This window comes from Cupriavidus necator (genome assembly GCF_013141915.1).
Lineage (GTDB): Bacteria > Pseudomonadota > Gammaproteobacteria > Burkholderiales > Burkholderiaceae > Cupriavidus > Cupriavidus necator_B.
In genome coordinates, this window is sequence record NZ_SROX01000014.1 from 56,131 (window position 1) to 169,422 (window position 113,292).

Below are 113,292 nucleotides of genomic sequence, written 5' to 3' on the forward strand. Positions count from 1 at the left end.
CGGCGCCGACACCGACGGCGACAAACCCCATCGGCCCCATCAGGCCTCGCCCTCGCCGCTGGCGTTGATCGACGCGATACCCCAGCGCTTCAGCGCGTCTTCATCGGTCACGCGCGCATCGACCCAGCGCGCGCCCTCCGGCGTTTCTTCCTTCTTCCAGAACGGCGCTTCGGACTTGAGGTAGTCCATGATGAATTCGCAAGCCGCGAACGCATTGCCGCGATGCTTCGATGCGACCGCGACCAGCACGATCTGGTCCAGCGGCAGCAGCGGGCCGACGCGATGGATGACGGTAACGCCCAGCAGTTCCCAGCGCGCGCACGCCGCCGCTTCGATCTGCGCCAGCGCCTTCTCGGTCATGCCCGGGTAGTGTTCCAGCTCCATCGCGCTGACGGCGCTGCCCTCGCTGACATCGCGCACAGTGCCGATAAAGCTGGCCACCGCGCCGACCTGCGGATTGCCGGCGCGCAGCGCCGCGACCTCAGCGCCCAGGTCGAAATCCTCGCGCTGTACCCTGACGCTCATCTCAGCCTCCGGTAACGGGCGGGAAGAAGGCCACCTCGCAGCCATCGGCGATCGCCGTATCGGGGCGCGCCACCGCGTGGTCGACGGCCATGCGCAGCGCGCGGCCTTCGGCCAGGGTCTCGGCCCACGCGCCGCCGCGCTGGCGCAGCCACTGGCGCAGCTCGCCTACGGTGCGCACCTCGGCCGGCACCTCGGCACGCTCCTCGGCCACGCCGAGCTGTTCGCGCACGCTGGCGAAGAATCGTAGTTCGATGGTCATGACGCTGCCTCTGTCCTTGCTGGTGATGCGGGCCGCCTAGGCAAGCAGGCCGTCAAACGGGATGAATTGCACGATGTCGCCGCGCGCGATGGCCTGGTTGGGCGGGTTGTCGATCAGCCCGTCTCCCCATACCGTGGAAGTCAGCACGCCGGAGCTCTGGTTGGGGAACAGGTCCAGGCCGCCTTCACCGTTGATGCGCGCGCGCAGGAACTCATTGCGGCGGTCGCCCTTGTTCAGCGCGAAATCGGCGCGCAGCGGCAGGCGACGCGGCGCCACGTCGGCCACGCCTTGCAGGCGCAGGATGAACGGGCGCACGAACAGCAGGAAGGTGACGAAGCTGGACACCGGGTTGCCCGGCAGGCCCAGGAAAAACGCCGGCGCACTGCCATTGCCAACCTGCCCGAACGCCAGCGGCTTGCCCGGCTTGATCGCGATCTGCCACATGTCGAGGCGACCCTCGGCTTCGACGGCGGGCTTGATATGGTCTTCCTCGCCGACCGACACGCCACCCGAGGTAATGATCAGGTCATGGCCCTGCGCCGCGCGGCGCAACGTGTCGCGCGTGGCGGCGAGCGTGTCCGGCACGATGCCGAAGTCGGTGACCTCGCAGCCCAGGTTTTCCAGCAGGCCGCGCAGCGTGAAGCGGTTGGAGTTGTAGATGGCGCCCGGCTTCAGCGGCTCGCCCGGCATCGCCAGTTCGTCGCCGGTGAAAAACACCGCGACGCGCACGCGGCGCACCACGTCCAGCTTCGCCTGGCCCACCGAGGCGGCCAGGCCCAGCGCCTGCGGCGTCAGCCGCGTGCCAGCCGGCAGGATCACGCTGCCGGCCTCGATATCCTCGCCGGCGCGCCGCACCCATTCGCCGGAATGCGGCGCGTGGTTGACGATCACGTCTTCGCCGTCGGCCGTGCATTGCTCCTGCATCACCACGGCGTCGGCCCCTGGCGGGATCAGGCCGCCGGTGAAGATGCGCGCGGCGGTGCCGGGTTCCAGCGCCGTGCCGACATGGCCGGCGGGAATCCGTTGCGATACGCGCAGGCGCGTGCCCGCCGCCGGCACATCGGCGGCGCGCAGGGCGTAGCCGTCCATCGAGGTATTGTCGGCTGGCGGCACGCGCAGCGTGCTCGCCACCGGCGCGGCCAGCACGCGGCCATTGGCTGCAAGCGTGTCGATGGACTCGGCCTGCGCCAGCGGACGGGCGGCGCCAAGCAGCGCGTCGAGCGCCTGGGCCATGGTCAGCATCGGGGGGCGGGAAGGTGCTGCGGCTTGGGTCATGGTGCGATGTGGGAAAGAGTTGGCCCACGAAAAACTGCCCGCGCATTGCCCGCACCCGCTGTGTGGGCTGGCAATCCGGGGGCCGAAGCTCGGGCCCGCAGCCTGATTGTAGCGAGTTGGCCCGGACCCGGCACGCGGCGGCGCCGCGCAGCCACGTCCGCGCCCCTCGCGCACTCACAGGCCGGTGTGGCGGGCGATATAGGCCTTCACTTGTGCGGCGTCGGCCGGCATCACCTCGAAGCGCTGCGGCAGGCTCTCGATGCCCTCGAACTTCGCCGGACGCTCCGGCTCATGGCCGAGCGCTTCGCGGATGGTGTCGGCAAACTTGGCCGGCAGCGCGGTTTCCAGCACCACCATCGGCACCCCGGCGCTGAGATGCTCGCGCGCCACCTTGACGCCGTCGGCGGTGTGGGTATCGATGGTGACGCCATAGCGCGACGACAGGTCGCGGATGGTCGCCAGCCGGTCCTCGTGCGTGCTGCGTCCCGAGACGAAGCCGAACGCGCGGATGCGGTCGAATTCCGGCGTGCCCGCCAGGTCGAAACCGCCCCGCTCTTCCACGTCGCGGAATAGCGCGGCCAGCTTGCCGGCGTCCTGGCCCAGCAGGTCAAACACGAAGCGCTCGAAGTTCGACGCCTTGGAGATGTCCATGCTCGGGCTGGAGGTGTGGTAGGTCTCGGCCGACTTGCGCACGCGGTAAGCGCCGGTGCGGAAGAACTCGTCGAGCACGTCGTTCTCGTTGGTCGCGACCACCAGCTTGTCGATCGGCAAGCCCATCATGCGCGCGATATGGCCGGCGCAGACATTGCCGAAATTGCCCGACGGCACGCAGAACGAGACCTTCTGGCCCGGGCCGTCGGTGGCCAGCAGCCAGCCCTTGAAGTAGTACACCACCTGGGCCACCACGCGCGCCCAGTTGATCGAGTTGACCGTGCCGATCTTCTGGCGCGCCTTGAATGCGTGGTCGTTCGAGACCGCCTTGACGATGTCCTGCGCGTCATCGAACACACCGTCGATGGCGATGTTGAAGATGTTCGGATCCTGCAGGCTGAACATCTGCGCGGTCTGGAACGCGCTCATCTTGCGATGCGGGCTCAGCATGAACACGCGGATGCCGCGCTTGCCGCGCATCGCATATTCGGCGGCGCTGCCGGTGTCGCCGGAGGTGGCACCCAGGATGTTCAGCTCCTGCCCGGCACGCGCCAGCGCGTACTCGAACAGGTTGCCGAGCAGCTGCATCGCCATGTCCTTGAACGCTAGCGTCGGGCCGTTGGACAAGCCCAGCAACTGCAGCTTCGTGCCGCCCTCTTCGCCCAGCGTGCGCAGCGGCGTGATGTCGGCGGTGTTGTCGCCGGCGCGCGCGTTGCAATACACCTCTGGCGTATAGGTCTTGCGCGTCAGCGCGCGCAGGTCCTCGGCCGGGATGTCGTCGCAGAACTTGCTCAGGATCTCGTAGGCCAGGTCGGCATACGACAGCTTGCGCCACGCTTCAAGTTCGTCGGCGCTGACCTGCGGATACTGCGCGGGCAGGTACAGGCCACCGTCCGGCGCGAGGCCGCCCAGCAGGATCTCGGAAAACGATTGCGGCATTTCATGGCCGCGGGTCGACTGGTATTTCATGGGAATCGTCAGGTCCGGCGCTTAGTTCAGTTCTTCCATGCGCAGGCGCGTCACGGCGGACAGCACGGTGGGCAGCGCCTCGATCTTGCCGATGGCCGCGTTGACGTGTTTTTCGCGCGTGATGTGCGTCAGGATGATGATGTCGGTCTGCGGCTCGCCTTCGCGCGATTCCTTCTGCAGCATGGCGTCGATCGAGATGCCGCCCTCGGCGAGGATGCGCGTGATCTCGGCCAGCACGCCGGTCTCGTCGGCCACGCGCATGCGCAGGTAGTACGAGCTGTTGATCTCTTCGATCGGCAGCACCGGCACGCTCGACAGCTCGTCCGGCTGGAACGCGAGATGCGGCACGCGGTGCTCGGGGTCGGCCGTGTGCAGGCGGGTCACGTCGACCAGGTCGGCGATCACCGCCGAGGCGGTCGGCTCGGCGCCGGCGCCCTTGCCGTAGTAGAGCGTGGCGCCGACGGCATCGCCCTGCACCAGCACCGCGTTCATGGCGCCTTCCACATTGGCGATCAGGCGCGTGGCCGGCACCAGCGTCGGATGCACGCGCAGCTCGACGCCGTCGTCGCGGCGGCGGGTGATGCCCAGCAGCTTGATGCGGTAGCCCAGCTCTTCGGCATACTTGATGTCGGTGGCCGACAGCCTGGTGATGCCTTCGACGTGGGCCTTGTCGAACTGCACCGGCATGCCGAACGCGATCGCGCTCATCAGCGTGACCTTGTGTGCGGCATCGACGCCCTCGATGTCGAAGGTCGGGTCGGCCTCGGCGTAGCCCAGCTGCTGCGCTTCCTTCAGGACCGCGTCGAAATCCAGGCCCTTGTCGCGCATCTCGGACAGGATGAAGTTGGTGGTGCCGTTGATGATGCCGGCGATCCACTGGATGCGGTTGGCGGTCAGGCCTTCGCGCAGCGCCTTGATGATGGGGATGCCACCGGCCACCGCGGCTTCGAAGGCCACGATCACACCCTTGTTGCGCGCGGCTTCGAAGATCTCGTTGCCATGCACGGCCAGCAGCGCCTTGTTGGCGGTGACCACGTGCTTGCCGTTCTCAATCGCCTTGAGCACCAGCTCGCGCGCGATGCCGTAGCCGCCGATCAGCTCGATGACGATATCGATATCCGGGCGCGTCACCACCTGGTTGGCGTCGCTGACGATTTCCACTTCCCCGTTGGTCAGTTCGCGCGCGCGTTCGGTGTTGAGATCGGCCACCACGGCAATCTCGATGCCGCGGCCGGCGCGGCGACGAATTTCTTCCTGGTTGCGCTTGAGCACGTTGAACGTGCCGCTACCGACGGTACCGATGCCGAGCAGGCCAACTTTGATGGGGTTCATGGACAATCTTCTGAGTTGCTAAGGATGGGTTGCGGCGCGGCCGGCGAAATCAGGCCGCTGCCTTGCCGTGGCGTTTTCGGTACGCCTCGAGGAAGCGCGCGATGCGGCCGATGGCCTCGCGCAGGTCTTCTTCATGCGGCAGGAACACGATGCGGAAATGGTCGGGCTTGGCCCAGTTGAAGCCGGAGCCCTGCACCAGCAGTACCTTGGACTCCTGCAGCAGTTCATAGATGAACTCCTGGTCGTCCTGCACCGGGTACATCGACAGGTCCAGCTTGGGGAACAGGTATAGCGCCGCCTTGGGCTTGACGCAGGTGACGCCCGGAATCGCGGTGATCAGCTCGTAGGCCAGGTCGCGCTGGCGGCGCAGGCGCCCGCCTTCGGCGACCAGGTCATTGATGCTCTGGTAGCCGCCCAGCGCAGTCTGGATCGCCCACTGGCCCGGCACGTTGGCGCACAGGCGCATCGACGAGAGCATGTTCAGGCCTTCGATGTAGTCGATGGCGGGACGCTTGTCGCCCGACACCACCATCCAGCCGGCGCGGTAGCCGCACGAGCGGTAGTTCTTCGACAGGCCGTTGAAGGTCACGGTCAGCACGTCGGTCGACAGCGAGGCGATCGAGGTGTGGGTATTGCCGTCGTACAGGACCTTGTCGTAGATCTCGTCGGCGAAGATGATCAGGCCGTGCTCGCGCGCGATCGCGACGATCTCCAGCAGCAGTTCATCCGAGTACAGTGCCCCGGTGGGGTTGTTCGGATTGATGATGACGATGGCCTTGGTATGCGGCGTGATGCGCGCGCGGATATCGGCCGGATCGGGCATCCAGTCGTTGGACTCGTCGCAGATATAGTGCACCGGCGTGCCGCCCGACAGGCTCACCGCGGCGGTCCACAGCGGGTAGTCCGGCGCCGGCACCAGCACTTCGTCGCCGGTATTGAGCAGCGCATTGACGGCCATCACGATCAGTTCGGAGGCACCGTTGCCCACATAGATATCGTCCAGGCCGACGCCTTCGATATTTTTTTGCTGGGTATAGTGCATGATCGCCTTGCGTGCGGCGAAAATGCCTTTGGAATCAGAATAACCTGCCGAATTCGGCAGGTTTCGCATCATGTCCTGCTGAATCTCTTCCGGCGCGTCAAAACCGAATACGGCCAGGTTGCCGATATTCAGCTTGATGATCTTGTGCCCTTCTTCCTCCATCTGCTTGGCCTTTTCCAGCACCGGACCGCGGATGTCGTAGCAAACGTTATTGAGTTTGTTGGATTTCTGGATGGGTTTCACGGCGATGTCGGGCAAGCGTGGCGTGCCGCGTCGGCGGCACCGGACTGGGAATCGGAGCGAATCTGAAAGAATGCGGAGGCGCCGTCCGCTGCGATGCAACGCAAACGTGGCAGACAGGGAGGCAAAAGCTATAATTTATCGGATTATGACAGACTTCGGCAGGGATTCTTGCATTGCAGCGTGCGCTATCCGCGCGCACCGCAGCCGCCTGCTCGCTGTCGCCAGTCCGCTGTTGCCCGTCCATTGCGCCGCCCGGCCCGCCTGCCCTCCGCCCCGCGGACCGGCCCGCCAGCCCGCGGCGGCCACCGCCGAGACCCCCAAGTGAAACTCCACGCCGACCAGCCCCAGTCGCTCAATACCGTCACCGCCTACGGGCCTGGGTATATCGAAATCAACCTTGTCCGCCATACCAACTCGGTCCTGGTCATGCCCGAGGGCGAAGTCCGCCCCTGGCCGGTCAACCGCTTCGAAGACCTGGAGGCCGCGCATTTCGAGCAACTGGCCGAATTGGGGCCCGAAGTGGTGCTGCTTGGCACCGGCGCGCGGCTGCGCTTTCCGCACCCGCGCCTGACCGCATCGCTGGCGCGCCGCCATGTCGGCGTCGACGCCATGGATATGCAGGCGGCGTGCCGCACCTACAACATCCTGATGGCCGAGGGCCGCAAGGTGGCGGCGGTGCTGCTGCTCGAGCCCGCGGCCGCCTGAAGCGCCTCCCGGAAAAGTTGAGCGGGCGCCACGCTTGAAGTCCGCGCGAGGCGCCCCAATCTGCTCGCGCTGAGGCGGCAGCCCCTCTCCCGATTCCAACGATCTCACCGATCCCTGCCCCTCCCCCAAGGAGCCACAAGCATGACCGTCAGTCTCAACAAGGCCATCCCCGACTTCAGCGCGCCGATGACCGGCGATGCCACCTTCCGCCTGGCCGACTACCGCGGCAAGACGGTGGTGCTGTACTTCTACCCGAAGGACAACACGCCGGGCTGCACCACGGAGGCAATGAACTTCCGCGACCAGTATGAGGATTTCGAGAAGGCCGGCGTGCAGGTGTTCGGCATCTCGCGCGACAGCTTGCGCTCGCACGAAAACTTCAAGGCCAAGCTCGAACTGCCCTTCGAACTGATCTCCGATGCCGACGAAAATGTGTGCACATTGTTCGACGTCATCAAGATGAAAAAACTGTATGGCAAGGAGCACCGCGGCATCGAGCGCAGCACCTTTGTCATCGACGGCAAGGGCATCCTGCGACACGAGCTGCGCGGCATCAAGGTGCCCAGCCACGTCGACGAAGTGCTGGAGATCGTGCGCGGCATCTGAAGCATCGCCGGCCGGCGTTGCCCGTAACGGATCCGATCCGGACGCGCCGTGGCAAAGGTTGGGAAACCCAATTGCCAAACCCAAAGCCTTCAGATACATTGGCCCGTAATGAGTTCAGATTCCGGATGCCACGCTGTTTCGACTCCCCGGCCCAGGCGCTACGTGCCACAGGCCGGTAGCGGACCTGCCGTGTCGGCAGTCCGCCAAAGAGCCGCCAACCCTGTTCCGCAGGCATGGCGGCTTTTTTGTTTGCAGCCGCGTCTGCTCTCATGCCTGTCCGCGTCGGGTGTCTCGCGCATGCATGCCCCGGCCATGCTCCGCCACGCCGTATCGCACGCGTCGGTTACCGCCGATGACGCGCAGCGCCGCGGACCGGACAGCCCCGCCCCCTTCTTGTCCCCCTGAAAGGAAAGCCAAGCATGCCGCTGCCTACCATGCCCGCCAAGCCTGCCCAATTGCTGGACCCGAGCGAGTTTGCTCCGGTTTCCGCGGTGCCTAAGGCCAAAGCCGCCACACAGGGCAAGAAACCTGTGCCGGCGCTAGAGCGCGTGGCATTGCTGGAAACCGGCGATACGCAGGCCCCTGAAGTCGAGGCCCGCGCCGCCGGCGGTACCCGCGCCCGCAGCACCGAGACGCCGGCGGTATCGACGCCGGCCGTCACCGCCGCACCGGTCAGCCTGGTCAAGCCGTCGACCGGCCCCACGCGCCGCGCGCGCAAGGCCGAAGGCCCGAGCAAGCTGTTCGTGCTCGACACCAACGTGTTGATGCACGACCCGGCCTCGCTGTTCCGCTTCGAAGAGCACGACATCTATCTGCCGATGATGACGCTCGAAGAACTGGACAACCACAAGAAGGGCATGAGCGAAGTTGCGCGCAACGCGCGCATGGTCAGCCGCACGCTCGATTCACTGGTGGGTGGCACCGACGGCGTGCTCGACGAAGGCCTGCCGCTGGCCAGGCTGGGCAACCGCGATGCACAGGGCAAGCTCTTTTTCCAGACCCGCCTGAACGACATCAAGCTGCCTGAAGGGCTGCCCCAGGGCAAGGCCGATAACCAGATCCTGGGCGTGGTCAGCGCGCTGCAGCAGCAGTATCCGGAGCGCCAGGTCGTGCTGGTGTCGAAAGACATCAACATGCGCATCAAGGCGCGCGCGCTGGGCCTGCCGGCCGAAGACTATTTCAACGACCAGGTCCTCGAAGACAAGGACCTGCTCTACGCGGGCGTGATGCAGCTGCCCGGCGACTTCTGGGCCAAGCATGGCAAGGGGGTCGAAAGCTGGCAGGATCCCAAGTCCGGCGCCATGTTCTACCGCCTTACCGGCCCGCTGGTGCCGTCGTTCCTGGTCAACCAGTTCGTCTACCTCGAGCCGGTGGACGGCAGCCTGCCGCTCTATGCGCAGGTCAAGGAGATCAACGGCAAGACCGCGCTGCTGCAGACGCTGAAGGACTACACGCACCACAAGAACAATGTGTGGAGCGTGACCGCGCGCAACCGCGAGCAGAACTTCGCGCTGAACCTGCTGATGAATCCGGACATCGACTTCGTCACGCTGCTGGGCCAGGCCGGTACCGGCAAGACGCTGCTGGCGCTGGCGGCAGGCCTCGAGCAGGTGCTGGACCAGAAGCTCTACAACGAGATCATCGTCACCCGCGCCACCGTGCCGGTGGGCGAGGACATCGGCTTCCTGCCCGGCACCGAGGAAGAGAAGATGCAGCCGTGGATGGGCGCCTTCGACGACAACCTCGAGGTGCTGCAGAAGAGCGATGACAGTGCCGGCGACTGGGGCCGCGCCGCGACGCAGGAGCTGATCCGCTCGCGCATCAAGGTCAAGAGCATGAACTTCATGCGCGGCCGCACCTTCGTCAACAAGTTTGTCATCATCGACGAGGCGCAGAACCTGACGCCAAAGCAGATGAAGACGCTGGTGACGCGCGCGGGTCCGGGCACCAAGATCATCTGCCTGGGCAATATCGCGCAGATCGACACGCCCTACCTGACCGAGGGCTCATCGGGCCTGACCTACGTGGTCGACCGCTTCAAGGGCTGGAGCCACAGCGGCCATATCACGCTGGCGCGGGGCGAGCGCTCGCGCCTGGCCGACCACGCCGGCGACGTGCTCTGACGCGGGCAGCGGCCCGGCGCCCTGCTACGTGGGGTGCCCGGGCCCTCTGCCGTGATCGGCAAGCGCAATGCGGCTATGATGTCCGCAGCTCCGCTTGTTGTCTCGCATCCCACTGGAGGCGTCGATGAACCCACAGCATCTCCGCCTGGCCGCGCTGATCGGCGCCGCCATGTTCCTGGCCAGCCCGCTCCAGGCGCGCGCCGCGGCTGACGACCTGGTGATCCGCACCATGGGCCCGGTCAGCTATGTCTGCGGCGGTGTCGCCGAAGACGAGCGCGAGGCGCTGGCCGCGCGCGAGAAGGATTTCAATATCGGCATCGTGTTCACGCAGGGCGTCGCGGGCGAGTTCCTGTCCGACGTTGCGGTCAAGCTGGTGCGCGACGAGCAGGAGGTCGCCAGCTTCCGCGCCGCCGGCCCCCGCTGCCTGATACGTGCGCCCGAAGGCAGCTACAATATCGAGGCCAGTTACAAGGGCCAGCCCAAGTCGATCAAGGTCAGCACCGGTACGCGCAACGCCCAGCTACGCTGGTAGCAGCAAGGTTTCGGTGCGCCGGCAGGCCCGCGACCGGAATCCAGGGATGCCATTGCGCCGTACCAGCAGCTCTTCCACTCCTCCCGCAGCGCCCGTGCCGCTTGCCCGCGCCGGCCTGCCGCTGCTGTGCGCCGCCGCCCTGTTGCTGGCGGCGTGCGCCAGCGCCCCGCCGTCTCGCCATGGCGGCCCGCCGCGTCCGCCCGGCAAGCCCATGGTCGATCCCAGCGCCGGGCTCGAGGAAATCTCGATCCAGGCGATGTCGCTGGTCGGCACGCCATACCGCTACGGCGGCAATACGCCGGATGCCGGCTTCGACTGCAGCGGGCTGGTGCGCTATGTGGTATCCCGTGCCGCCAACGTGAACCTGCCGCGCACCACCGAAGCCATGGGAACCCGCGGCACCACGCTCGACCGCAGCGAAGTCGCTTCGGGCGACCTGGTGTTCTTCAATACCACCGGACGCGCCAATTCCCACGTCGGCATCTACGTCGGCCAGAACCGCTTTGTCCATGCGCCATCATCCGGCGGCACCGTGCGGCTTGAGGACATGGGCAAGCCCTACTGGGCCTCGCGCTACAACGGCGCACGGCGCGTGGTTGCCGGCGCGGTCAACCTGCCGGCGACGCCAATCCCCGCTCAGGCCCCGGCCCCGCTGCCCGACGACGACGATCCCATCGCCGCCTTCGTCAACCGCTGAACGCGCGGCAACCGGGCAAACAAAAAGCCAGGCATCTGCCTGGCTTTTCGCACGAGCGGCCGATCCCGCGTTACAGGATATGGCGCCCGATCCACCATGCGATCGCCGCCATGAACGCCGAGGCCGGAATCGTCAGCACCCAGGCCCAGACGATATTGCCCGCCACGCCCCAGCGCACCGCCGACATCTTCTGCGCCGAGCCCACGCCGACGATGGCGCCGGTGATGGTGTGCGTGGTCGAGACCGGCACGCCCAGCGCCGAGGCAAAGAACAGCGTCATGGCGCCGCCGGTCTCGGCACAGAAGCCGCCGACCGGCTTGAGCTTGGTGATCTTCTGGCCCATGGTGCGCACGATGCGCCAGCCGCCGAACAGCGTGCCCATGCCGATGGCGACGTAGCAGCTGACGATGACCCACGTCGGCGGCTGGCCGCCGGCGACCACATGGCCGCTCGCGATCAGCAGCATCCAGATGATGCCGATGGTCTTCTGCGCGTCATTGCCGCCATGGCCCAGGCTGTACATCGAGGCCGAGACCAGCTGCAGGCGGCGGAACCAGCGGTCCACGCGCGACGGCGGCGTGCGGAAGAAAGTCCAGCCCACGATCACCATCATCAGCGAGCCGAGGATGAATCCGAGCAGTGGCGAGATCAGGATGAAGGCAACGGTCTTCAGCAAGCCGCTGCCCACCAGCGCTCCGGTGCCGGCCTTGGCCACCGCCGCGCCCACCAGCCCGCCGATCAGCGCGTGCGACGAGGATGACGGAATGCCGTAGTACCACGTGATGACGTTCCAGGCGATTGCCCCGACCAGCGCGCCGAAGATGACGTAGTGGTCGACGATATTGACGTCGATGGTGCCCGTCCCCACCGTCGCCGCCACCTTCAGGTGGAAGACAAAGATTGCGACGACGTTGCACATTGCCGCCATCGCCACCGCATGGTGGGGCTTGAGCACGCCCGTGGACACCACCGTGGCGATCGAGTTGGCCGCGTCGTGGAAGCCGTTCATGAAGTCGAACAGCAGTGCCAGCGCCACCAGCAAGGCGATCACCCACAGGCTCATTTGTATGGTCTGCATGCCGATAGCCGCCTCAGGCGTTTTCCAGGACGATGCCTTCGATGATGTTGGCGACGTCCTCGCACTTGTCGGTGATCGTCTCGAGCTGCTCGTAGATCGCCTTCAGCTTGATCAGGCGCTTGACGTCGGTCTCGTCGCGGAACAGCTTGGACATCGCCGAGCGCATCACGCGGTCGGCCTCGGATTCCAGCTGGTCGATCTGCTGCGCGGTCTTCAGGATGGTGCTGGCATTGCCCATGTCCTCGAGCAGGCCCACCGCGATCTTGACCTGGTCGCAGCACTGCACGCAGATCGCGGCCAGGCGCAGCGCCTCGTCGGTCAGGTTGGTCACGTCATAGAGCGAGATGGTCTCGGCCACGTCTTCCATCAGGTCCAGGATGTCGTCCATGGTCGTGATGAGCTTGTGGATTTCGTCACGGTCCAGCGGCGTGATGAAAGTCTTGTGCAGCAGGTCGATGGTGTCGTGCGTGATGCGGTCGGCCTTCTTTTCGGTGGCCTGGACGCGGCGGGCATGCGCCTCGGCGTTGGGCAGGTCGTTGACCAGCGCCTGCAGTTCATGGGCGGCGGTCACCGCGCAGTCGGCATGCTGGTTGAAATATTCGAAGAACTTGCCCTCGGTGGGCATGAATCGGCCGAACATGGAATGTTCCTTGTGGCAGCGTGCTGGCGCTGCGGATGGTGTTGCGGGATTAAGCGGACGCGTTGCATGACCGCCGCGGGCAGCGGCTGTCATCAAAGCGAAATATTTTACAGGGTTAGCGGGACATTGCCCGCGAATTTGGCGCAAACGAGACGGGAGGCACCGAGGATGGCCGCCCCGCTTGACTTCGTCAGGTGTCGTTGTCGAAGAAAGCCGGGCCGCCGCTGAAGTTGTCGAACTTCGTGAACTGGCCGAGGAAGGTCAGGCGCACCGTGCCGATCGGGCCGTTACGCTGCTTGCCTATGATGATTTCGGCGGTGCCCTTGTCCTGCGAGTCGGCGTTATAGACTTCGTCGCGGTAGATGAACAGGATCACGTCGGCATCCTGTTCAATAGCGCCGGATTCGCGCAGGTCGGACATCACCGGGCGCTTGTTGGGACGCTGCTCCAGGCTTCGGTTCAGCTGCGACAGCGCGATCACCGGGCAATTCAGCTCCTTCGCCAGGCCCTTCAGGGAACGGGAAATTTCTGAAATTTCCGTGGCGCGGTTCTCGCCGCCACCCGAACCCGACATCAGCTGCAGGTAGTCGATGATGATCAGGCCCAGCTGCCCGCACTGGCGTGCCAGGCGGCGCGAGCGGGCGCGCAGTTCCATCGGGTTCAGCGCCGGGGTTTCGTCGATAAACAGCTGGGTGTCGTTCATGCGCTGGATCGCATGCGTCAGCCGCGGCCAGTCTTCGTCGAGCAAGCGCCCGGTCCGCAGCCGGTGCTGGTCGAGGCGGCCGACCGAGCCCAGCATACGCATGGCCAGCTGCGTGCCCGCCATTTCCATCGAGAACACGGCGACCGGCAAGCCCTGCTCCACCGCCACGTGCTCGCCGATATTCAGCGAGAACGCCGTCTTGCCCATCGACGGGCGGCCGGCGACGATGACCAGGTCGCCCGGCTGCATGCCGCTGGTCATCTTGTCCAGGTCGATGAAGCCGGTCGGCACGCCGGTGACATCGGTGGTCGAATCGCGGTGATACAGCTCGTCGATGCGCTCCACCACCTGGGTCAGCAGCGGCTGGATTTCCTGGAAGCCCTTCTGCCCGCGGGAGCCCTCTTCGGCGATCGCAAAGACCTTGGACTCGGCCTCGTCGAGCAACTCGCGCACTTCGCGGCCCTTGGGCGCGAACGCGGCCGAAGCGATATCGTCGGCCACCGTTACCAGCTTGCGCAGCACCGAGCGCTCGCGCACGATTTCCGCGTAGCGGCGAATATTGGCCGCGCTGGGGGTGTTCTGCGCCAGCGAATTCAGGTACGCCAGCCCGCCCACCTCTTCGGCCTTGCCGGCCACTTGCAGCATCTCGTAGACCGTGATCACGTCGGCCGGCTTGGTGGCCGAGATCAACCGGGCGATGCTCTGGAAGATCATCCGGTGGTCGAAACGGTAGAAATCCGCCTCGGAAAGAAAGTCCGCGATGCGGTCCCAGGCGGCGTTGTCCAGCAGCAGGCCACCGAGCACCGATTGCTCGGCTTCGATGGAGTGCGGCGGGACCTTGAGGTTATCGAGTTGGGGGTCGGCGACGGGCGCGTTCATGGGGAGGGATTATAACGGCGGGCGGACACACTTCGACGTACATTTGGCAACTGCGCCGTCAAAGGCAGGCGGGCAACAAAAAAAAGGCAGGAGCCGGGGCTCCTGCCTTCTTTGCCATGCTTGCGGGCTTTGGCCGGCGCGATGCGCTGGCCGAGGCGGCGCGTCCTTAGACGCTCTCGCCCACCACCGACACGGTCACGTCGACCACGACGTCCGTGTGCAGCGCAACGCTGACCGGGTGGTCGCCGACCATCTTCAGCGGACCGTTCGGCATGCGAACCTGGGCCTTTTCCAGCTTGTAGCCTTGGCCAGCCAGCGCTTCAGCGATGTCGGCGTTGGTCACCGAACCGAACAGGCGGCCGTCGACACCCGACTTCTGCGAGATCTGGACGGTCAGGCCGTTCAGCTTCTCGCCTTCGGCTTGCGCGGCGGCCAGCTTCTCGGCAGCGGCCTTTTCCAGCTCGGCGCGCTTGACTTCGAATTCGGCGATCGCGGATTGCGTGGCGCGGCGGGCCTTCTTGCCCGGGATCAGGAAATTACGGGCGTAACCGTCCTTCACCTTGACGATGTCACCCAGGTTGCCCAGGTTGACGACTTTTTCCAGCAGAATGATTTGCATCGTGTTCTCTCCTTGACGGACCTAGGGCCTGATCAGTTCTTGTGCAGGTCGGTGTACGGCATCAGCGCGAGGAAACGCGCGCGCTTGATGGCCGTATCCAGCTGACGCTGATAGTGGGCCTTGGTACCGGTCAGGCGGGCCGGCGTGATCTTGCCGTTGTCGCCGATGAAGTCCTTCAGGGTGTCCAGATCCTTGTAGTCGATCTGTTCCACGCCAGCCACGGTGAAGCGGCAGAAGCGCTTGCGCTTGAACAGCGGATTCTGTTGCTGGAAGCGCTTCTTGTTCTTGTTGTCACGTTTGACGAATGCCATGATTCAATCCTTTTCGAATGCTTTACATCCAGTGATGTGAAAGACGAGAGCCTTGCTGTTGCGGTGCTTGCGGGTCAGGAATCCTTCGCAGTCGAGCAGCGTGCCGAGCGGCAGCCGCTCCAGACGCTGGCCAACCTGGCCGATTCCCATCGCAGCGATTGCAAACTCGACCTGCCGTGGCGTCTGCGCCTCGAGGGCCTCGCCGCTGTACTGCAGGATGCAGTTGACGACGGGGACCCCGGCCGGGGTATAGCGCAGGGCATCGCGTTCCGCCAGGGTGGCGGCAAGCCGAAGCTGGTTCAACGCGGGGCCTCTTGCTGGTTGCAATCCTTGCTGTTTCCCGTGCCCCGGCCGACGCTGTCAGCCACGGCGCGCACCGCAGTCCGCACTCAGGCGGCCTGGCCTTCGGTGGTCGTTTGCGCGGCCTTGCGGGCTTCTTCGCGCTGCACTTCCTTCATCATCGGCGAAGGTGCGGTCTCGGCCTTCTTGGTCTGCACGATCAGGTGGCGCAGGACGGCGTCGTTGAACTTGAACGCGTGTTCCAGTTCAGCCAGCGTTTCCTTGCCGCATTCGATGTTGAGGCAAACGTAGTGAGCCTTGGCCAGCTTCTGGATCATGTAAGCCATCTGGCGACGGCCCCAGTCTTCCACGCGGTGAACGTTGCCGTTCTGCGAGGTCACGAGCTGCTTGTAGCGCTCGATCATGGCCGGCACTTGTTCGCTCTGGTCCGGGTGGACGATGAAGACGATTTCGTAATGACGCATTGACGCTCCTTTTGGGATTAGCCACCCGGGCGTCACGAGTCCGGTGTGGCAAGGTTGAATAGCCTTAAATTATAGCCCGCAGCACGGCAACAACGCAAGCCACTGATTACACGGGCAAATCAGGCACTGGCGAACACCGCCTGCAGCCTCGCCGGATCGCGCGCCAATCCCGCATCTGTCGCCAGGGCCAGCGCCAGCAACACGCGCGCCTTATAGGGGTTGAGGTCCGCGGCCGACACGAACACCCCGTCGGCAGGACTCGGTTGCGGCGGGATCGCCACATGGCCCGCACCGGTACGCGAGCTGCGCACCACCGCCATCCCGGCCGCGGCGGCGTCGGCGAGCGCCGCTGCCAGCATCTCATGGACCGAGCCATTGCCGGCCGCGGCCACCACCAGACCGGCGACGCCAGCCTGCGCCAGCGCATCCACCACCACCCGACCAGGCTGGGCATAGCTCGCCACGATCTCCACCACCGGCCAGGCCGCCGGCATCGGCCCGATGATCGACGCCGCCCGCGGTGACCGGACCAAGCGCACATACTCGTCCTGGACGAAACCCAGCGGCCCGCACGGCGAAACAAAGGCATCGACCGCCGACGTATGCGCCTTGGCCACGTCGCGCGCCGCGTGGATCTGCTGGTTCAGCACCACCAGCACACCCTTGCCGCGCGCATCCGGATGGCCGGCGACGCGCACCGCATCCAGCAGGTTCAGCGGCCCGTCCGCCGACAGCGACGTCGACGGACGCATCGCCGCGGTCAGCACCACCGGCACCGGACATGATTGCGTCAGGTGCAGCGCCATCGCGGTTTCTTCCAGGGTGTCGGTGCCGTGCGTGATCACGATCCCGGCAACGTCAGGCTGCGCCGACCAGTGCCGCACCCGCGCCGCCAGTGTTTGCCAGAGCGCGAAGGTCATGTCCTTGCTGTCGACCTGCGCCACCTGCTCGGCCTCGATGCGGGCCACCGACTGCAAGGGCGGCACCGCGGCCAGCAAGGAGGCCACCGGCACGGTCGCCGCCTGGTAGCGAGCGCTGCTGGCGGCGCTGCCGGCCGCGCCGGCGATGGTGCCGCCAGTGGCCAATACGACGATGCGGGGCAATTGGGTCATGGGAGCGCGCAAGGAATCGTTGTGGGAAGGCAACCGCGATTGTAGCGGGCGCACGCACCTTGCCGCTGCCGGGACCAGGCGCATTGCGGACGTCCATGCGACACGCCTCAAAATTCTGCTTGCGCTCACGCCGATACTGTATAAAATCACAGCATACTGTTTAAACATACAGTGCCCGGCCCGCCGGACGCAGGATAACGGACCACAGTCCCCCGTCATCCAGCCCAGGGGCCCTGCACGGAACGGCGATCCCATGGCGACCCTGACACCCCGGCAGCAGCAGATTTTCGATCTGATCCGCAACACGATCCGCCGCACCGGCTTTCCGCCCACCCGCGCCGAGATCGCAGCGGAATTCGGTTTTTCCTCGCCCAATGCCGCGGAAGAACATCTGCGCGCACTGGCGCGCAAAGGCGTAATCGAATTGACGCCAGGCGCGTCGCGCGGCATCCGACTGAAGGTGGCGCGCAGCGATTCGGAACTGCCGGACCAGTTCTCGTTGCCGATGGCAGGCGTCATGCAGCTGACACTGCCGCTGGTGGGGCGCGTGGCGGCCGGCAGCCCCATCCTGGCCGCCGAGCATATCGACCGCCAGTACCAGGTCGATGCCTCGGTCTTCGATGAGCGCCCGGATTATTTGCTGCGCGTGCGCGGGCTGAGCATGCGCGACGCCGGCATCCTCGATGGCGACCTGCTCGCGGTGCGCCGCGCCAGCGAAGCCGCCAACGGCAAGATCGTGGTGGCGCGGCTCGGCGACGATGTCACCGTCAAGCGCCTGCAGCGGCGCGGTGGCCATATCGAACTGATTGCCGAGAACCCGGACTTCACCAACATCATCGTCGAGCCTGGTGAAGAATTCTCGCTGGAAGGCATCGCCGTCGGGCTGATCCGCTCTTCCGGCTTCTAGCCGGGCACCAACGCAGGCCCCTCGCCTGCGCGGGCCCACCCGCTTCCATTGCTTTGCAGACGCCGCCCGGCTTGCCGGGTGTTGACCCCGCTTTGCCTAAAAAGAGGTGCCACCATGCCGCAAATCCACCACGTCGCCGCCCGCCGTCCGGTCAAGCCCGTGCCGTTTCGCCAGAGCAAGGGCGTTCGCGTCTATCAGGGTACCCAGCGCCGTACCATGGTCGGCAGCATGGCCGCAATCTGCCGCATGCTGGAACTCGAGACCACCGAAAAGCTGGCCGCCTGATCTTCGCCGACGCGTTCCGCGCGGCCAGGACTTTGCTCGCGCTCAGCTACGCGCGCACGCCTTCGCTTCGGCTTCCAGTTCCACCGGCGTCAGTTGGGGAAACCAGGTATCGGTCTTGCGCAATTCCAACGCGGTGCCGTCGGCCTGCGCGGTCAGTGAGATCAGGTAGGCGTATCGATATTCACCGTTTGCCACGGTTTGGCCGATGCGGATTTCGGTTTGATGTTTCGCTGGCAACTGGACCAGCGTCGCGTCATCGCCGAGATTGTTGCGCAGGCATTTCGCGACATCGGCCATCTTGGCCGGCGTGAACAGGCGCATCGGTGGCCGTGCACGGACGTCTTTCTCAGAAGTACCCGTGGCACACCCTGCTACCAGGGTTGCCATCGCTACGCCGATCAGTGCCGCTCGAACAGACATACCATCCCCGGGGAATGCAAAACGGCGCCCTTGGGAGGCGCCGTTTTGACAAATGCTTGGGGTGGCTGATGGGACTCGAACCCACGACGACAGGAATCACAATCCTGGACTCTACCAACTGAGCTACAGCCACCGTAGAGGTCATCAGCGAAGCGCTGATCGACGAAAAACAAGATTATACAAACAGATTTTCGAGATGGCTAGTATCCCGCACAAAAAATTTTGCGGGACAGGGTCAGGATCGCGAGGGGCTCCATTTGGCCTCGAGCAGCACCGCCTGCTTGATGGCTGCGATGGTTTCTGCTTCGGTATCGAACTGCCCCAGCAACCGGCGTGACTTGCCATTCAGCACGGCTTCCTGCAGCGACTTGCCTGCGGCAGCGGAAGTACCGGGGTGCCAGCAGTAGCGCGCCGTCCATTTGCCATCCTGGAGCTGCTCGGCCACCCAGATCACCCTGAAGTCTTCATAGACGACGCCGAACGGCGCTTCGTTTTCCACGTTGTCTTTGTCCATGCTGCCTCCCCGCCGGCACAGTCCGCATGCCGCGTCCGATCTCCCCTGGGGAACGTGCCGGCCATCGTATCACGGGGCTCGCACTACTCCCGGAAACGCCCGTCAGCCAACCAATATGCTGAACACAGCCCCTACCTCGGCAGGGTTCATGCGGCACGTGCCCGAAGCGATACTCGAGTCCGAGGGACATTGACCCCCCTCGACCTTCCCGTCAGGCGGTCCGCCCCATTGGCCGCCTGCCTCTTTTTCCCTTCCCTTGGCTAGTCGATGCCTCCATGGCGCGCCATGCCTGCGATGGAACCTCCCACCCGCGAGCGAGACCAACCGACGTGATCGAACACGGGGAACAGGCCATGCAGAACAAGTGTAGATGGAGGACGAGGATACTTGCCGTGATGGCACTGGCGGGCTGGCTCGGCGGATGCGCGGCAGGCGGCGCCGACGGCAGGGAATCGAGCATCACGACATATGGCACACTGGACGTGGGCATCAGCCATACGCGATAACGGCTACGATGCGGAGTCAGCGAAATCCATTCTGCGTGACCGTTGGAACGCTTGCGCGGCAAGTTGGTCGAACCCGATCGTCCCGGTGGTGCCGGCCGAGCGCGCAAAAAAAGAGTCCGCAGCGCGGACTCTTAACTTTAGCGATCTCAAATGCCCTGAAGGCCGTTGCACTCTAACTGCCACGCGGGGAATGCACCATTCGGGTAAACGAAGAGCGCCATGCGGCGGACATCAAATCGCCGACGCGCCGACGAAAAAAAAGCCCGCCGGAGCGGGCTAATAATCAGTTGAAGAAAGCCCTGTATTCGAGGGCAGGCACAGTGTAAGAAAGTGCCCTGCCTCAGCGAATTAGGGGAATCCCTTTCCGGGCGCCGCTTTCCGGGCGATCCGGCATCTCATGTGCGGCGCGCGGAGCCCGCGCGCCGCCATGCATATTTTCACGATTCGAAGTTAGAGCGCAGCCTCGGCACGCGGCCGTGCGCGCTTACGCGGCCAGCGGCTCTTCTGCGTGCGGACGCAAATGCGTGCGCGCCTCGTCGAACAGCGCATCCACCTCGGCACGCGTGCGCGCCGCATGCATGCGCTTTGCATCGGACAGCACGCGGCGCCAGCCGCGTCCGCCGGCGATGCCACGATGCAGGCCTAGCATGTGCCGTGTCACGGCCCCCATATATCCGCCCTGTTCAACAAAGTCGCCGACATAACGCTGCATCGCCAGTTCGACATCGAGCCGCGATGGCACCGGCGCCCCGGTATCACCATAGAAGCGCGCGTCCATTCCGGCCAGGACGTACGGCTGGTGATACGCTTCGCGTCCGATCATGACACCGTCGACATGCTCCAGGTGGGCGACGATTTCATCATGGCTGACGATGCCGCCGTTGATCAGGATCTCAAGCTCCGGAAACTCGCGCTTTAGCTGGTACGCCACCTCATAGCGCAACGGCGGAATCTCGCGGTTTTCCTTCGGGCTCAGGCCCTTCAGGATCGCATTGCGCGCGTGGACGATAAACGTGCCGCAACCCGCCTGCGCCACCTTGCCGACAAAGTCGCGAACGAAATCGTAGTGCTCGATCTTGTCGATGCCGATCCGATGCTTCACGGTCACCGGGATCTCCACCGCATCGCGCATCGCCTTCACGCAGTCCGCCACCAATTGCGGCTCGGCCATCAGGCAGGCACCGAAGGCGCCGCGCTGCACACGCTCGGACGGGCAGCCACAATTCAGGTTGATCTCGGCATAGCCCCACTGCTGGCCCAGTTTCGCCGCCATGGCGAGATCGGCCGGCTCGCTGCCGCCCAGCTGCAGCGCGACCGGATGCTCGGCTACATCGAAGTCGAGGTGGCGCGGCACGTCGCCATGCAGCAGCGCGCCGGTGGTCACCATTTCGGTATACAGCCAGGTGTGGCGGCTGAGCTGGCGATGGAACATGCGGCAATGACGGTCGGTCCAGTCCATCATCGGCGCAACCGAAATGCGGCGGGGATTTACGTTCATGGAAATACAGCGTTTGGAGGCGGTCCGGGCGCGGCGGCACCGCAGGATCCCGGGACGCAGCGCCGCGACATATGCACGCCACGGCACCCGGCGGCTGGGGCGGCCACGCGTACAGCGAGTGGCCGGCCCGCGCGAAGACGTGAGTATAGGCTACCGCGCCAAGGTCTGCTGCGCCCCGCTGCGTGCCGCTCAGCGCGGCGCGGTGCGCTCGATCCAGGTGGCGAACGTGGCCAGGAACTTGCCAAGGAAGCCCTTGGTTGACTCGTTGGCAATGCCGCCCTGCTCGTCAAACAGCTTGTCGACGCCGCTGATATAGGCCTCGGGCTGCTGCAGGATGGGGATATTCAGGAATACCAGCGACTGGCGCAGGTGATGGTTGGCACCGAAGCCGCCGACGGCGCCTGGCGATGCGCTGACGATGGCGCCGGGCTTGCCGTCCCAAACGCTACTGCCATACGGACGCGAGCCCACGTCGATGGCGTTCTTTAGCGGCGCCGGCACCGAGCGGTTGTATTCCGGGGTCACGAACAGCACCGCGTCGGCGCGGCGGATACGGTCGCGGAACGCAGTCCAGGCCTGGGTCGGCTTGTCGTCGAGGTCCTGGTTGTACAGCTCCAGGTTGCCGATCTCGACGATTTCCAGCTTGAGCTGCGCTGGCGCCAGTGCGATCAGCGCCTTGGCCAGCTTGCGGTTGTATGACTCCTTGCGCAGGCTTCCCACCAATACAACGACATCACGAGGATCACTCATTACGGCTCCTTTGACGGTGTGGACGGAATGGCACAGGCGGCGCCCGCGCACGGCAGTGCCGTGCCGCAGGCGCCGGACCCTGCCGTCACTCTACCCGAGTCGGCCCCGAAGTGTCCTGCGCAGCGATGTCAGTCATGCTTGCCCAGTGCCGCCAGAGGATGCGTCGCGGGCCGCCACGGGCTTTCGAAGAACGACAGCGTCTTCGCGCGGCTGACTTCGTCGAGCCGTGCGTACTGCCAGCGCGGCTTGTGGTCCTTGTCGACCGCCAGCGCGCGGATGCCTTCGACGCCGTCGCCCTTGCGGAACACGTAGTACATCATGTCCAGTTCCATGCGCAGTTCGTCTTCCAGCGACATGCTGCGCGCGCGGCGGATCTGCTCCAGCGTCACGCACAGCATCAGCGGCGAGCGGCTGCGCAGCATGGCGGCGGTCTGCGCGGCCCAGTCGCCGGGTGCATCGCTGACGGCGGCAAGGATATCCAGCGCAGTGTTGCCGGCGAACAGCTGGTCGATCGGTTGCGCCAGCCCGGCCAGCGTGCTTTGCGCGGGCACGCACGCCTCGCGGTGCGCGGCGCTGAAGGTTTCGATATGCGCCAGCACGGCATCGCCGCTGGCAAACTGCTGCGCGCGCAGGGAATCGACCAGTTCCGCAAGGCGGTTGCCGGGCAGGTAAGCATCGGCCAGGCCGGCGTACAAGGCGTCGGCGGCATGGATCACGGTGCCGGTCAGGCCCAGGTATTCGCCGATGCGTCCGGGTGTGCGCGCCAGGAACCAGCCGCCGCCCACATCCGGAAACAGTCCGATATTGGTTTCGGGCATGGCCATCTTGGTGCGATCGGTGACCAGCCGCAGGCGTGCGCCCTGCGAGATGCCCATGCCGCCCCCCATCACCACGCCGTCCATCAGGGCGATATAAGGCTTGGCGTAGCGGTGGATCAGGAAATTGAGCGCGTATTCCTCGACGAAGAACTGGTCGAGCAGCGGATCGCCCGCATGCGCCGCCTGGTGGAAATAGCGGATATCGCCGCCGGCGCAGAACGCCTTGCCGCCCGCACCCGCCACCACCACGGCTGCCACTTCAGGGGCTGCGGCCCAGTCCTGCAGCGCCTGCGTGATGGCGCGGATCATGTCGAGCGACAGGGCGTTGAGCGCCTGCGGGCGGTTCAGCGTCAGGTACCCGATGCCGCCGCGGACCTCGGTCGTGACGAATTCAGTCATGTCGTACTCCTCCAATGCAACTGGCAATTTTACGCCAGTCACCCTGGCCAGCGCACGCTCATGGGCAGCGTGCGGCGCATGCGGACACGCATGCGCCGTGCCCGTTCAGGCCAGCCGGAACGTCGCCACCAGCGAAGTGAGGCGCTGCGCCTGGTCTTCCAGCGATGCCGCAGCGGCCGCGGCCTGCTCTACCAGCGCGGCATTCTGCTGCGTCATGCTGTCCATCTGCGACACGGCCACGTTGACCTGATCGATGCCGTTGGACTGCTCGTCCGACGCCGCGCTGATATCGCCGATGAGGGCGCTGACACGCTGCACCGCATCGACGATGTCCTGCATCGCGCGTCCCGCATCATCGACCAGCCCAGAGCCTTCCCGCACATTGGCCACCGAGGCGCCGATCAGCGTGCGGATTTCCTTAGAGGCGCTGGCGCAGCGCTGCGCAAGGTCGCGCACGTCGCCCGCCACCACGGCAAAGCCGCGGCCATGCTCGCCGGCACGCGCCGCTTCCACCGCCGCGTTCAACGCCAGGATGTTGGTCTGGAACGCGATCTTCTCGATCACGTCGATGATGTCGACGATCTTGCCCGAGCTGGCGTCGATCGACTGCATGGTATTGACCACGCGCAGCACGGCATCGCTGCCGCGCCCGGCCAGGGTTGCGGCATCCGTGGCAAGCGCGCGGGCCTCGCGGGCGCTGTCGGCATTCTGGCGCACGGTGCTGGTCAGTTCCTCCATGCTCGAGGCGGTCTCCTCCAGCGAGGCCGCCTGCTGTTCGGTGCGCTGCGACAGATCGGCATTGCCGCTGGCAATCTGCTTGCTGGCCGCGGCGATCGAGTCAGCGCCGCCGCGCACGTCGCCCACCATGGCCACCAGGCTGGCCTGCATCCGGCCCAGCATGCCGAGCATGCGCGCGGTCTCGCTGCGCGCCGCTTCGTCGGCCATCGCTTCGCCGCCGGACGCGGCAACGCTCAGGTCACCGCCGGCAATTTTTTCGAAGCGCGCAATCGCCGTGTCCAGCGGCTGCACGATCGAACGGCGCAGGCGCCACGCCACCACCGTGCTGAACGCCAGTCCCACCGCCAGCACGCACCCGGACAGCGTGAACAAGTTGCGGTAGCGCTGCTGCGACGCCTCGTAGACCTGCCTGGCGCTGGCCACTTGCAGCTTGTTCAGTTCAGTGTTGACGGCAGTAAAGGCGATGTCGAGCTGCGGGATGGTTTCGAGCACGGCCTTCATCACGCCATCGCGATCGCCGGCATGGAGCGCTGCGATCATCGGCGCCACGCCCTGCTTGAACAACGCATCGCGCTTGGCGGTGACGTCTTCGACCACCCTGGCTTCATCCGCCGAACGCGGCAGCGCGAGATAGGCCTTCCAGGCCTTCTCCGATTCGCCCGCAAAGCCTTCCGCGGTCGCCGCGCGCGCCTTGGCGTCGGCCGGATCGGCGGCAAAGGTGGCCTGGTCCAGCAGCACACGCACCAGCAACTGGTTCGAACGCGCCTCGGCAAGGTTGACCGCAGCCGACAGCTGCTGCTCATAAATCTGGTGTGTTGCCTCGTTGCTGCGCGACATGCCAAGCCAGCCCACGGCACCGACAATCAGCAACAACAAATTAGTAACGATAGTGAGAAACCACAATCGGGCGCCGATAGTCGTGTTCTTGAACATGGATGAGGCTCCGGGAAAACTAAGGAAACTGGAATGAAGGCGGCGCGCCGCGCCGCTGCCCTGTCCAACTACGGCGCGCGCGCCGCATCCTTTACCCGTATGGATCGCCTTCACACGCGTGACAGAATTGCGTGGCAGTACATCATCGCCATCAAGTGATGGATACGGCGCGCGTTGCGCATGCCCCGCCGTTTGGAGGAAGCCCTCGTGGCAATTTCGCGGCGAACGGGCACACTGGCGGGATGAACACCGCCTCGCTGGATCCCGGACTCGTGCTGCTGGCCTTTGCGCCGGTCTTCGTGCTGACCATCGGTGCCGAAGCGTGGTACTGGGCGCGCCGCGACCCTGCCGTGTACAGCCTGCGCGACACCCTCTCCAACGCCGTGCTGGCGCTGATGCACCAGGCCTCCGATGCGTTCTTTCTCTGGCTAATGGTCCGCACCGTCTATACGTGGTGCTACCAGCACGGCCTGCAGGCCATGCCGCAGACGCTGTGGTCGTTCGCACTGCTGCTGTTGCTGCAGGACTTCCTCTACTACTGGTTCCATCGCGCCAGCCATCGCGTGCGCTGGCTGTGGGCCTCGCACGTGACGCATCATTCGTCAGAGGGCATGAATTTCTCGACCGCATTCCGGCAGAGCCTGACGTACCCGCTGTCGGGCATGTGGCTGTTCTGGATTCCGCTGGCGTATATCGGCTTCACGCCAGACTGGGTGATCCTTGCCGTGGGCCTGAACCTGGCATTCCAGTTCTTTGTCCATACGCGGCTCGGGCAGCGCTGGCCGCTGGTCGAGCGGCTGCTGAACACGCCTTCGGTCCATCGCGTCCACCACGCGAAGAACCCGCAGTACATCGACCGCAACTATGCCGGCGTCCTGACCATCTGGGATCGCCTGTTCGGCACCTTCGTCCCGGAGCGCGAGGCACCGGTGTACGGCATTACGCGCCAGGTGCGCAGCCATGACCCGCTGACGCTGACCTTCCACGAATGGCGCGACATGTTCGCCGACGCCTGGCGCGACCGCGAGCTGCGCTATCTGTGGAAGCCGCCGGGATGGCGCAGCCCGCGTGCCGCCATGCCGGCGACGCTGCCGGACACGCAATAAAAAACCGCGCCTGGCAGGCGCGGTTTTTTGCGATCAGCGTCAGCGCTCAGGCGCTTATGCGCCTTCGCGGGAAGCACGCTTGCGCTCGTGCTCCTTCAGGTGGCGCTTGCGCAGCCGGATGCTCTTCGGCGTCAGCTCGACCAGCTCGTCGTCGGCGATGAATTCCACCGCATATTCCAGCGACATCTGGATCGGCGGCACCAGGCGCACGGCTTCGTCGGTACCCGAGGCGCGCACGTTGGTCAGCTGCTTGCCCTTGATCGGGTTGACCACCAGGTCGTTGTCGCGGCTGTGGATGCCGATGATCATGCCTTCATACAGCGCATCGCCCGGCTTGACGAACATGCGGCCGCGGTCCTGCAGCTTCCACAGCGCGTAGGCCACGGCATCGCCGTCGTCCTGCGAGATCAGCACGCCGTTGTGGCGCTCGCCCAGGCCGCCTTCGCGCACCGGAGCGTAGTCGTCGAAGATATGGCTGATCAGGCCGGTGCCGCGCGTCAGCGTCAGGAACTCGCCCTGGAAGCCGATCAGGCCGCGGGCCGGGATGCGGTATTCCAGGCGCGTGCGGCCCTTGCCGTCCGACGCCATGTCGAGCAGTTCGCCCTTGCGGCGGCCCAGCTCTTCCATCACGCCGCCCTGGTGGCTGTCTTCGACATCCACGGTCAGCAGTTCATACGGCTCACACTTGACGCCGTCGATTTCCTTGAACACCACGCGCGGACGCGACACCGCCAGCTCGTAACCTTCGCGGCGCATGTTTTCCAGCAGGATGGTCAGGTGCAGTTCGCCGCGGCCCGACACTTCGAAGATGGTGTCGTCGCCGGTATCGGCCACGCGCAGCGCCACGTTGGACTTCAGTTCGCGGTCCAGGCGCTCGCGCAGCTGGCGGCTGGTGACGAACTTGCCTTCACGGCCCGCCAGCGGCGAGGTGTTGACGCAGAAGTTCATGGTGAGCGTCGGCTCGTCCACCTTCAGCATCGGCAGCGCGTCCTGGGCTTCCGGCGCGCACACGGTGCAGCCGATGCCAAGCTCTTCGATGCCGTTGATCAGCACGATGTCGCCGGCTTCGGCTTCCTGCACGATTTCGCGCTCCAGGCCCTGGAACTTCAGCACCTGGTTGATGCGGCCCTTGATCGGGTTGCCTTCCGGGCCGAACTTGACCACCACGTCCTGCAGCGGCCGGGCGCGGCCACGCGAGATGCGGCCCACGCCGATCTTGCCGACGTAGCTGGAGTAGTCCAGCGAGATGATCTGCAGCTGCAGCGGGCCGTCGCGGTCGTCGTCACGCACCGGCACCTTGTCCAGCACGGTCTCGAACAGCGGCTTCATGTCGCCGTCGCGCACGTCTTCGGTCAGGCCGGCAAAGCCGTTCAGGCCCGAGGCGTAGATCACCGGGAAGTCCAGCTGCTCGTCAGTGGCGCCCAGCTTGTCGAACAGGTCGAAGGTCTGGTTGATGACCCAGTCCGGACGCGCGCCCGGACGGTCGATCTTGTTGACCACCACGATCGGCTTCAGGCCCAGCGCCAGCGCCTTGCGCGTGACGAAGCGGGTCTGCGGCATCGGGCCCTCGACGGCGTCGACCAGCAGCAGCACGCCGTCGACCATCGATAGCACACGCTCTACTTCACCGCCGAAGTCGGCGTGGCCCGGGGTGTCGACGATGTTGATGTGGGTGCCGTTGTACTCGACAGCACAGTTCTTCGCGAGAATCGTGATCCCGCGTTCCTTTTCCAGGTCGTTCGAGTCCATCACCCGTTCGGCGACTTGCTGGTTGTCGCGGAAGGTGCCTGCCTGGCGCAGGAGCTGGTCGACCAGGGTGGTCTTGCCATGATCGACGTGGGCGATGATGGCGATATTTCGGATGGCGCGGGTCATTGCTGCGTCTCGCTTTGGAGAATCTGAGGTAACCCGACATTCTATCATGTTGCGGCGCAAGACGCGTTGACGGAAACTGCCCATGACATAGGGAAAATAATTGCGCAATTCGCAATAACGAATTTCCGTTCTTGCTTATCGTTAAACGTGAACATATATTTGCCTCAGCAAAGATTGCAAAGGCAAAGATGTCACAGCTTCCCGCTTCTGACTTGGCCGCCACCCCGGCCGTGTCGTTCGAACCCTCCCAATACCAGATGTGCGACAGCGTCGGCTACCTGATGCAGCGCGCCAAGAACATGCTGGCGCACGGGGTCGAACAGGAGGTCAGCGCCCTGGACATCACCCAGGCCCAGGCCAGCTGCCTGATGATGCTGGCCACCGGCCGGGCCTCGACCGTCACCGATCTCGGTCGCGAACTCAACACCGACATGGGCTCCGTCACGCGCTTGCTCAGCCGCATGGAAAAGCGCGGCCTGATCGAGCGCCGGCGCCGCGACGCCGACCGCCGCGTGGTTGACCTGTCGGTGACGCCACAAGGCCAGGAGCTGGTGCAACGGCTGCCCGCCATCTTCTGCAAGGTCCTCGCGCACCACTTTCGCGGTTTCTCGGAAGACGAAATCCAGCTGCTGCGCAGCATGTTGCGGCGGGTCATCGACAACAACAGCGGGTAGCGGGCCGCGCGCCGGCTTTTCGGCACGCCAGAGGGTCCGGCCGGCGCGGCCAGGACACTGTAATAGCCCGTAGAAACCGTATGGCTCCGGCCCCCGGAGCAACACCATGAAACAAGCTCTCACTTTCCGATCTTTCCAGCCTGCCCGCCCACGCGGGCTGGCGCGCCGTGCCGGCACGCTGGCGCTCACCACCATGGCCGCCGCGGTGCTGGCCGGCTGCGCAGCGCTTGGCAATTCGCACAGCACCCAGACCGTGGCCGACCCGGCCGCGATGGCCACCTCGCAAACCCTGCCTGGCGAACACGGCCAGTGGCCGTCGCAGGACTGGGTTGCCCAATTCCAGGACCCGCAACTGAGCGCGCTGGTCGATGAGGCGGTCAAGGACAGCCCGAACCTGCAAGCGGCATTTGCCCGCGTTGAGGCCTCGCGCGCCATGGCCGAAGCCACCCGCAGCGCGCTCTATCCGCACCTGGAGTTCGAAGGCAGCCTGCTGCGCCAGCGCTTCTCCAACAACGACCTGTTCGAAGGCACGCCGCTGGCGGGCTCATGGCAGAACCAGTCGCGCCTGCAGGTGGGCCTGTCCTATGACTTCGACTTCTGGGGCAAGAACCGCGATGCGCTCGAGGCCGCGCTGTCCGACGACCGCGCCGCCGAAGCCGAAAGCCAGGCCGCGCGCCTGATCCTGGCAACGTCGATCTCGCGCAACTACGCCCGCCTTGCCGCGCTGTACGCCCAGCGCGACGTGGCCGAGCGCGCCATCGCCCAGCGCCGCGACCTGACCGAGCTGTCGCGCCAGCGCCTGGCAGCCGGCCTTGATACGCAGGTGGAAACCACGCAGGCGCGCGGTACCGTGGCCGCATCGCAGACCGACCTGCAGCGTGTCGAGGAAGAAATCGCGCTGGCCCGCAACCAGCTGGCGGCGCTGCTGGGCAAGGGCCCGGACCGCGGCCTGCAGATCCAGCGCCCGGTGCTGCTGGCGCAGGCCACGCCGACGCTGCCGGACAACCTGACCATCGGCCTGCTGGGCCGCCGGCCTGACCTGGTGGCGGCGCGCTGGCGCGTGGAAGCGGCGTCGAAGGACATCAACGTGGCGAAGAAGGAATTCCTGCCCGACGTCAGCCTGACCGCGTTCGCGGGCCTGGCGGCGCTGGATCCGTCCAAGCTGCTGATGGGCCTCAGCCGCACCTTCGGCATCGGCCCCACCATCCGTTTGCCGATTTTTGAAGGCGGCAAGCTGCGCGCCAACCTGAAGGGCAAGTACGCCGGCTACGACATCGCCGTGGCCAACTACAACCAGGCGCTGGTCGATGCGCTGCGCGAGACCGCCGACACCATGACCAGCATCCGCAGCGTCGACAAGCAGATCCAGACCCAGCGCGAAGCGCTGGACCTGGCCGAACACGCCTACGCCCTGGCCACCATGCGCTACAAGGCCGGCCTGGGCACGCAACTGACGGTGCTCAACGCGGAAAGCAACGTGCTGCAGCAGCGCCGCCTGGCGACCGACCTGCAGGCGCGTCGGCTGGACCTGCAGATGGGCCTGATGAAGGCGCTCGGCGGCGGCTACCAGGAGCCCGCCGAAGGCCACGAGAGCGCAGCCCACGGCCAGGCGCAGCAAGCGGACAACACCCAGGCGGGCGCGCGCGGCTGATCCGCGCACCCAGTGATCGCAGACAAGATTTTTCAGAAGACATCATGAGCAACAACCAGCAAGCGGCCGGCACCAATACCCCCCAGCAAGCTCCGGCAACCCACAGCAACGGCAACGGCAAGCGCAAGCGCATGCTGCTGTCGCTGACCGCCGCGATCGTCGTCGCCGGCATCGGCTACGGCGTGTACTGGGGCCTGTATGCCCGCCATTTCGAAAGCACCGACGATGCCTATGTCGCCGGCAACGTGGTCCAGGTCACGCCGCTGGTGGGCGGCACGGTGGTGTCGATTGCCGCCGACGACACGCAACTGGTCACCGCCGGCCAGCCGCTGATCCAGCTCGACCGCGCCGATACCCAGGTGGCGCTGGAACAAGCCGAGGCCCAGCTGGCGCAGGCCGTGCGCGAAGTGCGCACGCTGTACGTCAACAACGGCTCGCTGGCCGCCAACGTGGCGCTGCGCGAGGCCGACGTGGCCAAGGCCCGCGACGACCTGCGCCGGCGCCAGGCCATCGCCGGCTCGGGGGCGGTGTCGAACGAAGAGATCTCGCACGCGCAAGCCGCGCTCAAGGGCGCCGAGTCGGCGCTGCTGGCCGCGCGCGAGCAACTGGCGTCGAACAAGGTGCTGACCGACCAGACCACGGTCGAGAAGCACCCCAACGTGCAGCGCGCTGCCGCCAATCTGCGCTCGGCCTACCTGTCGTTCGCGCGCTCGGCCCTGCCCGCGCCGGTGACCGGCTACGTGGCCAAGCGCTCGGTGCAGGTCGGCCAGCGCGTGGCCGCTGGCGCGCCGCTGATGGCGGTGGTGCCGCTGGACCAGGTCTGGGTCGACGCCAACTTCAAGGAAGTGCAGATCACGCATATGCGCATCGGCCAGCCCGTGACGCTGGAAGCCGACGTGTATGGCTCCAAGGTCGAATACCACGGCAAGGTCGCCGGCTTCTCGGCCGGCACCGGCTCGGCGTTCTCGCTGCTGCCGGCGCAGAACGCCACCGGCAACTGGATCAAGGTGGTGCAGCGCCTGCCGGTGCGGATCGCGCTGGACGCGCAGCAGCTCAAGGACCACCCGCTGCGCGTTGGCCTGTCGATGACAGTCAAGGTCGACGTGCGCCGCGAGGAAGGCGCCGCCATGGCCGCCGCCGCGCCGGCCAAGCCCATGCAGACCGATGTCTATGAAAAGGTGGCCCAGGATGCCGACCAGCTGATCGCGCGCATCATCGCCGCCAACAACGGCGGCCGCGGCAACGGCCTGTCCTCGGCCAGCGCCGCCAACGCCAAGCCGGCCAATACCTGATCATGGCAACCTCCCCCTCCGCCGCACCGGCCGCACCCGGCGCGCAGCCGGGCGCCAGCCCGGCGCCGGCGCGTGCCATGCCACAGCAGCCGCAGCCGCTGACCGGCGGCAAGCTGGTGCTCGGCACCATCGCGCTGTCGCTGGCCACGTTCATGAACGTGCTGGATTCGTCGATCGCCAACGTGTCGATCCCGGCCATTTCCGGCGACCTCGGCGTGGCGCCCAACCAGGGCACCTGGGTCATCACCTCGTTCGCGGTGGCCAATGCGATCTCGGTTCCGCTGACGGGCTGGCTGACCACGCGCTTCGGCGCGGTGCGGCTGTTCATCACCTCGATCCTGCTGTTTGTGCTGGCGTCGTGGCTGTGCGGCGTCGCGCCCAACCTGGAAACGCTGCTGGCCGCGCGCGTGCTGCAAGGCGCCGTGGCCGGGCCGATGATCCCGCTGTCGCAGTCGCTGCTGCTGTCGAGCTATCCGCCGCAGAAAAGCACCATGGCGCTGGCGCTGTGGGGCATGACCACGCTGGTGGCGCCGATCATGGGCCCGCTGCTGGGCGGCTGGATCTCGGACAACATGACGTGGCCGTGGATCTTCTACATCAACGTGCCGGTGGGCATTCTCACCGCCTACGCCACCTGGGCCATCTACAAGGACCGTGAAACCCCCACCAAGATCCTGCCGATCGATCGCATTGGCCTGGCCCTGCTGGTGATCTGGGTCGGTTCGATGCAGCTGATGCTCGACAAGGGCAAGGAGCTGGACTGGTTCCACTCGACCGAGATCGTAGTGCTGACGCTGGTGGCGATCGTCGGTTTCCTGTTCTTCCTGGCCTGGGAAACCTATGAGAAGCATCCAATTGTCGACATCAGCCTGTTCAAGGGCCGCAACTTCAGCTCGGGCGTGGTGGCGATCTCGGTCGCGTACGGGCTGTTCTTCGGCAACCTGGTGATCCTGCCGCTGTGGCTGCAGACCATCGTCGGCTATACCGCGACCGACGCGGGCATCGTGATGGCGCCGGTCGGGATCTTTGCGATCCTGCTGTCGCCGGTGATCGGGCGCAACCTGCCGAAGATGGATGCGCGCTGGGTGGCCACCGCGGCCTTCATCACCTTTGGCATCGTCAGCCTGATGCGCGCGGGCTTCACCACGCAGGTCGATACCTGGACCCTGATGGTGCCCACGCTGATCCAGGGCGCGGCCATGGCGATGTTCTTCATCCCGCTGACGTCGATCATCCTCTCGGGCCAGCCGCCGGAGAGAATCCCCGCCGCCTCGGGCCTGTCTAACTTCGTGCGGATCACCTTCGGCGGCATCGGCGCGTCGATCTCGACCACGATCTGGGAGAACCGCTCGGCCCTGCACCACGCGCAACTGGTGGAACAGGTCAACCCGTACAACCCGGTGTACCACGACCAGCTCAACCACCTGATGCAGATGGGCATGAGCCAGGCCCAGGCGGTCGGGGTGATCGAGCGCAACATCACGCAGCAGGCCGCCATGCTCGGCGCCAACGACATCTTCTGGATCTCGGGCATGCTGTTCTTCGTGCTGATCGGCTTTGTCTGGCTGACGCGGCCGGCCAGGGGCGGTGGCGGATCGGCGGATGCGATGGCGGCGCACTGAGGCGTACGCCTGCCGACGGACAAGGGGACGCTCGCGAGCGTCCCTTTTTTTGTCTTGTCGCCGGGCCTCTTGTATTCCGGCCCCGGCCGTCCTATGATTTCCGAACCGCTTTACGGAACCATGGTTCCGCAAAACGGAACCATGAAAAATCAGAGAGACGGAGAGACGGTGTGAGCATTCTCGAAGGCGTGGAAAGCGTGCTGGCCATGTTCGAACAGGGCCGGCACGAGGTCACGTTCAACGACGTTATTGACGAACTCGGCCTGGCCAAGAGCTCGGCTTCGCGGCTGCTGGCGCAGATGGTGCGCTACCGGCTGCTGGAGCTGCAGCCCTCGACGCGGCGCTACCGCCCCGGGACGCTGCTGATCCGCGCCGCCCAGGCGGCGACACAGGCGCACCCGTTCGACGAGCAATGCCGGGCCATCCTGGCGTCGCTGTCGGACTCCACCGGTTTCACCGCCTACCTGTCGATGCTCGACGGCACCGACACCGTGGTCCTGCAGCGCCTGAACGGCAGCAACCCGGTGCAAGTGCTGTCGCCGCCAGGCGCAAGGCGGCCGGCGTTCACCACCGCGATGGGCCGCGTGCTGCTCTCGCGCCTGCCGGAAACCGATTTCAGCGCACGCTATGGCACCTCCGGGGCGCGCAAATTGCCTGAGGCGCCGGCTGGCTGCCCCGCTACCGTGGCCGAACTGGCCGAGCGCGTGGCAAGCGCCCGCCGCGAGCGCAGCGCGATCGCCGTAAATGAAGGCATGCCGGGCATCGGCGCGGTGGCCACCACGCTGGCCGATCCGCTGTCGGGCGATGTGCGCGGCCTGTGCCTGTCGTTCACCGCGATGCAGGTCAGCCAGGCCCAGGCCCGCGCGCTGCGCGAAACGCTGGTGCAGGCGGTGGCGCCGGTCGGGCAGCGCATCGGCGATCCGCTCTGGCTCCAACCCGGCGACAGCGCCGGCCACCAGCCCATCCGCAGCTAAAGCCCATGGAACTCCTGTTACTCAGCAACTCCTCCAGCGACGCGGGCTACCTCGTCCATGCCCGCGACGCGATCCGCGAACTGGCCGGCGGGCGCCGCCGTGCCTGCTTCCTGCCGTTCGCCGGCGTCACGCGCGACTGGGATACCTATGAAGCGCTGGTGCGCGACGCACTGGCCCCCGCCGGCATCGAGGTGTACTCGCCGCACCGGCTGTCCGCGGCCGACTGCGTGCGGGCGGTCGAAGCCGCCGAACTGATCGTCATCGGTGGCGGCAACACCTTCCGCCTGCTGCAATGCCTGCGCGAGCGCCGCCTGCTGCCCGTGATTGCGCGCCAGGTGACTGCGGGCGCCGCGCGCTATCTCGGCTGGAGCGCCGGCACCAACGTGGCCTGCCCGACCATCCGCACCACCAACGACATGCCGGTCGCCGACCCCGGCGGCCTCGACGCGCTCGGCTTGGTGCCCTTCCAGATCAATCCGCACTACTTCAACCTGGTGGTGCCGGGCTTCCGCGGCGAAACGCGTGACCAGCGGCTGGCCGAGTTCACGGTGCTTCAGCCGCAGATGCCGGTCCTTGGCTTGCCCGAGGGCAATTGGGTGCGCGTCTGCGGCGATCGCATGGAGATGGCCGGCGGGCATGCCGCACGCTGGTTCCTCGGCCCGGAGATCGTCGACATATCCGCCGGCGCATTGTCCGTGCCGGCGCGCAGCGCTGCCATCTGACCCATTGCCTTACAGCAAAGCAAGCAAGGAACCCCAGCAAGATGTCCATCAAGCAGGTAATTGAATCGATCGAGCTGCTGTCCGCGGCCAATGTCGACGGCGACGCCGTTGCCACCGTGCTGCGCGCGCGCGGCATCCGCGACGTTACGGTGACGCGCGTGGAAGAGAACGGCCTCTACACCGACTTCCTCGCCTGCACCCTGCCCGGCCGCAACCCCGAATTGCCCGCGCTGGGCGTGGTCGGCCGCCTCGGTGGCGTGGGCGCGCGCCCGGCCGTGACCGGGCTGGTCTCCGATGCCGACGGCGCCATCGTCGCGGTCGCCACGGCGCTGAAGCTGGCCGACATGGCCGCCGGCGGCGACGTGCTCGCCGGCCCCGTCCGCATCCATACGCATATCTGCCCGCACGCCGCCACGCGGCCGCACCAGCCGGTGCCGATGATGAAGTCGCCGTTCGCCATGCGCACGATGATGTCGCACGAGGTTCATCCGGAAATGGCGGCGATCCTGTCGGTCGACACCACGCGCGGCAACCGCTTCGTCAACCGGCGCGGCGTCGCGCTGACGCCGGTGGCCAGGCAAGGCTGGCTGCTGCGGCTGCCCGAACGCATGCTGGACCTGATCGGCTGGGTCAGTGGCGAGCTGCCGGTGGTGCTGCCGCTGACCACGCAGGACATCACGCCCTACGAGAACGGCCTGTGGCACGTCAATTCGATCATGCAGCCGGCCATTGTCACTGATGCACCGGTGGTCGGCGTGGCGCTGACCGCGCAGACCACGGTGCCCGGCTGCGCGACCGGCGTAACCAACGCAAACGACCTGGACGTGGCGACGCGCTTCTGCATCGAGACCGCAAAACTGTTCGGCCAGGGCCAGTGCCCTTTCTACGACGTTGACGAGTGGGCCGAACTGCAGCGTCGCTACGGCTCGCTGGCGCACTTGCAAACCGTCGGGGTGACGGCATGACCGCCGCGGCCGGGCGCTTGCCGCGCGTGGCCTTCGTCACCATCGGCCAGGCGCCGCGAACCGACGTGGTGCCGCAGATGCTGGCTGACCTGGGCCTGCCAGTGACGGTGGAAGAATACGGCATCCTCGACGACCTCGACGACGACCAGATCGCCGCACTCGCCCCGGCCAGCGGCGAATACCGCTTTGCCAGCCGCCTGCGCGATGGCTCGCAGGCAGTCATGGGCAAGCCCGTGGCCGAGGCCATGCTCGCGCGGCTGATGGCGTCGCTGGACGATGGCCGCTTCGACGTGCTGGTGCCGCTATGCACCGGCACCGCGCTGCCGCCGATGCGCACGCTGGTGATCGAGCCGCAACAGGTGGTGGATCATTTGACTGTCGCGCTCGCCCAGGGATGCACGCGGCTCGGCATCGTGCTGCCCCTCGAAGGCCAGGTCGGCAATTTCCACCTGATCGAACCCGTGTCGTGCGAAATGCGTGTCACGCATGCGTCGCCTTATACCGACGCCGCGGACGCCACGAACAGCGCCGACACCGGCACCGGCCGCTTCGCGCAAGCCGGCGAGGCGCTGCGCGGCTGCGACCTCGTAGTGATGCACTGCATGGGCTATACCGAGGCCATGCGGGCGGAAGTCGCGCGCCATGCCCGCGCGCCGGTGCTGCTCTCCAACCGGATGGTGGCCACGCTATTGGGCCAGGTATTGGCAGGCCGCAACGAATCCGGCCTCTGATGTTTTTCTTGCGGGTAAGGGCAAGCCCGCTGACAGATTGCCCGTGACACTGCTGGAGTGGAAGTAACGATGGAAAAGGTGGCGAAGTGGAAGGGGCCGCTGCTGCGCGGCATGGTTTGCATGAGCCTGGGCGCGATACCCGCCACGGGCGCGCATGCGCAGGAGTGGAAGCCGTCGAAGCCGGTGCGGCTGCTGGTCGGCTTTGCGCCCGGCGGCTCGGCCGACCTGCTCGCACGGCTGGTGCAAGGTCCTTTGTCGGAAAGCCTGGGCGTGCCGGTGGTGGTCGAAAACGTGCCCGGCGCGGGCGGCAATATTGCCGCCGACAAGCTGGCCAAGGCGCCGGCCGATGGCTACACCATCGGCATGGGTGCGGCCGGTGCGATGGCGGTGACGCACGTGCTCAACCCGAAGGGCACGCCGTACAAGGCGGATGACTTCACGCCGATCGCCATGCTCGCGACGCAGCCCAACGTGGTGATCATCAACCCGGCACTGCCGGTCAAGTCGATGGCCGATTTCACCGCATACGTGAAAAAAACGCCTCAGGTCACCTATGGCACCGCCGGTGTCGGCACCTCCAACCACCTGATCGCCGAGACCATGCTGCATCGCCTCGGCGTCGACATGGTCCACGCGCCTTACAAGGGCGCCACGCCGGTGATCACCGACCTGATGGGTGGCCACATCGCCATGACCGTCGACAACATCACCACGGCGGCACAGCTGGCCAAGTCCGGCAAGGTCCGCGCCATCGCCGTCACCGGCAGCAAGCGCTCGCCGTTGTTGCCCGACGTGCCGACGCTGGCCGAGAGCGGCCTGAAGGATTTCAATATGCCAACCTGGCAAGGCATATTCGGCCCGAAGGACCTGCCCAAGCCGATCGTGGCGCGCTACAACCAGGCCCTGGTGAAGGCGCTGGCCAATCCGGAAGTGAAGAAGAAGATGGCGGAGTTCGGCTCCGAACCGGTCGGCGACACGCCGGAGCATTTCGCCGGGTTCCTGGGGCAGGACCGCAAGATGTGGGCCGAAGTGATCAAGACCGCGAAAATCACGCTCGACTGATCCGCTCCCGGCGCGGAGCGGCGCTTACAGCCTGACCAGCCGCTCCGGCCGCAATGCCCCCTCGCGCATGCGCGCCACGCCGAGCAGGCGCGCCGGCTCGCCGGCATAGACGCGCACCAGCACGCCTTCGGCGATATCGATGCCATCGGGCAAATCCCGGCGCGCAATGCGCTGTCCCTGCAGGAAGCGCGCAGCGGCAGCCTGATCCAGGGTCACGGGCGGGCTCTTCTGCAGCAAGGCGTCGACCGGGGCCAGCATCCCGGGCCGTGCGGCATCGTCCTGCTGCTCGATCTGCTCGAGCGTGACCGCACCGTCCAGGGTCAGGTCACCCACGGCAATGCGGCGCAGCCCGCTCAGGTGGGCGCCGCAGCCCAGCGCTTCGCCGATGTCCTCGGCCAGCGTGCGGATATAGGTGCCTTTGCTGCATGTCACGCGCATGGTGAACGACGGCGCCGCCGGCAAGACGCAGTCCAGCAGCGCGATTGCGTGGATGGTGACACGGCGCGCCGCGCGCTCGACGGTCTGGCCGGCACGCGCGTACTCGTACAGCGGACGGCCGTCCTTCTTCAGTGCCGAATGCATCGGCGGCACCTGCTCGATCTCGCCGAGAAAGCTCGCGAGCACCCGTTCCACCGCGGCGCGGTCGCAGGTCACATCGCGCACGTCGAGCAGTTCGCCTTCGGCGTCGCCGGTGCTGGAACGCGCGCCCAGCCGCACCACGGCGTCATAGGTCTTGTCCGCTTCGAGCAGGTCCTGCGAGAACTTGGTGGCTTCGCCGAAACACAGCGGCAGCAGCCCGGTGGCCAGCGGATCGAGCGTGCCGGTATGGCCGGCCTTGGCCGCGCGCAACAGGCGCTTGGCGCGCACCAGTGCGTCGTTGGACGACAGCCCCAATGGCTTGTCGAGCAGCAGCACACCATGGACCTCGCGACGCGGCAGGCGCGGCGGACGGTTGGCGTTGGAATCGGTCATCGGGAAAAAGCGGGAGGCGGCGATGCGGCACGCGCGGCGACCGCGCCGGGAAGGCCCATGCCGGCCGGCATGGGCACCGGCATCAGTCTTCGTCTTTGGAACGCGTGGCGTTCGCTTCGTTGATCAGCCGCGACATCTCGATCGCGTGTTCGACCGAAGTGTCATGATGGAAATGCAGCGTCGGCACCGTATGGATGTGCAGGCGCTTGAACAGCAGCGAGTGCAGGTAGCCGGCCTTTTCGTTCAGGATAGCTTCGGCCGCGGCCGCTTCGGCGCCGAGCACGGTGAAGTACACCTTGGCGTGCGCGTAGTCGGGCGTCAGCGTGACCGACTGCAGCGTGACCAGGCCGAGGCGCGGGTCGCGCAGTTCGCGCTGGATCATCTCGGCCAGGTCCTTCTGGATCTGGTCGGAGATGCGGAGGTTGCGGGAGGAGATATTGCCTTTCTTGGCCATTCAATACAGTCTGGTCGAGATGACAACGGCAGGCCGAAGCCTGCCGTTGCTTGCGACGCCTTACAGCGTACGCGCCACCTCTGTGATTTCGTACACCTCGAGCTGGTCGCCTTCCTGAACATCGTTGAAGTTCTTGATCGACAGACCGCACTCGAAGCCTTGCTTCACTTCCTTGACATCGTCCTTGAAGCGCTTGAGCGAATCGAGCTCGCCGTCGTGGATGACCACGTTGTTGCGCAGCACGCGCACCAGCGAATTGCGCTTGACCATGCCGTCGGTGACCATACAGCCGGCCACCGCACCGATCTTCGGCACGCGGAACACCTGGCGCACCTCGACCGTGCCGATGGTGGTTTCGCGCTTTTCCGGCGCCAGCATGCCCGACATCGCCGACTTGATCTCGTCTACCGCATCGTAAATGATGTTGTAGTAGCGGATATCGATGCCGTTGTGCTCGGCCAGCTTGCGCGCACCCGCATCGGCACGCACGTTGAAGCCGATGATGACCGCCTTCGAGGCCGTCGCCAGGTTGACGTCGGACTCGGAGATGCCGCCCACGCCGCCATGCACGATCTGCACGCGCACTTCGGCGGTCGACAGCTTCTGCAGCGACTGCACCAGCGCTTCCTGCGAACCCTGCACGTCGGCCTTGACGATCAGCGGCAGCGTCTGCACTTCGCCTTCGGCCATCTGCTCGAGCATGTTCTCGAGCTTGGCGGCCTGTTGCTTGGCCAGCTTCACGTCGCGGAACTTGCCCTGGCGGAACAGCGCGATTTCACGGGCCTTGCGCTCGTCCGGCAGCACCAGCACTTCTTCACCGGCGGCAGGCACTTCCGACAGGCCCTGGATTTCGACCGGGATCGACGGGCCGGCTTCCTTGGTCGCCTTGCCGTTCTCGTCCAGCATGGCACGCACGCGGCCGTAGGCGCTGCCAGCGAGGACCACATCGCCACGCTTGAGCGTGCCGCTGCTGACCAGGATGGTAGCGATCGGGCCCTTGCCCTTGTCGAGCTGGGCTTCCACCACCAGGCCCTTGGCCGGGGCATCCACCGGTGCGGTCAGCTCCAGCACTTCGGCCTGCAGGAGCACCTGCTCGAGCAGGTCTTCCACACCGGTACCCATCTTGGCCGACACCGGCACGAACGGCGAATCGCCGCCGTATTCTTCCGGCACCACCTGCTCGGCCACCAGTTCCTGCTTGACGCGGTCCGGGTTGGCATCGGGCTTGTCGATCTTGTTGATCGCCACCACGATCGGCACGCCGGCAGCCTTGGCATGCGCAATCGCTTCCTTGGTCTGCGGCATCACGCCATCGTCGGCCGCGACCACCAGGATCACGATGTCGGTAGCCTTGGCGCCGCGAGCACGCATGGCCGTGAAGGCCTCGTGACCCGGGGTGTCCAGGAAGGTGATCACGCCGCGGTCGGTTTCCACATGGTAGGCCCCGATATGCTGGGTAATGCCGCCGGCTTCGCCCGCGGCCACCTTGGTGCGGCGGATGTAGTCCAGCAGCGAGGTCTTGCCGTGGTCGACGTGACCCATTACGGTCACCACCGGCGGACGCGGCAGCAGTTCGGCGTCTTCGTGCTCTTCACCGTCCACCACCAGCAGCGCTTCCGGATCGTCCAGCTTGGCGGCATACGCCTTGTGGCCCATTTCTTCCACCACGATCATGGCGGTTTCCTGGTCCAGCACCTGGTTGATCGTCACCATCTGGCCGAGCTTCATCATTTGCTTGATGACCTCGGAAGCCTTCACCGCCATCTTGTGCGCCAGGTCGGCCACCGAGATGGTTTCCGGCACGTGCACTTCACGCACCACCGGTTCGGTCGGCGCCTGGAAGTTGCTGCGGCCGTCGTCGTGCTGCTGCTGACGGCCGCCACGGCCGCGCGGGCCACCGCGCCAGCCGCCCACGCCGCCCGACGAATCGCCGCGCGTCTTCAGGCCGCTGCCCTTCTTGCGGCTGCCTTCGTCCTGCCAACCGGCCTTGACCACCTTGCCCTTCTTGTCGGCAGTGGTGGTGACGGCGGTGGTGGTGGTCACCGGCTTCTTCTCGCCCGGCTTGGCTTCGGTGCCGGGCGGCTTGACCGGCTTGTGCAGCGTGCCGGTCTGCTCGGCCTTCTTTTCCTCGGCCTTGCGCTCGGACGGCGCCTTCAGCACGCGTGCCGGCGCATTCAGCATCTGCTGGATCGCGCGGGCCTCGGCTTCGGCCGCCTCGCGGCGCTTGCGCGCGGCGATTTCCTGTTCGGCGCGGGCCTTGTCGGCGGCAGCCTTGGCCTCGTCGGCGGCCTTCTGCGCCTCGGCACGCTCGGCGGCGACGCGGGCCTTCTCGTCCTCGGCCTTCTTGCGCGAGGAGTCCTCGTTAGCTTCGGTCACGGCGCGCGATGCGGCAGCTTCTTCCTCGGCCTTGCGGGCGGCGAGTTCGGCCTGGCGGCGCTGTTCGGCCTCGAGCGCTTCCTGGCGGGCGCGGCGCTCGGCTTCCTCGCGTTCGGCGGCCTCGCGGGCGGCCTTGGCTTCGGCTTCCTGGCGCGCCAGCTGTTCGGCCTGGCGGCGCTCGTCCTCTTCGCGGCGCGCCTCCTCGGCGGAGTCGACGACGTGAGCTTGCGCCTCGGCACCATCGGCCTGCAGATCCGGCGCAGCATCGTCGCGCTTGATCAGCACGCGCTTCTTGCGCACTTCCACCTGGACCGTGCGGGTCTTGCCGGTGCCATCCGACTGGCGGATCTCGGAGGTTTCGCGCTTGGTCAGTGTGATCTTCTTGCGGGAGCTGTCGTCGGACTGGCCGTGCGAACGCTTCAGATAGTCCAGCAGCCTGGTCTTATCCGATTCCGTGATGATGTCTTCTGGCGTCGCTTTGCCCACCCCAGCCGCCTGCAATTGTTCCAGCAGGGCAGCTGCGCTGCGACTCAGTTCTGCGGCCAGTTGGGCAACTGTTGTGCTTGCCATTCAAACCCTTTCAATGCTTGGTTTCTACGTCGGGACAAATTGTTGCGGAAAGCGCGCCCGGGCTGGTGTTGGCCGGCCCGGCCGTGTCCCTCAGTTGAACCAATGTTCCCGTGCTTTCATGATCAGCGACTTGGCTTCTTCCTCGCTGACACCGGTCATCTCGACCAGCTCGTCCACGGCCAGTTCGGCCAGGTCGTCACGCGTATGGATATCGCCTTCGGCCAGCTTGCCGATCAATTCCGGGTTGAGGCCGTCGAGCGAGCGCAGGTCCTGCGACACCTCTTCCACCTTTTCTTCCCGGGCCAGTTCCATCGTCAGGAGCGCATCACGCGCGCGATTGCGCAGCTCGTTGACGGTGTCTTCGTCAAAGGCCTCGATCTCCATCATTTCACTGATGGGGACATAAGCCACTTCTTCCAGCGTGGAGAAGCCTTCCTCGATCAGGATGTCGGCAACTTCCTCGTCCACGTCCAGCTTGGACATGAACAGCTTGCGCACGACATCGCTCTCTTCGGCCTGCTTCTGCGCCGACTCTTCCTGCGTCATGATGTTGATCTGCCAGCCGGTCAGCTCGGACGCCAGGCGCACGTTCTGACCACTGCGGCCGATGGAGACGGCGAGGTTTTCCTCGTCGACCACCACGTCCATGCTGTGCTTCTCTTCATCCACCACGATCGACTGCACTTGCGCCGGCGCCAACGCGCCGATCACAAATTGCGCCGGGTCTTCCGACCACAGCACGATATCCACCGCCTCGCCGCCGATCTCGTTGCGCACCGCGGTGACGCGCGTGCCACGCACGCCCACGCAGGTGCCGATCGGGTCGATGCGCTTGTCATGCGCCACCACCGCGATCTTGGCGCGGACGCCCGGGTCGCGGGCAGCCGCCTTGATCTCCAGCAGGCCTTGTTCCATTTCAGGCACTTCGTTCTCGAAGAGCTTGATCAGGAAATCCGGCGCGGTGCGCGACAACTCGATCTGCGGGCCGCGCGCGGCGCGGTCCACATTCAGGATATACGCGCGCACGCGGTCGCCGGTGCGCAGGTTTTCCTTGGGGATGATCTGGTCGCGCGCCAGCAGCGCTTCGACGCGGCCGGACTCGACGATCAGGCCCTTCTTGTCGGCGCGCTTGACCGTGCCGGTCATGATCTTTTCGCCGCGATCGAGGTAGTCGTTCAGGATCTGCTCGCGCTCGGCGTCGCGGATGCGCTGCAGGATCACCTGCTTGGCGGCCTGCGCGCCGATGCGGCCGAACTCGACCGACTCGATCTGCTGCTCGATATAGTCGCCCAGCTCGATGCTGGGGTTTTCCTCGCGGGCCTCGAACAGCAGGATCTGCTTGTCCGGCTCCTGCAGGCCAAGTTCGTCGGGAACGACCAGCCAGCGACGGAAGGTTTCATGCTCGCCCGATTCGCGATCGATCGCGACACGGATATCCACGTCTTCCTCGAAACGCTTCTTGGTGGCCGAGGCGAGCGCCGCCTCCAGGGCACCGAATACCACATCCTTGTCGACGTTCTTCTCACGCGCAAGCGCATCGACGAGCAACAGAACTTCGCGGCTCATTGCTTGTTCCCTTTTCTTTGATTTCCTTTGAAGTCGAATACCGGCACCAGGCGTGCCTTGTCGACATCGGATACGGCAAATTCCAGCAGCGCCGGGCCATCTTTGCCCTCGAACTCCAGGCCGATCTTCTCCTCGCCCGCGGCGCCAGTGGGCTCGCGCAGGATGCCTGTGAAGTTCTTCTGTCCGTTGACGGGCAGGCGCAGCGTCACGCGCGCCTCCGCGCCGGCAAAGCGGATGAAGTCGGCCAGCTTTTTCAGCGGCCGGTCCAGTCCGGGCGACGAGACCTCGAGGCGTTCATAGTCGACGTTCTCGACCGTAAACGCGTGGGTGAGCTGGCGGCTCACCTTTTCGCAATCCTCGATGGCAATGCCGGTTTCAGGCTGATCGATATAGACACGCAGCAATCCGGCCGGGGCACGCTCGAGCTCGACCAGCTCATATCCCATGCCGCCAAGGGTGGTTTCGATCAAATCTGCCAGATGCACTGTTATCCCGAGTAATGGCCATCAACACCGTGGCAGGCAAACCCGCCGGTGCCGTCCGGGACGACCCTGTTGCAGCGCTGCCTGTCCGCCACCCCGTTCCGCCCCAGCGGAAGCACCGAAATCGGGCGAACCAAAAAAAAATGGGCGCAATGCCCATCATTCGCCCACCCTCGGACAAGGATGGCTTTTTGAATAGACTTGAATTATACGCGGATTATGTCGAAAAGGCAAAAGCAAGACATTACCACGGACTGAACGCGGCGGCAGCGGGCGTTGTGCCCGCGTGCGCCGCCAGCAGCGCTTACCGGTTGCCGCCGCGGTTGCCCCCGCGATTGCCGCCGCCACCGCCTCGCGGCGAGCGGTTGCCGCCTGCTTTTGCCGCCTTCGGCATCACGTTGCCATTGGCCTCGCCACCGCCGCGGCGGGCCTTGCCCTGCCCTTGGCCGGCCTGGCCCCTCGCGCCACCCATGCCACCCATGCCACCCATGCCGCCCATGCCGCCCATGCCCGTACCGCCGCCACGCCCCTGACGTGCGCCGGTGCCGCGCCCGCCGCCCAGGTTGGCGGCATGCGAGGTCAGCAGCGTCGGCCCATGGCTGATATAGCCCATCGACGTCTTCATCGGATCCGGCTGGCTGCTGCGGCCGCCGCCGCCGCGGGTACCGCCCTGGTCGACGCGCGGCAGGCCGTCCATGCCCGTGGGCATCGGCATGCCGGCGATCGCCGCCTCGGTGCGCTGCTTGCGCCCGCCCACCTTGGTGGCGCCCTTGGGCGCCTGCTCGCCCTTGCTGGGCACCTTCAGGCCGACGCTGGTCATCAGCGCCTTGACATCATTCGGCTCCACTTCCTGCCAGCGGCCGCGCTTCAGACCCCGCGGCAGCAGGAACTGGCCGTAGCGGGTGCGAATCAAGCGCGACACGGTCAGTCCGACCGCCTCGAACATGCGCCGCACCTCCCGGTTGCGCCCTTCGGTCAGGGCCACGTGGTACCAATGATTGGCGCCTTCGCCGCCACCGTCGGCAATACGCAGGAAGTTGGCCTCGCCGTCATCCAGCTTGATGCCGTGTAGCAGGCGCTGGCGGTCGGCTTCGGCCAACTCACCCAGCGTGCGCACCGCGTATTCGCGCTCGACGCCGTAGCGGGGATGCATGAACCGATTGGCAATGTCGCCCGAGGTGGTGAAAATCAGCAAGCCTTCGGTGTTGAAGTCCAGGCGACCCACCGCGACCCACTTGCCGGTCTTGATTCGCGGCAGGTTGTCGAACACGGTCGGACGGCCTTCCGGATCGGACTGGCTGACGATTTCACCGGAGGGCTTGTGATACAGCAGCACGCGCGGCGGCTTGGTTGACACCTTGCGGTGGATCAGCTTGCCGTTCACGCGGACCTGGTCGGCCGGCAGAATGCGCTGGCCGATATGAGCCGGCAGCCCATTGACCGAGACGCGGCCCTGCAGGATCAGCTCTTCCATCTCGCGGCGCGAACCGAGGCCGCCCTCGGCCAGCACCTTGTGCAACTTGGGCGCATCGTCATCGGCGGACAACTCGCGCACAGGCTTGGCCTTGGTGCGCGGGATGACCGTGTCTTCACTGTCGTATTGCTCGGAGATGACGAAGCGGAACAGGTCTTCGCTGCCTGCCGCGGTCTTGTCGGCGCCGGCCGGGCCCTTGCGGGGTGCCTGTGGCTTGCCGCCATCCTTGCGCCGGCCCTGCTGGCGCGCGCCGGCGCCCTGGGCGTCGCCGGAAGTCGCCGGCTTGCCGCTGCGCGGCCCCGGCTTGCGCTTGCGGCCAGGCTGCTCGGGCTTGTCGGCGCCTTCGGCCCGGGCCGCGCGGTCGATCTTGTCTGCCTTGCTGCCGCCCTGGCTGACCTGCCCGCCTTCGCCCTGGCCCGGCTTGCGCTTGCCGCGGCCACGCTGGCCGCCGCGTCCGGCGCCCGCGCCCTGGGGTGCACCCGGCTCGCCGGCATCGCCCTGGCCGCCTGCGCCGACGCCTTCGGCGCCCTCGGCACGGTCCTGGTTCGCCTGACGGCGCGAGGCCACCAGGTTCCTCAGACCGCGGCGCAGCCCCTTGCGGCGGGGCGCGGCGTCACTGCCCGATCCGGGTTCTGCGGCGCCGGTGTCGGCGGATGCGCCCGCATGGCGGGCGTCTTGGTCAACGGAATCAGACAAGATATTCACTATCGGATGTTGCATGTTGTTCAGTTCGGCACGCGCTCGTCGTGCTCGCTCGGGTGCGGCGGGGTGCCGTCATGTGACGGTTGGTCCCGCGCCCCGTCCGGAGGGGGTGCAGCCGGTTCGGTGGCATCGCCCGAACCCGTCTCGGCAGCCGCCGGCGGCAGCGGCTGCGCATCAAAGCCATTGGCGCTGTCTGCGAGCGCGGCGACTTCGCCTTCCCGCCCGGATGCCGCCTCGCCCGTTGCCGATGTATCAGCCGGGGAACCCGGCTCGGCAAAGGCTTCCTCGTCGGCGCTGGCCGGCTTGTGCGCCGCCAGGTCTTCGAAATTGATCGCCTGTTGCTCCAGCAAGGCGGCCTGCGCCTGCGCCTGGGCGTCTTCCAGCGGAGGCAGCTCGTCGAGCGTGCGCAGCCCGAGGTCGTCCAGGAACGCCTTGGTGGTGGCATACAGCGCCGGGCGGCCCGGCACGTCGCGGTGGCCAATCACCTCGATCCAGCTGCGGTCCTCGAGCTTCTTGATCACTTCCGTACTGACGGTCACGCCGCGGATTTCCTCGATATCGCCGCGAGTCACCGGCTGCCGGTAGGCAATGATTGCCAGGGTCTCCATCACGGCGCGCGAGTATTTTGGCGGCTTTTCCGGATTCAGGCGGTCGAGGTATTCCCGCATTTCGGGCCGGCTCTGGAACCGCCAGCCGCTGGCCAGCGCCACCAGTTCCACGCCGCGCGGGCGCCAGTCCTGGCGCAGTTCGTCCAGCAGTACGCGGATGGTGTCTGCGCCGACGTCATCGTCGAACAGGCGGCGCAGATCGTTGACGCGCAACGGTTCCTGCGCGCAGATCAGCGCCGTCTCGAGGACGATCTTCGCCTCTTGGGTATTCATGTTGATGGTGTGCAGCCTGTCTTTGCACCTGCTCCCGGACGGATCCGGGGCACCGGAGATTTTGGATACAGCGGTGCCAAAGCCACCGCCATCTCATTGCGCAGCGAGCCGGATACCTGCTGTACCCAAGCCGTGCACTTCCCTTTCTTTGCATCGAGTTGCCGGGTCGTTCCGGCAGGAGATCGTCCGCATGCCGTCATGGACCGGCCAGCGAACCTCTTGCGTCGCTCGTCCGCATCCAGCCGGACATCGCGGTCGGCGAACTGAACGCCTCGGACGCAAGAAAATACGGGTATCGGGAGCAAGGCCGGCATCTACCACGCCGCAGTGCCAACCGGACTTTTGAACCAGATCTTTTGAACCGGATGGACCGCGGGGACTGGCGACCATCGAAAGCCTTCCGCTTTCCGCGTCCCGAGCACGCCTTCGGGTATGAAGGCCGCCAGGCGCTGCTCGCCGCTGCTTACCGCAGCCTGTCTGACTCCGCGCGATACCGCAATGTAGGCGATTGTATGGCATTCCCGCCTCCGCCTGCAACCATCATCCTGTTTGCGCGCGGCGCCAACGCCGCACGATGGACCGCGTGGCGTCAAAACACCAGGCAAAAGCCCTGTTCCGCCAGCGAATGTGGCAGCAGCACCGCTCGCGCAATGCCCAGACCACCGAACGCCATCACGGCAAGGCCCGCGCCCAGGCGCACGCCCGGGCGCCTGGACCACAGTCTGAGATAGCCCGACAGCCCGGACAGCACCAGCAGGTTCGGCAACGTGCCAAGGCCGAATACGCCCATGACCAACGCGCCGGAGCCGGCATTGCCCGCCAGCAGCGCCAGCGTCAGCGCGCCGTAAACCATGCCGCACGGCACCAGCCCCCATGCCAGGCCCACGCCATAACGCCGCGCCAGCCCGCTGCGCGCCCGCACGAAGGCCGGCATCGCGCCGCCAAGGCCACCGAGCCGGCCGGCCACGGCAGCGCCGGTGTGCGCCGCCAGCCGTTCGAGCCAGTTCACGGTAAAGGTGCTGCCACGCAGCAGGCGCCAGCCGGACCACAGCAGCATCAGGCTGCCAGCACCAAAGAGCCAGCGCTGCAAGGGCAGATAGTCCTGCTTCCAGGCGGTGGCGCCGGCGGCACCGAGCGCGGCGCCAAGCAGCATATAGGTCGAAATCCTGCCCAAGTGCATCACCAATAACTCGCCAAGCCAGGCAGTCCGGTTGCGTACCAGGCTGACCGGGGCCGCCGTGCCGCGCCGCTGCTCCACGGCCAGCGCCACGCCGCCGCACATGGCGGCGCAGTGCACCCCGCCTAACAGCGCAAGCAGAAAAACGCTGATCAATACTCCGAATGTCAATTCTGTCTCCCTGCCGGATCACATCGCACGTAAAATGCCCATATCGTGCCCCGCTGCCATTTCTTGCAGGTTTCCAATTGCTCACCTCCATCCCCATTACCGAGATGTCGCCCCGCTGCTCCACCTGTGCAATGGGACAGCTGTGCCTTCCGGTTGGCATGTCGCAGCAAGACCTCGTCAAGATCGACACGCTGGTGCAGGAACGCATCCGCGTGCACAAGGGGGAAACCCTCTACCGCATGGGCGATCCGCTCACTGCGGTCTATGCCATCCGCTTCGGTACGCTGAAGACGCATGTCACCACTGAAGACGGACGTTCGCAGATTACCGGGTTTCACCTGCCCGGCGAAATCGTCGGCCTCGACGGCCTGGGCGAGATGCAGCATGCGTCCGATGCGACCGCGCTGGAAGATACCGAGGTATGCGTGGTGCGCATGAACGATCTGCAGTCGCTGTCGGCCGACTTGCCTTCGCTGCAGCAGCAGTTCCTGCGCTTGATGGGCAAGGAAATCACGCACGACCAGTTGATGCTGGTCACGCTCGGCTCCATGCGCGCCGAGGAACGCCTGGCCGCCTTCCTGATCAATCTGTCGGAGCGCCTGTCGGCGCGTGGTTATTCGGCCTCCGAGTTCGTGATGCGCATGAGCCGCGAAGAGATCGGCAGCTACCTCGGGCTGAAGCTCGAGACCGTCAGCCGGCTGTTCTCGCGTTTTGCCGAGGCCGGGCTAATCCAGATCCGCCAGCGACATGTCAAGCTGGTGGACATGGACGGCATCAAGCAACTCTACAGCCGCAGTTGCTAAAGCATCGCGGCGTTGCCGCGCCGGCCTGCGGCGCCGGCAACGCGGTGGTCCCTGTTCTATTGCCTTCCTATTCCAGCTCGTCGGTATCGGCGAGCCGCGTCGGCATGGTGTATAGCGTCAGCCCGCTGGACAAGGCGCAGAACACCCACGCCAGCAGGAAGCCAACGGTATAGACCGACTCGCGCGACGATTCGATCGGATGGCCGAAGAATTTCAGGTCACCCGGATCGACGACGGAAAAAACCGTTGCCGTCGCCAGGCCGGCCATCAGAAAGCCTGGCCACAACACCCACATCAGCCAGCGCAACCTCATGGCTGCCTCGCTGCCGCAGGCCTGGGCGGCACAGCTTCGCCTTTCTCCACCACCAGGCCATGCCGCGTCGCGCCCTGCACCGGCATGTCGGGGTGCGCCGACGCCAGCCAGATCGTCACGCCGCACGCCACCATGGCTGCCAGCGGACCACTCATCAGCAGCCACGGCCACGGTTCCTTCCACCACGGATTGCCTTGCCGAGTCATCTTGCCCCCTTCATCTTGGCGACTACGTCCGAGTCCCCAGCTTCACAAATCGCGCGGCACGATAAAACTGGTGGATTGCCGGATTTCGGCATGCCCCTCCTCCGTGCCTGCGCTCGTTACTGTTACGTTAATCTTGTGCGTGCCCTGTGTGGCGGCCTCGATCGGTACGCGGACGCGGATCGGCAGCAACCGGTTGGACGTCGGCGCCAGCGATTCGGCCTGCTTGTCGTATTCGACCGTCAGGCCCTTCAGTTCATCGCTGTCGGCGCGCACGCGGATCTGCATCGGCGCTTCCGTGGTGTTGATCAGCTGAAGCCGATAGACGTTCTCGATCCAGCGCCCGTCCACCTCCCGCCCCAGCGCGCCGCGGTCGCGGATGATGTCGACCTTCAGCGGCGTGCGCAGCATGATTGAGGCCATGAAGCCCGCCAGTAGCGCCACCCAGACCACCGAGTAGATGACCACGCGCGGACGCAGCAGGCGCTTGCGCGATGCCGCCGCGGAAAGAGCCTTGCGCATCGCGTTTTCCGAGGTGTACCGGATCAGCCCCCGCGGGTAGTCCATCTTGTCCATGACCTGGTTGCAGGCGTCGATGCAGGCGCCGCAGCCAATGCATTCGTACTGCAGGCCATCGCGGATGTCGATGCCGGTTGGACACACCTGCACGCAGATGCTGCAGTTGACACAATCGCCCAGCCCGGCCTGGCGATGGTCGGTCTTGCGCGAGCGGCTGCCGCGCGGCTCGCCACGGCCAACGTCGTAGGTGACGACGTAGGTGTCGCGATCCACCATCACGCTCTGGAAACGCGCGTAAGGACACATGTACTTGCACACCTGCTCGCGCATGAAGCCCGCGTTGCCCCACGTGGCAAACGCATAGAACAGCATCCAGAACGCTTGCCAGGGCCCCAGCGACAGTGCCAGCACCTCGCCGCCCAGTTCGCGGATCGGCGCGAAGTAGCCGATGAATGTGAAGCCGGTCCAGAGTGCAATCAGCACCCACAGGAAATGCTTGGTGGCCTTGATGCGGACTTTGCGCAGGCTCCAAGGATCGCCATCGAGACGGATGCGGGCAATGCGGTCGCCTTCGACCCGCCGCTCGATCCACATGAAGATCTCGGTATAGACCGTTTGCGGGCAGGCGTAGCCGCAGAACAGCCGCCCCGCGATCGCCGTGAACAGGAACAGCGCCAATGCGGAGATGACCAGCAGCACGGCCAGGTAGATCACGTCCTGCGGCCACAGCACCAGCCCGAAGATATAGAACTTGCGCTCGCCAAGGTCAAACAGCACGGCCTGGCGTCCATTCCATTGGAGCCAGGGCGTGCCGTAGTAGATAAGCTGGGTCAGGATCACCAGCCACACTCGCCAGCTGGAGAACGCGCCCGTCACCGAGCGCGGATAAATCTTGCGGCGGACCTCGTAAAGGGTTTCGTCCGAGGTCTCGCCCGGCGCAGCGGCCGACCGCTGCAGGTCGGCCGCCCGGGCCACTTCTTCGGTGCCGGGGGCGTTCATGGGCAGCTTCTCCCGCGGGCCAACAGCGCCCGCTCAGATGAGTCGTCGATCATTGCGCGGCTCCGGCTCCGGCTCCGGTATTGGACAATCCCCACACATAGGCCGTCAGCATGCGGATGCGTTCAGGCGTCAGGATTTCCTCGTGTGCCGGCATATGGTTGTTGTGGCCCTTCAGGATGGCTTCGACGATGCTGGCCTCCGAGCTGCCATAGAGCCAGACATTGTCCGACAGGTTCGGCGCACCGAGGGCCTGGTTGCCCTTGCCGCCAGAGCCATGGCAGGCCACGCAGGTGGTCTTGAACGTCCCTTCGCCACGCGACGCGCGGATCGGATCCGACGACAGCCCCGACAGCGAACGCACATACTGCGCCACATCGCCCGCCTGCTTGGCATCGATGGATGCGCCGAACGGCGGCATCACGCCGTTGCGGCCCTTGGTGATGGTCTGGCGGATGGTGTCCGGCTCGCCGCCGTACAACCAGTCGCCATCGGTCAGGTTGGGGAAACCCCGGCTGCCACGCGCGTCCGAGCCATGGCACTGCGCGCAGTAGTTCAGGAACAGGCGCTGGCCGATCTCGCGCGCCTGCGGGTCCGCCGCCACTTGCTTGACGTCCATCTTCAGGTACTTGGCGTAGATCTCGTTCTGCATCCGCTCCTGCGCCGCGCGGTGCGCGGCCAACTCGCCCTGCGTGGAGAACTTCAGCACGCCGGCGTACGAACCCAGGCCCGGATACAGCACGAGATAGGCCAGGCCGAAGATGCAGGCCAGCAGGAACATCCACATCCACCAGCGCGGCAGCGGGTTGTTCAGCTCGCGCAGGTCGCCGTCCCATACATGGCCGGTATCCTCGGTGCCACCGGCGGTCTTGGTGATCTTGCGTTGCGAAAACAGCAGCCATACGCACCAGACGATGCCGATGAGCGCAATGGCGGCAATGTAGTAACTCCAGAATTCGGAAATGAAATCGCTCATGGCTAGGGGTTCCGGCTCGATGTTGTCGTAGTTTCGTCAGGCAGCGCGAACGGCAGCAAGGCCGATTCGCGGTTGGCGGCCTGGCGGCCGGCGGACCAGGCCCACCAGCAGATGCCGAGAAAGACAACCATGGACACGACAGTCGCAATGGCGGTGATCATGGCCATGGCTTACTCCTTCGGTGCCGCGGCGACGGCATCGACGCGGACGTTGCGGCGGTTGGTCCCGAGGCCTTGCAGGTAGGCAACCAGCGCGTCCTCTTCGGTCTTGCCTTTCAGTTCTTCCGGGGCCTTCGCAATCTCGGCGTCGGTGTACGGCACGCCCAGCCTGACCAGCGCACGCATGCGCGCCTGGATATCAGTGGTGGGCAGCTCGGCCTTTTCCAGCCACGGGTACGATGGCATCACGGATTCCGGCACCACGTCGCGCGGATTGCGCAGGTGGATGCGTTGCCAGTCGTCGGAGTAGCGTCCGCCCACGCGCGCCAGATCGGGGCCGGTGCGCTTGGAGCCCCACAGGAACGGATGGTCGTAGACCGACTCGCCAGCGGTGGAGTAATGGCCGTAGCGTTCGGTCTCGGCCTGCAGCGTACGCACCTGCTGCGAGTGGCAGCCGACGCAGCCTTCGCGGATATAGATATCGCGCCCCATCAGCCGCAGCGGCGAATACGGCGTGATGCCCGGGTCCGGCTCGGTGGTGGAGTGCTGGAAGAACAGCGGCACGATCTGGACCAGACCTGCGATGCTGACCACGAGGATCGTGCAGATGATCAGCCAGCCGATGTTCTTCTCCAGCGTTTCGTGGGAAAAGAAGCGTTGTTTGTCGGACATCTTTCTATCCTGGATTGATCAGTGGGCAGAGGCGGCGATGCTGGCCGGAATCGGCGCATCCACGGCGGTCTTGCCGACAATGGTCTTGGCGATGTTGTAGGCCATCAGCAGCATGCCGGAGAGGAAACACATGCCACCCAGCAGGCGAATCAGATAGAACGGATACTTGGCCTTGACCGCTTCGACGAAGGCGTAGGTCAGCGTGCCATCAGGCTGCGTCGCGCGCCACATCAGGCCCTCCATGACCCCGGCAATCCACATCGAGGCGATATACAGCACCACGCCGATGGTGGCGATCCAGAAATGCCACTCGATCAGGCGCACGCTGTACATCTGCTTTTCCCCGAACAGCCGCGGGATCAGGTAGTACAGCGAACCGATGGAAATCATGGCGACCCAGCCCAGCGCGCCGGAGTGCACGTGGCCGATGGTCCAGTCCGTGTAGTGCGACAGCGCGTTGACGGTCTTGATCGACATCATCGAGCCTTCGAACGTGGACATGCCGTAGAACGACAGCGCCACCACCAGGAACTTCAGGATCGGGTCGGTGCGCAGCTTGTGCCAGGCGCCCGACAGCGTCATGATGCCGTTGATCATGCCGCCCCACGAAGGCGCCAGCAGGATCAGCGAGAACACCATGCCAAGCGACTGCGCCCAGTCCGGCAGCGCGGTGTATTGCAGGTGGTGCGGACCGGCCCACATGTAGGTGAAGTTCAGCGCCCAGAAGTGGACGATGGACAGGCGGTAGGAAAAGATCGGGCGCTCGGCCTGCTTGGGAATGAAGTAATACATCATCCCCAGGAAGCTGGTGGTCAGGAAGAAGCCGACGGCGTTATGGCCATACCACCACTGGATCATCGCGTCCTGCACGCCGGCATAGGCCGAGTAGGACTTCCACATCGACACCGGCATCTCGATGTTGTTGACGATGTGCAGCAGCGCGATGGTCAGGATGTAGGCGCCGAAGAACCAGTTGGCGACGTAGATATGCCGGGTCTTGCGCTTGACGATGGTGCCGAAGAATACGATCGCGTAGGCCACCCACACCGCGGTGATCAGCAGGTCGATGGGCCACTCGAGTTCGGCGTATTCCTTGGAGCTGGTGATGCCCAGCGGCAGCGTGATGGCGGCCGCGACGATGACCAGTTGCCAGCCCCAGAACGTGAACGCCGCGAGCGGGCCGCAGAACAGGCGGGCCTGGCAGGTGCGCTGGACCACGTAGTAAGACGTCGCAAACAGCGCGCTGCCGCCGAAGGCGAAGATTACCGCATTGGTATGTAATGGCCGCAAGCGGCCGAACGACAGCCAGGGAGTATTGAAATTGAGTTCGGGCCAGATCAGCTGTGCTGCCAGCAGCACGCCGACGGCCATGCCGACGATCCCCCAGACTACCGTCATGACAGCGAACTGTCTTACGACGCCGTAATTGAAGGTGTCGACGCGTGAAGACGCGGCAGTGACATCCATTCAGACCCCCAAAGCTTAGAGAAAATAAAAATCCTACTGACAGTGTGACTTTAGAAAAACCATGCCAAAGGTGCGTTGATCTTTATCAAGCCGCTCCGGGACCGTCTTGAACCTGCGTGCGCGGCTCTGGTCCGAGGCACGCGCTGCAGGCTCACGGCCTGTCGTTGTCCAGCAGGATCGATTCGGCGGGCCGCTCCAAGTCGTCGTACTGCCCGGCATGAAGCGCCCACCACAGCGCACCTGCGATGACCACCACGAGCACCAGGCTCAGCGGCACCAGCAGGTAAAGCGTTTCCATCGTCAGGCTCCGTGTTGCCGCGGCTTGCCGGCGCGCAGCAGGCGCCAGGCATTGGCGACCACCAGCAGCGATGACAACGACATGCCGATGCCGGCCATCCACGCTGTGACCAGTCCTGTCGCCGCCAGCGGAATGGCAACCACGTTGTAAAAGAAGGCCCAGCCCAGGTTCTGGCGCACCACCCGGCGCGTCTGGCGTGACACCGCCAGGGCGGTGGCAATCTCCGCCACGCCGCCGTGCGTCAGCACCGCGTCCGCGCCGGCCTGGGCCAGCGGCGCACCGCTGCCAATGGCAATCGACACCTGCGCCTGCGCCAGCACCGGGGCGTCGTTGATGCCGTCGCCGACGGCCAGCACCACCGCCCCGCCCTGCTGCAGCCGCGCCACGTAATCGCGCTTGCCTTCCGGCGTAACCTCGCCCGCCACGCGCTCGATGCCAAACTGCTCCGCCCACCAGTGCACCGCCGCGGGGTTGTCGCCCGATACCAGATGGCACCGCACCCCCAGATCGCGCAGGCGCGCCAGCAGCGCCGGGGTTTCCTGGCGCTGGACGTCGGCAAGGACAAAGCGTGCCAGCGGTCCGGTCTGGGCGCCTAGCCAAACCACCGTGGCGCCGGGGTGCATCGAGCTTCCCGGATCGGCCGGCGCGCCTAGGCCATGGCCCCTCAGAGCCCCCACGAAATCGGCTCGGCCAAGACGCAGCCGGCGCCCCGCCACCACCGCCTCCAGGCCTTGACCGGGAACATTGCGCATGTCGCTGACCTGCAGCGGCGGGCCGGCGTGATCCGGCGCCGCCGCCGTCAGCGCGCGCGCGATCGGGTGCTCGCCGCCACGTTCCATGGCCGCGGCCAGGGCGAGGCATCGGCCGGAATCGACTTCTCCCAGCGGCTCGACCCCCGCCACGGCAAAGCGTCCTTCCGTCAGCGTGCCGGTCTTGTCGAGCACCACGTCGGTGACACGGGCCAGCGTTTCGAGCGCGTGGCCGCGCGCCAGCAGCACGCCACGCCGCGACAGCGCCGCGCCGGCCGCGGCCAATGCCGCAGGTGTGGCCAGCGACAACGCGCACGGGCAACTGACCACCAGCACCGCGATCGTTACCAGCAAGGCCCGGGACGGATCGATCCAGAGGCCCCAGACCATGCCGGTCAGTGCCGCCAGCGCCAGCAGCGTCGCCACGAACCAGCCCGCCACGCGGTCGGCCAGCGTCGCCAGGCGCGGTTTCTCCGCCAGCGCGCGGTCCAGCACCGCGACGATCTCGGCCAGGCGGGTGCCGGCGCCGACGCGGGTCACGCGCAGCTCCAGCGGGCTGGCCGTATTGAAGCTGCCCGCCAGCACAGTCTCGCCAGCGCTGCGGCGCACCGGGCGGCTTTCGCCGGTCAGCATGGACTCGTCGAGTTCACTGGCGCCCGAAGTCACCGCGCCGTCCGCCGGGACGATCTCGCCCGCCTTGACACGGATAAGGTCGCCCGCGCGCAGGCGCGCGACCGGGATACGTTCGCCCGCCGCGCCGGCTCCGGACAGCCGCTCGCACGTAGCGGGCAACTGGCGCGCCAGCATTTCGGCACCGCTGCGCGAGGCCTGACGCACGCGTAGCTCCAGGTAGCGGGCCAGCAGCAGGAACGCGACGAACATCGTCACCGAATCGAAGTAGACCTCGCCCACGCCGCGTACCGTGGCCAGCGCGCTGGCCGCAAAACCGGCGGCAACGCCGATCGCCACCGGCACGTCCATGCCCATATGGCGCTGGCGCAGGCTGCGCCAGGCACCGGCGAAGATCGGCGAGGCGGCGTAGCAGACCACCGGCAGCGTCAGCGCGAAGCTGGCCCAGCGCATCAGCTGGAGCTGGCCGGGATCGATGGTGGCCTCGTGGGTGTAGATCGGCCATGCGTACATCATGACCTGCATCATGCCGAGCATGGCCACCGCCATGCGCATCAGCAGACCGCGGCGCGCGCGGCGGTCTTGCTGGTCGGTGCGTGAGACTTCGAAGGGCCAGGCCATGTAGCCGATGCCGGCCAGCGCGGCCAGCAGCCCCGACACCGTCTGGGCGCCGTCGCGCCAGCGCACCACCACCCGCCGCGTGGCGACGTTGGCCATTGCCGACTCCACCCCCGGCTGGCGGCAGAGCTGCTGCTCGATCAGCCAGGCGCAGGCGGCACAGCGGATGTTCTCGGGTGCGAGCGTGATCTCGGCGCGGCCGCCGTCGAGCGGGCGAACAAATTGCGCGCGCAGTTCCGGGGTATCGTAGGCGGCCCAGATCGGTTCAGCTTCACGCCGGGATTCCTCGTCGATGGGTCGGGCGAAACGGGCCTCATCGCCGTACAAGTGGGCAAAGCCAGCGGCATGTAAGGTCTGCGCCAGGGCCTGGCAGCCGCCGCAGCAGAATACGCGGCGGCCGCCGTCCAGGTCCGCGGCCAGCGGCTCGGTATCGGTCACCGGCAAGCCGCAATGAAAGCAGGCCAGCGGTGCGCGGGCGGCGTGTGCGGCCGCGTCGGCGCCATCGCGCCCTGCGGGCGGCTGGAATGGCGCCAGCAAGCTGGCGGAAGGACTGGAGGCTGGGGGCGGCGACATGGGTACCTTTTTCTACCCGGTCGAGGATATAGGCCCGCCCCCGATTTCCGCTTGATATAGATCAAGGCGGCCCGGCTATTGTCGGCCGGGCCTGAAACGGCGCTCAGGTAAGCGACGTATCCATGGTGCGGCGCTCGGATTCCAGGTATTCGCGCGACTGCATCTCGATGATGCGGGACACGGTGCGATGGAATTCGTTGGCCATCTGGCCTTCAGTGTAAAGTTCGTCGGCCGGCACTTCCGCCGACATCAGCAGCTTGACCTTGTGGTCATAGAAGACGTCGATCAGCCAGGTGAAGCGGCGTGCCTCGGACGACATGCGCGGCGTCATGCGCGGCACGTCGGACAGGATCACCGTATGGAATTGCGAGGCCAGTTCCAGGTAGTCGTTCTGCGAGCGCGGGCCGCCGCACAGCGTGGCAAAGTCGAACCACACCACCCCGTTGGCCTTGCGCAGCGAGCGCAGTTCGCGGTGCTCGATATGCAGCAGCGGGGACTCATCGGCGACGCCGGCAATCGAGGTGAAGGCGTCGCGCAGCGCCGAGTTGGCCTTGGCGTCCAGCGGCGTGTGGTAGGCCTGCACCTGCTCCAGCGCGCGCTTGCGGTAGTCGATGCCGGCATCGACATTGAGCACCTCCAGCTTCTGTTGCAGCAACGCGATGGCGGGCAGTACGCGGTCGCGGTGCAGGCCGTCCGGATACAGCAGGTCCGGGCGGTAGTTGGAGGTCATCACGAACTGCACGCCGTTGTCGAACAACTGCTGCAGCAGGCGATGCAGGATCATCGCGTCGGCGACATCGCTGACATGGAATTCATCGAAGCAGATCAGGCGGAAGCGGCGCGCGATGCGCCTGGCCAGTTCGTCCAGCGGATCGGGACGGCCGCGCAGCTCTTCCAGCTGGCGATGCACCTCGCGCATGAATTCATGGAAATGCAGCCGCGTCTTGCGCACCACCGGCACGCAGGTATAGAAGCTGTCCATCAGGAACGACTTGCCGCGCCCCACCCCGCCCCACATGTAGACGCCCTGCGGCACGTCGGGCCGCACCAGCAGCTTCTTCAGCGCGTTGTTGCGGCGGCCCTTGTAGGCGACCCATTCGTCGTAGCACTGCTGCAGCCGGGCCACGGCGCGCAGCTGGGCCTCGTCGGACTGGTAGCCGCGCTCCTTCAGTTCCTTCTCGTAGTACTCGGTGACGTTCATGCTCGGGGCTCACGCGGCATGGGCCGCAAGTGAAAACGGCGCGCCGCAGTGCGGCGCGCCGGTACTCAGGCAACGAAAGACACGCGCCTTACATGTTGAGTTGACGCTTGTCGACGGCCAGCGCGGCTTCGCGCATGACTTCCGACATCGACGGGTGCGGATGGCAGACGCGGCCGATATCTTCGCTGGCGGCCTTGAACTCCATCGCCACCACGGCTTCGGCGATCAGGTCCGAAGCGTTGGCGGCAACGATGTGCACGCCCAGGATCTCGTCGGTCTTGGCGTCGGCCAGCATCTTGACGAAGCCGTCGGCATGGCCCATGCCCAGCGCACGGCCGTTGGCCATGAACGGGAACTGGCCGGCCTTGTACTCGCGGCCTTCGGCCTTGAGCTGGGCTTCGGATTTGCCTACCCACGCGATTTCCGGGAAGGTGTAGATCACCCACGGAATGCAGTTGTAGTCGATATGCGGCTTCTGGCCGGCGATGCGCTCAGCCACGGCCACGCCTTCGTCCTCGGCCTTGTGTGCCAGCATCGGACCGCGCACCACGTCGCCGATGGCCCACAGGCCCGGCACCTTGGTGGCGCAATGGTCGTCCACCTCGATGAAGCCGCGCTGGTCGGCGGCCAGGCCGACTGCGTCCAGGCCCAGGTTGTCGGTATTCGGCACGCGGCCGACCGAAACGATCAGGCGGTCGACTTCCAGCGTCTGCGCCTTGCCATCCTTGTCGGTGTACTTGACGGTCACGCCGTTCTTGGCGGTGGTCACTTCGTCCACCTTCACGCCGAGGCTGAACTTCAGGCCCTGCTTGGTCAGCTGCTTCTGCGCTTCCTTGGCCACGCCTTCGTCGCAGGCGCCCAGGAACGCCGGCAGCGCTTCCAGCACGGTCACGTCGGCACCCAGACGGCGCCACACCGAGCCCAGCTCGAGGCCGATCACGCCAGCGCCGATCACGCCCAGCTTCTTCGGTACCGTGGGGAACTTGAGCGCGCCTTCGTTATCGCTGATCAGGTCGTTGTCGACCTTGATGCCGGGCAGGTGGCGAGCCTTCGAACCGGTGGCGATGATGACCTGCTTGGCGGTCACCACTTCACCGGCGATCTCGACCTGGAAGCCTTCGGCGGTCTTGCCGACGAACTTGCCGTAGCCCTTGAGCAGCGTCACCTTGTTCTTGCGGAACAGGAACTCGATGCCCTTGGTCATCTTGCCGACGATATCGTCCTTGCGCTTGAGCATCTTGGCCACGTCGACCTTGACGTCGCCCACGGTGATGCCGTGGTCGCCCAGGTGGTGCTGGACGTTCTCGAATTCTTCCGAGGAAGCCAGCAGCGCCTTGGACGGGATGCAGCCCACGTTCAGGCAGGTGCCGCCCAGGCGGGCTTCGCCCTTGGGATCGTCATACGCATTGCCTTCGCAGCAGGCCACGTTCAGGCCCAGCTGGCCGGCACGGATCGCGGCGATATAGCCGCCGGGGCCGGCGCCGATCACCAGCACGTCGAATTGTTTGCTCATGGGAATTCCTTGTTGGGCGCCGGCGGCAGCTCGTGCCGGCGCGCCGTGATCACGGGGAGTGCGCTCCCCGCGCACAGCAGCGCGTGCGCGGGGGGACCGCTTATTACAGGTCCAGCAGCAGGCGCGCCGGATCTTCCAGGGCGTCCTTCATCGCGACCAGGCCCAGCACGGCTTCGCGGCCGTCGATGATGCGGTGGTCGTAGGACATCGCCAGGTAATTCATCGGGCGGATCACGATCTGGCCGTCTTCCACCACCGGGCGGTCCTTGGTAGCGTGCACGCCCAGGATGGCCGATTGCGGCGGGTTGATGATCGGCGTCGACAGCATCGAGCCGAACACGCCGCCGTTGGAGATCGAGAACGTACCGCCGGTCAGTTCTTCCAGCGACAGCTTGCCGTCACGGGCCTTGACGCCGAACTCGGCAATCTTCTTCTCGATGTCGGCCAGGCTCATCTGGTCGGCGTTGCGCAGGATCGGCACCACCAGGCCGCGCGGCGAACCCACCGCGATGCCGATGTCGAAGTAGCCGTGGTAGACGATGTCGTTGCCGTCGATCGAGGCGTTGATCAGCGGGAACTTCTTCAGCGCGTGCACCGCGGCCTTGACGAAGAACGACATGAAGCCCAGCTTCACGCCGTGTTCCTTCTCGAAGCGGTCCTTGTACTTGTTGCGCAGGTCCATCACCGGCTTCATATTGACTTCATTGAAGGTAGTGAGGATGGCGTTGGTCGATTGCGATTGCAGCAGGCGCTCGGCGATACGGGCACGCAGGCGGCTCATCGGCACGCGCTCTTCCGGACGATCGCCCAGGGCGGCGAAATCGACCGGGGCCGAAACCTGCTGCAGCGCGGGCTTGGCTGCCGGGGCCGCAGCCTTGGCGGCGGGAGCCGGCGCGGCGGCTGCACCCAGCACGTCGCCCTTGGTGATGCGGCCGTCCTTGCCGGTGCCGGCAACCTGGCCAGCCGACAGGCCGGCTTCGGCCATCAGCTTGGCAGCCGACGGCATCGCCACGGCGCCGTTGGCAGCCGGAGCGGCAGCAGCGGCCGGGGCCGGCGCGGCGGCAGCGGGAGCCGGGGCAGCGGCGGCCGGGGCGGCGGCGCCAGCGGTGGCTTCGGTGTCGATCTTGGCGATGATTTCATCGGCCACGACGGTGTCGCCGTCGTTCTTGACGATCTGCGACAGCACACCAGCCGACGGCGCCGGCACTTCCAGCACGACCTTGTCGGTTTCGATTTCGATCAGGATCTCGTCCTGGGCAACGGCTTCGCCCGGTTTCTTTTTCCAGTTGAGCATGGTCGCTTCGGCGACCGATTCGGAGAGTTGCGGAACCTTGACGTCAACGATAGCCATGGTGGTGAATTCCTCGTGTTATGCGTGTTGTCTTTGATGCTGGCGATGCCACGGCGCTCGCCTGCGCGCGCCGCCGTGGCTGCCGACTGATTACTTGGTCAGAACAAAGCCCTTGAGCTTGGCGAAGGCCGCGTCCAGCAGCGCCTTCTGTTGCTCGTTGTGCTTTGCGTAGTAGCCCACCGCCGGCGAAGCCGAAGCGGGACGACCGGCATAACCGAGCTTCTGTCCATCCGTCATGTTTTCCATGATGTAGTGCTGCACGAAGAACCAGGCGCCCTGGTTCTGCGGCTCGTCCTGGCACCACAGGATTTCGTTGGCGTTCGGGTACTTCTTCAGTTCCGCAGCCAGCGCCTTGTGCGGGAACGGGTACAGCTGTTCCAGGCGGATGATGGCGGTGTCGTTGGCCTCGCGTTCCTTGCGCGTGTTGACCAGGTCGTAGTAGACCTTGCCCGAGCACATGATGACGCGCTTGACCTTGCTGGCGTTGAGTTCTTCGTGGTCGGGGATGACCGTCTCGAAGTGCCCCTTGGCCAGGTCCGACAGCGGCGACACGGCATCCTTGTTACGCAGCAGCGACTTCGGCGTCATGATCACCAGCGGCTTGCGGAACAGGCGGATCATCTGGCGGCGCAGCAGGTGGAAGATCTGGGCCGGCGTGGTCGGCTGGCAGACCTGCATGTTGTGATCCGCGCAGAGTTGCAGGAAGCGCTCGATACGGGCCGAGCTGTGCTCCGGGCCCTGGCCTTCGTAGCCGTGCGGCAGCATCAGGGTCAGGCCCGAGGCACGGCCCCACTTCACTTCACCCGACGAGATGAACTGGTCGATCACCACCTGGGCGCCGTTGACGAAGTCGCCGAACTGGGCTTCCCAGATCACCAGCGCGTTCGGTTCGGCGGCCGAGTAGCCGTATTCGAAGCCGAGCACGGCCTCTTCGGACAGCACCGAGTCGATCACCGTGAACGGTGCCTGGTTTTCCGACACGTTCTGCAGCGGCACGTAGCTGCCGGCATCCCAGCGCTCGCGTGCCTGGTCATGCAGCACGGCGTGGCGGTGGGTGAAGGTGCCACGGCCGGCGTCCTGGCCGGTGATGCGCACCGGATAGCCCGACGACACCAGCGAGGCGAAGGCCAGGTGCTCACCCATGCCCCAGTCCAGCGGCTGGTCGCCACGGCCCATGTTGGCGCGGTCCTTGATGACCTTCTCCACCAGCGGGTGCAGCTTGAGCGTCTCGGGCGTGGTGGTGATGCGTTCAGCCAGGCGCTTGAGCTCGGTCACCGGCACGGCGGTGTCGGCGGCGTCGGTCCACTTGCGGTTCAGGAACGGCATCCAGTCCACGGCGAACTTGTTCTTGAAGTTCGACAGCACCGGGTCGGCGGTGTGCTTGCCGGCGTCCATCGCGGCGCGGTATTCCTTGACTTTCTCGTCGCCGAATTCGGGCGGGACCAGCTTCTGCGCGGCCAGCTTGTCGGCGTACAGCTTGCGCGTGCCGGGGTGCTGGGCGATCTTCTTGTACATCAGCGGCTGCGTGACCGCCGGGGTGTCCTGCTCGTTGTGGCCCAGCTTGCGGAAGCAGATGATGTCGACCACGACATCCTTCTTGAACTCCATGCGGAAGTCCACCGCCAGCTGCATGGCGTACACCACGGCTTCGGGATCGTCGCCGTTCACGTGCAGCACCGGGGCCTCGATCATCTTGACCACGTCCGTGCAGTACAGCGTCGAACGGGCGTCGCGCGGGTCCGAGGTGGTGAAGCCGATCTGGTTGTTGATGACGATGTGCATCGAGCCGCCCGTGCCGTAGCCGCGGGTCTGCGCGAGGTTCAGCGTCTCCATCACCACGCCCTGGCCGGCAAAGGCGGCGTCGCCGTGCACCTGCACCGGCAGCACTTCCTTGTGGCCGACTTCGCCGCGGCGTTCCTGGCGGGCCTTGGCCGAGCCTTCCACCACCGGGTTGACGATTTCCAGGTGCGACGGGTTGAACGCCAGCGACAGGTGGACCGGGCCGCCTTCGGTCGAGACATCGCTCGAGAAGCCCTTGTGGTACTTGACGTCACCGGCCGGCAGGTCGTCGACGTGCTTGCCTTCGAATTCGGCGAACAGGTCGGCGGGCATCTTGCCCAGCGTGTTGACCAGCACGTTCAGGCGGCCGCGGTGGGCCATGCCGATCACGATTTCCTGCACGCCCTTGCTGCCGGCGTGCTGGATCAGTTCATCCATGGCGGCGATGAAGCTCTCGCCGCCTTCCAGCGAGAAGCGCTTCTGGCCGACATACTTGGTATGCAGGAAGCGCTCCAGGCCTTCCGCCGCGGTCAGGCGGTCAAGGATGTGCTTCTTCTTTTCCAGCGTGAACACCGGCTTGGAACGCGTGGTTTCCAGGCGCTCCTGCCACCAGCGCTTCTGCGCCTGGTCGCTCACGTACATGAATTCGAAGCCGATGGTGCCGCAATAGGTTTCGCGCAGGTTGTTGAGCAGCTCGCGCAGGCTCATCGACTCCTTGCCGAAATAGGTATTGCTGGCGTTGAAGACGATATCGAGATCGGCTTCGGAAAAACCGTAGAAGGCCGGGTCCAGATCCGGCAGGGGCGGACGCTCCTGGCGCTTGAGCGGGTCCAGGTCAGCCCAGTGCGAACCGATGTTGCGGTAGGCGGCGATCAGCTGGGTGGCAGCGACGCGCTTGCGGCCCATGTCGGAATCGGCCGAGGCAACGATGGTACGGATGGGGCCTTGCTTGGCGCGCTCGGCGAACGAGGCAACGATGGGAGCGTGGGGGATATCCCGGCCGTTCGAGCCGTCGACGGCGGGAACGTTCTGCATGGCGTCGAAGTACGCACGCCAATTATCGGGAACCGAGGCGGGGTTCTGGAGGTAGGCTTCGTACAGTTCTTCGACATAGGGGGCGTTACCGCCGAAGAGGTACGAATTGCTCTGATACTGCTGCATCATGGGACGCTCACTTTTCTCCGGGTCTGCCGGAGTTCAGCGGGTTATTCAACCTTCCGCGACACGGCTTGACCGGTTAGCGGATCGCAAACAACTCTTGGGAGCCCAACGAAGGCACCTACGCAAACGGCACCGCCAGGGTGCCGCGTGTGATGGCCGCCTCACAAGGCCCGAAAGGGCAAGTTGTGCGGGGAAGGACCTTAAGTCTTCACGGCGGTAAGGATAGCACGGATTGCCTTGGATCAATGTGGACTTTTCGGAATGCGAAACACATCGAATCGACAATTCGATCGGCATTCAGCGAATTCGCAACATTCGCACAACAATCTCGATCAGGGTGCAATCTGGTCGACGGCGTCGGTGATCAGCCCGTCCAGGCCCCAGGCCAGCAACTGCGCTGCCCGCGCCGGGTCGTTGACGGTGTAGGCCAGCACGCGCAAGCCGGCCGCATGCGCAGCGGCGATGACGCTGGCATCGAGTTCGCGATGGTTTGCATCCAGCGCGACGCAGCCCAGTTGGCGCAGCCGTTCCAGCCAGTTCGCAGGCAGCTTGTCGAGCAGCAGCGCGCGCGGCAGATCGGGCGCGACGCGCGCCGCGGCGGCGAGCGCTTCCTCTGAAAACGACGACAGCAGCGGCGGCACCTCGGCGCCGGCCCACAACGACTGCGCATCGATGGCCACTGCGGCCCCGGTGCGCGCCTCCGTACCGGGCACGGGCTTGATCTCGATATTGACCAGGAAGCCGTTAGCCCGGGTGTAGCGCGCGATCGCCGCCAGCGTCGGCACGGGCTCGCCAGCAAAGGCCGGGCCGCACCAGCTGCCGGCATCGAGCAGCGCCAGTTCGCCCAGCGTCAGTGCATCCACCCTGCCCTGGCCGCTGGTGGTGCGGTCCAGCGTGGCGTCGTGCATCAGCACCGGCTTGCCGTCGGCCGACAGCTTCACATCGAACTCGAACATGCGGTAGCCAAAGCCGGCGCCGTGGCGGAACGCGGCCAGTGTGTTCTCCGGCGCCAGCTTGCCGGCGCCGCGGTGCGCGATGTGGCTGGGATAGCGCCACGCGCTTTCGGTTGCGGTGGTCATGTCAGGCCTCGATGCGCTTGCCGGTATCCGGCGCGAAGAAATGCAGGTGCTCGGCCGACGAGGTCACCGGCAGGCGGTCGCCGGCGTGCACGCGCGCATGGCTGTCCAGCCGCACCACCACGGCCTGTCCGCCGAGCGAACCGTAGGCGAAGGAGTCCGCGCCCAGTGCCTCGACCACGCGCACATCGACTTCGGCGATCGCCTCATGCGCGGCGCACGGCTCGATATGTTCCGGCCGCAGCCCCAGCAGCGCCTGTTCCGGCAGGTGCAGCCCCATCGGCAGGTGCCCCAGGGTAGCGTTGGCGGCTTCGCCTTCCTTCGCCACCACGCGCATCTGCGCGCCGCTGTCGCCGCCGGCGTTGCGCGCCACCGGGATCAGGTTCATCGGCGGCGAGCCGATAAAGCCCGCCACAAAGGTGCTGGCCGGCCGCGCGTAAACTTCCAGCGGCGTACCGATCTGCTCCACCCGCCCGGCATTGAGCACCATCATGCGGTCAGCCAGCGTCATCGCCTCGACCTGGTCGTGGGTCACGTACAGGCTGGTGGTGCCCAGGCGCCGGTGCAGCTCCTTCAGTTCCAGCCGCATCTGCACGCGCAGCTTGGCGTCGAGGTTGGACAGCGGCTCGTCGAACAGGAATACCGCCGGCTCGCGCACGATGGCGCGCCCCATGGCCACGCGCTGGCGCTGCCCGCCCGAGAGCTGGCGCGGCTTGCGGTCAAGCAGCGGCGCCAGCTCAAGGATGCCGGCGGCGTGGTTCACGCGCTGTGCGATCTCGGCCTTGGCCATGCCGCGGATTTTCAGGCCGTAGGCCATGTTGTCGTACACGCTCATGTGCGGGTAGAGCGCGTAGTTCTGGAACACCATGGCGATGTCGCGCTCGGCCGGCTCCAGCTGGTTGACCACCTTGTCGCCGATATGGATCTCGCCGCCGGTGATGGTTTCCAGCCCCGCGACCATGCGCAGCAGCGTGGACTTGCCGCAGCCCGAGGGCCCGACGATGACGATGAACTCGCCGTCGGCGATCTCCATGTCGATGCCATGCACGACCTGGGTGCCGCCGGCGTAGGTTTTCTGAACGTTGCGTAGTGACAGTTTTGCCATTGCTTTTGTCCCGCGCGCGCGCGTGGCGCGCCACGCCTTATTTTTCCGTTTCGACCAGGCCCTTGACGAACCACTTCTGCATCAGCACCACCACCACCGCGGGCGGGATCATCGCCAGCATCACCGTGGCCATCACCAGGTTCCAGTCGGTGGCGGCATCGCCCGAGCGCGAGATCATTTGCGTGACCCCCACCACCACCGGCGTCATCGACTTCTGCGTGGTGATCAGCAATGGCCACAGGTACTGGTTCCAACCGTAGATGAACTGGATCACGAACAGTGCCGCGATGCTGGTGCGCGACAGCGGCAGCACCACGTCCCAGAAGAAGCGCAGCGGCCCGGCGCCGTCGATGCGCGCGGCTTCGGCCAGCTCGTCGGGAATCGTCAGGAAGAACTGGCGGAACAGGAAGGTGGCGGTGGCCGACGCGATGATGGGGATGGTCAGGCCGAAATAGCTGTCCAGCAGGCCCAGGTCCGACACCACCTTGTAGGTGGGCAGGATCCGCACCTCTACCGGCAGCATCAGCGTGATGAAGATCAGCCAGAAGAAGGTCTTGCGCAGCGGAAACTTGAAATAGACGATGGCAAAGGCCGAGATGATCGAGATCGCGATCTTGCCCAGCGCAATGCCGAGCGCCATGATCAGGCTGTTCTTCATCATGGTCGACACCGGCGACGCGGCCTCGCCCACGCCCTGGAACAGCACCGTGCGATAGTTCTCGATCAGGTGGCTGCCGGGGATCAGCGTCATCGGCGCATCGAGCACCTCTTCGGCGGTCAGCGTCGACGCGACAAAGGTCAGGTACACCGGGAACACCACGATCACGATGCCCAGGATCAGCACCGCGTGGCTCAGGAAATCCAGAAAGGGACGACGTTCTACCATGGTTGCCTCTGTCAGTACTGGACCTTGCGTTCCACATAACGGAACTGCACCACGGTCAGCGCGATCACAATCACCATCAGCACCACCGACTGCGCGGCCGAGCCGCCGATGTCCATGCCGCGGAAGCCGTCATGGAAGACCTTGTAGACCAGCGTGTTGGTCGAATTGAAGGGCCCGCCGTGCGTGACCGCGTCGATGATGGCAAAGGTGTCGAAGAACGCGTAGACCACGTTGATCACCATCAGGAAGAAAGTGGTCGGCGACAGCAGCGGGAACACGATTGACCAGAAGCGGCGCCACGGCCCCGCGCCATCGATGGCAGCGGCCTCGATCAGCGAGCGCGGGATGCTCTGCAGCCCGGCCAGGAAAAACAGGAAGTTGTAGCTGATCTGCTTCCAGGCCGCGGCCAGCACCACCAGCAGCAGGGCCTGGTTGCCGTTGAGCAGGAAATTCCATTCGACGCCAAGCTTGCGCAGCGCAAACGACACCACGCCCAGGGTCGGGTTGAACATGAACATCCACAGCACGCCCGCCACCGCCGGCGCCACCGCATACGGCCAGATCAGCAGGGTCTTGTAGCCGACAGCGCCGCGGATGATGCGGTCGGCAAAATACGCCAGCAGCAGCGCGGTGCTCAGGCCCACCACCGTCACGCCCACGGCGAAGATCGCGGTAGTCTGGAACGACTCGACATAAAGCGGGTCGCTCCACAGCATGCGGAAGTTGTCCAGGCCAACGAAGTCCAGGTTGATGCCGAAGGCATCCTGCTGCAGCATCGACTGGTACAGCGCCTGCCCGGCGGGCAGGAAGAAGAAGATCAGCGTGATCGCGATCTGCGGCAGCACCAGCAGATACGGCAGCCACGGCGAACGGAAAACGACGCGTTTTTCCATGAACGGATTCCGGCGGATGCCGCGGATGGCGGCATCGGACTAGCTACGAAGTGGCGGGCGGCGCCGGTCGGCACCGGCCACAAAGCAAGCGGGCGGGGGTTTCGCCGCCGCCCGCTGGTCACGTCAGCCTGCTGGCAAGGCCTGGCGCCTTACTCGCGCGCAGTCTTCTGGAAGCGCTCCAGCAGGTCGTTGCCGCGGGCCACGGCCGAGTCCAGCGCGGCCTTGGGTTCCTTCTTGCCGGCCCAGACGGCTTCCAGTTCCTCGTCCACCACGGTGCGGATCTGCACCATGTTGCCCAGGCGCACGCCGCGCGACTTGTCGGTGGTCTTGACCACCATCTGCTGCACCGAGACGTCGGCGCCGGGGTTCTTGTCGTAGTAGCCCGACTTCTTCGTCATCTCGTAGGCGGCCATGGTCACCGGCAGGTAGCCGGTGGCCTGGTGCCAGTCGGACTGGATTTCTGGCCGCGACAGGAAATTGAAGAACTTGGCCACGCCCTTGTACTCGTCAGGCTTCTTGCCGCCCATCACCCACAGCGACGCGCCGCCAATGATGGTGTTCTGCGGGGCGCCCTGCACCTCGGGGTAGTACGGCAGCTGCGCCACCGCGAACGCAAACTTGGCGTTCTTGCGGATATTGGCCAGCGACGCCGACGAGCCGGTGAACATGGCGCACTCGCCGTTATAGAACTTGGCTTGCGATTCAGCCTTGCGCCCGCCATAGCTGAAGTAGCCCTTCTTCACCATGTCCTGCAGGTTGGTGATGTGCTTGACGTGCAGCGGGCTGTTGAAGACCAGGCGCGTGTCCGTGCCGCCGAAGCCGTTGTTCTTGGTGGCGAACAGCGTGTTGTGCCAGGCCGAGAAGCTTTCCAGGTGGACCCACCCCTGCCAGTCGGTGGTATAGGCGCAGTTGGTGCCCGAGGCCTTGAGCTTGGCCGAGTACTGCATCACCTCGGGCCAGGTCTTGGGCGGCTTTTCCGGATCCAGGCCCGCCTTCTTGAAGGCGTCCTTGTTGTAGTAGAACACCGTGGTCGAGCTGTTGAACGGGAACGACAGCATCTCGCCCTTGGACGAGGTGTAGTAGCCGGCCACCGCAGGGATATAGGCCTTCTGGTCGAACTTTTCGCCGGCGTCCTTCATCACCGTCGACACCGGCTTGATCGCGCCCTTGGCGCTCATCATGGTGGCGGTGCCGACCTCGAACACCTGCAGGATCGCCGGCGCGCCGCCGGCGCGGAAGGCGGCGATGCCCGCCGCCATGGTCTCGTCGTAATTGCCCTTGTTGACCGGCACTACCTTGTATTCGGACTGGCTGGCGTTGAACTTGTTGGCGATCTCGTTCACCTTGTCGTTCAGCGCGCCCTGCATGGCGTGCCACCACTGGATCTCAACGGCGGCATGCGCGCTGCCGGCCCCGGTCAGGGCGGCCAGCACGGCGATTTTGAGCACGGTACGGGATAAGGACATCTGTGGCTCTCCTTGGTCTGTCTATAGCAGTCAGTTGAAAATCCGACAGCATGTGATTCTTTTATGACAGCGGCATGTTACGCCTGTCGCACCTGCGCTAGCAAATCAGCAGATTTACCAGTATGGGCAGGTCCGGTCTTTTTGCAGTGCAATAAACGAATTTGCGCGCAGATCCACGGTTACAATGGCCCGCCATGCAATCCCTGAACAAGCTCTCTAATACGGCGCTGCGCGGCGTGCGCGGCGTGCTCACCGACATCGACGGCACCCTGACCACCGACGGGCGGCTGCCGGCCTCGACCTACCTGGCGCTCGACGGCCTGCGCCGGGCTGGCCTGCATGTGATTCCGGTCACCGGGCGCTGCATTGCCTGGGCCGAGATCCTGACGCGCCTGTGGCCGGTCGATGCCATCATCGGCGAAAACGGTGCGTTCTACTCGCACCTGCACCACGGCCGGCTCCAGACCCGTTTCCTTGACGATGCCGCAACGCGCGCGCGCAACCTGGAGCGCATCCACGCACTGGGCCAGCGCATCGTACGCGAGGTGCCCGGCTGCGCGCTGGCGTCCGACCAGGCCTGGCATGCCGCCGACCTGGCCATCGACCATGCCGAAGACGTCGCCCCGCTGCCCGAAGATGCGGTGGCGCGTATCGCGGCCCTGATGCGCGAGGCCGGCATGACTGCCACCGTCAGCTCGATCCACGTCAACGGCTGGTTCGGCCGGCACGACAAGCTGTCGATGAGCAAGCTGTGCGTGGCCGAACTGCTGGGCGAGGACCTGGATGCGCGGCGCGACCAATGGCTGTTTATCGGGGACTCGGCCAACGATGCCTCGATGTTTGCGCATTTCCCGCTGTCGGTGGGCGTGGCCAATGTGCGCGATATCCTGCCGCAGTTGCCGGTGCCGCCCGCCTACATCACCACGGCCGCCGGCGGCGAAGGCTTTGCCGAAATGGCGCAGCGGCTGGTCGAGGCACGCGGCTGAATCCGCATCGCAAAAGAAAAACCGGCCGGGGATGTCCCGGCCGGTTTTTCTTTGCCTTGCGCACCCTGCCCCTGTGGCAGCTCAGTCGAAGCCCAACTCCTGCAGCTTGCGCGTGATGGTATTGCGCCCGATCCCGAGCCGGGTCGCGGCTTCGACGCGGCGGCCGCGCGTGACGCCCAGCGCGGCTTCCAGCACCGCCTTTTCAAACCGGCGCGTCAGCAGGTCCATCACTTCGGGCTGGCCGGATTCAAGCATGGCGCGCGCCTCGCTGGCGAGCAGGCTTTCCCATCCGGCAGACATCTGGGCCGGCACCGGCGCCACCGATGTGGCCGGAGCGGCCCGGACCACCGTGGCCGTGTCTGCCTCGGCCACCGGCACCGCAAACCCGCCATAGTCGGCCAGATCCTGGGTGCCTTCATACTCGGGCGCGCGCAGATCCGGCGCGCGCTCCGGCCGCGGTGGGTTGACTGGCGCGCTGGTGCCGGCTTCCAGCATCTCGCGCGGCAGGTCCTTGACCTCGATGGTCTGCGCCGGCGCCATCACGGTCAGCCAGTTGCACAGGTTTTCCAGCTGGCGCACGTTGCCCGGGAACGGCAGCGTGCTGACATAGGCCAGCGCCTCGTCCGACATGCGCTTGGGCTCGACGCCGAGTTCCTTGGCACTCTTCTGCAGGAAATGGCGCGCCAGCAGCGTGATGTCCTCCGGCCGCTCGCGCAGCGGCGGCAGCCGCAGCCGGATCACGTTCAGGCGGTGGAACAAGTCCTCGCGGAACAGCCCTTCCTTGACGCGCAGTTCCAGGTTCTGGTGCGTGGCGGCGATCACGCGCACATTGGCGCGCAACGGGTTGTGGCCACCGACGCGATAGAAGTTGCCGTCGGACAGCACGCGCAGCAGCCGCGTCTGCAGGTCGAACGGCATGTCGCCGATTTCGTCGAGAAACAGCGTGCCGCCCTCGGCCTGCTCGAAGCGCCCGCGCCGCATGGTCTGCGCGCCGGTAAAGGCGCCGCGCTCATGGCCGAACAGTTCGGACTCCAGCAGGTCCTTGGGAATCGCCGCAGTGTTGAGTGCGATAAACGGGCCGTTGGCGCGCGGGCTGTGCTTGTGCAGTGCGCGCGCGACCAGTTCCTTGCCGGTACCGGATTCGCCAGTGATCATCACCGTCACGTTGGATTGCGACAGCCGGCCAATGGCGCGGAACACGTCCTGCATCGCCGGCGCCTGGCCGAGAATCTCGGGCGCGTCGACCAGGCGGTCGTCCATTTCTTCCTCGCGCAGGCTTTCTTCCAGCGCGCGCCGGATCAGCTCGACCGCCTTGTCGACATCGAACGGCTTGGCCAGGTATTCGAAGGCGCCGCCCTGGAATGCCGCTACCGCGCTGTCCAGGTCGGAATACGCCGTCATCACGATGACCGGCAACCCCGGGTGCCGGGTCTTGATGGCCTGCAGCAGGTCCAGGCCGGAACCGCCGGGCATGCGGATATCCGATATCAGCACCTGCGGCTGGTCATCTTCCAGCGCGGCCAGGGCGTCCCGCACATTGGTGAAGCTGCGCGACAGCAGGCTCTCGCGGGCCAGGGCCTTTTCCAGGACCCAGCGGATTGATTGATCGTCGTCGACTATCCAGATCGGCTTCATGTGCGTCGCTTGTCTGCTCGGTGTCAGTGGGTCTTCCGCATGCCCTGGCCACGTCGGTGCACGCGCTTGCGGACGCCGGCAAAGGCTAGTGCAGCGGCAGCAGGATACGGAAGTCGGTACAGCCCGGCCTGCTCTCGCATTCGATCAAGCCCTCGTGCTGCTGCACGAAGGTTTGCGCGAGTGTGAGACCCAGTCCGCTGCCGCCATCCCTGCCCGATACCAGCGGATAGAAGATGCGTTCGCGGATGTCCTCGGGAATCCCCGGGCCGTTGTCGATCACATGCAAGTCCAATGCCAGCTTGAACAAGCGCTTCGCAATGGTGACCTGCCGTGCGATGCGCGTGCGCAGCACGATCTGCGCATCGCCGCGCGCGATGCGGTCGGCAAGCGCGTGCGCGGCGTTGTGGACGATGTTGAGCACGGCCTGGATCAGCTGCTCCTTGTCGCCCTGCAGTTCGGGCAGGCTGGCGTCGTAGTCGCGCACGATCTCCAGCCCGTTGGGAAACTCGGCCAGCACCACTGAACGCACGCGCTCGAGCACCTCGTGGATATTCAGGCTCGACACGATATGCGGATGCCGGTGCGGCTCGAGCAGCCGGTCCACCAGCGTCTGCAGCCGGTCCGATTCCTTGATGATGACTTGCGTGTATTCGCGCAGCGAGCGCTCGGGCAGCTCGAACTCCAGCAACTGCGCCGCCCCGCGGATGCCGCCCAGCGGATTCTTGATCTCGTGAGCCAGGTTGCGGATCAGCTCCTTGTTGGCCGAGGTCAGGTCCAGGATGCGTTCTTCGCGGTCGCTGCGCACCTTCTGTTCGTTGGGCAGGATCTCGACCATCACGGTGTCGCTGACGGCCTCGAGCGCGGCGATTACCACGTGCACATGGATAGGATCCTGCAGCGGCGGATGCAAAATCAGGTCCTGCCGGCGCACATCGAACTGCCGCGAGACCACCGTATCGAGCATGTTGTGCAGCTCATCGGATTTGCCGAACAGGTCGGGCAGCGTCAGCTCGACCATGCCCTTGCGCGACACGCCGAAAGTCGCCTCGGCGGCCGGATTGGCGTAGACCACGCGCAACCCCGGCTGGCGCACCAGCAGCACCGGGTTGGCGACCACGTCCAGGCCGGCATGGAACGCCGTGGCGCCGAGGCTCAGCACGCGCGCGCCCGGCTCGGGCAGTGCCGGTTCCGCGGGCGGCTCGATCCGCGCGCCCTCGGCACTGCCGGCCTTGCGTGACACTCCGCGAATCAGGCGACGCATAAGACTAGTCCTTCAGGTTGCCCAGCTCGCGCCGCAACGACGCCGCGTTGGCTTCGCTGCGGGCAATGTCGTCGCGCAGCGCCGCGGTGCGGTCGAGGTATTTCTGGTAGTTGCGCTCGTTGCCCTGGCGCTCCGGTTGGCCGTTGTTGTATTCAGCGCGCAGCCCCTGCAGCTTGGCCTCCTCGGCCTGCAGTTCCTGCGCCAGCACGGTGCGGCGCTCGCTGTCGCGGCTTCTCTGGGTGGCGCTGTCCACGCGCGGGAAACTGGTGCTGCCGGTGGTGGCAGCGCTGCTGCCGGCACTCCTGGCCGGTGCGGCAATGCGCCCGCCCGGCACCGTCACCACCTCGGGCAGGTTCAGCTTCTTGCAGCCCTTGCCGCCGTTGCCGTTGCGATACTCCGGCACGCCATTGGGCCCGGTGCAGACATAGACATCCGATGACTGCGCCAGGGACGGCCCGGCCCACGCGCCCAGCGTCAGCGCCGCGGCGCTCACCAGAACGGGGAATCGGTGTCGGCTTTGGTGCACGGAACGTGGCATGGCTTGGGTCCGGCGAGCCGTGCGGGAAGAGGCATCCATGGGCGGGGCGTCAGGTCAGAACAGGGTGGAATCGAGACACGATCGGATTCCCCATTCTAGCGAGCAAAGCAAAAAGGGACAGCCGAAGCCGCCCCCTTGTGGTGCAATTGTTGCCCGGTCACAACCTGCGTCATGGCCGGGCACGGGCCGCTTACAGCGAGTAGTACATCTCGAACTCGACCGGGTGCGTGGTCATGCGGAAACGCGTGACTTCTTCCATCTTCAGTTCGATGTAGGCATCGATCATCGAATTGGAGAACACGCCGCCACGGGTCAGGAACTCGCGGTCGTTGTCCAGATACTCGAGCGCCTGGTCCAGGCTCGAGCACACGGTCGGGATCTTGGCATCCTCTTCCGGCGGCAGGTCGTACAGGTTCTTGTCGGCGGCTTCGCCCGGGTGGATCTTGTTCATCACGCCATCCAGGCCGGCCATCAGCAGCGCCGAGAAGCCCAGGTACGGGTTCATCAGCGGATCCGGGAAGCGGGTCTCGATGCGGCGGCCCTTCGGGTTGGCCACATACGGGATACGGATCGAAGCCGAACGGTTGCGGGCCGAGTAAGCCAGCTTGACCGGAGCCTCGAAGCCCGGCACCAGGCGCTTGTACGAGTTCGTGCCCGGGTTGGTGATGGCGTTCAGCGCGCGGGCGTGCTTGATGATGCCGCCGATGTAGTACAGCGCGAATTCCGACAGGCCAGCGTAGCCGTTGCCAGCGAACAGGTTCTGGCCGTCCTTCCAGACCGACTGGTGCACGTGCATGCCCGAGCCGTTGTCGCCGACGATAGGCTTCGGCATGAAGGTGGCGGTCTTGCCGTAGGTGTGGGCCACGTTCTGGATCACGTACTTCTGCAGCTGGGTCCAGTCGGCGCGCTGCACCAGCGTGCTGAAGCGGGTGCCGATTTCGTTCTGGCCCTGGCCCGCCACTTCGTGGTGGTGGACTTCGACCGGAATGCCCAGCGATTCAAGGATCAGGCACATTTCCGAACGCATGTCCTGGAAGGTGTCGATCGGGGCGACCGGGAAGTAGCCGCCCTTCTTGCCCGGACGGTGGCCGCTGTTGCCGTGCTCGAATTCCTTGGCCGACGACCACGGGGCTTCTTCGGAATGGATCTTGACGAAGCAGCCTTGCATGTCGACGTTCCAGGTCACGCCGTCGAAGATGAAGAACTCGGGTTCCGGACCGAAGAAGGCGGTGTCGCCCAGGCCGGTGCTCTTCAGGTAGGCTTCGGCGCGCTTGGCGATGGAACGCGGATCGCGGTCATAGCCCTTGCCGTCCGACGGCTCGATCACGTCGCACGACAGCACCAGCGTCGGCTCTTCGTAGAACGGGTCGATGTGAGCCGTGTTCGAATCCGGCATCAGCAGCATGTCGGAAGCTTCGATACCCTTCCAGCCGGCGATCGACGAGCCGTCGAAAGCGTGGCCGCTCTCGAACTTGTCTTCATCGAAGTGCGACACGGGCACGGACACGTGTTGCTCCTTGCCTTTGGTATCGGTGAAGCGGAAATCGACGAACTTGACGTCGTTTTCCTTCACCAGCTTCATCACGTCTGCAACGCTGTGGGCCATGCCAATCTCCTGGGTATTCGGCAAATGTCTGTGAAAGCCAATTCTCGGGACTGTCGCCAGCGGCGCCGCTGCATGTTGCCGCGCCTGTCTGGCCTCGCCGCGAAAGGACGTCGGATGTTAGCAGAAAGCATGCCAACTGAACGCCCCACCACGACGCGGGCCCGAAAATTGTGCAACGTCGGCGAATCGCGCACCGTCCTGGTCGGCAGTAAAATCGCCTGACAGATTGCGGGCCGGATATGTGGCGCTCCCGCGACACGCCCCACTCGGGTAGCTTGCCTCAGGAAACACCATCATGGTGCAAACATCAAGTCAACGCACCGCATCAGTGCATTCGCACCAAAATCGGTCGTTATTCGCCCCTGGCGGCGCTCGCCGGGCGCTCCCGGCCTGCGCATCCACCGCCCCGCAACCGCGGCGCTATAGAATAACGGGTTGCGGCCCCCGTGCCACGAATTCCACCCATTCAATTTGTCACGCCGATGACCACCCGAGACGATCTCCTCCAGGCCGCCCGCCTGCGCCAGGAACAAAACCAGTTGCCGTATTTCGGCGCGCTGTCGCCGCAGGAAGCCTATGCCCTGCTGCAGAACGACCCTTCCGCCGTGCTGGTGGACGTGCGCACGCAGGCCGAACTGGACTGGGTTGGCGGCGTCGACGTGCCCGACGCGCAGTTCGCCCATGTCGAATGGATGTCCTATCCAGGCGGCGCGCAGAACGCGCGCTTTATCGAAGAGTTGCGGGCGCGCGTGCCGTCCGACGTGCCGGTGCTGTTCCTGTGCCGCAGCGCGGCGCGCTCCAAGCACGCGGCACGGGTGGCCACCGAAGCCGGCTACCACTTTGCCATGGACGTGCTCGAAGGCTTTGAAGGCAACCGCGACGATCACCACCATCGCAAGACTGTCGAGGGCTGGTGCGTGCGCGGCCTGCCGTGGCATGGCGCCTGATTGCGCACGGTCCTGAACGCAAAGGGGCGGCCAAGGCTGCCCCTTCTCTTTTGGCCTGCCGGAACGCCTAAGCCGCCTGGCGCGGCGGCTGCTCCACGGTCTCGAACCCCATCGCCTGCACCCCTTCGAGCAGCATCGCATAAGCGGGCGCCAGCAGCTCGGCCGGGCCTTTGACGCCCAGGTCGATATGGCGGCGCGCGAAGCGGTCGCCGCGCTGCACGTCGCCGACCGACGGCAGGCTGAATACGCGGATGCCCGGATGCGCCGCCTCGACCTTCTCCATCAGCGGGGTCAGCGTCGACTCGGGCGCCTCGAACACGTAGAAGGCCCGCTCCTGTTGCTGCACCTGGTGGAACAGGTGCGCATAGTCGTGGTCGAGCACCCACTCCATCATCGGCCACGCCATCACCGGGAAGCCCGGCATGAAATGATGGTGGCGGACCGAGAAACCGGGGATGCGGTTGTAGCTGTTCGGGATGATGCGCGCGCCCGCCGGGAATTCGCCCATCTTGAAGCGGTGCTGGTTCTCCGGCAGGGTCAGGTCACCCTTGACCGGGTCGCCGCCGGCGGTCTCGGCGATGCGCAGCGCGATCAGTTCGCGCGCCTCTGGGTGCAGCACCAGCGGCACGCCCAGCGCCGCGGCCGCGCACTGGCGCGTGTGGTCATCCGGCGTCGCGCCGATGCCGCCGGTGCAGAACACTACGTCAGGGCCGGCCAGCGTGCGCCGCAGCGTGGCGGTGATACGCGCGCGGTCATCGCCGACGTACTCGGCCCAGTCCAGCGCCAGGCCGCGCGCGCCCAGCAGTTCGATGGTGCGGCGCAGGTGCTTGTCTTCGCGCCGCCCGGACAGAATCTCGTCGCCAATGACGATCAGGCCGAAACCCATGGTGCCCTCGCTTCAGGAATTTTCGATGCGGCGCACGTCGTGCGGCGCCAGGTCGATGACGTCGCCGCCCGACGACGGAGCGGCCGGCGGCTGGGCCGGCACGGCGGCGCGTTCGGCCCGCAGCTGCGCCAGCGCGCGCAGGCAGAAATGGCCGAACCACAGCGCCGAGAAAATAAAGATCAGCACATACAGCCACAGCGTGCCAGCCAGCACGAACGGAAACAGGAAGATCACCGCCGCCGACGACACCCACAGCAGCGTCGGCGCCGAGCCCAGCAGCCCCACGGCCACGCCGATCACCAGCAGCGGCGTGCGGTGGCGCCGCACCAGGGTCTTGCGCTCTTCGGCGCTGGCGTGGTCGGCAAGCGCGTCATAGGTCATCACGCGGTAGGTCAGCCAGCCCCACAGCACCGGCGGAATCAGCGCAAAGAACGGCGGAATCAGCCACAGCGGCAGCGTCACCAGCACCAGCGCCAGGAACACCACGGTGCTGCCGAGCGAATGGAACACACTGCCCAGCACGCTGCCACCATGGGCCTTGGCCAGGTCCGGATAGCTGCGCTCCAGGTGGCGCACCACCGCCGGCACCGAGAACACGCCGATAAACATCAGCATCGAGGCAATCACCAGCGGAATTGCCAGCGCCGCCACGAACAGCGGCGCCACGATGGTACGCATCGATTGCAGCCCGAACCAGTCGAGCGCGCTGTAGATCCAGCTGGTCAGGATCGAGGTTTCCAGGAAGCCGCGGGTGGCGCCCATGATGGGATCCCAGCCCCACCAGAGCAGCCCGCCCCACAGCAGCGTGGCCAGGACGAAAGGCAGCACGGTCAGCATCAGCATGCGGGGATGCAGCTGGCTGACCAGCGCGCGGCCAAACGAGCGGAAGATATCGTTCATGCAGTCGAAGGGCAAAACAGGAAAGTCGCGGGGAGCCGGCGATGCCAGCGAGGTCACCGGCCGGCGGCAACCCGGAACACTAGCATACGCCACCCGCCAGCGCGGCGCGCCTGCGTCCGCCGGCGATGGAGGAAGGCCTCGGATTTCCGCTCAGCGCAGCCGCAGCAGCCGCTTGATGCCGTACCACTGCTGGGCCAGGAACCCCGTGCCGTAGTCTTGGCCCTTGCCCGCCGGCGGCGGCAGCTGGTCGCGAATGCCGGTCGGGTGGTAGGTCTCGCTGAAGACCGCGGTGCCGAACAGCATGTCCCACCAGGGGAAGATCACGCCGTAGTTGCAGCCGCCCAACTTTGCCGGCGCGCCCTCGGCTTCATGGCCGATACCCACCGCGTGGTGGGTGCGGTGGAAGCGCGGCGAGATCAGCAGCCGTTCGCCGATGGCGCCGAAGTGCAGCCGCAGGTTGGCATGCTGCAAGCTCTGCAGCAGCTGCGACAGCGCCACCAGCAGCACATACTGCGACGGCTCCACGCCCACGCCCAGCGCCACCAGCGCAAACACCAGGTCGCGCAGCATGTCGTCGAGCAGGTGGTTGCGGTTGTCGCTCCACAGCGTCATCTGGCGCTGGCTGTGGTGCACCGCATGCAGGTGCCACCACCAGCGGAACGAGTGCGACAGCCGGTGGTACCAGTAGTCGAGCAGGTCGAACAGCAGCAGATAGACAAAGAAGCTGACCAGCGGCACCGAGGTCACGCCCGGCCACCAGTCTTCCACGTTGACGCGATGCCAGCCCATCAGCCGAAGGCGCCCTTCCAGGGCGTCGGTCAGCGGTTCCAGCAGGAAGAACATCGCCAGGCGGAACAGCCCGAGGCGGTGGATCACCGTGTAGAGGATATCGGTACGGACAGCGGCCCGGTCGGCGACGGCTTCGACCGGGCGCCACTTCTCCAGCGGTCCCAGGATCAGTGCCATCACGGCGATCTGCACCAGTCCCACCAGCAGCCATTCGGTGCCGGTGAAGGCTTCCTCGGCATAGCGACCAAAGCCCAGGTCATAGACCACCGGCAGCACCATGTCCTGGAACAGCGTGCCTTCGATCTGCCCGATCCAGGCGCTCAGCGTCTCCCACATCAGCGTCCGCCCTCCTGTGGTCCGGTGGGCCGCGCGATCCAGTCGCGGTAGGCCGGGTGCTCGCGCAGCGTCGCAAAGCAGAAGCCCTTGCGCTCCAGGCCCGCGAGCAGCGGTTCGAGCACCGCCGGCGCCCACGGATCCTGGCGCGACCAGATGCCGAGGTGCGCCATGGCAATGTCGCCATCGCGCAGGCTGGCGAGCGCGCGTTGCAGCAGCACGGCATTGGGATAGCGCTCCGAAGACAGCTCATCGCCCAGGAAGCCTGCCGGCGCCCAGCCGACATGCCGGAAGCCGCACTGCTCGGCCCATTGCAGCGTCTGCGGCGCGGTGCGCCCGCCCGGGGCGCGCCACAGCGGCATCATGTCGGCACCGGTTAGGCCGCGCAAGGCCTCGGCGCTGCGCCGCAATTCCTTGCAGAAGCCGGCCTGGTCCATGGCCACGTCCCGGCCCGCCTGCGCGCCGAACTGCGGCCGCATGGTGACCTGCCCGGCGCGCACGCTGCGCAGGTAGACATGATCGAAGGTATGGGTGCCGAAGACGTGGCCGTCGGCCACCAGCGACTTCCAGTACGGGGCCCACGACGGGTCGAGCGAACTGTCTTTCCGCACCGTCGGCTCGTTGGCCAGGAAGAAGGTGGCGCGGATCTGGTGGCGTCGCAGGGTATCGGCGATCAGCTGTGCCTGGCTCATGCTGCCGGTGTCGAAGGTCAGGTAAAGCGTGCCGGCCTGGCATGCCTTGGCGCCCGGCCTGGCGGCGTCGGCTGCCTGCGGCGCACCCGGCACGATGCAGGCAAGCGCCAGCACGGCCAGCCAGCGGCCCAGCCGTACGTGCCGCGATGCCTTGATCTGGTCCATGGTCCCTGGCCCTGCCTGACTTCCGTTTTAGTACAGCGGTGCGCGCGTGCGGAAATAGATGCCATGCGGCGAGCGCCCGACCCGCACGGTCTTGACCAGCTTGCGGCTGGCCACATCGACCAGCCCGACCGAACGCGCCCAGCGGAAGGTAACCCACAGGGTCTTGCCGTCGGCAGTCAGTTCCATGTCATCCGGGCCCGGCGGCAAACCGGTGATGTCGCCGACCTTGCTCAGCGTCTGCTGGTCGATGATGCTGATGCTGCCGGTGACGCGGTTGCTGAGGAACAGGTGGCGCCGGTCGCCGACGGCGCGGAAGTTATGCGCGCCCTTGCCGGTCTGGATCTGCTTGACCACGGTGCGGGTGCGCCAGTCGATCACGGCCACGTAGTCGGCGCCGGTCATGCCGACCAGCAGGTATTTCTGGTCCGGCGTGACCCAGATCCCTGCCGGCGCCGAGCCGGTTTCCATGCGCCACATCACGTTCTGCGTGACCAGGTCGATGGCAGCAACTTCGTTGGAGTCCTGCAGCGTGACAAAGGCAATGCGGCTGTCGGCGGTAAATGCAATATGGCTGGGTGTCTTGGCCAGCGCAAACTGCTTGGCCAGCTTCAGGGCCTTGCCGTCCCAGCGGTACAGGTCGACGCGGTCGAGCCGGTTGCCGGTTGCGACAAACCACTTCTGGTCCGGCGAGAAGCCGATTTGATAAGGGTCGTCGACATTGGGCACGCGCTGCTGGACCTTGCCGGTAACCGGATCCAGGAACACGAGGTCGTTGCCGACCGCATTGGCAACGATCAGCGCTTTGTCGTCCGGCGTGGCGATCAGGTGGTGGGGCTCCTTGCCGATCGGGAAGGTTTCCAGCACCTTCTGCGTGTCCTTGTCGATCAGCGTGACGGTGGCATCACCCGAATTGAGGATCACCACCACTTCCGCCCAAGCCGGGGCCGCCATCAGGCCCAGCGCAAGCGCGCCCACCGTGATCCCACCAGCCACCAACCGCCGCAATGCGAACATAAGACCCGCTACAAGAAGAACTGAATCGGCGATTCTAACGTTTTGGCGGTGGATTCCGCTGACGTCTCCGCTGACGGCGGACAAGAATTTAGCAGATCGTTGCGCCGGTACGACCATTGCGCAACCATTTGCTGCCGTAGCCGCGCGCGAACCTTAGCGCTGCATCGATTCCCACACCTTTTGCAGCCGCTTGACCGACATCGGCACCGGCGTGCGCAGCTCCTGCGCGAACAAGGCGATGCGCAGTTCTTCCAGCATCCAGCGGAATTCCTCCAGCCGCGCGTCCTCGCCACCGCGGCCCTGGGTGCGCAGCTGCTTTTCGGCACGCTGCCACTGCTGGACCAGCGGCGCCATCTCCTGCAGGCGCTGGGTATCGCGGGCCGGATCGCCCTTGAGCTTGTCCACGCGCATGGCGATGCCCTTCAGGTAGCGCGGGAAATGGACCAGCTGCGTGTATGGGGTTTCATCGACAAAGCGCTTGCCCATCAGCCGGCCGAGCTGGGCCTCCATGTCGGCATGGGCCGCGGCGAAAGGCTTGGCCTGCAACAGCTTGCGCGGCAGTCCGGCGTATTCGGCAAGGATGGCGCCAGCCAGCCGGGCAATTTCCTGCGCCAGCAGCGATAGCCGGGTGCGCCCTTCGTCCTTGCGGGCATTGAACTCGGCCTCGTTGCGCGGCAGCGGCGCCTGCATGCAGGCGCGCTCCAGCGCCAGCATCACGATCTGCTCGCGCAGCATCTCCTGCGTGCCCAGCGTCATGTACTGCATCGCCATCTGCTGCAGCCCCGGGATGTTTTTCTCGAGGAACTTGACCTGCTCGCGCAATTGCAGCGCGAACAGCCGGCGCAGCCCCAGGTGGTGGATGCGGGCGGCCTCCTGCGGGTCGTCGAAGACCTCCACGTCGCAATGCGTGCCGCGGTCGACCAGCGCCGGATAGCCAAACAGGGTCTGGCTGCCCTTGCGGATCTCGAGCAGCTCGGGCAGTTCGCCAAAGCTCCAGGCGGTCAGGCCCTCGTACTTGCCGGGCTCGGCCGCGGCCAGCGCCGGCGCCCGTTCCGGGGCCTGGGTTGCAGCCTGTGCCGCGGCTTGTGCGGCCACCCGCTGGAACGACTGCTGCGCCTGGCCGCCCAGCTCGGCGCGCAGCTGGGCCAGGTTGCGGCCCATGTCGAGCTGGCGCCCGTGCTCGTCAATCACCTTGAAGTTCATGGCGTGGTGCGCGGGCAGCGTTTCCAGCTTGAAGTCCGCCCGCCTGACCATGGTGCCGGTCTGCTCGCGGATATCGGCGATCAGCACGTCCAGCAGCTCGCCTTCGCCAAACGGCTGGCGCGCGACAAAGCCCGCGGCATACTCGGGCAGCGGCACGCAGTGGCGGCGCAGCTTCTGCGGCAACGACTTGAGCAGCAGGTGCACCTTTTCCTTGATCATGCCGGGCACCAGCCAGTCCGCGCGCTCCGGGCGCACCTGGTTGAGCGCGTACAGCGGCACGGTCAGGGTCACGCCGTCGCGATGGCTGCCGGGTTCGAAGTGGTAGCTCAACCCCATGTCCACGCCGGCCACGGTCATGGTCTTCGGGAACAGGTCGGTGGTGATGCCCGCCGCCTCATGCCGCATCAGTTCGTCGCGGTTCAGGTACAGCAGCTTGCGGTCCTGCGCGCTCTCGGCCTGGTACCACTGCTCGAACGTGGTCTGCTGGCAGACGTCGGCCGGAATCGCGCGGTCGTAAAACGCGTAGATCAGCTCATCGTCGACCAGCACATCCTGGCGCCGCGACTTGTGCTCGAGGTTCTCGATCTCGCGCACAAGTCGCTGGTTGTGCGCGTAGAACGGCAGCCGCGTATCGAACTCGCCCTCGACCAGCGCGCGGCGGATAAACAGCTCGCGCGCCTCGCGCGGGTTCATCGGGCCGTAGTGCACGCGGCGGTGCTGGTAGACCACCAGCCCGTACAGCGTGGCACGTTCCAGCGCCAGCACCTGCCCCGCCTTCTTTTCCCAGTGCGGATCGCTCCAGCTGACCTTGAGCAGGTGTCGGCCCACCTGCTCCAGCCATTCAGGCTCGATGCGCGCCAGCGTGCGCGCGAACAGCCGGCTGGTCTCGACCAGCTCGGCCGCGACGATCCAGCGCCCAACCTTGCGCGCGATCAGCGAGCCCGGCCAAAGATGAAACTTGATGCCGCGCGCACCGAGGTATTCGCGGCCCTTGCCGTCGCCGTCCTCGATGCGGCAGCCGACGTTGCCAAGCAAGCCGGTCAGCAGCGCCTTGTGCACCTGCTCGTAAGTCGGTTCACTGTCGTTCAGTCGCCAGCCCTGTTCGGTCACCGTGGTCAGCAGCTGGGAATGCACGTCGCGCCACTCGCGCAGCCGCAGGTGCGACAGGAAGTGCGCACGGCACTGGTCCTGCAGCTGGCGGTTGGACTTCTTGTGCGCGACCGCGTCCTCGAACCACTTCCACAGCCTGACCCAGCCCAGGAACTCGGACTTCTCGTCCATGAACTTGCGATGGGCCTGGTCGGCGGCTTCCTGCGCCTCCTGCGGGCGGTCGCGCGGGTCCTGCACCGACAGCGCGCTGGCGATGATCAGCACCTCGCGCAGGCACTGGTGCTCGCGCGCGGCCAAGATCATGCGCGCCACGCGTGGATCGAGCGGCAGCTTGGCCAGCTGGCGGCCAGTGGCGGTCAGCTGGTTGGCGTCATCGACGGCGCCGAGCTCCTGCAGCAGCTGATAGCCGTCGGCCACGGCGCGGCCCAGCGGCGGCTCGATGAACGGGAACGCCTCGATATCGGTCAGCCGCAGCGCCTTCATGCGCAGGATCACCGCGGCCAGCGACGAGCGCAGGATCTCGGGGTCGGTAAAGCGCGGCCGCCCGGTGAAATCGGACTCCTCGTACAGCCGGATGCACACCCCGTTGGCCACCCGGCCGCAGCGGCCGGCGCGCTGGTTGGCGGCGGCCTGCGAGATCGCCTCGACCTGCAGCTGCTCGACCTTGTTGCGGTACGAGTAGCGCTTGACACGCGCCAGCCCGGTATCGACCACGTAGCGGATGCCCGGCACGGTCAGCGAGGTTTCGGCGACGTTGGTCGCCAGCACGATGCGGCGCGCGTTCGACGGCTTGAACACCCGCTCTTGCTCCTGCACCGACAACCGCGCGAACAGCGGCAGGATCTCGGTATGCGGCGGGTGGTGCTTGCGCAGCGCCTCGGCGGCCTCGCGGATCTCGCGCTCGCCGGGTAAAAAGACCAGCACATCGCCCGGGCCGACGCGGCACAGCTCGTCGACCGCCTCGACAATGCCGTCGTACAGGTCGCGCTCGCGTGCCTGCGGGCTGCGCGGCGCGCCCGCAGGCACGTCCTCGGTGATCGGACGGTAACGCACTTCCACCGGGTACAAGCGGCCGCTGACCTCGATCACCGGCGCTGGCTTGTCGCCCGAGGCGAAATGCCGGGCAAAGCGCTGCGCATCGATGGTGGCCGAGGTGATGATCACCTTCAGGTCCGGCCGCTTCGGCAGGATCTGGCGCAGGTAGCCGATCAGGAAGTCGATGTTCAGGCTGCGTTCGTGCGCCTCATCGATGATCAGCGTGTCGTAGGCGCGCAGCAGCGGGTCGTTCTGGGTTTCGGCAAGCAGGATGCCGTCGGTCATCAGCTTGACCGACGCCCCCGACGACATGGTGTCGTTGAAGCGCACCTGGTAGCCGACGTGCTCGCCCAGCGGCGTGCCGAGTTCCTGCGCGATGCGCTTGGCGGTCGAGGTGGCGGCGATGCGGCGCGGCTGGGTGTGGCCGATCAGCCCCCCGCTCATTTGACCCGGACCGCGGCCGGGGCCGCGCCCGATCGACAGGCAGATCTTGGGCAGCTGCGTGGTCTTGCCCGAACCGGTCTCGCCGGAAACAATCACCACCTGGTTGGCCAGGAGCGCCGCGGCAATCTCGTCGCGGCGAGCCGATACCGGCAGGGCCTCGGGGAAGGTGATCGGCGGCAGCGGGTTGACCGGACGCGGCGGTCGCGCGCCGGGCGGCCGCGCACCGCCAGGCCGGGCGGGGCCGGCCTGCTGCCGGGCCGGTCCGGAGACCGGGCGGGATTGGACGGGGGCAGCGGGCTGACCGGCACCGGCGCGCTGGCGCGGCGCAACCGGTGGTTTGGGCTTGACGGGGCGTTGTTCTGACATTGGCCGGGATTATAATCCGCGGGATGAACGCCAGAACCGACGCGCCGCAGACGGCGCCTGCCTCCCCGTCCGCATCCGCGGCCGCCGCCGCACCGGCGCAGGCCGAACCGCCCGCCGCGGCCGAACTCCCCGCCCCCGCCCCGACCTCCCCCGTGCCGGTCACGGCCGATCCGGACCGCAGCGGCCCCGACCACCAGCAATTCGTCGACTGGCTGCGCATGGTGGCGCCGTATATCCATGCCTTCCGCGGCAAGACCTTCGTGATCGCCTTCGCGGGCGAGCTGGTCAAGTCGGGCGTGCTGAATGCGCTGGTCAACGACGTCGCGCTGCTGCACGCGATGGGCATGCAGATCGTGCTGGTGCACGGCTCGCGTCCGCAGGTGGAAGAGCAGCTGGCGCTGCGCCATGTCGAGTCGCAGTTTGTCGACGGCGTGCGCGTGACCGACAACGCCGCGCTCGAATGCGCCAAGGAAGCCGCCGGCGAGCTGCGCCTGGACATCGAGGCCGCGTTCAGCCAGGGCCTGCCCAACACGCCGATGGCCGGCGCCCAGCTGTCGGTGATCTCCGGCAACTTCGTCACCGCGCGCCCGGTCGGCATCGTCAACGGCACCGACTACCAGCACACCGGGCTGGTGCGCAAGATCGACGCCGAATCTGTGCGCATGTCGCTGTCGCACGGCAAGGTGGTGCTGCTGTCGCCGCTGGGCTTCTCGCCCACCGGCCAGGCCTTCAACCTGTCGATGGAAGACGTGGCCAGCGCCACCGCCACCGCGCTCAAGGCCGACAAGCTGATCTTCATTACCGAGGTGCCGGGCGTGCCCGACCCGGTCGGCAAGATGATGCAGGAAATGTCGCTGCGCACCGCGGTGGAGCGACTGCAGAACAACCACCTGCCGCCGGACGTGGCCAACTACCTGCAGCACCTGGTCAAGGCGCTCAAGGGCGGCGTGCCGCGTGCACACCTGATTCCCTACTCGCTCGACGGCGCGGTGCTGCTGGAACTGTTCCTGCACGACGGCGTCGGCACCATGCTTTCCGACACCGACCTGGAAAGCCTGCGCGAGGCCACGCTGGACGACGTCGGCGGCATCGTGCAACTGATCGCGCCGCTGGAGCAGGACGGCACGCTGGTGCCGCGCGGACGCCACCTGATCGAGCGCGATATCGCCAATTTCTCCGTGATCGAGCACGACGGCGTGCTGTTCGGCTGCGCCGCGCTGTACGACTACCCGCGCGAGAACATGGGCGAGATGGCCTGCCTGACGGTATCGCAGGAAGCCCAGGGCACCGGCGACGGCGAGCGCCTGCTCAAGCGCATCGAGCGCCGCGCCCGCGCGCTGGGCCTGGAGCGCCTGTTCGTGCTGACGACCCGCACCGAGCACTGGTTCCTCAAGCGCGGTTTCGTCCACGCCACCGTCGACGACCTGCCCGAGGACAAGCGCAAGCTCTACAACTGGCAGCGCAAGTCGATGGTGCTGATGAAAAAACTGTGAAGCCGTAGGGGCAATCGCCGCTGTGCCGCGGCCGGCCGCCCCGCTTGGCTACAATAGCGCCAGCGCCGAAGCTCTCACGAACATTCCAAGGAGTCCCCATGGCCCGCACGGTCCATTGCATCAAGCTGAACAAGGAAGCCGAAGGCCTCGACTTCCCGCCGCTGCCCGGCGAACTGGGCAAGAAGATCTGGCAGAACGTGTCGAAGGAAGCCTGGGCCGGCTGGCTCAAGCACCAGACCATGCTGATCAACGAGAACCGCCTGAACATGGCCGATGCGCGCGCGCGCCAGTACCTGCTCAAGCAGACCGAGAAGTACTTCTTCGGCGAAGGTGCCGACCAGGCCCAGGGCTACGTGCCGCCGCAGGCCTGATCCGGACCGGCCAGCAAACAAAATGGGGTGCCTGAGGCACCCCATTTTGTTTGGCAGCGGGCGTCGGCTCAGTAGTCCGTGCGCTGCACGCCGTCGCCGGTGCCGAGCAGCAGCACGTCGGCGCCGCGCAGCGCGAACAGCCCCACCGTGACCACCCCGGGCACCTGGTTGACCGTCTGCTCGAGGCCGCGCGGATCGTCGATCTTCAGCCCGGCCACGTCGAGGATCACATTGCCGTTATCGGTCTTGTAGATGCCGCCTTCCTTGGTCATGCGCAGGCGCGGCTGGCCGCCAAGGGCCTGCAGCTTGCGCGCCACCGCGGCACGTGCCATCGGCACCACCTCGACCGGCAGCGGGAAGGTGCCCATGGTCTGCACCAGCTTGCTGCCGTCGGCGATGCAGACGAAGCGCTTGGCCACCGAGGCGACGATCTTCTCGCGCGTCAGCGCCCCGCCGCCGCCCTTGATCATGGCGCCGCTGGCATCGATCTCGTCGGCGCCGTCGACATAGACCGGGATCTCGTCGACCTCGTTCAGGTCCAGCACCTTGAAGCCGTGCTGCTGCAGGCGCCGCGTGGATGCCTCGGAGCTCGACACCGCACCCCCGAAGCGCTCCTTGAACGCCGCCACGGCGTCGATGAAGAGATTGGCGGTCGAGCCGGTGCCCACGCCGAGCACGGCACCTTCGGGCACTTCCTGCTTCACGTAGTCGGCGGCGGCTTGCGCGACCAGCGCCTTGAGTTCATCCTGAGTCATGACAACAGCCAGATTGCGTTAGGGGAAACGCGTAGTGTAGCGGATTGCGGCGGCAGGTCACGCCGGCGACGGCCGCGACGGTACAATGGGCCAGACCGGGTGCCGTGCGCTCCCCCTGAAGCCGGCAATCGATTTTTGCAGACGCTCAAGCAGACGACCTAGCGACCATGAACCAGCTCGAACAACTCAGGCAGTTCACCACGGTGGTGGCCGATACCGGCGACTTCCAGCTGATGAAGCAGTACACGCCGCAGGACGCGACCACCAACCCGTCGCTGATCCTGAAGGCGGTGCAGAAACCCGAATACCGCCACTTGCTGGAACGCGCGGTGCAGGACCACCACGGCAACGGCGGCGTCGACGCGGTGATGGACGAAGTGCTGATCGCCTTTGGCCTCGAGATCCTGGCGATCGTGCCGGGCCGCGTGTCGACCGAGGTCGACGCGCGCCTGTCGTTCGACACCACCGCCACCGTCAACAAGGCACGCCACCTGATCCAGCTGTACGAGCAGCGCGGCATCGCGCGCGAGCGCGTGCTGATCAAGATCGCCTCCACCTGGGAGGGCATCCGCGCCGCCGAGATCCTGCAGCGCGACGGCATCCGCTGCAACATGACGCTGCTGTTCTCGCTGGTGCAGGCAGTGGCCTGCGCCGAAGCCGGCGCCCAGCTGATCTCGCCGTTCGTCGGCCGCATCTTCGACTGGTACAAGAAACAGGCGGGCGAGCAATGGGACGCGGCCGCCAACGGCGGCGACAACGACCCCGGCGTGCGCTCGGTGCGCCAGATCTACGACTACTACAAGAAGTTCGGCTATCCCACCGAGGTGATGGGCGCCAGCTTCCGCAGCACCGCGCAGATCCTGTCGCTGGCTGGATGCGACCTGCTGACCATCAGCCCGGAACTGCTCGAACAGCTGGCCGGCGCCCAGGGCCCGGCGGTGCACAAGCTGTCGGTGGACCAGGCCCAGGCCGCCAATATCGCCCGCGTCACCGCGGACGAGCCGTCGTTCCGCTGGCAGTTGAACGAAGACGCGATGGCGACGGAAAAGCTGGCCGAAGGCATCCGCCTGTTTGCCGCGGATGCAGTCAAGCTGGAAAAGCTGATCGCCGAAATTGCGCAATAAGCGCGGCACGCGCCGGCGCCGCGACGCCGGCCCCGCGCTTCAGCCGGCCTCTGGCGCCGGCTGCGGCCATAACCGCGGCAGGCAGGCGCCCGCCGCGGCCGACAGCACGATATCCGCGGTCTGGTCGAGCGCCGACGGCTGCGGATTGACCACGATCACCGGCGCGCCATGCTCGCGCGCCACGCCAGGCAGCCCCGCCGCCGGGTACACCAGCCCCGAGGTCCCCACCACCAGGCACAGGTCGCAGGTCTGCGCCGCATGCTCGGCGCGGTAGCGCGCCACCCGCGGCAGGTCTTCGCCGAACCACACCACGCCCGGCCGCATCAGCGCGCCGCACACGTTGCAGCGCGGCGGCATGCCGGGCAGCGCGGTCGCCTCGCTGCAGCGGCCGCATCCGTCCAGCCACTTGTTGGCGAACAGGTTGCCGTGCAGTTCGATCACGCCGGCGCTGCCGGCGCGCTGGTGCAGGCCATCAACGTTCTGCGTCACCAGCGTGATGGGTTTCTGCGCGGCCAGCGCCACCAGCGCATGGTGCGCCGGGTTCGGCTTCACCGCCGCAACCAGCTCGCGCCGGTGCAGGTACCACTGCCACACCAGCGCGGGCTGGCGGCGATAGGCCACCTCGCTGGCCAGCTCTTCCGGATCAAACTGTTCCCACAGCCCGGTCATGGCGTCGCGGAAGGTCGGCACACCGGATTCGGCGGAAATACCGGCCCCGGTCAGCACGAAGATGTTGCTGGCGCCGTCGATCAGCCGACGCGCTTCCTCTAGCCCCGGGAGTACCGGCAGAAGGGAATCGTCGGCCATGGTCTCAGCGCGGCAGGCGCCGCTGGCGCACGGCCTCGTACAGGCACACGCCGCTGGCCACGGACACGTTCAGGCTTTCCACGCCGCCGGCCATCGGGATGCCGACCAGTTCGTCGCAGGTTTCGCGCGTGAGGCGGCGCATGCCCTCGCCTTCGGCACCCATCACGATCGCGGTCGGGCCCTTGAAATCGATGTCGTATAGCGACTTCTCGGTGCCGTCAGCGGTGCCGATCACCCAGATGCCACGCTCCTGCAGTTCGCGCAGCGTGCGGGCCAGGTTGGTCACGGTGATGTACGGCACGGTTTCGGCCGCGCCGCTGGCGACCTTGGCCACGGTGGCGTTCAGGCCGACGCTGCGGTCCTTGGGCGCAATCACCGCATGCGCGCCGGCACCGTCGGCCACCCGCAGGCACGCGCCCAGGTTGTGGGGATCGGTAACGCCATCCAGCACCAGCAGCAGCGGCGTGCCTTCGATGCCATCGAGCAATTCATCCAGGTTCAGCGCCAGGGCCACGTCTTCGGCACGCGCCACCACGCCCTGGTGGCGGTCGGTACCAGCCATGCCGCGCAGGCGCTCGGCGTCGACCGGATGCAGGCGCACGCCCAGGCTTTCGGCCAGGCGCACGAAGTCCTGCATGCGCCGGTCGCGGCGGGCGGATTCAATGTAGATGTCGGACACGCCCTTGGGATCTTGCCGCAGGCGCGCGGTCACGGCGTGAAAGCCGATCAGGAGTTTTTGTTTAGCCATGGGCGCGATTGTACCCGCCCGGCCACCGTCCCCGCGCACGCGGGGACGGCGATCCGACGGCAATCGGCTAGCGCTTGTGCGGTGTGCGCTTGGCGGCGGTCTTGCCCGCCGGCTTGGCCGGGCGCGCCTTGGAGGCCGGCTTGCGCGGCTTTTCCAGGTGCGCGGGCTTGGGCTTGGCCGCGCGCTTGCCCGGCTTGCCGCCGGTCTTCACATGCGGCTTGAGCGGCGTGATTACCGCCTCGAACACCGGTTGCTCTTCGATCACGCGGTCGAGCGTCTCGTCGAACGATTCTTCCGGCTTGGACGAGCCCCCCAGCAGCGCCGCCAGCTGGCGGCCCTTCTTGCGCGCCGGCACCGCATGGGCGGCAGGCACGCGCGGCTGGGCCTCGGTCCCTGTCGGACGCCCGCGCAGCGTTTTGGCCGAGGGTTCCTGCACCAGGCGGAAGTCGATCTTGCGCGCGTCGAGGTCGACGCGAGACACCTGCACGCGCACGCGGTCGGTGAGCCGGTAGCGGATGCCGGTGCGCTCGCCGCGCAGTTCGTTGCGGGCCTCGTCGTACTGGAAGTAGTCGCTGCCCAGCTCGGTCACGTGGACCAGGCCCTCGACGTAGAGCTCATCGAGCTGCACGAAGATGCCGAACGAGGTCACGGCGCTGACGGTGCCGGCATAGTCGCTGCCCAGCTTGTCGCGCATGAAGTAGCACTTGAGCCAGGCTTCGACATCGCGCGAGGCCTCGTCGGCACGGCGCTCGTTGGCCGAACAGTGCAGGCCCAGCTCGTCCCAGATGGCCTCGTTGCGCCGGGCGCGCGCGGCGGTCAGTTCCGCCTTCTGCTCGGCGTCCTTGGCCTGCAGACGGCGCGCCTTCGGCGAGATCGCCGTGTTCAGCTCGGTGCCATGGGCGAAGGCCGGCTGGTATTTGGTGTGCGCCAGCACTGCCTTGATCGCGCGGTGCACCAGCAGGTCGGGGTAGCGGCGGATCGGGCTGGTGAAGTGCGCGTAGGCCTCGTACGCCAGGCCGAAATGGCCGATATTGTCCGGGCTGTACACCGCCTGCTGCATCGAGCGCAGCAGCATGGTCTGCAGCATCGGCGCGTCGGGGCGGGACTTGATCTTGTCCATGACCTCAGCGTAGTCCGACGCCTGCGGCTTGTCGCCGCCGCCGAGCGACAGGCCGGCGGTGCGCAGGAACTCGCGCAGGTTCTTCAGCTTTTCCTCGCTCGGGCCCGCGTGGATGCGGTACAGCGCCGGGTGCTTGAAGCGTTCGAGGAAATCGGCCGCGCACACGTTGGCGGTCAGCATGCATTCCTCGATCAGCCGGTGCGCGTCGTTGCGCGTGCGCGGCAGGATCTGCTCGATCTTGCCCTGCGCATTGCAGACGATATAGGTCTCGGTGGTGTCGAAGTCGATCGCGCCGCGCGCGCGCCGCGCCTTCAGCAGGACCTGGAACAGCTCATACAGGTTCTGCAGGTGCGGCACCAGCTCGCTGCGCTTGTGGGCCTCGGGGCCCTTGGTGTTGGACAGTACCGACCAGACCTCGTTGTAGGTCAGCCGCGCGGTCGAGTGCATCACCGCGGGGTAGAACTGGTAGCCCTTGAGCTCGCCCTTGGCGGTGATCACGGCATCGCACACCATGCACAGCCGGTCGACGTGCGGGTTGAGCGAGCACAGGCCGTTGGACAGCTTTTCCGGCAGCATCGGGATCACGCGCCGCGGGAAATAGACCGAGGTGGCGCGGTCCAGCGCATCGCCGTCGAGCGGCGTGCCCGGACGCACGTAGTGCGACACGTCGGCGATCGCCACGATCAGGCGCCAGCCCTTGGCCCGGCCGATCTTGACCGGCTCGCAATAGACCGCGTCGTCGAAATCGCGCGCGTCTTCGCCGTCGATGGTGACCAGCGGGATGTCGCGCAGGTCGATGCGGTGGTCCAGGTCGGCCTGGCGCACCTCGTCGGGCAGTTCGGAGGCTTCCTGGGCAGCGGCCGGCGAGAACGCATGCGGCACGCCGTACTTGCGCACCGCGATCTCGATCTCCATGCCGGGATCGTCGATGTCGCCGAGCACCTCCACCACGCGGCCCACCGGCTGCACATAGCGGTCGGGGAATTCGGTCAGCTCGACGCTGACCACCTGCCCCACTCGTGCCTTGCCCTGCGCCTTGGGCGGGATCAGGATGTCCTGGCTGATGCGCTTGTCTTCCGGCGCCACCACCAGCACGCCGCCTTCGCTGAGCAAGCGGCCGATGACAAAGCGGTTGGCGCGCTCGATGATCTCGACGATCTGCCCTTCGGGGCGTCCACGGCGGTCGTAGCCCACCACGCGCACCTGCGCGCGGTCGTTGTGCATGGCCTTCTGCAGCTCGCGCTCGGGCAGGAAGATGTCGTCCTCGCCGTCGTCGCGGATCAGGAAGCCGAAGCCGTCGCGGTGGCCCTGCACCCGGCCGGTGACAAAGTTGGGCTGGTGCGCCAGTTCATAGCGGCCCTTGCGGTTCAGCTCGATCTGGCCGTCGCGCTCCATGGCTGCCAGGCGCTTCTGGAAGCCGTCATGCTCCTTGCGCGTGACGGCCAGGGCCTTGGCGATATCGCCTGCCGACTGGGGAGATTCCGACGTTCTCAGCACGCCCAGGATTTCTTCCCGGCTGGGGATCGGATAGTTGTTCTGATTCAATTTTTTCTGGAAACTAATTGACAAAATTCTCGCACTCTCTATAATGAGCGCTTCGGTTGTTTCGACACCTGCCCAGGTGGCGGAATTGGTAGACGCACTAGGTTCAGGTCCTAGCGGTGGCAACACTGTGGAGGTTCGAGTCCTCTCCTGGGCACCAGATCACCGGAAAACCCGCAGCGCTTTCGAGCCTTGCGGGTTTTTTGTTTTTGACGCCAGTTTTGCGCATCAGATCCGGCAACTTGCACTCCTTGCTTGGCGGCACAGCCGCGATGTCATACCTGCGAGCGTACGGGTTTTTTCCCGTCCGTGAAACCGCGCACCGTACCCCGCGCGGCAGCCGAACCACAACGGTACGGCAATGTCGAGGAGTGTAACAGCTTCAGTGGCGATTCCGGCATTCAGTCGACCCGCACGGACCATTTCGCCGCACGCGCCACGGCTCCGCTTATTTCCCTCCCTAGCCGTTCCATCCTAATGCCTTGACGGCGGCGCCGATATGTAACTATCATGGTTTCACATTGCACCCGACACCATGAGCACAAGCAGCCGGTTTGCCGTCGCCGTCCATATCCTCACCCTGCTGGCCAGTTCCGACGAACCAGTGCCGTCATCGCTGATTGCGGGCAGCGTCGGCACCAACCCGGCGCTGATCCGGCGCCTGGTCGGCCTGCTGGCTGAAGCCGGCCTGGTAACCACCACCATGGGCAGCACTGGCGGCGCTACGCTGGCACGCGCGGCGGCGTCGATCACGCTGCTGGAGGTGTTCCGCGTGGTGGAGACCACCGCGCTGATCACGCTGCACCAGAGCGCGCCCAATCCAGCCTGCGCGGTCGGTCGCGAGATCACGGGGGCGCTGCGCAAGGTCGCCGACCACGCTCAGGCGGCCATGGACGATGCCCTCGCCGGCATCACCATCGCCAGCATGCTTGCCGATGTCGAGCGCAGCGGCCAGCGCCGCAAGCGCTGATTTTTTTTGCCCCGATGTGTAACTACATCGGTTTCATATTCAACTGAACGACACAAGGAGTGACCATGAAGATCGCCATCATCGGTGCCACCGGCCGCGTTGGCACCCGCCTGACCGACGAAGCCCTGCGCCGCGGCCATCAGGTAACGGCCATTGCGCGCCAGACCAGCGGACTACCCGCGCGTGCCGGCGTGACAACCAGGGATGTGGATGCGACCGACAGCGCAGCGCTGGCCGCCGCCCTCGCCGGCCATGAGGTTGTCATCAGCAGCGCCCGCTTTGCGCAGCTGGACGCGCAACAGGTGACCTCGGCGGTGCGCCAGGCCGGCGTGCCGCGCTTGCTGGTGGTGGGCGGTGCGGGGAGCCTCTACGTCGCGCCGGGCGTACAGCTCGTCGACACCCCGAACTTTCCCGACGCCTACAAGGCCGAGGCACTGGCCGGCCGGGACTTCCTGAACGCGCTGCGTGGCGAGCAGCAGATCGACTGGACCTTCCTGTCGCCGTCCGCGCTGTTCGAGCCGGGCGAGCGGACCGGCACATTCCGCATCGGCGGGGACAACCTGCTGAGCGACGCGGCAGGCAAGAGCTGGATCTCGATGGAAGACTACGCCATCGCGATGCTCGACGAGATTGAAGCGCCGGCGCATTCGCGCCAGCGCTTCACGGTCGGCTACTGAGCCGCAGCGTGGCAGCCGGCGGCGGCGCTCAGTCGCGCCCGCCGTCGTCCAGCAGGCTGGCGCGCTTGCCGCGCTTGAGCCACGCCGCGAGGTTGTGCGGGCGGAGAGTGTCGTACTCTTCGAACGGCTGGTGGATCCACGGGTTCGATTCCAGGAAGGTCACGTGGTAGTCCGGTTCCACCTTGGAGCACGCCTTGTACCACAGCACCGCCGAGCGCACCTCGGTCACCGCCGGGTAGCGCTCCTTGAGGTGGCGGCCCACGCGCTCCAGCGTGATGCCCGAGTCGACCAGGTCGTCAACCAGCAGGATCTTGCCGCTCAGCTCGCCGCGGGTCATGGTGATGTACTGCGCGATGTCGAGATCGCCCTGCTGCGTGCCGGCGGCCTCGCGGTAGCTGCTGGTGGCCAGGATCGCCAGCGGCACGTCGAAGATGCGCGACATCTGGTCGCCCACGCGCAGCCCGCCGCGTGCGAGGCACAGGATCTTGTCGAACTTCCAGCCCGACTCATGCACGTTCAGCGACAGGCGTGCGATCAGGCGATGGTAGTCGTCCCAGGAGACCCACAGGTTCTCGTCGTCGTTGGTAGGCAGGTTCATCGTTCTACTCTTTGTATCTTCGGGTCGGTTGACCGATATGGCTCGGCCCGCTTGCGCGGGCCGATTTTTTTCTGGCGGGCCGCTGCGCTCGTGGCGCGGCGGCTTGCAGCCGTACGGCTGGCGGGTCAGGCCGTGTACGGGTGGCGCAGCAGGATGGTCTCGTCGCGGTCCGGGCCGGTCGAGATCATGTCGATCGGGATGCCGACCACTTCTTCCACGCGCTTCAGGTAGACGCGGGCCTGCTCGGGCAGCGCGTCCCAGGCCTTGACGCCGAAGGTAGACTCGTTCCAGCCGGGGAATTCTTCGTAGACCGGTACGCAACGCGCCACGGCGTCAGAGCCACGCGGCAGGATGTCGACGGTCTTGCCGTCGAGTTCGTAGCCCACGCACAGCTTGATGGTTTCCAGGCCATCGAGCACGTCCAGCTTGGTCATGCACAGGCCGGAGACGCCGTTGATCTGCACCGAGCGCTTGAGCGCGGCGGCATCGAGCCAGCCGGTGCGGCGCGGACGGCCCGTGACCGAGCCAAATTCCTTGCCGACGTTGGCCAGGCGCACGCCGACCGGGTCCTGGCGCGAGGAGTTGTCGTTATCGTACAGCTCGCTCGGGAACGGGCCCGCGCCCACGCGGGTGCAATAGGCCTTGGTGATGCCGAGGATATAGTTCAGGCGGCCCGGGCCCACGCCCGCGCCGGCTGCGGCCGCACCGGCCACGCAGTTGCTCGAGGTGACGAACGGATAGGTGCCGTGGTCGACGTCGAGCAGCGTGCCCTGCGCGCCTTCGAACATCAGGTTGCCGCCGGCGGCGTTGACCGCGTAGAGCTCGGCCGAGACGTCGGCGACCATCGGCGCCAGGCGCGGCGCGTAGGCCAGCGCTTCATCCAGGGTCTGCTGGAAATCCACGGCTTCGGCGCCCAGGTACTGGGTCAGCATGAAGTTGTGGAAGTCCAGGTTTTCGCGCAGGCGTTCGGCGAACTGCTGCGGATCGAACAGGTCCTGCACGCGCAACGCGCGGCGCGCGACCTTGTCTTCATAGGCCGGGCCGATGCCGCGGCCGGTGGTGCCGATCTTGGCGGCGCCACGGCGGGCTTCGCGCGCCTTGTCGATGGCAACGTGGTACGGCAGGATCAGCGTGGCCGCCTCGGAAATGCGCAGGCGGCTCTGCACCTGCAGGCCGGCGCCTTCGAGTTCTTCGATTTCACGGAACAAAGCTTCGGGCGACAGCACCACACCGTTGCCGATGTAGCAGACCGTGCCGTCACGCATGATCCCGGACGGGATCAGCCTGAGGATAGTCTTCTTGCCGCCGATGATCAGCGTGTGGCCAGCGTTGTGGCCACCCTGGAACCGCACCACGCCCTTTGCCTGGTCGGTAAGCCAATCGACGATTTTTCCTTTGCCTTCGTCACCCCACTGGGTGCCGATCACGACGACATTGCGTCCCTGGCCTACTGCGGATGCGGACATATTGCTTTGGTCAATAGGTTAAAAACGTATTCTACTCTTGTTGCCGGGCGATTCCGGCTTTTTGGGCCGGCGCGGCGTCGATGCGTCAGCGCGGCACCACGGCCCAGCCGTTGTCCTGGCGCACCAGTTGACGGTCGCAATTGAACTCGTCCAGCTCGTGGGTGTGGCCCGGCAGCGACTGGATCACGATCTCTCCGGTAGCGCGCAGCACGGAAATCGCTGCGCGGAGTGCCGGGTCCGCATCCCAAGGCGCAAAAATCGCCTGGGCGCGCACTTCCACCGGCGACAGCGCTGCCACTTCACGCAGGTCGAGCGAGAAACCCGTGGCGGGACGGGCCCGGCCAAAGGCCTCGCCGACCTTGTCATAACGGCCGCCACGCGCTACGTAATTGGGCAGGCCGGCCACATAGGCCGCGAACATCACACCGCTGTGATAGTGATAACCGCGCAAGTCCGACAAGTCGATATTCACGCTGGCGCCACGCACCTGCACCGCCAGCGCGGCCAGTTCATCGAGCGCGCGGCCGATGGCCGGGCTGGCGGGCAACGTCGAGCGGGCGCGCTCGATCACGTCGACGCCGCCATACAGCGTCGGCAACGCCAGCAGCGCATCGCGTTCGGTCTGCGGCATGCCCACGGTCAGCTCGCGCAAGGCGGGCACGTCCTTGGTTTCGAGCGCGGCAAAGAGCGCGTCCTCGATCTTGCGGATCGACGGCAGGCCGGCCAGCAAGGCTTCCAGGATGCCGGCATGGCACAGGTCGATGCGAACCTCCGACAGGCCCGCCGCGGCCAGCGCAGCCAGCATCAACTCCTGGATCTCGACGTCGGCTTCCAGGCCGGCATGGCCATAGATCTCGGCGCCGATCTGGATCGGCTCGCGGGTGGCATGGAAACCCGCCGGGCGCGCGTGCAGCACGTTGCCCGCGTAGCACAGGCGGGTCACGCCGGGACGGTTCAGCAAGTGGGCATCGATGCGCGCCACCTGCGGCGTGATATCGGCACGCAGGCCCATGGTGCGGCCCGACAGCTGGTCCACCAGCTTGAGCGTGCGCAGGTCCAGGTCATGGCCGGTACCGGTCAGCAGCGACTCGAGGTATTCCAGCATCGGCGGCATCACCATCTCGTAGCCGTAGGTGCGGAACAGGTCCAGCATGCGGCGGCGCAGTTCCTCGATCTTGCGCGCTTCCGACGGCAGCACGTCGGCAATGTTTTCTGGCAGCAGCCAATGGTTGGACATGGTGAATCTCTTCTCAGTCATTCGGTTGCCCGCGGGCGCAGCGCCTGCAGGTGCCGGGTCTTGCCCCGGGAAAACAAGGTTGCGGGCACCGCGCGCCCGCGCCATCACTCCACGGCGATGGCTCCAGCCGGACAAAACCCCGGCAAGCCGGGGTTTCGTCAATTCGCCACATGGACAAGCGACGGTGCTAGCGCTTGCCTCCCGCGTTGCCGGAGGCCGCGGCGGCAGCGCCACCGCTGGAACGCATGTAGCGGAAGAAGTCGGAGTTCGGCTCCAGCACCAGCACGTCGCGCTTGTCGCGGAAGGTGTTGCGGTAGGCCTCCATGCTGCGCCAGAACTGCGCAAACTGCGGATCGCGGCCAAATGCATCGGCATAGATCTGCGATGCCTTGGCATCGCCCTCGCCCTTGATCACCTGCGCATCGCGATAGGCCTCGGCCAGCACCACTTCGCGCTGGCGATCGGCGTCGGCACGGATCTTCTCGCCCTCGGCCGCGCCGGTGGAGCGCAGTTCGTTGGCCACGCGCTTGCGCTCGGCTTCCATGCGGCGGTACACCGATTCGCTGATCGCGGGCAGCAGGTCGACACGCTTCAGGCGCACGTCCAGGATCTCTACGCCGACCGACTTGGCATACTCGCTCATGCCGTTGCGGATGGCCTGCATCACCTGCTCGCGCTCGCCGGCGACCACGTCGGCCACGGTGCGCTTGCCAAATTCTTCGCGCGCCACCGAGTCGATACGCTGCGTCATGCGGTCCTGCGCGCCACGCAGGTTGCCGCCGAAGGCGACAAAGAACTTGCGCGGATCGGTGATTCGCCATTTGACGAACCAGTCCACCACCATGCTCTTCTTCTCGGCGGTCAGGAAACGCTCGTTGGCGGCCACGTCGATGGTCTGCAGGCGGCGGTCCATGAACACCACGTTCTGGAACGGCGGCGGCAGCTTGAAATGCAGGCCGGGCTCACGCACCACCTGCTTGATCTCGCCGAAGGCGAACACCACGGCGTACTGGCGCTGGTCGACCACGAACAGCATGGACGAGACCACGGCCAGCAGGATGAAAAAGCCGATTGCGAAGGAAATCAGTCGGTTCATGACGGTCTCCTCAGCGCGAGTCGCGGTCGCGGTTGCGCAGCGATTCGCGCGACCGGTTGTCCGTCGGGGCATCCGGCGCCGGCGACGGCGTGCCCGCCGCGCCGGGCTGGCCCGGTTGCGGCGTGGCGCGGCCCTCGGCCTGCGCCATCAGCTTGTCCAGCGGCAGGTAGAGCAGGTTGTTGCCCTGGCGCGCGTCGACCAGCACCTTGGTCGAATTGGTGTAGATCTGCTGCATGGTTTCCAGATAGATGCGGTCGCGCGTCACCTGCGGCGCCTTGGCGTATTCGCCCTGTACCGAACGGAAGCGCGACGCATCGCCCTCGGCCTGTGCCACCACGCGCGCGCGATAGGCTTCGGACTCTTCCTTCAGGCGCGCCGCGGTACCCTTGGCGCGCGGGATGATGTCGTTAGCGTAGGCCTGGCCCTCGCTGATGGCACGCTCGCGGTCCTGGCTGGCCTTGTTGACGTCGTCAAACGCGGCCTGCACCTGTTCCGGCGGCTGCACGCTCTGCACGTTCACGGACAGCACGCGGATGCCGGTCTTGTACGCCGACAGGATGGCCTGGATCGACTTGGCCAGTTGCTGCGCGATCTGTTCGCGGTTTTCGTACAGCACCGCATCCATCTTGTTGCGGCCGACGATCTCGCGCACCGAGGTCTCGGCCGCCTGCGTCACCAGTTCTTCATCGCCACCGCGGTCGGTCTTGTTGAAGAACAGGAATTCGCTGGCGTCCTGGATCACGTACTGCACGGTGAAGCGCACGTCGATGATGTTCTCGTCCTGGGTCAGCATCGACGAGTCTTTCAGGTTGCTGTCCTTGATTGAGGTGGAGCGGCCCACCTCGACCGAGCGCACCGCCGACAGGTTGACGACTTCGGCCGACTGCACCGGCCACGGCATGCGCCAGTTGATGCCTGGGCCGGTGGAATACTTGAACTTGCCGAACTGCAGGATCACCGCGGTCTGGCCTTCCTGCACCATGAAGAAGCCGCTGGCCAGCCAGATGCCGACCACCGCGGCCACGATCACGCCGGCGCCGACGCCCGAACTCTTGCCCGGCGTGCGCGGGCCGCCGAAGCCCTGGTTGCCGCCGCCACCGTTTTCCTTGCGGCCGAGCAGGCCGTTCAGGCGACGGTTGAAGTCGCGCCACAGTTCGTCGAGGTCCGGCGGGCCGCCATCCTGCTGCGGACGCTGGTTCTGCTGGCGGTTGTCGTCGCGGCCGTCCTTCTTGTCATCGTCCTGCCCATCCCGACCCCAGCGCGGATCGTTCAGCGAGAAGATGGCGCGCAGGCGCTGCCAGCCCGCGCGCAGCGCGAAGCGGCCGCCTGGTGTCAGGCTCGAATCAGCATTCCGGGGAAACTGGGGCATGAAGTGCACGGGTCCGGGGAAGTTTGTAACAGGGGGATTCTAGCAGTCATCGGCGCCACATTTGGCCAATTCGCGCAATCCCGGCGGCAACCCTACCGGAATCGGGCGGAATCGGCGCCCATCCGGCACCGAGGCGGCGCGGCAGCGGCGGCAAGCTCGTGGCAAGCCGCCGGCGCCTATGGCCGCTGCGAATCCTCCGCATCGGCGTCGTCGCGATCGTCGCGATCGTCGCCATCGCCGGCCTCGGCGGCCTGCGGCACGTCGGCCAGGCGCGCATCGTAGGGCTGCGGCTCCGGTGGCCGGCTGGCCAGCCATTGCGCGACCTCGACCACGGCCTCGCGCAGCGCGTCGAGGCCCAGCCCTTCGCGCGCGCTCAGGAAGACGCGGGTAGGGATGCCGTCCTCGTTGCGCTCGATGCGCGCGCCCTCACCCATCAGTTCGGGCGCCGCGTCGATCTTGTTCATCACCACGATCTGCGGGATGTCGAGGGCGTTGATTTCGGCCAGCACCCGGTTGACCTGCTCGATCTGCTCGTGGCGCACCGGGCTCGATGCATCCACCACATGCAGCAGCAGGTCGGCATGCACGGTCTCGTCCAGCGTGGCACGGAATGCCGCCACCAGCTGCGTCGGCAGATCGCGGATAAAGCCGACCGTGTCCGACAGCACCACGTTGCCCAGGCCGTCCAGGAACAGCCGCCGCGAGGTGGTGTCGAGCGTGGCGAAGAGCTGGTTGGCCGCATACGCGCCGGCCTTGGTCAGCGCGTTGAACAGCGTCGACTTGCCTGCGTTGGTGTAGCCCACCAGCGAGATGCTGAGGGTGTCGTTACGCGCGCGCGCCCGCCGCTGCGTGCTGTGCTGGCGCTGCAGCCGCGACAGATCGGACTTGAGCCGCTTGGCGCGCTCGTCCAGCATGCGGCGGTCCAGTTCCAGCTGGCGCTCGCCGGGGCCGCCACGCATGCCGATGCCGCCCTTCTGCCGCTCCAGGTGGCTCCACGCGCGAACCAGCCGCGAAGCGCGGTACTGCACCTGCGCCAGTTCGACCTGCACCTTGCCCACGTGGCTCTGCGCGCGCTGCCCGAAGATATCCAGGATCAGGCCGGTACGGTCGATCACGTGGCGGTTCAGGAAGCGCTCCAGGTTGCGTTGCTGCGCCGGGCTCAGCGCGTGGTTAAAGACCACCACGTCGGCATCCAGCGCATCGGCGGCTTCCTTCAGCTCCTCGGCCTTGCCCGAGCCGATGAACAAGGCCGGATCCGGCCGCGAGCGGCGGCCCGTCAGCGTGTGCACCGGCAGCGAGCCGGCGGTTGATGTCAGCAGCGCCAGTTCGCTGAGGCTTTCCTGGAAATCATGCTTGCCGAAGTCGACGCCGACGAGGATGGCGCGCGAAGGGGCGGTATTTGAGGTGGCTCTGGGGTCCAAGGGCGGGCGCGAAGGCGCAGGGAAATACGGGTTCAGGGGGAAGGATGGCGGATGTCGGACACTGTCCTGGCCCCTGCCGGGACAGGCCGCCGCATGGGGCGGAACGTGGCGGCAGCGGCGGGCGCCTTGGCAACCACCGGGCCGCGTGGCACCGGGCGCATTGGCACGCCGGCGCCGGGCATCGATGCGGCGCCGTCTGGCGCCCGCGCGATGCCCTCGGGCAGATCAGTCAGATCACGCCTCGGCGGAATCATCCACACGGAAATTGACCGCGCGCGCCGGCACGACGGTGGAGATCGCATGCTTGTAGACCATCTGGGTCACGGTATTGCGCAGCAGGACGACATACTGGTCGAACGATTCGATATTGCCTTGCAGCTTGATGCCATTGACGAGATAGATGGAAACCGGCACGTGCTCTTTGCGCAGCGCGTTCAGGAACGGGTCTTGTAGCAGTTGCCCTTTGTTGCTCATGGCACACTCCAAATTTATAGGTTTAGTGGTGAATGATGGGGATGGAACTCCCCGGTTCAAGTCAGGCGGCGCAAAAACGCGCCAGAAAAAAGATCAAAACGGTACCAAGTTGGCGTCAATGCGCAGGGAACCCCCTGCTACCGTGAATTTAGCCGCAGTTCCAAACGAACGCAACGAAAACTGGCCCGCACGAATCCGATTCCGGACTCAATCCTTCGAGTCGGCGTACGGATTTTTGTTCGTGCGAAATTCGATGCGCAGGGGCGTGCCCTTGAGCTTGAATGCCGCACGAAAACGGTTTTCCAGGTAGCGCCGATAGGTCTCGGCCACGCCCGACAGGGCATTGCCGTGGACCACGATGATGGGCGGATTGGAGCCGCCCTGGTGCGCATAGCGCAGCTTGGGCCGCGACGCGCCGACGCGCTTGGGCTGCTGGAATTCCACGGCTTCCTGCAGCACGCGCGTCAGTTGCGGCGTCGGCAGCTTGACCATCGCCGCCGCATACGCATCGTCGACCGACCGCATCAGCGCGCCGATGCCGGTGCGCTCGCGCGCCGACACAAAATGCATGTTCGCAAAGCTCAGGAATTGCAGCTTGCGCTCCAGGTCGTGCTTGATGCGGTCACGCGTATGGCCGTCCAGCCCGTCCCATTTGTTGACGCCAACCACCAGCGCGCGGCCCGACTCGACGATAAAGCCGGCAATATGCGCGTCCTGGTCGGAAATGTCCTGCTGCGCATCGAGCAGCAGGATCACCACGTTGGCATCCGCGATCGACTGCAGCGTCTTGACCACCGAGAACTTCTCGATCGCCTCGAACACCTTGCCGCGGCGGCGCAGGCCCGCGGTATCGATCAGCGTATAGGGCTTGCCGCCACGCTCGAACTCCACATAGATGGCGTCGCGGGTAGTGCCGGGCATGTCGAAGGCAATCACGCGCTCTTCACCGATCAGCGTGTTGACCAGCGTCGACTTGCCCACGTTGGGGCGCCCGACGATGGCGATTTTGACGCCCTTGCCCTCGTCGCAAGCCTCCTCGGCCAGTTCGGGGCGCTCCTGCACCGCCAGCTCGATGGCTTCATCGACCAGCTCGCGCACGCCGTCGCCATGGGCGGCGGAAATCGCGTACGGCTCGCCCATGCCCAGCTCATAGAAGTCCGCCGCCACCGAGGTGTACTTCATGCCCTCGGCCTTGTTGACCACCAGCATGATGCGCCGGCCGGTCTTGCGCAGGTAATCGGCAATGGCGCGGTCCTGCGGCGCCAGGCCCAGGCGGCCGTCGACGATAAAGATCACCACGTCGGCCTCGACCACGGCCTGCTTGGTCTGCTTGGCCATCTCGGCGACGATGCCTTCCTTGACCACGGGCTCGAAGCCGCCGGTATCGATGGCGATGAACGGACGTTCGCCAATGCGCCCTTCGCCGTAATGGCGGTCGCGTGTCAGGCCCGGCAGGTCGGCGACGAGGGCGTCGCGCGAGCGGGTCATGCGGTTGAATAGCGTCGACTTGCCCACATTGGGGCGGCCGACAAGTGCGATAACTGGTTTCATGCCATAAACGGAAACGGGGGCCGGCAACTGCCGTCCCCCGGTAACTCCGGAGTCAAGGGTTCCAGCGGCAGCCCGCGCCACCTGGGCGCGGGCTGCCGCTTGTCCTGTCGGGCGCGGCCGGGGTCACCGACCCGCTGCAATTGCCGCGCCAAGGATCATGCTACCGGATTCGGCGCCGGCCGTACCGACAGGTGTACGGCAGCGCGCATTGGGCCCTGTCAGCCAGGCTGGAAACCGTAGACGTCGCCGTCGCGCGTCTGGATCACCAGGGTCTGCCCCGCCACCACGGGCGCGGCGGTGATGGCGCTGCCATCGGTCTTCACGCGGGCAACCACCTGGCCGTCCTCGCGCGACAGGAAGTGGACATAGCCTTCGAAGTCGCCCATCACCACCGAGCGGCCCAGCGCCAGCGGCGCGCCCAGGCGCCGGTTGCGCAGGTCGACGTTCTTCCAGCGCTCGGCGCCGTTCTGGCGGTCGAAGGCATGCACCACCGATTGCTCGTCGCTGGCGTATAGCGCATTGTCATCTTGCGCGGGCCCCGCCGGCGACGAGAAATCCTTGCCCCACTGTGGCTGGCCGCTGGCCAGCTCCAGGCAGGCGACCCGGCCCTGGAAAGTGGTGGCGCAGACCTGGCGGCCGCTGACCATGGGCAGGCCGGTGACGTCGTTCAGGCGCTCGATCTCGGAAACGCCCTTCGGGTAGGAAATCGCGCTTTCCCAGCGCAGCACGCCGTTGCCCGGCGTCAGCACGCCCAGCTTGCCGCCGGGGAAGCCCATCACGATGCCGTCGCCGGCGAACGCCATGCCCATCGCCGCGCGCAGGTTCAGCGGGGTCTGTGAACGCTGGTAGATCCAGCGGCGCTCGCCGGTTTCGGCATCCAGGCCGAACACCCGGGTATCGGTGGTGCGCACCACCACCAGGCCGTTGCCGACCAGCGGCGCCGACAGGACCTCGCCGTTGACCTGCTTCTTCCAGATCTGCTTGCCGCCGGCGTCGAAGGCATAGACCGCGCCCTTCTCGCCCGCAACCGCGGTCACCGAGCCGTCGCTGCCCGGCCCGGAGGTCAGGTCCACGTCGGCCTTGGCCTTCCACAGCACCCGGCCGGTGGCGCCTTCGAGCGCCATCACGTTGCCGTTGTTGGACGACACATAGACATTGTTGCCGGCCGCGGCCGGCTGCATCGAATAGGGGCCGCTCTTGCCGACATCGGCCTTCCAGGCCTGGCGCACCGCCAGCGTGGCCGATACCGGCTTGAGTTCGGCGGGCGGGTGCTTGTTTTCCTTGCTGAACAGAGAGCAGCCGCCCAGCGTGGCCAGGCAGGCAGCCGCCACCAGCGCACGGGAAATGGTGCGGGCAGGCTGGCGATGTACGGCACGGGAAAGCACTGACGTCATAACTTTACGGTCCTGTTGTTCGATCCGCGGGATCAACGGTATGGCAAGGGTTCAAAAGCAGCCGGATCAGGCCGTGCCCAGCGCATCGAGCTTGAACTGGATGATCTGGCGCATCGCCGGCTCGGCCTGGCCCAGCTTGTCCAGCGCCTTGCGATAGGCCGTACGGGCATCGTCGCGCTTGTCCTGCGCGGCGAGCAGGTCGCCGCGGCGGTCCGCGTACAGCGCCACGAACGCGGCCGGGGGCTCATCCTTGAGCAGCGCCAGGCCCTGGTCAAAAGCCTTCTCGTCGAGCAGCACGCCGGCCAGGCGCACGCGCGCCAGGTGGGAATAGGCTTCGTCGCCGTGGTCGATGGCCCATTGCAGCTGGCTCTTGGCGGCAGTCAGGTCGCCCGCATCGTACAGCACGCGGCCTGCAACCAGTGCGCTCATCTGGCCGTAAGCGGTCCGGCTGTACTTGCCTTCCAGGTCGGTGGCGGCGCGCTTGATGCGCTCGACATCGCGCGCCTCGGCGGCCTTCAGCACCTGCTCGTACAGCACCGCGGCTTCGCCGGCCTGCTTGCGCTCCCAGTACTTCCAGCCGTTCCAGCCGGCAAAGGCCAGCAGCGCGATGATCAGCGCCCAGGTCAGCGCATTGCCATACTGGCGCCACCAGGCCTTCAGATTCTCAAGCTGTTCCTGTTCTTCTAGATCGTAAGCCATGTCGAGGCAATTACCTGCGTTGGTTGGATACTCGTGGTCTTGGGGCTGCGGCGGCGCGCCGTTATTCGCTGGCGCCGACCATGGCGTCGATCAGGTAATCGACCAGGCCTTCGGCCGGCACGGTGGCCTGTTGCCCACCGCCTTCGGCCTGCTCGCGCTGGCGAAGTTCCTTGACCTGGACCACGCCGGCGGCCACTTCGTCGTCGCCAATGATAACGGCATAGGCCGCGCCGCTTGCGTCGGCGCGCTTCATCTGCGACTTGAAGCTGCCGCCCTTGCCGTCCGGGCTGGCGTGCAGCACCACGTCGAGGCCGGCGTCGCGCAGGCGCTCGGCTGCCACCATCGCCTGCTGCGCGGCGGCTTCGCCCTGGTGCACCAGATAAACGTCGCAACCGACCGCCTCGGGCACCACGCCCTCTTCTCGGATCAGCTCGATGATGCGCTCGATGCCCATGGCCCAGCCGCAGGCCGGCGCGGCCTTGCCGCCCATCTGCGCAATCAGCGGGTCATAGCGCCCGCCGCCAGCGATGGTGCCCTGCGCGCCAAGCTTGTCGGTGATCCACTCGAATACCGTGAGGTTGTAGTAATCGAGGCCGCGCACCAGGCGCGGGTTGATCTTGAACGGGATGTTGTTGGCCTTCAGCAGGCGCTGCACGCCTTCGAAGTGCGCCAGCGATGCCTCGCCGAGGAAGTCGATCAGCTTGGGCGCATTGGCCGCCATCTCCTGCAGCGCCGGGTTCTTGGTGTCGAGCACGCGCAGCGGGTTGGTGTACAGGCGGCGCTTGCTGTCATCGTCCAGGATGTCCTGGAAGCCTTCCAGGTACTTGATCAGCTGTTCGCGGTGGGCGGCGCGCTCGTCGGCCTGGCCCAGCGAATTGAGCTCCAGGCGCACGCCGACCAGGCCCAGGTCGTCCCACAGGCGTTGGCACATCAGGATGATCTCGGCATCGACGTCCGGGCCGGCGAAGCCCAGCGCCTCGGCGCCCAGCTGGTGGAACTGTCGATAGCGGCCGCGCTGCGGGCGCTCGTGGCGGAACATCGGGCCGGTGTACCACAGGCGCTTGGGGCCGTCGTACAGCAGGTTGTGCTCGATGGTGGCGCGCACGGCCGCGGCGGTGCCCTCGGGGCGCAGCGTCAGCTGCTCGCCGTTGAGCGAATCGGTGAAGGAGTACATCTCCTTCTCGACGATGTCGGTGACCTCGCCGATGCCGCGCACGAACAGCTGGGTGTGCTCGACGATGGGCGTGCGGATCTGCTGGTAGCCGTAGGCGCGCAGCATCGCCCGCGCGGCATTCTCGAAATGCTCCCACAGCGGCGCGTCGGCCGGCAGCATGTCGTTCATGCCCTTCACGCCCTGCAGGGCCTTGGCGGAACGTGCCTTCGGTTCGGTCTTGGCAACGCCTTCGGCGGCCATATTCTCGGATTGCGTCATTCTGTTCTAGTCAGGCTGCTTGGCCCCGGCCGGTCCGGCTCAGGCTGCCACTTCTTTGCCGGCCCGTGCAGCGCCCGGGCCGTAATGCGTGCGAACGTATTCGTCTACGATCGCCTGGAATTCTTCTGCAATGCGCTCGCCGCGCAGCGTCTTCACCTTGACGCCGTCGACGAACACCGGCGCGGCCGGCGATTCCCCCGAGCCCGGCAGCGAAATGCCGATATTGGCGTGCTTGCTTTCGCCCGGGCCGTTGACGATGCAGCCCATCACGGCCACGTCCATTTCCTCGACGCCCGGGTAGTCGGTCTTCCATTGCGGCATCTGCTCGCGCAGGTAAGCCTGGATGCTGGCCGCCAGTTCCTGGAACACCGTGCTGGTGGTGCGTCCGCAGCCCGGGCAGGCAATCACCATCGGGGTGAAATTGCGCAGGCCCATGGTCTGCAGGATTTCCTGCCCGACGTACACCTCTTTCTCGCGCGGCGCGCCGGGTTCGGGCGTCAGCGAGATGCGCACGGTGTCGCCGATGCCTTCCTGCAGCAGCACCGACAGCGCCGCGGTCGAAGCCACGATGCCCTTGCTGCCCATGCCGGCCTCGGTCAGCCCGAGGTGCAGCGCGTAGTCGCAGCGGCGCGCCAGTTCGCGGTACACCGCGACCAGTTCCTGCACCTGCGACACCTTGCACGACAGGATGATCTGGCTGCCGGGCAGGCCGATCTCCTCGGCCTTCCTTGCCGAATCGATGGCCGAGGTGATCAGTGCCTCGATCATCACGCTCTGCGCCGGCCACGGCTCGGCGCGACCGGCGTTCTCGTCCATGATGCGCGCCAGCAGGTCCTGGTCCAGGCTGCCCCAGTTCACGCCGATGCGTACCGGCTTGTTGTAGCGGCACGCCATCTCGATCATCTGCGCGAACTGCGTATCGCGCTTGGCGCCCTGGCCGACGTTGCCGGGATTGATGCGGTACTTGGACAGCGCCTCGGCGCAGGCCGGATAGTCCTGCAGCAGCTTGTGGCCGTTGTAGTGGAAATCTCCCACCAGCGGCACGTCGACACCCATCCGGTCGAGCTGCTCGCGGATCGACGGCACCGCGGCCGCGGCCTCGGGCGTGTTCACCGTGATGCGGACGATCTCGGAACCCGCGCGCGCCAGTTCCTTGACCTGGATCGCGGTGCCGATGGCATCGACCGTGTCGGTATTGGTCATCGACTGCACCCGCACCGGCGCACCGCCGCCGATGGTCACCACGTTGTCGCCCCACGCGACCCGCGCCTGGCGGGTCTGGCGGCGCGGCAGCGGGCCTGGCAGGACCGGAAGACAGAGCTGTTGGTTCATAGCGTTACCACCTTGCAAAGACGCATCTTGCCGCACCACGCACCCAGGTCAGGGCAGCGTCAGGCGCGCCACGTTGTTGCGGTTGGCTGCCTTCAGGTCGACCGGCGTGCCGTTGCGCGTCAGCGATTCGACGCCCTTTACGTTGCCGATCACCACCTTGTACGGGGCCGTGCCACTGCCCGCCATGGTCTGGCCGGCCTTGGCGGTGCCACCCACGACGACCTTGCCGCTATTGTCCCGGATTTCAAACCAGGTATCCGCGGCAAAACGGATCTGCAACTCGCCCACCGCAGGCGCCGCAGCCGGTGCCGTGGGCGCCGCCGGTGCCGATGCGGCCACGGCTGCAGTGGTTGCCGGGGCTGCCGCGGTTGCCATAGTTGCCGCCGCGCTGGCCGGAATGGTCTCGGCGGACGGCGCCGGCGAGTCGCTGGCTGCCATGACCGGCGGCAGCGCCGCGGTCACCATCCCCGCTTCCGTGCTTGCGTTATCCGCGGCCGGTGCTTCGGCCGCGACGGTTTCGGCAGCGCTGCTGCGCGCATCGATCCAGGCACGAATATGGTCGAGCCCAAACCAGATGCCCGCGGCCACCACCACCGCCATCAGCGCCAGCCAGACCCAGCGGCCGCCATTGCCACCGGAGCGGAAGCGATTGCGGTCGTCGAAGGCCGCGTTGATGCCACCCTCGCGCTGGCGGGCGATCTCGGCCACCTGCGCCACCGCGCGCGGCTGGAAGCGCGCCAGCAGCGGATCGATATCGACATGGAGCATGCGGGCATAGGCACGCATCACGCCCTTGGCGAAGGTCACGTCGGGCAGCGCCTGCAGGTCTGCGGCCTCGATCGCACGCAGCTTGTTGGCGGCCACCTTCAGCCGTGCGCTGACATCCTCGACCGACATCCGCTGCGCCTCGCGCTCGCGCGCCAGCGCCGCGCCGATTTCGCGCGCCGCGGCTTCACGTTCCCCCTCATGCGCGCCCCCGCCGACTGCTTGCGTCGGTACGGCCTGGCCTGCGGCGCGGTCGTGCTCACTCATCCCATGCTCCTTGTTCGTAGGCGGCCACCTCGCGCGAGTCGGGGAAGCGGCTGCGCAGTTGCGCCCCCAGCGCATCCTGGGTGCGGCCGTCGCCCTGACGGTGGGCAATGCGCGCTCCCAGCCAGAGGGATTGCGCAGTGACAAATTGGCTGCTGTTGACGCGCTGGACATACTGCCGCGCCTGTACGTAATCGCCGCGCCGGTAGAACACCAGCGCGAGGTTGGTGTTGGCCACCGGGTTGTTGCGGTCGTAGCCGAGTGCGGCTTTCAGGTTTTTCTCGGCCTCGGCGCTATGGCCCTGGCGCAGTTCGCACGCGCCCAGGCTGATCAGCGGCTTGGCCGGGCCACCGGCCGACGGCGCCGACACCGCTCGCTGCAGCATCGGCACGGCCTCGCCGTAGCGCCCGTCCTGGCACAGGAACCAGCCGTAGTTGTTGAGCAGGTCGCCGTCATTGGCGCGCATCGACGCCGCGGTGCGGAAGCTGTCCTCGGCCAGCGTCCGCTCATTCATGTTCATGTAGATCAGCGCACGTACATGGTAGGCATCGGCCAGCGACGGATCGATGGCGATGGCCTGCTTGATCTCGTCAAGGGCGACCGCGTTCTGGCCGGCCTCGAGATAATTAGTGGCCAGTTGCAGCCGGATGCCGGCCCGGCGCCTGGCCTCGGTCTGGTCGGAAGCGGTCTGGAGATCCTGCGCCGGCGCATGCGGCAGCTGGCACCCGGACAACATCAGCAGCCCGAACAGGGCCGCAGCGATCAGACGGATCATGCAGGGCGCGCCTCCCGCGGCTGGCCGCTGGCAGTGACCGGCACCAGCGGCGTGATCTTGCCGAACTTGCCGCGTTCGGCCAGGCGCGTGCGGTCCTTCACTTCACCGGCCAGCTGGCCGCAGGCGGCGTCGATGTCGTCGCCGCGGGTCTTGCGGATGGTGGTGACAATGCCCGCGTCCATCAGCACCTGGGCGAAGCGCCGGATCTGCTCATTGTTGGAACGCTTCAGGCCCGATTCCGGGAACGGATTGAACGGGATCAGGTTGAACTTGCACGGCACGTCGGCGACCAGCTTCAGCAGTTCCCGCGCATGCTCGACGCTGTCGTTGACGCCGTCCAGCATGCAGTATTCGAAAGTAATGAAATCGCGCGGCGCGAATTCGAGGTAGCGGCGGCAGGCCGCCATCAGTTCGGCCAGCGGGTATTTCTTGTTCAGCGGCACCAGCACGTCGCGCAGGGCGTCGTTGGACGCGTGCAGCGACACCGCGAGCGCCACCGGCAAATCCTTGGAGAGCCTGTCCATCATCGGCACCACGCCGGAAGTGGACAGCGTCACGCGGCGGCGCGACAGCCCGTAGGCGTTGTCGTCGAGCATCAGCCGCATGGCCGGCACGACCGCGTCGTAGTTCAGCAGCGGCTCGCCCATGCCCATCATCACCACGTTGGAGATGACACGGTCATCCTTGGGGCCGCGGCCCAGTTGCTCGCGCATGGCGAACTCCGCCATCCACAGCTGGCCGATGATTTCACCGGTGCTGAGGTTGCGTGAAAAGCCTTGCTTGCCGGTGGAACAGAACCGGCAGTTGACGGCGCATCCCGCCTGCGAGGAAACGCACAGCGTGCCACGCGTTTCCTCGGGGATGTACACCGTTTCCACGGCATTGCCCTCGCCGACGTCGAGCAGCCACTTGCGCGTGCCGTCCGCCGACAGGTTGTCGGTGATGGCGGCAGGCGCGCGGATCTCGGCGCGGGTCGCGAGCTTTTCGCGGAGCGACTTGGCGAGATCCGACATGGCGTCGAAGCGGCTGGCACCGTAGTGGTGGATCCAGCGTTGCAGTTGCCGCGCACGGAACGGCTTCTCGCCGAGCTCGCCGCAATAAGCAGTGAGCGCGTCCGCGTCGAGGTCGAGCAGGTTGACGAGAGTGTTCATGACGGCAAACTCAGCTTGGTGTCAGTCAGCAGCCGATCAGCGGCTGTAGACGTTCATGCCCGGGAAGAAGAACGACACTTCCACGGCAGCCGTTTCAGCAGCGTCCGAGCCGTGCACGGCGTTGGCGTCGATGCTGTCGGCGAAATCGGCGCGGATGGTGCCCTTTTCGGCCTTCTTCGGGTCGGTGGCGCCCATCAGGTCGCGGTTCTTGGCGATGGCGTTCTCGCCTTCCAGCGCCTGGATCATGACCGGGCCCGAAACCATGAAGTCCACCAGGTCCTTGAAGAACGGACGCTCCTTGTGAACCGCGTAGAACTGCTCGGCTTCGCCGCGCGACAGGTGCACCATCTTGGCAGCAACGATCTTCAGGCCGGCGGCCTCGAAACGGGCGTAGATCTGGCCAATCACGTTCTTGGCCACGGCATCCGGCTTGATAATCGACAGGGTGCGTTCGATCGCCATGAAAAACTCCGAAAAATGAAGGGGTTACAAATGGATTAAACGTGCAATTCTAGCACGAAGACCATGACGCTTTCGAGGGCCCTGGCTGCTCCGGCACATGTCCGCCCGGCCCTGCCGCCCAGCGCCCGGCAAATTGCACCAGCCGCACATTACAACCTTGTCATCCCCGGAACGCCGCAGCGCCGCTAACATCCAATGTGAGCGGCGTCGAACCGATTCGAGCCAGCGCGGAGTGCTTTTTGCATTACACCGCTCTTGCAATTCGGCCTACCCGATGCCACATTGACGATGGTTCCGTCCGGGATCCATACGAAACTTCGCATCTGGAGTTTCGCAACACCGGCGCCTCACCGTTTTGAGACAGGAGTCACCATGGATAACAAGCTGAACACCTACGGTTTCGGCAATAGTGCGTCGACCGTCACTGACGTCGTCGTTCGCAACCGGGTCTTGCGCAATACTTACTGGCTGCTGGCCCTCTCGATGATCCCGACCGTGCTCGGCGCATGGATCGGCGTGGCGACCGGCTTCAGCTTTATGGCGGGCAGCCC

Annotated in this window: 105 protein-coding genes and 2 tRNA genes (2 of these 107 cut by a window edge); 28 read left to right on the forward strand and 79 right to left on the reverse strand. The window is 66.1% G+C overall.

The window, feature by feature from the left end:
• From crcB to E5S69_RS22795, 7 genes are all read right to left on the reverse strand, one after another.
• On the reverse strand, positions 1–40 hold the beginning of the coding sequence (gene crcB, locus E5S69_RS22765) for a fluoride efflux transporter CrcB (RefSeq protein WP_171516868.1). 341 nt of this gene lie to the left of the window's left edge; the window shows 40 of its 381 coding nt (coding positions 1–40); the start codon lies at positions 38–40; its stop codon lies beyond the left edge, outside the window.
• On the reverse strand, positions 40–525 hold the full coding sequence (moaE, locus tag E5S69_RS22770; RefSeq protein WP_171516869.1) for a molybdopterin synthase catalytic subunit MoaE: 486 nt from the start codon (positions 523–525) through the stop codon (positions 40–42). The genes crcB and moaE overlap by 1 nt, the downstream gene beginning before the upstream one ends.
• A gap of 1 nt (position 526) precedes the next feature.
• A complete protein-coding gene (gene moaD, locus E5S69_RS22775) occupies positions 527–784 on the reverse strand; it encodes a molybdopterin converting factor subunit 1 (protein WP_171516870.1) in 258 nt (85 codons plus the stop codon).
• A gap of 36 nt (positions 785–820) precedes the next feature.
• Positions 821–2,059 carry a gephyrin-like molybdotransferase Glp gene (gene glp / locus E5S69_RS22780; RefSeq protein WP_171516871.1) on the reverse strand — a complete coding sequence of 413 codons (1,239 nt, stop codon included), beginning with the start codon at positions 2,057–2,059 and terminating at the stop codon, positions 821–823.
• 174 nt (positions 2,060–2,233) lie between these two features.
• Positions 2,234–3,679, reverse strand: a complete 1,446-nt coding sequence (thrC, locus tag E5S69_RS22785; RefSeq protein WP_171516872.1) for a threonine synthase — start codon at positions 3,677–3,679, stop codon at positions 2,234–2,236.
• Positions 3,680–3,700: 21 nt separating this feature from the next.
• Positions 3,701–5,011, reverse strand: coding sequence for a homoserine dehydrogenase (locus E5S69_RS22790; protein WP_171516873.1), 1,311 nt, complete (start codon positions 5,009–5,011; stop codon positions 3,701–3,703).
• Positions 5,012–5,060: 49 nt separating this feature from the next.
• Positions 5,061–6,296: an aminotransferase class I/II-fold pyridoxal phosphate-dependent enzyme gene (locus E5S69_RS22795; RefSeq protein WP_171516874.1), complete on the reverse strand. Its 1,236-nt coding sequence runs from the start codon at positions 6,294–6,296 to the stop codon at positions 5,061–5,063.
• Between the two features lie 321 nt (positions 6,297–6,617).
• Here E5S69_RS22795 and E5S69_RS22800 point away from each other — a divergent pair, with 321 nt between their 5' ends.
• The 5 genes from E5S69_RS22800 (at position 6,618) to E5S69_RS22820 (ending at position 10,959) form a co-directional block, all read left to right on the forward strand.
• On the forward strand, positions 6,618–7,001 hold the full coding sequence (locus tag E5S69_RS22800; RefSeq protein WP_171516875.1) for an MTH938/NDUFAF3 family protein: 384 nt from the start codon (positions 6,618–6,620) through the stop codon (positions 6,999–7,001).
• Between the two features lie 141 nt (positions 7,002–7,142).
• On the forward strand, positions 7,143–7,607 hold the full coding sequence (locus tag E5S69_RS22805) for a peroxiredoxin (RefSeq protein ID WP_171516876.1): 465 nt from the start codon (positions 7,143–7,145) through the stop codon (positions 7,605–7,607).
• Between the two features lie 419 nt (positions 7,608–8,026).
• Positions 8,027–9,730, forward strand: coding sequence for a PhoH family protein (locus tag E5S69_RS22810; protein ID WP_171516877.1), 1,704 nt, complete (start codon positions 8,027–8,029; stop codon positions 9,728–9,730).
• 124 nt (positions 9,731–9,854) lie between these two features.
• Entirely contained in the window at positions 9,855–10,262 is a 408-nt protein-coding gene (locus E5S69_RS22815; RefSeq protein ID WP_171516878.1) for a hypothetical protein, read from the forward strand.
• A 46-nt stretch (positions 10,263–10,308) separates the two neighbouring features.
• A complete protein-coding gene (locus tag E5S69_RS22820) occupies positions 10,309–10,959 on the forward strand; it encodes a C40 family peptidase (protein ID WP_171516879.1) in 651 nt (216 codons plus the stop codon).
• Positions 10,960–11,029: 70 nt separating this feature from the next.
• On the opposite strand, the gene E5S69_RS22825 is transcribed toward E5S69_RS22820, so the two are convergent.
• From E5S69_RS22825 to E5S69_RS22860, 8 genes are all read right to left on the reverse strand, one after another.
• Positions 11,030–12,037 carry an inorganic phosphate transporter gene (locus E5S69_RS22825; RefSeq protein ID WP_171516880.1) on the reverse strand — a complete coding sequence of 336 codons (1,008 nt, stop codon included), beginning with the start codon at positions 12,035–12,037 and terminating at the stop codon, positions 11,030–11,032.
• Between the two features lie 13 nt (positions 12,038–12,050).
• On the reverse strand, positions 12,051–12,677 hold the full coding sequence (locus tag E5S69_RS22830) for a DUF47 domain-containing protein (protein WP_010809517.1): 627 nt from the start codon (positions 12,675–12,677) through the stop codon (positions 12,051–12,053).
• 190 nt (positions 12,678–12,867) lie between these two features.
• Positions 12,868–14,259 carry a replicative DNA helicase gene (locus E5S69_RS22835; RefSeq protein WP_115661877.1) on the reverse strand — a complete coding sequence of 464 codons (1,392 nt, stop codon included), beginning with the start codon at positions 14,257–14,259 and terminating at the stop codon, positions 12,868–12,870.
• A 166-nt stretch (positions 14,260–14,425) separates the two neighbouring features.
• Positions 14,426–14,878: a 50S ribosomal protein L9 gene (gene rplI / locus E5S69_RS22840; protein WP_171516881.1), complete on the reverse strand. Its 453-nt coding sequence runs from the start codon at positions 14,876–14,878 to the stop codon at positions 14,426–14,428.
• Between the two features lie 32 nt (positions 14,879–14,910).
• Positions 14,911–15,189: a 30S ribosomal protein S18 gene (rpsR, locus tag E5S69_RS22845; protein ID WP_006163606.1), complete on the reverse strand. Its 279-nt coding sequence runs from the start codon at positions 15,187–15,189 to the stop codon at positions 14,911–14,913.
• A 3-nt stretch (positions 15,190–15,192) separates the two neighbouring features.
• Complete coding sequence (gene priB, locus E5S69_RS22850) at positions 15,193–15,492, reverse strand: primosomal replication protein N (RefSeq protein ID WP_171516882.1); 300 nt, start codon at positions 15,490–15,492, stop codon at positions 15,193–15,195.
• Positions 15,493–15,578: 86 nt separating this feature from the next.
• Entirely contained in the window at positions 15,579–15,953 is a 375-nt protein-coding gene (rpsF, locus tag E5S69_RS22855) for a 30S ribosomal protein S6 (RefSeq protein ID WP_010809513.1), read from the reverse strand.
• Between the two features lie 119 nt (positions 15,954–16,072).
• Positions 16,073–17,065, reverse strand: coding sequence for an asparaginase (locus E5S69_RS22860; protein ID WP_171516883.1), 993 nt, complete (start codon positions 17,063–17,065; stop codon positions 16,073–16,075).
• Between the two features lie 253 nt (positions 17,066–17,318).
• Here E5S69_RS22860 and lexA point away from each other — a divergent pair, with 253 nt between their 5' ends.
• Entirely contained in the window at positions 17,319–17,972 is a 654-nt protein-coding gene (gene lexA / locus E5S69_RS22865) for a transcriptional repressor LexA (RefSeq protein ID WP_171516884.1), read from the forward strand.
• Positions 17,973–18,086: 114 nt separating this feature from the next.
• The gene (locus E5S69_RS22870; RefSeq protein WP_012353085.1) at positions 18,087–18,257 is read left to right on the forward strand and encodes a hypothetical protein; all 171 of its coding nucleotides are present in this window, start codon (positions 18,087–18,089) and stop codon (positions 18,255–18,257) included.
• Between the two features lie 42 nt (positions 18,258–18,299).
• On the opposite strand, the gene E5S69_RS22875 is transcribed toward E5S69_RS22870, so the two are convergent.
• From E5S69_RS22875 to E5S69_RS22905, 7 genes are all read right to left on the reverse strand, one after another.
• Positions 18,300–18,578 carry a hypothetical protein gene (locus tag E5S69_RS22875; RefSeq protein ID WP_236901412.1) on the reverse strand — a complete coding sequence of 93 codons (279 nt, stop codon included), beginning with the start codon at positions 18,576–18,578 and terminating at the stop codon, positions 18,300–18,302.
• 156 nt (positions 18,579–18,734) lie between these two features.
• Positions 18,735–18,810: transfer RNA gene (locus tag E5S69_RS22880), tRNA-His, on the reverse strand.
• Between the two features lie 102 nt (positions 18,811–18,912).
• Complete coding sequence (locus E5S69_RS22885; protein WP_171516886.1) at positions 18,913–19,191, reverse strand: hypothetical protein; 279 nt, start codon at positions 19,189–19,191, stop codon at positions 18,913–18,915.
• Between the two features lie 990 nt (positions 19,192–20,181).
• Entirely contained in the window at positions 20,182–21,195 is a 1,014-nt protein-coding gene (dusA, locus tag E5S69_RS22890) for a tRNA dihydrouridine(20/20a) synthase DusA (protein WP_171516887.1), read from the reverse strand.
• Between the two features lie 189 nt (positions 21,196–21,384).
• Positions 21,385–21,945 (reverse strand): NADPH-dependent FMN reductase, encoded by a 561-nt coding sequence (locus tag E5S69_RS22895; RefSeq protein ID WP_171516888.1) that lies wholly within the window; start codon positions 21,943–21,945, stop codon positions 21,385–21,387.
• 128 nt (positions 21,946–22,073) lie between these two features.
• Entirely contained in the window at positions 22,074–23,162 is a 1,089-nt protein-coding gene (locus tag E5S69_RS22900; protein ID WP_171516889.1) for an enoyl-CoA hydratase/isomerase family protein, read from the reverse strand.
• 105 nt (positions 23,163–23,267) lie between these two features.
• Complete coding sequence (locus E5S69_RS22905) at positions 23,268–24,833, reverse strand: methyl-accepting chemotaxis protein (protein WP_171516890.1); 1,566 nt, start codon at positions 24,831–24,833, stop codon at positions 23,268–23,270.
• A gap of 33 nt (positions 24,834–24,866) precedes the next feature.
• Between E5S69_RS22905 and E5S69_RS32670 the strand changes: the two genes are divergently transcribed.
• Positions 24,867–24,992, forward strand: a complete 126-nt coding sequence (locus E5S69_RS32670) for a hypothetical protein (RefSeq protein WP_272871734.1) — start codon at positions 24,867–24,869, stop codon at positions 24,990–24,992.
• Positions 24,993–25,075: 83 nt separating this feature from the next.
• Positions 25,076–25,939: a sterol desaturase family protein gene (locus tag E5S69_RS22910; protein ID WP_171516891.1), complete on the forward strand. Its 864-nt coding sequence runs from the start codon at positions 25,076–25,078 to the stop codon at positions 25,937–25,939.
• 54 nt (positions 25,940–25,993) lie between these two features.
• Here the strand turns inward: E5S69_RS22910 and typA are convergent, their stop codons facing one another.
• The gene (gene typA / locus E5S69_RS22915) at positions 25,994–27,814 is read right to left on the reverse strand and encodes a translational GTPase TypA (RefSeq protein WP_171516892.1); all 1,821 of its coding nucleotides are present in this window, start codon (positions 27,812–27,814) and stop codon (positions 25,994–25,996) included.
• A 188-nt stretch (positions 27,815–28,002) separates the two neighbouring features.
• On the opposite strand from typA, the gene E5S69_RS22920 reads away from it, so the two are divergent.
• From E5S69_RS22920 to E5S69_RS22960, 9 genes are all read left to right on the forward strand, one after another.
• Positions 28,003–28,488 carry a MarR family winged helix-turn-helix transcriptional regulator gene (locus E5S69_RS22920; RefSeq protein WP_171516893.1) on the forward strand — a complete coding sequence of 162 codons (486 nt, stop codon included), beginning with the start codon at positions 28,003–28,005 and terminating at the stop codon, positions 28,486–28,488.
• Positions 28,489–28,594: 106 nt separating this feature from the next.
• Positions 28,595–30,139, forward strand: a complete 1,545-nt coding sequence (locus E5S69_RS22925) for an efflux transporter outer membrane subunit (protein WP_171516894.1) — start codon at positions 28,595–28,597, stop codon at positions 30,137–30,139.
• A gap of 44 nt (positions 30,140–30,183) precedes the next feature.
• A complete protein-coding gene (locus E5S69_RS22930) occupies positions 30,184–31,431 on the forward strand; it encodes an HlyD family efflux transporter periplasmic adaptor subunit (protein ID WP_171516895.1) in 1,248 nt (415 codons plus the stop codon).
• A 2-nt stretch (positions 31,432–31,433) separates the two neighbouring features.
• Positions 31,434–33,053 carry a DHA2 family efflux MFS transporter permease subunit gene (locus E5S69_RS22935; RefSeq protein ID WP_272871735.1) on the forward strand — a complete coding sequence of 540 codons (1,620 nt, stop codon included), beginning with the start codon at positions 31,434–31,436 and terminating at the stop codon, positions 33,051–33,053.
• Between the two features lie 170 nt (positions 33,054–33,223).
• On the forward strand, positions 33,224–34,027 hold the full coding sequence (locus tag E5S69_RS22940) for an IclR family transcriptional regulator domain-containing protein (protein WP_171516896.1): 804 nt from the start codon (positions 33,224–33,226) through the stop codon (positions 34,025–34,027).
• Between the two features lie 5 nt (positions 34,028–34,032).
• Positions 34,033–34,749, forward strand: coding sequence for a dipeptidase PepE (pepE, locus tag E5S69_RS22945; RefSeq protein ID WP_171516897.1), 717 nt, complete (start codon positions 34,033–34,035; stop codon positions 34,747–34,749).
• A 41-nt stretch (positions 34,750–34,790) separates the two neighbouring features.
• A complete protein-coding gene (locus E5S69_RS22950; RefSeq protein WP_171516898.1) occupies positions 34,791–35,714 on the forward strand; it encodes a DUF1177 domain-containing protein in 924 nt (307 codons plus the stop codon).
• Positions 35,711–36,445: an AroM family protein gene (locus E5S69_RS22955; RefSeq protein WP_171516899.1), complete on the forward strand. Its 735-nt coding sequence runs from the start codon at positions 35,711–35,713 to the stop codon at positions 36,443–36,445. Before E5S69_RS22950 ends, E5S69_RS22955 begins: the two co-directional genes overlap by 4 nt.
• A gap of 69 nt (positions 36,446–36,514) precedes the next feature.
• The gene (locus E5S69_RS22960; RefSeq protein WP_171516900.1) at positions 36,515–37,507 is read left to right on the forward strand and encodes a Bug family tripartite tricarboxylate transporter substrate binding protein; all 993 of its coding nucleotides are present in this window, start codon (positions 36,515–36,517) and stop codon (positions 37,505–37,507) included.
• A gap of 24 nt (positions 37,508–37,531) precedes the next feature.
• On the opposite strand, the gene truB is transcribed toward E5S69_RS22960, so the two are convergent.
• The 8 genes from truB to E5S69_RS23000 all read right to left on the reverse strand — a co-directional run bounded on the left by truB (position 37,532) and on the right by E5S69_RS23000 (position 48,332).
• Positions 37,532–38,479, reverse strand: coding sequence for a tRNA pseudouridine(55) synthase TruB (truB, locus tag E5S69_RS22965; protein ID WP_171516901.1), 948 nt, complete (start codon positions 38,477–38,479; stop codon positions 37,532–37,534).
• Between the two features lie 82 nt (positions 38,480–38,561).
• Positions 38,562–38,933: a 30S ribosome-binding factor RbfA gene (gene rbfA / locus E5S69_RS22970; RefSeq protein ID WP_116356737.1), complete on the reverse strand. Its 372-nt coding sequence runs from the start codon at positions 38,931–38,933 to the stop codon at positions 38,562–38,564.
• 60 nt (positions 38,934–38,993) lie between these two features.
• Positions 38,994–41,879 carry a translation initiation factor IF-2 gene (infB, locus tag E5S69_RS22975; RefSeq protein ID WP_171516902.1) on the reverse strand — a complete coding sequence of 962 codons (2,886 nt, stop codon included), beginning with the start codon at positions 41,877–41,879 and terminating at the stop codon, positions 38,994–38,996.
• 90 nt (positions 41,880–41,969) lie between these two features.
• Entirely contained in the window at positions 41,970–43,445 is a 1,476-nt protein-coding gene (gene nusA, locus E5S69_RS22980) for a transcription termination factor NusA (protein WP_092309116.1), read from the reverse strand.
• Positions 43,442–43,930 (reverse strand): ribosome maturation factor RimP, encoded by a 489-nt coding sequence (rimP, locus tag E5S69_RS22985; RefSeq protein WP_171516903.1) that lies wholly within the window; start codon positions 43,928–43,930, stop codon positions 43,442–43,444. Before rimP ends, nusA begins: the two co-directional genes overlap by 4 nt.
• Before the next feature lie 301 nt (positions 43,931–44,231).
• Positions 44,232–46,121 carry a 23S rRNA pseudouridine(2605) synthase RluB gene (gene rluB, locus E5S69_RS22990; RefSeq protein WP_171516904.1) on the reverse strand — a complete coding sequence of 630 codons (1,890 nt, stop codon included), beginning with the start codon at positions 46,119–46,121 and terminating at the stop codon, positions 44,232–44,234.
• Between the two features lie 5 nt (positions 46,122–46,126).
• Positions 46,127–46,984, reverse strand: coding sequence for an SMC-Scp complex subunit ScpB (gene scpB, locus E5S69_RS22995; RefSeq protein WP_171516905.1), 858 nt, complete (start codon positions 46,982–46,984; stop codon positions 46,127–46,129).
• 589 nt (positions 46,985–47,573) lie between these two features.
• Positions 47,574–48,332: a sulfite exporter TauE/SafE family protein gene (locus E5S69_RS23000; RefSeq protein WP_171516906.1), complete on the reverse strand. Its 759-nt coding sequence runs from the start codon at positions 48,330–48,332 to the stop codon at positions 47,574–47,576.
• 77 nt (positions 48,333–48,409) lie between these two features.
• Here E5S69_RS23000 and fnr point away from each other — a divergent pair, with 77 nt between their 5' ends.
• Entirely contained in the window at positions 48,410–49,135 is a 726-nt protein-coding gene (gene fnr, locus E5S69_RS23005; protein WP_171516907.1) for a fumarate/nitrate reduction transcriptional regulator Fnr, read from the forward strand.
• Positions 49,136–49,202: 67 nt separating this feature from the next.
• Here the strand turns inward: fnr and E5S69_RS23010 are convergent, their stop codons facing one another.
• The 18 genes from E5S69_RS23010 to ugpB all read right to left on the reverse strand — a co-directional run bounded on the left by E5S69_RS23010 (position 49,203) and on the right by ugpB (position 69,738).
• Entirely contained in the window at positions 49,203–49,448 is a 246-nt protein-coding gene (locus E5S69_RS23010) for a hypothetical protein (RefSeq protein ID WP_012353116.1), read from the reverse strand.
• Positions 49,445–49,654: a hypothetical protein gene (locus tag E5S69_RS23015; protein ID WP_171516908.1), complete on the reverse strand. Its 210-nt coding sequence runs from the start codon at positions 49,652–49,654 to the stop codon at positions 49,445–49,447. The genes E5S69_RS23010 and E5S69_RS23015 overlap by 4 nt, the downstream gene beginning before the upstream one ends.
• A 42-nt stretch (positions 49,655–49,696) precedes the next feature.
• A complete protein-coding gene (gene ccoG, locus E5S69_RS23020) occupies positions 49,697–51,169 on the reverse strand; it encodes a cytochrome c oxidase accessory protein CcoG (RefSeq protein ID WP_171516909.1) in 1,473 nt (490 codons plus the stop codon).
• A 49-nt stretch (positions 51,170–51,218) separates the two neighbouring features.
• The gene (gene ccoP / locus E5S69_RS23025; RefSeq protein WP_171516910.1) at positions 51,219–52,142 is read right to left on the reverse strand and encodes a cytochrome-c oxidase, cbb3-type subunit III; all 924 of its coding nucleotides are present in this window, start codon (positions 52,140–52,142) and stop codon (positions 51,219–51,221) included.
• A gap of 2 nt (positions 52,143–52,144) precedes the next feature.
• Entirely contained in the window at positions 52,145–52,309 is a 165-nt protein-coding gene (locus tag E5S69_RS23030; protein ID WP_171516911.1) for a cbb3-type cytochrome oxidase subunit 3, read from the reverse strand.
• 3 nt (positions 52,310–52,312) lie between these two features.
• Entirely contained in the window at positions 52,313–52,972 is a 660-nt protein-coding gene (ccoO, locus tag E5S69_RS23035; RefSeq protein ID WP_171516912.1) for a cytochrome-c oxidase, cbb3-type subunit II, read from the reverse strand.
• A gap of 18 nt (positions 52,973–52,990) precedes the next feature.
• Complete coding sequence (ccoN, locus tag E5S69_RS23040) at positions 52,991–54,439, reverse strand: cytochrome-c oxidase, cbb3-type subunit I (RefSeq protein ID WP_171516913.1); 1,449 nt, start codon at positions 54,437–54,439, stop codon at positions 52,991–52,993.
• A 151-nt stretch (positions 54,440–54,590) separates the two neighbouring features.
• Positions 54,591–54,737 carry a cbb3-type cytochrome oxidase assembly protein CcoS gene (ccoS, locus tag E5S69_RS23045; RefSeq protein WP_171516914.1) on the reverse strand — a complete coding sequence of 49 codons (147 nt, stop codon included), beginning with the start codon at positions 54,735–54,737 and terminating at the stop codon, positions 54,591–54,593.
• Positions 54,738–54,739: 2 nt separating this feature from the next.
• Positions 54,740–57,307, reverse strand: a complete 2,568-nt coding sequence (locus tag E5S69_RS23050) for a heavy metal translocating P-type ATPase (protein WP_171516915.1) — start codon at positions 57,305–57,307, stop codon at positions 54,740–54,742.
• A 103-nt stretch (positions 57,308–57,410) separates the two neighbouring features.
• The gene (gene zapE, locus E5S69_RS23055; protein ID WP_171516916.1) at positions 57,411–58,508 is read right to left on the reverse strand and encodes a cell division protein ZapE; all 1,098 of its coding nucleotides are present in this window, start codon (positions 58,506–58,508) and stop codon (positions 57,411–57,413) included.
• Between the two features lie 88 nt (positions 58,509–58,596).
• On the reverse strand, positions 58,597–60,021 hold the full coding sequence (gene lpdA, locus E5S69_RS23060; protein ID WP_171516917.1) for a dihydrolipoyl dehydrogenase: 1,425 nt from the start codon (positions 60,019–60,021) through the stop codon (positions 58,597–58,599).
• Positions 60,022–60,124: 103 nt separating this feature from the next.
• Complete coding sequence (odhB, locus tag E5S69_RS23065) at positions 60,125–61,372, reverse strand: 2-oxoglutarate dehydrogenase complex dihydrolipoyllysine-residue succinyltransferase (protein WP_171516918.1); 1,248 nt, start codon at positions 61,370–61,372, stop codon at positions 60,125–60,127.
• A 90-nt stretch (positions 61,373–61,462) separates the two neighbouring features.
• Positions 61,463–64,315, reverse strand: a complete 2,853-nt coding sequence (locus E5S69_RS23070; RefSeq protein WP_171516919.1) for a 2-oxoglutarate dehydrogenase E1 component — start codon at positions 64,313–64,315, stop codon at positions 61,463–61,465.
• Positions 64,316–64,644: 329 nt separating this feature from the next.
• Positions 64,645–65,391, reverse strand: coding sequence for a glycerophosphodiester phosphodiesterase (gene ugpQ / locus E5S69_RS23075; RefSeq protein ID WP_171516920.1), 747 nt, complete (start codon positions 65,389–65,391; stop codon positions 64,645–64,647).
• Between the two features lies 1 nt (position 65,392).
• The gene (locus E5S69_RS23080; RefSeq protein WP_171516921.1) at positions 65,393–66,493 is read right to left on the reverse strand and encodes a sn-glycerol-3-phosphate import ATP-binding protein UgpC; all 1,101 of its coding nucleotides are present in this window, start codon (positions 66,491–66,493) and stop codon (positions 65,393–65,395) included.
• 37 nt (positions 66,494–66,530) lie between these two features.
• Positions 66,531–67,379 (reverse strand): sn-glycerol-3-phosphate ABC transporter permease UgpE, encoded by an 849-nt coding sequence (gene ugpE, locus E5S69_RS23085; RefSeq protein WP_171516922.1) that lies wholly within the window; start codon positions 67,377–67,379, stop codon positions 66,531–66,533.
• A gap of 11 nt (positions 67,380–67,390) precedes the next feature.
• Positions 67,391–68,272, reverse strand: coding sequence for a sn-glycerol-3-phosphate ABC transporter permease UgpA (gene ugpA / locus E5S69_RS23090; RefSeq protein ID WP_171516923.1), 882 nt, complete (start codon positions 68,270–68,272; stop codon positions 67,391–67,393).
• A 149-nt stretch (positions 68,273–68,421) separates the two neighbouring features.
• Positions 68,422–69,738: a sn-glycerol-3-phosphate ABC transporter substrate-binding protein UgpB gene (gene ugpB / locus E5S69_RS23095; RefSeq protein WP_171516924.1), complete on the reverse strand. Its 1,317-nt coding sequence runs from the start codon at positions 69,736–69,738 to the stop codon at positions 68,422–68,424.
• Positions 69,739–69,932: 194 nt separating this feature from the next.
• Here ugpB and E5S69_RS23100 point away from each other — a divergent pair, with 194 nt between their 5' ends.
• Complete coding sequence (locus E5S69_RS23100) at positions 69,933–70,724, forward strand: HAD-IIB family hydrolase (RefSeq protein ID WP_171516925.1); 792 nt, start codon at positions 69,933–69,935, stop codon at positions 70,722–70,724.
• Between the two features lie 81 nt (positions 70,725–70,805).
• Here the strand turns inward: E5S69_RS23100 and ntrC are convergent, their stop codons facing one another.
• The 4 genes from ntrC to E5S69_RS23120 form a co-directional block, all read right to left on the reverse strand.
• Positions 70,806–72,359 carry a nitrogen regulation protein NR(I) gene (gene ntrC / locus E5S69_RS23105; RefSeq protein WP_171516926.1) on the reverse strand — a complete coding sequence of 518 codons (1,554 nt, stop codon included), beginning with the start codon at positions 72,357–72,359 and terminating at the stop codon, positions 70,806–70,808.
• 85 nt (positions 72,360–72,444) lie between these two features.
• Positions 72,445–73,620 carry a nitrogen regulation protein NR(II) gene (gene glnL / locus E5S69_RS23110; protein WP_171516927.1) on the reverse strand — a complete coding sequence of 392 codons (1,176 nt, stop codon included), beginning with the start codon at positions 73,618–73,620 and terminating at the stop codon, positions 72,445–72,447.
• 4 nt (positions 73,621–73,624) lie between these two features.
• Positions 73,625–74,197, reverse strand: a complete 573-nt coding sequence (locus E5S69_RS23115) for a DUF4124 domain-containing protein (protein WP_171516928.1) — start codon at positions 74,195–74,197, stop codon at positions 73,625–73,627.
• Positions 74,198–74,348: 151 nt separating this feature from the next.
• Positions 74,349–75,764, reverse strand: coding sequence for a 3-hydroxylaminophenol mutase (locus tag E5S69_RS23120; protein ID WP_115709963.1), 1,416 nt, complete (start codon positions 75,762–75,764; stop codon positions 74,349–74,351).
• 482 nt (positions 75,765–76,246) lie between these two features.
• On the opposite strand from E5S69_RS23120, the gene E5S69_RS23125 reads away from it, so the two are divergent.
• Complete coding sequence (locus E5S69_RS23125) at positions 76,247–76,711, forward strand: rhodanese-like domain-containing protein (protein ID WP_171516929.1); 465 nt, start codon at positions 76,247–76,249, stop codon at positions 76,709–76,711.
• 67 nt (positions 76,712–76,778) lie between these two features.
• Here E5S69_RS23125 and E5S69_RS23130 read toward each other — a convergent pair whose 3' ends face one another.
• The 6 genes from E5S69_RS23130 to hrpA all read right to left on the reverse strand — a co-directional run bounded on the left by E5S69_RS23130 (position 76,779) and on the right by hrpA (position 85,648).
• Positions 76,779–77,597, reverse strand: coding sequence for a competence/damage-inducible protein A (locus tag E5S69_RS23130; protein WP_171516930.1), 819 nt, complete (start codon positions 77,595–77,597; stop codon positions 76,779–76,781).
• A gap of 12 nt (positions 77,598–77,609) precedes the next feature.
• A complete protein-coding gene (locus E5S69_RS23135; protein WP_171516931.1) occupies positions 77,610–78,497 on the reverse strand; it encodes an EI24 domain-containing protein in 888 nt (295 codons plus the stop codon).
• Positions 78,498–78,647: 150 nt separating this feature from the next.
• The gene (locus E5S69_RS23140; RefSeq protein ID WP_171516932.1) at positions 78,648–79,622 is read right to left on the reverse strand and encodes a sterol desaturase family protein; all 975 of its coding nucleotides are present in this window, start codon (positions 79,620–79,622) and stop codon (positions 78,648–78,650) included.
• Positions 79,622–80,476, reverse strand: coding sequence for a polysaccharide deacetylase family protein (locus E5S69_RS23145; RefSeq protein WP_171516933.1), 855 nt, complete (start codon positions 80,474–80,476; stop codon positions 79,622–79,624). The genes E5S69_RS23140 and E5S69_RS23145 overlap by 1 nt, the downstream gene beginning before the upstream one ends.
• A 27-nt stretch (positions 80,477–80,503) precedes the next feature.
• On the reverse strand, positions 80,504–81,490 hold the full coding sequence (locus E5S69_RS23150) for a beta-propeller fold lactonase family protein (protein ID WP_171516934.1): 987 nt from the start codon (positions 81,488–81,490) through the stop codon (positions 80,504–80,506).
• Positions 81,491–81,643: 153 nt separating this feature from the next.
• Positions 81,644–85,648, reverse strand: a complete 4,005-nt coding sequence (gene hrpA / locus E5S69_RS23155; RefSeq protein ID WP_171516935.1) for an ATP-dependent RNA helicase HrpA — start codon at positions 85,646–85,648, stop codon at positions 81,644–81,646.
• A 23-nt stretch (positions 85,649–85,671) separates the two neighbouring features.
• On the opposite strand from hrpA, the gene argA reads away from it, so the two are divergent.
• The gene (gene argA / locus E5S69_RS23160) at positions 85,672–87,141 is read left to right on the forward strand and encodes an amino-acid N-acetyltransferase (protein WP_171516936.1); all 1,470 of its coding nucleotides are present in this window, start codon (positions 85,672–85,674) and stop codon (positions 87,139–87,141) included.
• Between the two features lie 98 nt (positions 87,142–87,239).
• Positions 87,240–87,512 (forward strand): oxidative damage protection protein, encoded by a 273-nt coding sequence (locus tag E5S69_RS23165; RefSeq protein ID WP_116337272.1) that lies wholly within the window; start codon positions 87,240–87,242, stop codon positions 87,510–87,512.
• A gap of 68 nt (positions 87,513–87,580) precedes the next feature.
• Here the strand turns inward: E5S69_RS23165 and rpiA are convergent, their stop codons facing one another.
• Complete coding sequence (gene rpiA, locus E5S69_RS23170; protein WP_171516937.1) at positions 87,581–88,267, reverse strand: ribose-5-phosphate isomerase RpiA; 687 nt, start codon at positions 88,265–88,267, stop codon at positions 87,581–87,583.
• Between the two features lie 167 nt (positions 88,268–88,434).
• Between rpiA and tal the strand changes: the two genes are divergently transcribed.
• Complete coding sequence (tal, locus tag E5S69_RS23175; RefSeq protein WP_171516938.1) at positions 88,435–89,391, forward strand: transaldolase; 957 nt, start codon at positions 88,435–88,437, stop codon at positions 89,389–89,391.
• A gap of 39 nt (positions 89,392–89,430) precedes the next feature.
• Here tal and E5S69_RS23180 read toward each other — a convergent pair whose 3' ends face one another.
• From E5S69_RS23180 to rnr, 3 genes are all read right to left on the reverse strand, one after another.
• Positions 89,431–90,198, reverse strand: coding sequence for an SIR2 family NAD-dependent protein deacylase (locus E5S69_RS23180; RefSeq protein ID WP_236901413.1), 768 nt, complete (start codon positions 90,196–90,198; stop codon positions 89,431–89,433).
• Positions 90,199–90,202: 4 nt separating this feature from the next.
• A complete protein-coding gene (rlmB, locus tag E5S69_RS23185; protein WP_012353149.1) occupies positions 90,203–90,946 on the reverse strand; it encodes a 23S rRNA (guanosine(2251)-2'-O)-methyltransferase RlmB in 744 nt (247 codons plus the stop codon).
• A 67-nt stretch (positions 90,947–91,013) separates the two neighbouring features.
• Positions 91,014–93,611: a ribonuclease R gene (rnr, locus tag E5S69_RS23190; protein ID WP_171516939.1), complete on the reverse strand. Its 2,598-nt coding sequence runs from the start codon at positions 93,609–93,611 to the stop codon at positions 91,014–91,016.
• A gap of 70 nt (positions 93,612–93,681) precedes the next feature.
• On the opposite strand from rnr, the gene E5S69_RS23195 reads away from it, so the two are divergent.
• The 3 genes from E5S69_RS23195 (at position 93,682) to E5S69_RS23205 (ending at position 95,255) form a co-directional block, all read left to right on the forward strand.
• Positions 93,682–93,768, forward strand: a tRNA-Leu gene (locus tag E5S69_RS23195).
• A gap of 375 nt (positions 93,769–94,143) precedes the next feature.
• Positions 94,144–94,578 (forward strand): Rrf2 family transcriptional regulator, encoded by a 435-nt coding sequence (locus E5S69_RS23200; protein WP_171516940.1) that lies wholly within the window; start codon positions 94,144–94,146, stop codon positions 94,576–94,578.
• Between the two features lie 65 nt (positions 94,579–94,643).
• Entirely contained in the window at positions 94,644–95,255 is a 612-nt protein-coding gene (locus E5S69_RS23205) for an NAD(P)-dependent oxidoreductase (protein ID WP_171516941.1), read from the forward strand.
• A 28-nt stretch (positions 95,256–95,283) separates the two neighbouring features.
• On the opposite strand, the gene E5S69_RS23210 is transcribed toward E5S69_RS23205, so the two are convergent.
• The 16 genes from E5S69_RS23210 to ndk all read right to left on the reverse strand — a co-directional run bounded on the left by E5S69_RS23210 (position 95,284) and on the right by ndk (position 112,741).
• Positions 95,284–95,853, reverse strand: a complete 570-nt coding sequence (locus E5S69_RS23210) for a phosphoribosyltransferase (protein ID WP_171516942.1) — start codon at positions 95,851–95,853, stop codon at positions 95,284–95,286.
• Positions 95,854–95,978: 125 nt separating this feature from the next.
• Positions 95,979–97,319 (reverse strand): adenylosuccinate synthase, encoded by a 1,341-nt coding sequence (locus E5S69_RS23215; protein ID WP_171516943.1) that lies wholly within the window; start codon positions 97,317–97,319, stop codon positions 95,979–95,981.
• An 85-nt stretch (positions 97,320–97,404) separates the two neighbouring features.
• Positions 97,405–98,556 carry an ATP phosphoribosyltransferase regulatory subunit gene (locus E5S69_RS23220; RefSeq protein WP_171516944.1) on the reverse strand — a complete coding sequence of 384 codons (1,152 nt, stop codon included), beginning with the start codon at positions 98,554–98,556 and terminating at the stop codon, positions 97,405–97,407.
• A 187-nt stretch (positions 98,557–98,743) separates the two neighbouring features.
• On the reverse strand, positions 98,744–99,652 hold the full coding sequence (gene hflC / locus E5S69_RS23225; RefSeq protein WP_171516945.1) for a protease modulator HflC: 909 nt from the start codon (positions 99,650–99,652) through the stop codon (positions 98,744–98,746).
• Positions 99,653–99,662: 10 nt separating this feature from the next.
• On the reverse strand, positions 99,663–101,021 hold the full coding sequence (hflK, locus tag E5S69_RS23230; protein ID WP_171516946.1) for an FtsH protease activity modulator HflK: 1,359 nt from the start codon (positions 101,019–101,021) through the stop codon (positions 99,663–99,665).
• Between the two features lie 176 nt (positions 101,022–101,197).
• The gene (gene hflX / locus E5S69_RS23235; protein WP_171516947.1) at positions 101,198–102,442 is read right to left on the reverse strand and encodes a GTPase HflX; all 1,245 of its coding nucleotides are present in this window, start codon (positions 102,440–102,442) and stop codon (positions 101,198–101,200) included.
• A 234-nt stretch (positions 102,443–102,676) separates the two neighbouring features.
• Positions 102,677–102,916, reverse strand: coding sequence for an RNA chaperone Hfq (hfq, locus tag E5S69_RS23240; protein WP_012353158.1), 240 nt, complete (start codon positions 102,914–102,916; stop codon positions 102,677–102,679).
• 207 nt (positions 102,917–103,123) lie between these two features.
• Positions 103,124–104,467 (reverse strand): ribosome biogenesis GTPase Der, encoded by a 1,344-nt coding sequence (der, locus tag E5S69_RS23245; RefSeq protein WP_171516948.1) that lies wholly within the window; start codon positions 104,465–104,467, stop codon positions 103,124–103,126.
• 218 nt (positions 104,468–104,685) lie between these two features.
• Positions 104,686–105,861, reverse strand: a complete 1,176-nt coding sequence (gene bamB / locus E5S69_RS23250) for an outer membrane protein assembly factor BamB (RefSeq protein WP_171516949.1) — start codon at positions 105,859–105,861, stop codon at positions 104,686–104,688.
• A 66-nt stretch (positions 105,862–105,927) separates the two neighbouring features.
• On the reverse strand, positions 105,928–106,560 hold the full coding sequence (locus tag E5S69_RS23255; RefSeq protein WP_171516950.1) for a YfgM family protein: 633 nt from the start codon (positions 106,558–106,560) through the stop codon (positions 105,928–105,930).
• Between the two features lie 61 nt (positions 106,561–106,621).
• Positions 106,622–107,992 carry a histidine--tRNA ligase gene (hisS, locus tag E5S69_RS23260; protein ID WP_171516951.1) on the reverse strand — a complete coding sequence of 457 codons (1,371 nt, stop codon included), beginning with the start codon at positions 107,990–107,992 and terminating at the stop codon, positions 106,622–106,624.
• 39 nt (positions 107,993–108,031) lie between these two features.
• The gene (gene ispG / locus E5S69_RS23265) at positions 108,032–109,324 is read right to left on the reverse strand and encodes a flavodoxin-dependent (E)-4-hydroxy-3-methylbut-2-enyl-diphosphate synthase (protein WP_171516952.1); all 1,293 of its coding nucleotides are present in this window, start codon (positions 109,322–109,324) and stop codon (positions 108,032–108,034) included.
• A 48-nt stretch (positions 109,325–109,372) separates the two neighbouring features.
• Entirely contained in the window at positions 109,373–110,356 is a 984-nt protein-coding gene (locus E5S69_RS23270; protein ID WP_171516953.1) for a RodZ domain-containing protein, read from the reverse strand.
• Positions 110,349–111,128, reverse strand: coding sequence for a type IV pilus biogenesis/stability protein PilW (gene pilW, locus E5S69_RS23275; protein ID WP_171516954.1), 780 nt, complete (start codon positions 111,126–111,128; stop codon positions 110,349–110,351). The genes E5S69_RS23270 and pilW overlap by 8 nt, the downstream gene beginning before the upstream one ends.
• Positions 111,125–112,279, reverse strand: a complete 1,155-nt coding sequence (rlmN, locus tag E5S69_RS23280) for a 23S rRNA (adenine(2503)-C(2))-methyltransferase RlmN (RefSeq protein ID WP_171516955.1) — start codon at positions 112,277–112,279, stop codon at positions 111,125–111,127. The genes pilW and rlmN overlap by 4 nt, the downstream gene beginning before the upstream one ends.
• 36 nt (positions 112,280–112,315) lie before the next feature.
• On the reverse strand, positions 112,316–112,741 hold the full coding sequence (gene ndk, locus E5S69_RS23285) for a nucleoside-diphosphate kinase (RefSeq protein ID WP_010809422.1): 426 nt from the start codon (positions 112,739–112,741) through the stop codon (positions 112,316–112,318).
• A 372-nt stretch (positions 112,742–113,113) separates the two neighbouring features.
• Between ndk and E5S69_RS23290 the strand changes: the two genes are divergently transcribed.
• A protein-coding gene (locus tag E5S69_RS23290; protein WP_171516956.1) for a Bax inhibitor-1/YccA family protein crosses the window boundary here: on the forward strand, positions 113,114–113,292 show its start. 526 nt of this gene lie beyond the right edge of the window; the window shows 179 of its 705 coding nt (coding positions 1–179); its start codon is at positions 113,114–113,116; its stop codon lies beyond the right edge, outside the window.

Bases quoted from the DNA above. Each gene is read 5' to 3' on its own strand.
- moaE (WP_171516869.1), bottom strand. From the start codon at position 525: ATGAGCGTCAGGGTACAGCGCGAGGATTTCGACCTGGGCGCTGAGGTC.
- moaD (WP_171516870.1), bottom strand. From the start codon at position 784: ATGACCATCGAACTACGATTCTTCGCCAGCGTGCGCGAACAGCTCGGC.
- glp (WP_171516871.1), bottom strand. From the start codon at position 2,059: ATGACCCAAGCCGCAGCACCTTCCCGCCCCCCGATGCTGACCATGGCC.
- thrC (WP_171516872.1), bottom strand. From the start codon at position 3,679: ATGAAATACCAGTCGACCCGCGGCCATGAAATGCCGCAATCGTTTTCC.
- E5S69_RS22790 (WP_171516873.1), bottom strand. From the start codon at position 5,011: ATGAACCCCATCAAAGTTGGCCTGCTCGGCATCGGTACCGTCGGTAGC.
- E5S69_RS22805 (WP_171516876.1), top strand. From the start codon at position 7,143: ATGACCGTCAGTCTCAACAAGGCCATCCCCGACTTCAGCGCGCCGATG.
- E5S69_RS22810 (WP_171516877.1), top strand. From the start codon at position 8,027: ATGCCGCTGCCTACCATGCCCGCCAAGCCTGCCCAATTGCTGGACCCG.
- E5S69_RS22815 (WP_171516878.1), top strand. From the start codon at position 9,855: ATGAACCCACAGCATCTCCGCCTGGCCGCGCTGATCGGCGCCGCCATG.
- E5S69_RS22820 (WP_171516879.1), top strand. From the start codon at position 10,309: ATGCCATTGCGCCGTACCAGCAGCTCTTCCACTCCTCCCGCAGCGCCC.
- E5S69_RS22825 (WP_171516880.1), bottom strand. From the start codon at position 12,037: ATGCAGACCATACAAATGAGCCTGTGGGTGATCGCCTTGCTGGTGGCG.
- E5S69_RS22830 (WP_010809517.1), bottom strand. From the start codon at position 12,677: ATGTTCGGCCGATTCATGCCCACCGAGGGCAAGTTCTTCGAATATTTC.
- E5S69_RS22835 (WP_115661877.1), bottom strand. From the start codon at position 14,259: ATGAACGCGCCCGTCGCCGACCCCCAACTCGATAACCTCAAGGTCCCG.
- rplI (WP_171516881.1), bottom strand. From the start codon at position 14,878: ATGCAAATCATTCTGCTGGAAAAAGTCGTCAACCTGGGCAACCTGGGT.
- rpsR (WP_006163606.1), bottom strand. From the start codon at position 15,189: ATGGCATTCGTCAAACGTGACAACAAGAACAAGAAGCGCTTCCAGCAA.
- rpsF (WP_010809513.1), bottom strand. From the start codon at position 15,953: ATGCGTCATTACGAAATCGTCTTCATCGTCCACCCGGACCAGAGCGAA.
- E5S69_RS22860 (WP_171516883.1), bottom strand. From the start codon at position 17,065: ATGACCCAATTGCCCCGCATCGTCGTATTGGCCACTGGCGGCACCATC.
- lexA (WP_171516884.1), top strand. From the start codon at position 17,319: ATGGCGACCCTGACACCCCGGCAGCAGCAGATTTTCGATCTGATCCGC.
- E5S69_RS22870 (WP_012353085.1), top strand. From the start codon at position 18,087: ATGCCGCAAATCCACCACGTCGCCGCCCGCCGTCCGGTCAAGCCCGTG.
- E5S69_RS22875 (WP_236901412.1), bottom strand. From the start codon at position 18,578: ATGCGCCTGTTCACGCCGGCCAAGATGGCCGATGTCGCGAAATGCCTG.
- E5S69_RS22885 (WP_171516886.1), bottom strand. From the start codon at position 19,191: ATGGACAAAGACAACGTGGAAAACGAAGCGCCGTTCGGCGTCGTCTAT.
- dusA (WP_171516887.1), bottom strand. From the start codon at position 21,195: ATGAACGTAAATCCCCGCCGCATTTCGGTTGCGCCGATGATGGACTGG.
- E5S69_RS22895 (WP_171516888.1), bottom strand. From the start codon at position 21,945: ATGAGTGATCCTCGTGATGTCGTTGTATTGGTGGGAAGCCTGCGCAAG.
- E5S69_RS22900 (WP_171516889.1), bottom strand. From the start codon at position 23,162: ATGACTGAATTCGTCACGACCGAGGTCCGCGGCGGCATCGGGTACCTG.
- E5S69_RS22905 (WP_171516890.1), bottom strand. From the start codon at position 24,833: ATGTTCAAGAACACGACTATCGGCGCCCGATTGTGGTTTCTCACTATC.
- E5S69_RS32670 (WP_272871734.1), top strand. From the start codon at position 24,867: ATGAAGGCGGCGCGCCGCGCCGCTGCCCTGTCCAACTACGGCGCGCGC.
- E5S69_RS22910 (WP_171516891.1), top strand. From the start codon at position 25,076: ATGAACACCGCCTCGCTGGATCCCGGACTCGTGCTGCTGGCCTTTGCG.
- typA (WP_171516892.1), bottom strand. From the start codon at position 27,814: ATGACCCGCGCCATCCGAAATATCGCCATCATCGCCCACGTCGATCAT.
- E5S69_RS22920 (WP_171516893.1), top strand. From the start codon at position 28,003: ATGTCACAGCTTCCCGCTTCTGACTTGGCCGCCACCCCGGCCGTGTCG.
- E5S69_RS22925 (WP_171516894.1), top strand. From the start codon at position 28,595: ATGAAACAAGCTCTCACTTTCCGATCTTTCCAGCCTGCCCGCCCACGC.
- E5S69_RS22930 (WP_171516895.1), top strand. From the start codon at position 30,184: ATGAGCAACAACCAGCAAGCGGCCGGCACCAATACCCCCCAGCAAGCT.
- E5S69_RS22935 (WP_272871735.1), top strand. From the start codon at position 31,434: ATGGCAACCTCCCCCTCCGCCGCACCGGCCGCACCCGGCGCGCAGCCG.
- pepE (WP_171516897.1), top strand. From the start codon at position 34,033: ATGGAACTCCTGTTACTCAGCAACTCCTCCAGCGACGCGGGCTACCTC.
- E5S69_RS22950 (WP_171516898.1), top strand. From the start codon at position 34,791: ATGTCCATCAAGCAGGTAATTGAATCGATCGAGCTGCTGTCCGCGGCC.
- E5S69_RS22955 (WP_171516899.1), top strand. From the start codon at position 35,711: ATGACCGCCGCGGCCGGGCGCTTGCCGCGCGTGGCCTTCGTCACCATC.
- E5S69_RS22960 (WP_171516900.1), top strand. From the start codon at position 36,515: ATGGAAAAGGTGGCGAAGTGGAAGGGGCCGCTGCTGCGCGGCATGGTT.
- truB (WP_171516901.1), bottom strand. From the start codon at position 38,479: ATGACCGATTCCAACGCCAACCGTCCGCCGCGCCTGCCGCGTCGCGAG.
- rbfA (WP_116356737.1), bottom strand. From the start codon at position 38,933: ATGGCCAAGAAAGGCAATATCTCCTCCCGCAACCTCCGCATCTCCGAC.
- infB (WP_171516902.1), bottom strand. From the start codon at position 41,879: ATGGCAAGCACAACAGTTGCCCAACTGGCCGCAGAACTGAGTCGCAGC.
- nusA (WP_092309116.1), bottom strand. From the start codon at position 43,445: ATGAGCCGCGAAGTTCTGTTGCTCGTCGATGCGCTTGCGCGTGAGAAG.
- rluB (WP_171516904.1), bottom strand. From the start codon at position 46,121: ATGCAACATCCGATAGTGAATATCTTGTCTGATTCCGTTGACCAAGAC.
- scpB (WP_171516905.1), bottom strand. From the start codon at position 46,984: ATGAATACCCAAGAGGCGAAGATCGTCCTCGAGACGGCGCTGATCTGC.
- E5S69_RS23010 (WP_012353116.1), bottom strand. From the start codon at position 49,448: ATGAGGTTGCGCTGGCTGATGTGGGTGTTGTGGCCAGGCTTTCTGATG.
- E5S69_RS23015 (WP_171516908.1), bottom strand. From the start codon at position 49,654: ATGACTCGGCAAGGCAATCCGTGGTGGAAGGAACCGTGGCCGTGGCTG.
- ccoG (WP_171516909.1), bottom strand. From the start codon at position 51,169: ATGAACGCCCCCGGCACCGAAGAAGTGGCCCGGGCGGCCGACCTGCAG.
- ccoP (WP_171516910.1), bottom strand. From the start codon at position 52,142: ATGAGCGATTTCATTTCCGAATTCTGGAGTTACTACATTGCCGCCATT.
- E5S69_RS23030 (WP_171516911.1), bottom strand. From the start codon at position 52,309: ATGGCCATGATCACCGCCATTGCGACTGTCGTGTCCATGGTTGTCTTT.
- ccoO (WP_171516912.1), bottom strand. From the start codon at position 52,972: ATGTCCGACAAACAACGCTTCTTTTCCCACGAAACGCTGGAGAAGAAC.
- ccoN (WP_171516913.1), bottom strand. From the start codon at position 54,439: ATGGATGTCACTGCCGCGTCTTCACGCGTCGACACCTTCAATTACGGC.
- ccoS (WP_171516914.1), bottom strand. From the start codon at position 54,737: ATGGAAACGCTTTACCTGCTGGTGCCGCTGAGCCTGGTGCTCGTGGTG.
- E5S69_RS23050 (WP_171516915.1), bottom strand. From the start codon at position 57,307: ATGTCGCCGCCCCCAGCCTCCAGTCCTTCCGCCAGCTTGCTGGCGCCA.
- zapE (WP_171516916.1), bottom strand. From the start codon at position 58,508: ATGAACGTCACCGAGTACTACGAGAAGGAACTGAAGGAGCGCGGCTAC.
- lpdA (WP_171516917.1), bottom strand. From the start codon at position 60,021: ATGAGCAAACAATTCGACGTGCTGGTGATCGGCGCCGGCCCCGGCGGC.
- odhB (WP_171516918.1), bottom strand. From the start codon at position 61,372: ATGGCTATCGTTGACGTCAAGGTTCCGCAACTCTCCGAATCGGTCGCC.
- E5S69_RS23070 (WP_171516919.1), bottom strand. From the start codon at position 64,315: ATGATGCAGCAGTATCAGAGCAATTCGTACCTCTTCGGCGGTAACGCC.
- ugpQ (WP_171516920.1), bottom strand. From the start codon at position 65,391: ATGACCACCGCAACCGAAAGCGCGTGGCGCTATCCCAGCCACATCGCG.
- E5S69_RS23080 (WP_171516921.1), bottom strand. From the start codon at position 66,493: ATGGCAAAACTGTCACTACGCAACGTTCAGAAAACCTACGCCGGCGGC.
- ugpE (WP_171516922.1), bottom strand. From the start codon at position 67,379: ATGGTAGAACGTCGTCCCTTTCTGGATTTCCTGAGCCACGCGGTGCTG.
- ugpA (WP_171516923.1), bottom strand. From the start codon at position 68,272: ATGGAAAAACGCGTCGTTTTCCGTTCGCCGTGGCTGCCGTATCTGCTG.
- ugpB (WP_171516924.1), bottom strand. From the start codon at position 69,738: ATGTCCTTATCCCGTACCGTGCTCAAAATCGCCGTGCTGGCCGCCCTG.
- E5S69_RS23100 (WP_171516925.1), top strand. From the start codon at position 69,933: ATGCAATCCCTGAACAAGCTCTCTAATACGGCGCTGCGCGGCGTGCGC.
- ntrC (WP_171516926.1), bottom strand. From the start codon at position 72,359: ATGAAGCCGATCTGGATAGTCGACGACGATCAATCAATCCGCTGGGTC.
- glnL (WP_171516927.1), bottom strand. From the start codon at position 73,620: ATGCGTCGCCTGATTCGCGGAGTGTCACGCAAGGCCGGCAGTGCCGAG.
- E5S69_RS23115 (WP_171516928.1), bottom strand. From the start codon at position 74,197: ATGGATGCCTCTTCCCGCACGGCTCGCCGGACCCAAGCCATGCCACGT.
- E5S69_RS23120 (WP_115709963.1), bottom strand. From the start codon at position 75,764: ATGGCCCACAGCGTTGCAGACGTGATGAAGCTGGTGAAGGAAAACGAC.
- E5S69_RS23125 (WP_171516929.1), top strand. From the start codon at position 76,247: ATGACCACCCGAGACGATCTCCTCCAGGCCGCCCGCCTGCGCCAGGAA.
- E5S69_RS23130 (WP_171516930.1), bottom strand. From the start codon at position 77,597: ATGGGTTTCGGCCTGATCGTCATTGGCGACGAGATTCTGTCCGGGCGG.
- E5S69_RS23135 (WP_171516931.1), bottom strand. From the start codon at position 78,497: ATGAACGATATCTTCCGCTCGTTTGGCCGCGCGCTGGTCAGCCAGCTG.
- E5S69_RS23140 (WP_171516932.1), bottom strand. From the start codon at position 79,622: ATGTGGGAGACGCTGAGCGCCTGGATCGGGCAGATCGAAGGCACGCTG.
- E5S69_RS23145 (WP_171516933.1), bottom strand. From the start codon at position 80,476: ATGGACCAGATCAAGGCATCGCGGCACGTACGGCTGGGCCGCTGGCTG.
- E5S69_RS23150 (WP_171516934.1), bottom strand. From the start codon at position 81,490: ATGTTCGCATTGCGGCGGTTGGTGGCTGGTGGGATCACGGTGGGCGCG.
- hrpA (WP_171516935.1), bottom strand. From the start codon at position 85,648: ATGTCAGAACAACGCCCCGTCAAGCCCAAACCACCGGTTGCGCCGCGC.
- argA (WP_171516936.1), top strand. From the start codon at position 85,672: ATGAACGCCAGAACCGACGCGCCGCAGACGGCGCCTGCCTCCCCGTCC.
- E5S69_RS23165 (WP_116337272.1), top strand. From the start codon at position 87,240: ATGGCCCGCACGGTCCATTGCATCAAGCTGAACAAGGAAGCCGAAGGC.
- rpiA (WP_171516937.1), bottom strand. From the start codon at position 88,267: ATGACTCAGGATGAACTCAAGGCGCTGGTCGCGCAAGCCGCCGCCGAC.
- tal (WP_171516938.1), top strand. From the start codon at position 88,435: ATGAACCAGCTCGAACAACTCAGGCAGTTCACCACGGTGGTGGCCGAT.
- E5S69_RS23180 (WP_236901413.1), bottom strand. From the start codon at position 90,198: ATGGCCGACGATTCCCTTCTGCCGGTACTCCCGGGGCTAGAGGAAGCG.
- rlmB (WP_012353149.1), bottom strand. From the start codon at position 90,946: ATGGCTAAACAAAAACTCCTGATCGGCTTTCACGCCGTGACCGCGCGC.
- E5S69_RS23200 (WP_171516940.1), top strand. From the start codon at position 94,144: ATGAGCACAAGCAGCCGGTTTGCCGTCGCCGTCCATATCCTCACCCTG.
- E5S69_RS23205 (WP_171516941.1), top strand. From the start codon at position 94,644: ATGAAGATCGCCATCATCGGTGCCACCGGCCGCGTTGGCACCCGCCTG.
- E5S69_RS23210 (WP_171516942.1), bottom strand. From the start codon at position 95,853: ATGAACCTGCCTACCAACGACGACGAGAACCTGTGGGTCTCCTGGGAC.
- E5S69_RS23215 (WP_171516943.1), bottom strand. From the start codon at position 97,319: ATGTCCGCATCCGCAGTAGGCCAGGGACGCAATGTCGTCGTGATCGGC.
- E5S69_RS23220 (WP_171516944.1), bottom strand. From the start codon at position 98,556: ATGTCCAACCATTGGCTGCTGCCAGAAAACATTGCCGACGTGCTGCCG.
- hflC (WP_171516945.1), bottom strand. From the start codon at position 99,652: ATGAACCGACTGATTTCCTTCGCAATCGGCTTTTTCATCCTGCTGGCC.
- hflK (WP_171516946.1), bottom strand. From the start codon at position 101,021: ATGCCCCAGTTTCCCCGGAATGCTGATTCGAGCCTGACACCAGGCGGC.
- hfq (WP_012353158.1), bottom strand. From the start codon at position 102,916: ATGAGCAACAAAGGGCAACTGCTACAAGACCCGTTCCTGAACGCGCTG.
- der (WP_171516948.1), bottom strand. From the start codon at position 104,467: ATGAAACCAGTTATCGCACTTGTCGGCCGCCCCAATGTGGGCAAGTCG.
- bamB (WP_171516949.1), bottom strand. From the start codon at position 105,861: ATGACGTCAGTGCTTTCCCGTGCCGTACATCGCCAGCCTGCCCGCACC.
- E5S69_RS23255 (WP_171516950.1), bottom strand. From the start codon at position 106,560: ATGGCTTACGATCTAGAAGAACAGGAACAGCTTGAGAATCTGAAGGCC.
- hisS (WP_171516951.1), bottom strand. From the start codon at position 107,992: ATGACGCAATCCGAGAATATGGCCGCCGAAGGCGTTGCCAAGACCGAA.
- ispG (WP_171516952.1), bottom strand. From the start codon at position 109,324: ATGAACCAACAGCTCTGTCTTCCGGTCCTGCCAGGCCCGCTGCCGCGC.
- E5S69_RS23270 (WP_171516953.1), bottom strand. From the start codon at position 110,356: ATGAGTGAGCACGACCGCGCCGCAGGCCAGGCCGTACCGACGCAAGCA.
- pilW (WP_171516954.1), bottom strand. From the start codon at position 111,128: ATGATCCGTCTGATCGCTGCGGCCCTGTTCGGGCTGCTGATGTTGTCC.
- rlmN (WP_171516955.1), bottom strand. From the start codon at position 112,279: ATGAACACTCTCGTCAACCTGCTCGACCTCGACGCGGACGCGCTCACT.
- ndk (WP_010809422.1), bottom strand. From the start codon at position 112,741: ATGGCGATCGAACGCACCCTGTCGATTATCAAGCCGGATGCCGTGGCC.